108 protein-coding genes (2 of these 108 only partly in view) are annotated in these 115,343 nt (G+C 56.3%); 40 read left to right on the forward strand and 68 right to left on the reverse strand.

Annotation, left to right across the window (positions count from 1 at the left end):
• On the reverse strand, positions 1-765 hold the beginning of the coding sequence (locus M2Q46_RS17540) for an indolepyruvate ferredoxin oxidoreductase subunit alpha (protein ID WP_035269366.1). Its footprint begins 1,446 nt before the window's first position; 765 of the gene's 2,211 nt are visible here — the first part of the coding sequence; its start codon is at positions 763-765; the stop codon falls past the left edge of the window.
• A 200-nt stretch (positions 766-965) separates the two neighbouring features.
• Here M2Q46_RS17540 and M2Q46_RS17545 point away from each other — a divergent pair, with 200 nt between their 5' ends.
• A complete protein-coding gene (locus M2Q46_RS17545; RefSeq protein ID WP_009463827.1) occupies positions 966-1,424 on the forward strand; it encodes a MarR family winged helix-turn-helix transcriptional regulator in 459 nt (152 codons plus the stop codon).
• A gap of 227 nt (positions 1,425-1,651) precedes the next feature.
• On the opposite strand, the gene M2Q46_RS17550 is transcribed toward M2Q46_RS17545, so the two are convergent.
• Together M2Q46_RS17550 and M2Q46_RS17555 are read right to left on the reverse strand one after the other, a co-directional pair.
• Positions 1,652-2,635, reverse strand: coding sequence for a tripartite tricarboxylate transporter substrate binding protein (locus tag M2Q46_RS17550; RefSeq protein ID WP_009463828.1), 984 nt, complete (start codon positions 2,633-2,635; stop codon positions 1,652-1,654).
• A 62-nt stretch (positions 2,636-2,697) separates the two neighbouring features.
• A complete protein-coding gene (locus tag M2Q46_RS17555) occupies positions 2,698-4,293 on the reverse strand; it encodes a sulfatase-like hydrolase/transferase (protein WP_302357848.1) in 1,596 nt (531 codons plus the stop codon).
• 254 nt (positions 4,294-4,547) lie between these two features.
• Between M2Q46_RS17555 and M2Q46_RS17560 the strand changes: the two genes are divergently transcribed.
• Complete coding sequence (locus M2Q46_RS17560) at positions 4,548-5,288, forward strand: IclR family transcriptional regulator (protein ID WP_035269374.1); 741 nt, start codon at positions 4,548-4,550, stop codon at positions 5,286-5,288.
• 35 nt (positions 5,289-5,323) lie between these two features.
• On the opposite strand, the gene M2Q46_RS17565 is transcribed toward M2Q46_RS17560, so the two are convergent.
• Positions 5,324-6,325 carry a 5'-nucleotidase gene (locus M2Q46_RS17565; RefSeq protein ID WP_035269377.1) on the reverse strand — a complete coding sequence of 334 codons (1,002 nt, stop codon included), beginning with the start codon at positions 6,323-6,325 and terminating at the stop codon, positions 5,324-5,326.
• A gap of 127 nt (positions 6,326-6,452) precedes the next feature.
• Here M2Q46_RS17565 and M2Q46_RS17570 point away from each other — a divergent pair, with 127 nt between their 5' ends.
• The 3 genes from M2Q46_RS17570 to M2Q46_RS17580 all read left to right on the forward strand — a co-directional run bounded on the left by M2Q46_RS17570 (position 6,453) and on the right by M2Q46_RS17580 (position 9,959).
• Entirely contained in the window at positions 6,453-7,154 is a 702-nt protein-coding gene (locus M2Q46_RS17570; RefSeq protein ID WP_031232823.1) for a glutathione S-transferase, read from the forward strand.
• A gap of 84 nt (positions 7,155-7,238) precedes the next feature.
• The gene (locus M2Q46_RS17575) at positions 7,239-8,759 is read left to right on the forward strand and encodes an MFS transporter (RefSeq protein ID WP_021447148.1); all 1,521 of its coding nucleotides are present in this window, start codon (positions 7,239-7,241) and stop codon (positions 8,757-8,759) included.
• A gap of 222 nt (positions 8,760-8,981) precedes the next feature.
• Positions 8,982-9,959 (forward strand): tripartite tricarboxylate transporter substrate binding protein BugD, encoded by a 978-nt coding sequence (locus M2Q46_RS17580; protein ID WP_035269381.1) that lies wholly within the window; start codon positions 8,982-8,984, stop codon positions 9,957-9,959.
• Between the two features lie 214 nt (positions 9,960-10,173).
• Here M2Q46_RS17580 and M2Q46_RS17585 read toward each other — a convergent pair whose 3' ends face one another.
• Together M2Q46_RS17585 and M2Q46_RS17590 are read right to left on the reverse strand one after the other, a co-directional pair.
• Positions 10,174-11,439, reverse strand: coding sequence for a GTP-binding protein (locus M2Q46_RS17585; RefSeq protein WP_302357743.1), 1,266 nt, complete (start codon positions 11,437-11,439; stop codon positions 10,174-10,176).
• A 34-nt stretch (positions 11,440-11,473) separates the two neighbouring features.
• Complete coding sequence (locus M2Q46_RS17590) at positions 11,474-12,400, reverse strand: DMT family transporter (RefSeq protein WP_035269388.1); 927 nt, start codon at positions 12,398-12,400, stop codon at positions 11,474-11,476.
• Between the two features lie 206 nt (positions 12,401-12,606).
• Between M2Q46_RS17590 and M2Q46_RS17595 the strand changes: the two genes are divergently transcribed.
• From M2Q46_RS17595 to M2Q46_RS17605, 3 genes are read left to right on the forward strand one after another with little or no spacing between them, the layout of a single operon-like run.
• Positions 12,607-13,335: a GntR family transcriptional regulator gene (locus tag M2Q46_RS17595; RefSeq protein WP_026483950.1), complete on the forward strand. Its 729-nt coding sequence runs from the start codon at positions 12,607-12,609 to the stop codon at positions 13,333-13,335.
• A 49-nt stretch (positions 13,336-13,384) separates the two neighbouring features.
• On the forward strand, positions 13,385-14,353 hold the full coding sequence (locus M2Q46_RS17600; protein WP_302357745.1) for a tripartite tricarboxylate transporter substrate binding protein: 969 nt from the start codon (positions 13,385-13,387) through the stop codon (positions 14,351-14,353).
• A gap of 16 nt (positions 14,354-14,369) precedes the next feature.
• Entirely contained in the window at positions 14,370-15,125 is a 756-nt protein-coding gene (locus M2Q46_RS17605; RefSeq protein WP_115634701.1) for an arylmalonate decarboxylase, read from the forward strand.
• Between the two features lie 388 nt (positions 15,126-15,513).
• Here the strand turns inward: M2Q46_RS17605 and M2Q46_RS17610 are convergent, their stop codons facing one another.
• From M2Q46_RS17610 to argE (M2Q46_RS17660), 11 genes are all read right to left on the reverse strand, one after another.
• Positions 15,514-16,302, reverse strand: a complete 789-nt coding sequence (locus M2Q46_RS17610) for an enoyl-CoA hydratase/isomerase family protein (RefSeq protein ID WP_254002499.1) — start codon at positions 16,300-16,302, stop codon at positions 15,514-15,516.
• Between the two features lie 27 nt (positions 16,303-16,329).
• On the reverse strand, positions 16,330-17,097 hold the full coding sequence (locus M2Q46_RS17615) for a GntR family transcriptional regulator (protein WP_009461466.1): 768 nt from the start codon (positions 17,095-17,097) through the stop codon (positions 16,330-16,332).
• 12 nt (positions 17,098-17,109) lie between these two features.
• Positions 17,110-17,910, reverse strand: coding sequence for an alpha/beta fold hydrolase (locus M2Q46_RS17620; protein WP_115634699.1), 801 nt, complete (start codon positions 17,908-17,910; stop codon positions 17,110-17,112).
• 2 nt (positions 17,911-17,912) lie between these two features.
• The gene (locus M2Q46_RS17625; RefSeq protein ID WP_083055149.1) at positions 17,913-18,284 is read right to left on the reverse strand and encodes a hypothetical protein; all 372 of its coding nucleotides are present in this window, start codon (positions 18,282-18,284) and stop codon (positions 17,913-17,915) included.
• Positions 18,284-19,801, reverse strand: coding sequence for a class I adenylate-forming enzyme family protein (locus tag M2Q46_RS17630; RefSeq protein WP_060186769.1), 1,518 nt, complete (start codon positions 19,799-19,801; stop codon positions 18,284-18,286). The genes M2Q46_RS17625 and M2Q46_RS17630 overlap by 1 nt, the downstream gene beginning before the upstream one ends.
• Positions 19,794-21,401, reverse strand: coding sequence for an ATP-binding cassette domain-containing protein (locus M2Q46_RS17635; protein WP_302357750.1), 1,608 nt, complete (start codon positions 21,399-21,401; stop codon positions 19,794-19,796). The genes M2Q46_RS17630 and M2Q46_RS17635 overlap by 8 nt, the downstream gene beginning before the upstream one ends.
• Positions 21,398-22,378, reverse strand: a complete 981-nt coding sequence (locus M2Q46_RS17640; RefSeq protein ID WP_021447157.1) for a branched-chain amino acid ABC transporter permease — start codon at positions 22,376-22,378, stop codon at positions 21,398-21,400. Before M2Q46_RS17640 ends, M2Q46_RS17635 begins: the two co-directional genes overlap by 4 nt.
• Positions 22,375-23,220 carry a branched-chain amino acid ABC transporter permease gene (locus M2Q46_RS17645; RefSeq protein WP_021447158.1) on the reverse strand — a complete coding sequence of 282 codons (846 nt, stop codon included), beginning with the start codon at positions 23,218-23,220 and terminating at the stop codon, positions 22,375-22,377. Before M2Q46_RS17645 ends, M2Q46_RS17640 begins: the two co-directional genes overlap by 4 nt.
• A gap of 79 nt (positions 23,221-23,299) precedes the next feature.
• Positions 23,300-24,457 carry an ABC transporter substrate-binding protein gene (locus M2Q46_RS17650; RefSeq protein ID WP_009461449.1) on the reverse strand — a complete coding sequence of 386 codons (1,158 nt, stop codon included), beginning with the start codon at positions 24,455-24,457 and terminating at the stop codon, positions 23,300-23,302.
• Positions 24,458-24,780: 323 nt separating this feature from the next.
• Positions 24,781-25,974 (reverse strand): pyridoxal phosphate-dependent aminotransferase, encoded by a 1,194-nt coding sequence (locus M2Q46_RS17655; protein WP_302357752.1) that lies wholly within the window; start codon positions 25,972-25,974, stop codon positions 24,781-24,783.
• 58 nt (positions 25,975-26,032) lie between these two features.
• Complete coding sequence (gene argE / locus M2Q46_RS17660; protein WP_060186772.1) at positions 26,033-27,202, reverse strand: acetylornithine deacetylase; 1,170 nt, start codon at positions 27,200-27,202, stop codon at positions 26,033-26,035.
• A 257-nt stretch (positions 27,203-27,459) separates the two neighbouring features.
• On the opposite strand from argE (M2Q46_RS17660), the gene M2Q46_RS17665 reads away from it, so the two are divergent.
• The 3 genes from M2Q46_RS17665 to M2Q46_RS17675 all read left to right on the forward strand — a co-directional run bounded on the left by M2Q46_RS17665 (position 27,460) and on the right by M2Q46_RS17675 (position 30,682).
• A complete protein-coding gene (locus M2Q46_RS17665; RefSeq protein ID WP_060186773.1) occupies positions 27,460-28,818 on the forward strand; it encodes an MFS transporter in 1,359 nt (452 codons plus the stop codon).
• Positions 28,815-29,912, forward strand: coding sequence for a porin (locus tag M2Q46_RS17670; RefSeq protein ID WP_302357753.1), 1,098 nt, complete (start codon positions 28,815-28,817; stop codon positions 29,910-29,912). Before M2Q46_RS17665 ends, M2Q46_RS17670 begins: the two co-directional genes overlap by 4 nt.
• A gap of 68 nt (positions 29,913-29,980) precedes the next feature.
• Positions 29,981-30,682 carry a GntR family transcriptional regulator gene (locus M2Q46_RS17675; RefSeq protein ID WP_052159255.1) on the forward strand — a complete coding sequence of 234 codons (702 nt, stop codon included), beginning with the start codon at positions 29,981-29,983 and terminating at the stop codon, positions 30,680-30,682.
• Here the strand turns inward: M2Q46_RS17675 and M2Q46_RS17680 are convergent.
• Both M2Q46_RS17680 and M2Q46_RS17685 read right to left on the reverse strand, forming a co-directional pair.
• Complete coding sequence (locus tag M2Q46_RS17680; RefSeq protein WP_035269413.1) at positions 30,677-31,759, reverse strand: TRAP transporter substrate-binding protein; 1,083 nt, start codon at positions 31,757-31,759, stop codon at positions 30,677-30,679. The genes M2Q46_RS17675 and M2Q46_RS17680 overlap by 6 nt on opposite strands.
• A gap of 74 nt (positions 31,760-31,833) precedes the next feature.
• The gene (locus M2Q46_RS17685) at positions 31,834-32,673 is read right to left on the reverse strand and encodes a class II aldolase/adducin family protein (protein ID WP_302357755.1); all 840 of its coding nucleotides are present in this window, start codon (positions 32,671-32,673) and stop codon (positions 31,834-31,836) included.
• Between the two features lie 169 nt (positions 32,674-32,842).
• Between M2Q46_RS17685 and M2Q46_RS17690 the strand changes: the two genes are divergently transcribed.
• From M2Q46_RS17690 to M2Q46_RS17720, 7 genes are all read left to right on the forward strand, one after another.
• A complete protein-coding gene (locus M2Q46_RS17690; protein ID WP_045930481.1) occupies positions 32,843-33,748 on the forward strand; it encodes a LysR substrate-binding domain-containing protein in 906 nt (301 codons plus the stop codon).
• Between the two features lie 74 nt (positions 33,749-33,822).
• Positions 33,823-34,884, forward strand: a complete 1,062-nt coding sequence (gene ilvC, locus M2Q46_RS17695; protein WP_269139297.1) for a ketol-acid reductoisomerase — start codon at positions 33,823-33,825, stop codon at positions 34,882-34,884.
• 34 nt (positions 34,885-34,918) lie between these two features.
• A complete protein-coding gene (locus tag M2Q46_RS17700; RefSeq protein WP_063690038.1) occupies positions 34,919-36,424 on the forward strand; it encodes a Rieske 2Fe-2S domain-containing protein in 1,506 nt (501 codons plus the stop codon).
• 51 nt (positions 36,425-36,475) lie between these two features.
• On the forward strand, positions 36,476-37,486 hold the full coding sequence (locus tag M2Q46_RS17705; RefSeq protein WP_302357760.1) for a PDR/VanB family oxidoreductase: 1,011 nt from the start codon (positions 36,476-36,478) through the stop codon (positions 37,484-37,486).
• A 169-nt stretch (positions 37,487-37,655) separates the two neighbouring features.
• Positions 37,656-38,249 carry a TRAP transporter small permease subunit gene (locus tag M2Q46_RS17710; protein ID WP_268378714.1) on the forward strand — a complete coding sequence of 198 codons (594 nt, stop codon included), beginning with the start codon at positions 37,656-37,658 and terminating at the stop codon, positions 38,247-38,249.
• Entirely contained in the window at positions 38,246-40,015 is a 1,770-nt protein-coding gene (locus tag M2Q46_RS17715) for a TRAP transporter large permease subunit (protein WP_302357762.1), read from the forward strand. Before M2Q46_RS17710 ends, M2Q46_RS17715 begins: the two co-directional genes overlap by 4 nt.
• Positions 40,016-40,085: 70 nt before the next feature.
• On the forward strand, positions 40,086-40,760 hold the full coding sequence (locus M2Q46_RS17720) for a GntR family transcriptional regulator (RefSeq protein ID WP_026483969.1): 675 nt from the start codon (positions 40,086-40,088) through the stop codon (positions 40,758-40,760).
• Positions 40,761-40,845: 85 nt separating this feature from the next.
• Here the strand turns inward: M2Q46_RS17720 and M2Q46_RS17725 are convergent, their stop codons facing one another.
• From M2Q46_RS17725 to M2Q46_RS17740, 4 genes are read right to left on the reverse strand one after another with little or no spacing between them, the layout of a single operon-like run.
• Positions 40,846-42,282: an NAD(P)/FAD-dependent oxidoreductase gene (locus M2Q46_RS17725; RefSeq protein WP_302357763.1), complete on the reverse strand. Its 1,437-nt coding sequence runs from the start codon at positions 42,280-42,282 to the stop codon at positions 40,846-40,848.
• Positions 42,275-42,565: a (2Fe-2S)-binding protein gene (locus tag M2Q46_RS17730; protein WP_080655528.1), complete on the reverse strand. Its 291-nt coding sequence runs from the start codon at positions 42,563-42,565 to the stop codon at positions 42,275-42,277. The genes M2Q46_RS17725 and M2Q46_RS17730 overlap by 8 nt, the downstream gene beginning before the upstream one ends.
• A complete protein-coding gene (locus M2Q46_RS17735; RefSeq protein ID WP_302357765.1) occupies positions 42,558-43,787 on the reverse strand; it encodes an FAD-binding oxidoreductase in 1,230 nt (409 codons plus the stop codon). Before M2Q46_RS17735 ends, M2Q46_RS17730 begins: the two co-directional genes overlap by 8 nt.
• Positions 43,788-43,830: 43 nt before the next feature.
• A complete protein-coding gene (locus M2Q46_RS17740; protein ID WP_026483973.1) occupies positions 43,831-44,367 on the reverse strand; it encodes a helix-turn-helix domain-containing protein in 537 nt (178 codons plus the stop codon).
• 360 nt (positions 44,368-44,727) lie between these two features.
• Between M2Q46_RS17740 and M2Q46_RS17745 the strand changes: the two genes are divergently transcribed.
• The 3 genes from M2Q46_RS17745 (at position 44,728) to M2Q46_RS17755 (ending at position 47,959) form a co-directional block, all read left to right on the forward strand.
• Positions 44,728-45,642, forward strand: a complete 915-nt coding sequence (locus M2Q46_RS17745) for a Rid family hydrolase (RefSeq protein WP_302357767.1) — start codon at positions 44,728-44,730, stop codon at positions 45,640-45,642.
• Between the two features lie 43 nt (positions 45,643-45,685).
• The gene (locus M2Q46_RS17750) at positions 45,686-46,609 is read left to right on the forward strand and encodes a dihydrodipicolinate synthase family protein (RefSeq protein ID WP_035269456.1); all 924 of its coding nucleotides are present in this window, start codon (positions 45,686-45,688) and stop codon (positions 46,607-46,609) included.
• 165 nt (positions 46,610-46,774) lie between these two features.
• Positions 46,775-47,959, forward strand: a complete 1,185-nt coding sequence (locus tag M2Q46_RS17755; RefSeq protein WP_199265218.1) for a porin — start codon at positions 46,775-46,777, stop codon at positions 47,957-47,959.
• Positions 47,960-48,103: 144 nt separating this feature from the next.
• Here the strand turns inward: M2Q46_RS17755 and M2Q46_RS17760 are convergent, their stop codons facing one another.
• From M2Q46_RS17760 to M2Q46_RS17785, 6 genes are all read right to left on the reverse strand, one after another.
• Positions 48,104-48,559, reverse strand: a complete 456-nt coding sequence (locus M2Q46_RS17760) for a GFA family protein (RefSeq protein ID WP_060186784.1) — start codon at positions 48,557-48,559, stop codon at positions 48,104-48,106.
• 67 nt (positions 48,560-48,626) lie between these two features.
• A complete protein-coding gene (locus M2Q46_RS17765; RefSeq protein ID WP_239054931.1) occupies positions 48,627-48,917 on the reverse strand; it encodes a DNA-binding protein in 291 nt (96 codons plus the stop codon).
• Positions 48,918-49,097: 180 nt separating this feature from the next.
• On the reverse strand, positions 49,098-49,928 hold the full coding sequence (locus M2Q46_RS17770; RefSeq protein ID WP_302357773.1) for an alpha/beta hydrolase: 831 nt from the start codon (positions 49,926-49,928) through the stop codon (positions 49,098-49,100).
• A 7-nt stretch (positions 49,929-49,935) separates the two neighbouring features.
• Positions 49,936-50,970 (reverse strand): TRAP transporter substrate-binding protein, encoded by a 1,035-nt coding sequence (locus M2Q46_RS17775; protein WP_051316312.1) that lies wholly within the window; start codon positions 50,968-50,970, stop codon positions 49,936-49,938.
• Between the two features lie 39 nt (positions 50,971-51,009).
• Entirely contained in the window at positions 51,010-52,299 is a 1,290-nt protein-coding gene (locus tag M2Q46_RS17780) for a TRAP transporter large permease (protein ID WP_115634669.1), read from the reverse strand.
• On the reverse strand, positions 52,299-52,781 hold the full coding sequence (locus M2Q46_RS17785; RefSeq protein WP_045930463.1) for a TRAP transporter small permease: 483 nt from the start codon (positions 52,779-52,781) through the stop codon (positions 52,299-52,301). Before M2Q46_RS17785 ends, M2Q46_RS17780 begins: the two co-directional genes overlap by 1 nt.
• Before the next feature lie 478 nt (positions 52,782-53,259).
• On the opposite strand from M2Q46_RS17785, the gene M2Q46_RS17790 reads away from it, so the two are divergent.
• Positions 53,260-53,727, forward strand: a complete 468-nt coding sequence (locus tag M2Q46_RS17790; protein WP_302357777.1) for a GNAT family N-acetyltransferase — start codon at positions 53,260-53,262, stop codon at positions 53,725-53,727.
• A gap of 169 nt (positions 53,728-53,896) precedes the next feature.
• Here the strand turns inward: M2Q46_RS17790 and M2Q46_RS17795 are convergent, their stop codons facing one another.
• From M2Q46_RS17795 to dnaA, 4 genes are all read right to left on the reverse strand, one after another.
• Positions 53,897-54,598 (reverse strand): pseudouridine synthase, encoded by a 702-nt coding sequence (locus tag M2Q46_RS17795; protein WP_060186789.1) that lies wholly within the window; start codon positions 54,596-54,598, stop codon positions 53,897-53,899.
• A 439-nt stretch (positions 54,599-55,037) separates the two neighbouring features.
• Positions 55,038-57,491, reverse strand: a complete 2,454-nt coding sequence (gyrB, locus tag M2Q46_RS17800; protein ID WP_083055118.1) for a DNA topoisomerase (ATP-hydrolyzing) subunit B — start codon at positions 57,489-57,491, stop codon at positions 55,038-55,040.
• Between the two features lie 76 nt (positions 57,492-57,567).
• Positions 57,568-58,677 carry a DNA polymerase III subunit beta gene (gene dnaN / locus M2Q46_RS17805; RefSeq protein ID WP_009461439.1) on the reverse strand — a complete coding sequence of 370 codons (1,110 nt, stop codon included), beginning with the start codon at positions 58,675-58,677 and terminating at the stop codon, positions 57,568-57,570.
• Between the two features lie 2 nt (positions 58,678-58,679).
• Positions 58,680-60,077, reverse strand: a complete 1,398-nt coding sequence (gene dnaA / locus M2Q46_RS17810) for a chromosomal replication initiator protein DnaA (protein ID WP_009461437.1) — start codon at positions 60,075-60,077, stop codon at positions 58,680-58,682.
• A gap of 224 nt (positions 60,078-60,301) precedes the next feature.
• Between dnaA and rpmH the strand changes: the two genes are divergently transcribed.
• From rpmH to M2Q46_RS17845, 7 genes are all read left to right on the forward strand, one after another.
• Positions 60,302-60,436: a 50S ribosomal protein L34 gene (gene rpmH, locus M2Q46_RS17815; protein ID WP_003800771.1), complete on the forward strand. Its 135-nt coding sequence runs from the start codon at positions 60,302-60,304 to the stop codon at positions 60,434-60,436.
• 66 nt (positions 60,437-60,502) lie between these two features.
• The gene (gene rnpA, locus M2Q46_RS17820; protein WP_026483983.1) at positions 60,503-60,871 is read left to right on the forward strand and encodes a ribonuclease P protein component; all 369 of its coding nucleotides are present in this window, start codon (positions 60,503-60,505) and stop codon (positions 60,869-60,871) included.
• On the forward strand, positions 60,868-61,110 hold the full coding sequence (gene yidD, locus M2Q46_RS17825) for a membrane protein insertion efficiency factor YidD (protein ID WP_021447161.1): 243 nt from the start codon (positions 60,868-60,870) through the stop codon (positions 61,108-61,110). Before rnpA ends, yidD begins: the two co-directional genes overlap by 4 nt.
• 107 nt (positions 61,111-61,217) lie before the next feature.
• Complete coding sequence (yidC, locus tag M2Q46_RS17830; protein WP_060186791.1) at positions 61,218-62,885, forward strand: membrane protein insertase YidC; 1,668 nt, start codon at positions 61,218-61,220, stop codon at positions 62,883-62,885.
• Positions 62,886-63,025: 140 nt separating this feature from the next.
• Positions 63,026-64,405: an aspartate aminotransferase family protein gene (locus M2Q46_RS17835; protein WP_302357779.1), complete on the forward strand. Its 1,380-nt coding sequence runs from the start codon at positions 63,026-63,028 to the stop codon at positions 64,403-64,405.
• Entirely contained in the window at positions 64,402-65,463 is a 1,062-nt protein-coding gene (locus M2Q46_RS17840; protein WP_302357780.1) for a peptidogalycan biosysnthesis protein, read from the forward strand. Before M2Q46_RS17835 ends, M2Q46_RS17840 begins: the two co-directional genes overlap by 4 nt.
• Positions 65,445-66,347, forward strand: a complete 903-nt coding sequence (locus M2Q46_RS17845) for a hypothetical protein (protein WP_302357781.1) — start codon at positions 65,445-65,447, stop codon at positions 66,345-66,347. Before M2Q46_RS17840 ends, M2Q46_RS17845 begins: the two co-directional genes overlap by 19 nt.
• Before the next feature lie 202 nt (positions 66,348-66,549).
• On the opposite strand, the gene M2Q46_RS17850 is transcribed toward M2Q46_RS17845, so the two are convergent.
• From M2Q46_RS17850 to M2Q46_RS17895, 10 genes are all read right to left on the reverse strand, one after another.
• Positions 66,550-66,942: a multidrug efflux SMR transporter gene (locus M2Q46_RS17850; RefSeq protein WP_035269494.1), complete on the reverse strand. Its 393-nt coding sequence runs from the start codon at positions 66,940-66,942 to the stop codon at positions 66,550-66,552.
• Positions 66,943-66,951: 9 nt separating this feature from the next.
• The gene (locus M2Q46_RS17855; RefSeq protein ID WP_035269496.1) at positions 66,952-67,311 is read right to left on the reverse strand and encodes an EamA family transporter; all 360 of its coding nucleotides are present in this window, start codon (positions 67,309-67,311) and stop codon (positions 66,952-66,954) included.
• Positions 67,308-68,234: a carboxylesterase gene (locus M2Q46_RS17860; RefSeq protein WP_254002479.1), complete on the reverse strand. Its 927-nt coding sequence runs from the start codon at positions 68,232-68,234 to the stop codon at positions 67,308-67,310. Before M2Q46_RS17860 ends, M2Q46_RS17855 begins: the two co-directional genes overlap by 4 nt.
• Positions 68,231-68,938: an MtnX-like HAD-IB family phosphatase gene (locus M2Q46_RS17865; protein WP_247966219.1), complete on the reverse strand. Its 708-nt coding sequence runs from the start codon at positions 68,936-68,938 to the stop codon at positions 68,231-68,233. Before M2Q46_RS17865 ends, M2Q46_RS17860 begins: the two co-directional genes overlap by 4 nt.
• Positions 68,931-69,845 carry an efflux RND transporter periplasmic adaptor subunit gene (locus M2Q46_RS17870; protein WP_302357787.1) on the reverse strand — a complete coding sequence of 305 codons (915 nt, stop codon included), beginning with the start codon at positions 69,843-69,845 and terminating at the stop codon, positions 68,931-68,933. The genes M2Q46_RS17865 and M2Q46_RS17870 overlap by 8 nt, the downstream gene beginning before the upstream one ends.
• Position 69,846: 1 nt before the next feature.
• Positions 69,847-70,575, reverse strand: a complete 729-nt coding sequence (locus M2Q46_RS17875) for an ABC transporter ATP-binding protein (protein WP_200884461.1) — start codon at positions 70,573-70,575, stop codon at positions 69,847-69,849.
• A gap of 16 nt (positions 70,576-70,591) precedes the next feature.
• On the reverse strand, positions 70,592-71,725 hold the full coding sequence (locus tag M2Q46_RS17880) for an ABC transporter permease (protein ID WP_302357789.1): 1,134 nt from the start codon (positions 71,723-71,725) through the stop codon (positions 70,592-70,594).
• Complete coding sequence (locus tag M2Q46_RS17885) at positions 71,722-73,095, reverse strand: efflux transporter outer membrane subunit (protein WP_302357791.1); 1,374 nt, start codon at positions 73,093-73,095, stop codon at positions 71,722-71,724. The genes M2Q46_RS17880 and M2Q46_RS17885 overlap by 4 nt, the downstream gene beginning before the upstream one ends.
• 108 nt (positions 73,096-73,203) lie before the next feature.
• Positions 73,204-74,364: a cell wall metabolism sensor histidine kinase WalK gene (locus M2Q46_RS17890; protein WP_035269499.1), complete on the reverse strand. Its 1,161-nt coding sequence runs from the start codon at positions 74,362-74,364 to the stop codon at positions 73,204-73,206.
• The gene (locus M2Q46_RS17895) at positions 74,349-75,119 is read right to left on the reverse strand and encodes a response regulator (RefSeq protein ID WP_080747977.1); all 771 of its coding nucleotides are present in this window, start codon (positions 75,117-75,119) and stop codon (positions 74,349-74,351) included. Before M2Q46_RS17895 ends, M2Q46_RS17890 begins: the two co-directional genes overlap by 16 nt.
• A gap of 55 nt (positions 75,120-75,174) precedes the next feature.
• Between M2Q46_RS17895 and M2Q46_RS17900 the strand changes: the two genes are divergently transcribed.
• From M2Q46_RS17900 to M2Q46_RS17910, 3 genes are all read left to right on the forward strand, one after another.
• The gene (locus M2Q46_RS17900; protein ID WP_247966221.1) at positions 75,175-75,411 is read left to right on the forward strand and encodes a hypothetical protein; all 237 of its coding nucleotides are present in this window, start codon (positions 75,175-75,177) and stop codon (positions 75,409-75,411) included.
• 104 nt (positions 75,412-75,515) lie between these two features.
• Entirely contained in the window at positions 75,516-76,958 is a 1,443-nt protein-coding gene (locus tag M2Q46_RS17905; RefSeq protein WP_063690085.1) for a catalase, read from the forward strand.
• A gap of 104 nt (positions 76,959-77,062) precedes the next feature.
• Positions 77,063-77,452: a VOC family protein gene (locus tag M2Q46_RS17910; protein WP_060186797.1), complete on the forward strand. Its 390-nt coding sequence runs from the start codon at positions 77,063-77,065 to the stop codon at positions 77,450-77,452.
• A gap of 112 nt (positions 77,453-77,564) precedes the next feature.
• Here the strand turns inward: M2Q46_RS17910 and M2Q46_RS17915 are convergent, their stop codons facing one another.
• The 15 genes from M2Q46_RS17915 to argE (M2Q46_RS17985) form a co-directional block, all read right to left on the reverse strand.
• Complete coding sequence (locus M2Q46_RS17915) at positions 77,565-78,272, reverse strand: TetR/AcrR family transcriptional regulator (protein WP_035269502.1); 708 nt, start codon at positions 78,270-78,272, stop codon at positions 77,565-77,567.
• A 36-nt stretch (positions 78,273-78,308) separates the two neighbouring features.
• Positions 78,309-79,184, reverse strand: a complete 876-nt coding sequence (locus M2Q46_RS17920; protein ID WP_302357796.1) for an oxygenase MpaB family protein — start codon at positions 79,182-79,184, stop codon at positions 78,309-78,311.
• A gap of 23 nt (positions 79,185-79,207) precedes the next feature.
• Positions 79,208-80,416 carry an FAD-dependent monooxygenase gene (locus M2Q46_RS17925; RefSeq protein ID WP_302357799.1) on the reverse strand — a complete coding sequence of 403 codons (1,209 nt, stop codon included), beginning with the start codon at positions 80,414-80,416 and terminating at the stop codon, positions 79,208-79,210.
• 93 nt (positions 80,417-80,509) lie between these two features.
• The gene (locus tag M2Q46_RS17930; protein ID WP_060186798.1) at positions 80,510-81,127 is read right to left on the reverse strand and encodes an isochorismatase family protein; all 618 of its coding nucleotides are present in this window, start codon (positions 81,125-81,127) and stop codon (positions 80,510-80,512) included.
• Positions 81,124-82,164, reverse strand: a complete 1,041-nt coding sequence (locus M2Q46_RS17935) for a 2,5-dihydroxypyridine 5,6-dioxygenase (RefSeq protein ID WP_042485123.1) — start codon at positions 82,162-82,164, stop codon at positions 81,124-81,126. Before M2Q46_RS17935 ends, M2Q46_RS17930 begins: the two co-directional genes overlap by 4 nt.
• 19 nt (positions 82,165-82,183) lie before the next feature.
• The gene (locus M2Q46_RS17940; protein ID WP_302357804.1) at positions 82,184-83,011 is read right to left on the reverse strand and encodes an alpha/beta fold hydrolase; all 828 of its coding nucleotides are present in this window, start codon (positions 83,009-83,011) and stop codon (positions 82,184-82,186) included.
• 8 nt (positions 83,012-83,019) lie between these two features.
• The gene (locus tag M2Q46_RS17945; RefSeq protein WP_035269507.1) at positions 83,020-83,748 is read right to left on the reverse strand and encodes an ABC transporter ATP-binding protein; all 729 of its coding nucleotides are present in this window, start codon (positions 83,746-83,748) and stop codon (positions 83,020-83,022) included.
• Positions 83,745-84,503: an ABC transporter ATP-binding protein gene (locus tag M2Q46_RS17950; RefSeq protein ID WP_035269509.1), complete on the reverse strand. Its 759-nt coding sequence runs from the start codon at positions 84,501-84,503 to the stop codon at positions 83,745-83,747. The genes M2Q46_RS17945 and M2Q46_RS17950 overlap by 4 nt, the downstream gene beginning before the upstream one ends.
• A complete protein-coding gene (locus M2Q46_RS17955) occupies positions 84,496-85,455 on the reverse strand; it encodes a branched-chain amino acid ABC transporter permease (protein ID WP_083055103.1) in 960 nt (319 codons plus the stop codon). Before M2Q46_RS17955 ends, M2Q46_RS17950 begins: the two co-directional genes overlap by 8 nt.
• Complete coding sequence (locus tag M2Q46_RS17960; protein WP_035269511.1) at positions 85,456-86,331, reverse strand: branched-chain amino acid ABC transporter permease; 876 nt, start codon at positions 86,329-86,331, stop codon at positions 85,456-85,458.
• 44 nt (positions 86,332-86,375) lie between these two features.
• Positions 86,376-87,506 carry an ABC transporter substrate-binding protein gene (locus M2Q46_RS17965; protein ID WP_226349074.1) on the reverse strand — a complete coding sequence of 377 codons (1,131 nt, stop codon included), beginning with the start codon at positions 87,504-87,506 and terminating at the stop codon, positions 86,376-86,378.
• 625 nt (positions 87,507-88,131) lie between these two features.
• On the reverse strand, positions 88,132-89,103 hold the full coding sequence (locus M2Q46_RS17970) for a tripartite tricarboxylate transporter substrate-binding protein (RefSeq protein ID WP_026483987.1): 972 nt from the start codon (positions 89,101-89,103) through the stop codon (positions 88,132-88,134).
• Between the two features lie 30 nt (positions 89,104-89,133).
• Positions 89,134-90,138 carry an ornithine cyclodeaminase family protein gene (locus M2Q46_RS17975; protein WP_226349073.1) on the reverse strand — a complete coding sequence of 335 codons (1,005 nt, stop codon included), beginning with the start codon at positions 90,136-90,138 and terminating at the stop codon, positions 89,134-89,136.
• 2 nt (positions 90,139-90,140) lie between these two features.
• On the reverse strand, positions 90,141-91,115 hold the full coding sequence (locus M2Q46_RS17980) for a threonine/serine dehydratase (protein ID WP_115634661.1): 975 nt from the start codon (positions 91,113-91,115) through the stop codon (positions 90,141-90,143).
• Positions 91,116-91,145: 30 nt separating this feature from the next.
• Positions 91,146-92,342, reverse strand: a complete 1,197-nt coding sequence (gene argE / locus M2Q46_RS17985; protein WP_257112746.1) for an acetylornithine deacetylase — start codon at positions 92,340-92,342, stop codon at positions 91,146-91,148.
• Positions 92,343-92,451: 109 nt separating this feature from the next.
• Between argE (M2Q46_RS17985) and M2Q46_RS17990 the strand changes: the two genes are divergently transcribed.
• The 4 genes from M2Q46_RS17990 to M2Q46_RS18005 all read left to right on the forward strand — a co-directional run bounded on the left by M2Q46_RS17990 (position 92,452) and on the right by M2Q46_RS18005 (position 96,343).
• On the forward strand, positions 92,452-93,054 hold the full coding sequence (locus tag M2Q46_RS17990) for a helix-turn-helix domain-containing protein (RefSeq protein WP_022983402.1): 603 nt from the start codon (positions 92,452-92,454) through the stop codon (positions 93,052-93,054).
• A 308-nt stretch (positions 93,055-93,362) separates the two neighbouring features.
• Positions 93,363-94,736, forward strand: a complete 1,374-nt coding sequence (gene mnmE / locus M2Q46_RS17995; protein ID WP_115634657.1) for a tRNA uridine-5-carboxymethylaminomethyl(34) synthesis GTPase MnmE — start codon at positions 93,363-93,365, stop codon at positions 94,734-94,736.
• 43 nt (positions 94,737-94,779) lie between these two features.
• Positions 94,780-95,817: a virulence RhuM family protein gene (locus M2Q46_RS18000; RefSeq protein WP_302357810.1), complete on the forward strand. Its 1,038-nt coding sequence runs from the start codon at positions 94,780-94,782 to the stop codon at positions 95,815-95,817.
• A 136-nt stretch (positions 95,818-95,953) separates the two neighbouring features.
• A complete protein-coding gene (locus M2Q46_RS18005; RefSeq protein WP_257112745.1) occupies positions 95,954-96,343 on the forward strand; it encodes a DUF6180 family protein in 390 nt (129 codons plus the stop codon).
• Positions 96,344-96,469: 126 nt separating this feature from the next.
• Here M2Q46_RS18005 and M2Q46_RS18010 read toward each other — a convergent pair whose 3' ends face one another.
• Positions 96,470-96,940, reverse strand: a complete 471-nt coding sequence (locus tag M2Q46_RS18010; protein WP_230940663.1) for a hypothetical protein — start codon at positions 96,938-96,940, stop codon at positions 96,470-96,472.
• A 233-nt stretch (positions 96,941-97,173) separates the two neighbouring features.
• On the opposite strand from M2Q46_RS18010, the gene M2Q46_RS18015 reads away from it, so the two are divergent.
• A complete protein-coding gene (locus tag M2Q46_RS18015) occupies positions 97,174-100,476 on the forward strand; it encodes an autotransporter domain-containing protein (protein WP_302357811.1) in 3,303 nt (1,100 codons plus the stop codon).
• A gap of 27 nt (positions 100,477-100,503) precedes the next feature.
• Here M2Q46_RS18015 and M2Q46_RS18020 read toward each other — a convergent pair whose 3' ends face one another.
• The 4 genes from M2Q46_RS18020 to M2Q46_RS18035 all read right to left on the reverse strand — a co-directional run bounded on the left by M2Q46_RS18020 (position 100,504) and on the right by M2Q46_RS18035 (position 104,132).
• Positions 100,504-101,256, reverse strand: coding sequence for a DUF4880 domain-containing protein (locus M2Q46_RS18020; RefSeq protein WP_035269538.1), 753 nt, complete (start codon positions 101,254-101,256; stop codon positions 100,504-100,506).
• Between the two features lie 280 nt (positions 101,257-101,536).
• Positions 101,537-102,562: a hypothetical protein gene (locus M2Q46_RS18025; protein ID WP_115634653.1), complete on the reverse strand. Its 1,026-nt coding sequence runs from the start codon at positions 102,560-102,562 to the stop codon at positions 101,537-101,539.
• A 157-nt stretch (positions 102,563-102,719) separates the two neighbouring features.
• Positions 102,720-103,508 (reverse strand): PhzF family phenazine biosynthesis protein, encoded by a 789-nt coding sequence (locus tag M2Q46_RS18030; protein ID WP_302357813.1) that lies wholly within the window; start codon positions 103,506-103,508, stop codon positions 102,720-102,722.
• Between the two features lie 270 nt (positions 103,509-103,778).
• Positions 103,779-104,132 carry a MarR family transcriptional regulator gene (locus M2Q46_RS18035; RefSeq protein ID WP_021447165.1) on the reverse strand — a complete coding sequence of 118 codons (354 nt, stop codon included), beginning with the start codon at positions 104,130-104,132 and terminating at the stop codon, positions 103,779-103,781.
• A 561-nt stretch (positions 104,133-104,693) separates the two neighbouring features.
• Here M2Q46_RS18035 and M2Q46_RS18040 point away from each other — a divergent pair.
• Entirely contained in the window at positions 104,694-105,611 is a 918-nt protein-coding gene (locus M2Q46_RS18040) for a pyridoxal-phosphate dependent enzyme (RefSeq protein WP_302357814.1), read from the forward strand.
• Positions 105,612-105,828: 217 nt separating this feature from the next.
• Here M2Q46_RS18040 and M2Q46_RS18045 read toward each other — a convergent pair whose 3' ends face one another.
• The 3 genes from M2Q46_RS18045 to M2Q46_RS18055 form a co-directional block, all read right to left on the reverse strand.
• Positions 105,829-106,830 (reverse strand): DUF4105 domain-containing protein, encoded by a 1,002-nt coding sequence (locus M2Q46_RS18045; RefSeq protein WP_203145274.1) that lies wholly within the window; start codon positions 106,828-106,830, stop codon positions 105,829-105,831.
• A gap of 198 nt (positions 106,831-107,028) precedes the next feature.
• A complete protein-coding gene (asd, locus tag M2Q46_RS18050) occupies positions 107,029-107,877 on the reverse strand; it encodes an archaetidylserine decarboxylase (protein ID WP_009458320.1) in 849 nt (282 codons plus the stop codon).
• Between the two features lie 220 nt (positions 107,878-108,097).
• Complete coding sequence (locus M2Q46_RS18055; protein WP_035269543.1) at positions 108,098-109,465, reverse strand: diguanylate cyclase; 1,368 nt, start codon at positions 109,463-109,465, stop codon at positions 108,098-108,100.
• A 1,470-nt stretch (positions 109,466-110,935) separates the two neighbouring features.
• On the opposite strand from M2Q46_RS18055, the gene M2Q46_RS18060 reads away from it, so the two are divergent.
• Positions 110,936-111,994: a metallophosphoesterase gene (locus M2Q46_RS18060; RefSeq protein WP_302357817.1), complete on the forward strand. Its 1,059-nt coding sequence runs from the start codon at positions 110,936-110,938 to the stop codon at positions 111,992-111,994.
• 601 nt (positions 111,995-112,595) lie between these two features.
• On the opposite strand, the gene M2Q46_RS18065 is transcribed toward M2Q46_RS18060, so the two are convergent.
• Both M2Q46_RS18065 and M2Q46_RS18070 read right to left on the reverse strand, forming a co-directional pair.
• On the reverse strand, positions 112,596-113,015 hold the full coding sequence (locus M2Q46_RS18065) for a hypothetical protein (RefSeq protein ID WP_203145276.1): 420 nt from the start codon (positions 113,013-113,015) through the stop codon (positions 112,596-112,598).
• 147 nt (positions 113,016-113,162) lie between these two features.
• Complete coding sequence (locus M2Q46_RS18070; RefSeq protein ID WP_203145277.1) at positions 113,163-114,335, reverse strand: methionine aminotransferase; 1,173 nt, start codon at positions 114,333-114,335, stop codon at positions 113,163-113,165.
• Between the two features lie 888 nt (positions 114,336-115,223).
• Here M2Q46_RS18070 and mnmG point away from each other — a divergent pair.
• Positions 115,224-115,343: the beginning of a tRNA uridine-5-carboxymethylaminomethyl(34) synthesis enzyme MnmG gene (gene mnmG / locus M2Q46_RS18075; RefSeq protein ID WP_302357820.1), read on the forward strand. It continues 1,797 nt past the right edge of the window; only the first 120 of its 1,917 coding nucleotides appear in the window; the start codon lies at positions 115,224-115,226; the stop codon falls past the right edge of the window.

Genomic DNA, 115,343 nt, shown 5'->3' on the forward strand with positions numbered 1-115,343 from the left:
AAAGAATTCATTCAACTGACGCTCTTCGATGAACTTGACGGCATTAGGCCAGCGCTGTTCGATCTTTTCTTTTTCATGCAGGAAGCTGGCAGGCGGCAACACAATGCGATTGATGTCGCGTGTGGGCTGCTCCATCGCTTCTTTGATGGTGAATTTGGCGCGGCGGTTGTCCGAGGCCACAAACTGACCATGCACGTGACAGGCGCGGATACGCAGCTGCAGCATCACAGGGGTGTTGGACGCTTCGGACAGATCAAAGCCGTCTTTAACTGCTTGCACAATACAGGGCAGGTTGGGACGGGGGTCCAGCATCCACATCTGGGATTTCATGGCAAAAGCGTGGCTGCGCTCCTGCATGATGGACGAGCCTTCACCGTAGTCTTCGCCCACAATGATCAACGCACCGCCCTTGACCCCGCCAGAGGCCAGGTTGGCCAGCGCGTCCGAGGCCACGTTGGTACCCACGGTTGCTTTAAAAGTGATGGCGCCACGCAGCGGGTAGTTAACCGACGCAGCCAGCGTTGCCGCCGCCGTTGCCTCGCTGGCACTGTTTTCAAAACGGATTCCGTTCTCTTGCAGGATGTCCTGGGCATCTGCCAGCACGTCCATCAAGTGCGAGATAGGCGCACCCTGGTAACCGGCCACGTAGGACACGCCCGATTCCAGCAGGGCCTTGGTCACCGCCAGGATGCCTTCGCCACTGAATACGTCTCCATCACCCAGGCGCAGCTTTTTGACTTCTTCGACAAACGATCGCTCAGCCATTTTTCTTTCCTTACTTACCGCTCATTGTGAACATGGTATTTATTTTCATCGGAATATGTTTATATCTCAACATATCCATTCTCATGGTTTTCCCTAGTAAAGTAGCTAAATTATTTGCGACACGCGAGCGGACAGCTTGGTTATAGTGAGCCCTGTTGCTGCCTTGCGGCACCCATTAGCCTGTAATGACAATAAGCACCATGAGCCCCACCGAACACGACACCGTCTTTGTCGAAAACTACCTGCCCGCCTTGTTGGCCCAGGCAAGCCAGCTGATCTCTGCCGAATTCCATGAAGTGGTGCTAAGCAACGGTTTGTCCATTTCCGAATGGCGTGTGCTGTCCACCCTGTCCGGCGCGGGCGAAGTGAGCATCGGCCATCTGGCTCGTATTGCCACCACCAAGCAACCCACCGTCACGCGCTTGCTCGATCGCCTGGAAAAGCAAGGTTTGCTGCGCCGCGTGGCCCACGATGTGGACCGTCGCATCACCTTGGTACGCATCACCGAAGAAGGCCAGACGCTGATCTCCGGCCTGATCGCCAAGGCCCGCCTGCACGAACAGGAAGTGGTGCAGCGCCTGCAACCGCTGGATGTCGGCGCCCTCAAAACCACCTTGCGGCGTCTGATCTCCGAGCAGCACGACTACAACGATCAGTAAAACGCAGCCCGCCCGGCCACACTATCGGTTCTAACCCTGCATAGCGCGGGCTTGGCGTTCTGAACCTGGTCTGTAGCGACTTCCAGATTCAAGAGACACCACACACGCCTCACCTGAACGGGGCGTGTGTGGTGTTTTTTTATCCTTTCCAACCTTGAGGCTTCACAGAGCCATAACCGTCAGCAGCCAGGCTACTGATCAGATGTATGGCTCTGCCAGATAGCCCATTACTCAGGCTGAATGCCCAGGGTAGGGATCAGCTCGGAATAGACCTTGGAGTCGTTCTGCACGCGCTCCAGCGTCTGGGCCGGGGTGGTGAAGAACTGGGCCAGACCACGGCTCTTGAAGGCAGCCTGCATTTCGGGGGTCTTCAGGGCAGCATCCACCTTTTCCTGAATTTCTTTCACGGTGTCATCCGGCGTGGTGCCGGGGGCAAACAGCGCAAAAGTCGTCGTCGGAATGCTGTTGGCATGGCCACCTGCTTCCTGCACCGTCGGCACATTTGGCAGCAGTTCAGTACGCTTGTCAGCGCCTACCGCCAAGACTCGCACCTTGCCGCCATCTACGTGCTGGGATGCCAGAATGCCACCGACCAGCATGGCATCTGTCTCACCGCCCAGAATGGCGTTTGTCGCCGGGGCCATGCCCTTGTAAGGGATGTAGGTGAAGTTCACCCCTTCTTCACGGGCCAGCAAGCCCATGCCCAGGTGCGTGACGTGTCCACGGCCACCAGTGCCCACATTGGTATCACCATTGGCTTTCTTGGCCTGGGCGATAAATTCCTTGTAGTCCTTGGCCGGGAAATCATTACGCACCAGCAGATACAGGTTCACGCCAGCGACTGTGGTGACCGGCTTCAGGTCCTTTTCCCATTTGTAGGGCAGGTTGCTGTAAAGCAGCGGGTTGGTCGATACCGCCAGGCTATCGACCATCAGCAGGGCCGAGCCGTCCCCCTTGGCTTTGGCGATATTGTCAGTACCGATAATGGCGTTGGCGCCCGGACGGTTTTCAATCACAAAGACCTTGCCGGTGGCCTTGTTCAGATGCACACCCAGATCGCGGGCCAGAATGTCAGGCTCGGTGCCGGGTGGGTAGGGGACCACGATACGCACCTGGTCCGTAGTCGGCCAGGCGGCTTGAGCCATCATCGGGGCCAAAGCACCCACACCTGCCAACAACAGGGCCAGCGTCGTATTTTTAAGCTGCTTCATTGTCCACTCCTTATCGTTATTGATTGCGGCCCGCCACCGACTGGTAGCCCCCCGCAGCGCATTTACCATCGTCCAATCAAGATATTCATCATGCGCTCATGCGCATTGGTACGATCCTCTACCGCAGCCCAGCTCTCGCTGGCACGCCCTTTCAGGGTGTCATGCCAGTCCAGCAGGCCTTCTTTCATACGCCGACAAACCGCTGCATACGCCGGGTCTGCGCCCAGGTCGTGCAGCTCGTCAGGGTCTTGCTTCAAGTCGAATAATTGTGGCCGATAGCCTTGCCAATGTATGTATTTATAGTCGCTATCGCGCAGCATCAGGCCACGACATTCATCCACGCCACGGCCCAGAATCTGGCGGGCTTCCCGATAGGCGTAATCCAGGCTGGCCACGGTGTACTCACGTGCCCAGTCGGACTGGCCGTGCAACAAGGGAATCAGCGAACGGCCTTCCACCCGGTGCTCCTGGGCGGGCAGGTGCAAGGCATCCAGAATCGTAGGGGTGACATCCACGCACTCGACAAAAGCATCACTGCTTTGACCACGTGTGACATTCGCTGAAGTCCGTGGATCAACCACGATCAGCGGAACGCGTATGGCGTTTTCAAAGAAATACTCTTTCTCGCCCAGCCAGTGGTCGCCCAGCAAATCGCCGTGATCAGAACTGAAAATAATCAGGGTGTCTTTCAGGCGGTCTTGCTGTTCCAGCATGTCCAGCAAACGGCCGACTTCATCATCGATCTGTTGAACCAGGCCCATATAGACAGGCTTGATCGTGCGCCAGACCTCGTCCTGAGCAAAAGACAGGGATTCTTCATGCTGCTGATAGGCCGCATGCACGGGGTGTGCATTCTGGCGCTCGTGCTCTGCACGCAAGGGCGTACAGGCGTCTTCCGCGCCAAAGCGGTCGTGGTAAGGCGCTGGCGCTTTATAAGGCCAGTGCGGTTTGATGAAAGACAGATGCAAGGCCCAGGGCTCTTCGCCTTTGGCCGTGATGAAATCCATGGCCCGCTGGGTGAAGTAGGCGGTTTCAGAGTCCTGCGCCTGTACCCGTGCTGGCAGGCTGGCATTACGCATGTACCAACCGGAGGCAAACTGACCCTGGGCATCCTGGCTGCCAATCACATAGTCTTCCCAGGGACGCTCGCTGTCGTAACCCTGAGCCTGCAAATACTGGCGGTATTCACTATCCGAGCCCATTTCAAAGTGACCGTCATAGCGTTCAATCGCCGTAAAGCCGCCTTGCCAGAAGCGCTCGGCCGCCTCGGGCTGAACCTGGAAGCGTCGGGTATTGGCCCCGGCCGGGTCCGGCACGTGATGGGTCTTGCCCAGCAGATGGCACTCTCGCCCGGACTGGGCCAGATAATCGCCCAGATACAGCTCGTCGATGGGGTGGGGAACGCGATTCCAGGTGACCCGGTGCGACAAGGGATAGCGGCCGGTGTAATACGAGGCCCGTGACGGGCCACAGACGGCAGAGTTCACATAGGCACGATCAAAGCGTACACCCATGGCGGCCAGACGATCCAGATTGGGGGTCTTTAATGCGCCCCCAGGGGCATAACAGGACAGGTGGTCTGCACGTAACTGGTCACACATGATGAACAGCACATTCTTGATCTCTAAAGACACCTGACTGGGCTGAGCCTGATCCATGTCCGCCTCAAAAAAAACCGGGTCCGGGCCCGCGTAGAACCCGACGCCACAAAAGGAGTAGGCCATGTGTAAGCAAATGCATAACAGACCCGCTTATGCCTCAGATTATTACCGCAGTCTGAGAATAATTTTTGAATAATCTGATGGTTTAGGTATAAACCAGTAGACTCGGCCAATGCCCGATGTTGCGCTCCACTGACACGCCGCAGCATGGTTAGAATAAAGAACCAACAACTCCGCTTCTACGAGGGCACATGAATAGTCTAAGACGCATGCTGCAAATTCTGGACTTGTACGGTGCAGACACTCCGGTTCTGGATGTGGAAACCATCTGCGCTCGCTTGAATTACCCTCCCGCGACAACCTATCGCTACCTGAAAGAGTTATGCACTAGCGGCCTGCTGATACGCAGTCCCGAAGGTTACGCGCCGGGGCCCCGGTTTATAGAAATGGATCTGCTGATCCGCGAATTTGATCCGCTGGTCAGCCGTTGCCGCCCCTTGCTGCGTTCGCTGGTCGAGCAGACCGGACTGGACGTCCTGATCGGCCAGCAATATGGCGAACGCATATTGACCACCCATCAGGAAACCGGGCCGGAGCGTTTCGAGCTGCTGTTTGGCCGGGGCCGCACCATGGATATGTTCCGCAGCTCCACAGCCCGTATCGTCACGGCTTATCTGCCCACCCGCCATCTGCGCCGCTTGTACGAGAAAAATCAGGAGATTGATTATGTACAGCGCCTGGGCAAGGAATGGCCGGTGTTTTCCGCCCATATGCAGGAACTGCGCCGTGCGGGCTATTGCATCACCAAAGAGCAGATCAATCCGGGCATAGGCGGTATTTCCGCGCCTATTTTTGATGATGCCAAACGTATCTTCGGCAGCCTGACCTTGTTGGGTACGCTGGAACGCTTTGAGGCGATCAGCCCCGAAGCGCTAGCCAGCCTGATCCAGCCCGCTGCACGCGCCGTTAGCCGCGCCCTGGCCCAAGTCTGAGGGCTGAGTGCCCCCAGGAACCAAGCCGCGCCTGATCAAGCATCAGTTCGCGGCTTTGTCTTGGCCTGTTTCCGCCCTTTCTTTTTCTCCGGCACCACCACTTTCACTGGCGGATGGTTCACCACCCCAAACGGAATATGCACGGACGGCAAGGTCTGCGCGGTGGGAATCAGGTGGGTGGTCTGGTCATCAAAGAAAATATGGGGCTGCAAAACCTCCAGCACCCGACGTTTTTCAATGCCACCCAGAAAGAAGGCCTCGTTCACCTCGATACCCCAACTGCGGATGGTATTGATGACACGCTCGTGAGCCGGCGCATTGCGTGCCGTCACAATCGCAATCCGCAGACGCGGCACATAGCTGGCATCCTGCTCCTGACGCAATTGCTCCACTTCCTGTATATGCGCCAACTTCAGCAAAAACGTCTGTAACAGGCCGGGATTATGCGGTTTTTGCACCAAACGCACTTCATGCTCGAAAAAGGCCGGCAAACCACCTTCCTGCTGATACACGCGCTCGGACTCGTCGTCCGCGATCACCCCGTCAAAGTCGAAAGCCACGCGAATGGGCTGGTCGTCATAAGCATCCTCGTAAGAGGAATTCAGAACCTGACCTGCGGGATAGCCTTGCTGCACCGCCCGATGCACGTCTTCCTGATTGGCCGACAGAAACAGGCTGATGGACAGCGGCTGGATGTAAGGGCTGGGGTCGCCCCCTTGCAGAAACACCGCCCGCGTAATGTCCAGATCATGATGGCGAATGGAATTCATCACCCGCAAGCCTGTATTGGGATCATTACGGGACAGCAGCACGACCTCGACCAAGGGATCGTCGGGCGATAGATCATTCAGGGCCAGCAAGCGCCGAATGAAGGAAAAAGCCACGCCCGGCTTCAGTGGCTCATGCTCGCGCGCCAGCTGGTAATCACGATACGCTGCCTCACCTTGCTCCAGAAAGACCTGATGGGACTGGCTCAGATCAAACAAAGCGCTGGAAGCCAGCCCAATCACCAGCCGTTTCTCCAGGTCATACGCCATGCACACCGCTCCCCAAATCCGCAAAAAAAACCAGCATACCAAAACGCTAAGCCGGCACTGGTACTACCCAAGCAGAACAAAGCCTACTAAAGTGCAAACACCATCACCTTCGTGAAAGCTTGCCGCCATGCAACCCTCAAAAAGCTATACCCTTGTTCTGGGCAATCCCCATTATTCGTCCTGGTCCTTGCGCCCCTGGTTATTAATGAGCCACTTGGGCATAGACTTTGACGCACGCTGGTTCAATTTTGGCCCCTCCTTCAGCACCCTGGCTTTCCATGAAATGGCACCGGCGGGCCAAGTACCTGTGCTACATACCAATGGGCAGATCATTTGGGACAGTCTGGCTATTGCCGAATACCTGGCCGAACAGCATCCCGGCGTCTGGCCCATAGACCCCATTGCCCGCGCCTGGGCGCGCAGCGCCAGTGCAGAAATGCACGCCAACTTTTCTTCCTTGCGAAATCTCTGCCCCTTTGCCGTCGCCCTGCGCGCCCACCACCATCAGCAGGACATGCGTCTGCAAGGCGAGCTGGAACGCCTGCAAACCATCTGGCAAGAAGGCTTGAGCCGTTTTGGCGGCCCTTTCCTGGCCGGAGAGCGCTTTAGCGCCGTCGATGCCTTTTACGCTCCCGTGGTATTTCGCCTGCAAACCTATGGTCTGAAACTGGACGAAACCTGTCAGGACTACATGAATCGCATACTGGAATTGCCTGCCATGCAGCGCTGGCACCAGATGGCCTGTCAGGACACCTGGCGCGACCCGGACCACGAAGCCGAAATTGTGCGTGTAGCTGATATACATCTGGATTTACGCCAGCCAGCCTAGTGTCAGCGAATTGCCATGTCAGTGCAGACACGAAAGAGTATCCTTGATGGTCCCGAATGATTTCGCTGTCAAGGATTGCGCCGTATGGGCGATACGTACTTTCGCACTACAAACTACCATTTCACCGATCTGGACCCTCAGGCACAGGCCGCTTATGTAGACTCGCTGGCTGGACAAGCCCGGGCCAACAGCGCCTGTTTACGCTTCGATGTATTGCGCAAAGACCAGCCCCCAGGACAATGGGTGCTGCATGAAAGCTGGCGAGACTCCCAAAGCTGCAAGGACTTTCACGCCAGCGCCCCCGCTCGGACCCTGCAAAAAGCACGGGTCGAACAGAACCTGAACCATCCAGCCCAGCAAAAGGCTGCTGACAAGCCTGCGGCTGCGCGCCCGGCGTGCAAGAAGAGCAAGTGGGACCCCTACGTGTGGATCAGTATCGCCATGTGTATCGGGGTGATGGGCACAGCCCTGGCCAGCCCGCTATACCCGCTGTATCAGGACCGCTGGGACCTGAACGCCAGTCACATTACCCAACTGTACGTGGCCTATATGGCCGCTGGTTTGACGGGCCTGCTGTTTCTGGGCCGCTTGAGCGACATGAAAGGCTTTATGCCCGTGCTGCGTACCGGCCTGATTCTGGTGACCAGCGGCGTAACCCTGTCCGCCTTTGCCTGGGATGTAGGCAGCTTTGTGTTCAGCCGCATCATGATCGGGATGGCTTCCAGCATGATTGTGACTTCAGCCTCCATCGGCCTGGGGCAATTTAACCGGGGCGGAGACGTGCAACGCGCTGCCGCTACCACCTCACTGATGCTGGCCTTTGGTTTTGGCCTGGGCCCGGTCGTAGGCGGCCTGATTGCACAGTGGGTACCGAACCCGCTGTTCTCCAGCTATATCCCCTCCATGGCCCTGGGTGTGCTGGCCATCTATGCCCTGTTTCAGATCAAGCCCATTGCCAGCAAACAGCCGGTACCGCAAAAGACCAACTGGCGCACCTGGATGCCGCGCCTGACACTGCCCGCCACCCATCTGCGCCGCCCCTATCTGATTGGCTGTTTGTCCGCCTGTTGCGCCTTTGCCATGTTCAGCCTGTTCGCCTCTCTGGCGCCCAGCTTCATGGCGCAAATGGTGCCTTGGCACGGCCCGGCCACCAGCGGCTTTTCCATCGGGATTATTCTGTTCCTGTCCTCGGGCTTCCAGCTGCTGATCCGCCGCTGGCCCGCCAAGCGCAGCGTCATCGTGGGCCTGCTGTCCTTTACCCTGGCCTGTATCGCCTTGCTGATCAATCTGTGGGCCAGTTCCTCGTTGTTATTCATCCTGTGCGTGCTGCTGACCGCCTTTGGCCACGGCCTGTGCATGTACGGCGGCATGTCTATCGTGCAGCGTGTCTCGCCCCCGCATCAGCGTGCCGGTCTGACGTCTACCTACCTGATCACCGGCTATCTGGGTGCCATCCTGCCTATTTTGGGTCTGGGCTGGCTGGCCGACCATTTGGGTCTGGACCAGGGCCTGATGATCTTCTGCAGTCTGATCGCCACCGCCGCACTGACTGTTTCCATCATCGCCTATCTGACGCCGGTACTGCATAAACCGGCCTCTGCCTGAGCAGGCACCTTGGCAAGCCACAAGCTCTGGCTGTGGCTTGCTCGCCATGCGAGCCCCCGTATATTCCCCTAGTCCATTCAGGCCCCTTACTAGGGTTAGACCTGAAAAAGAAACACGTCCACCCTCAGTAGAATAAAGCCACTCCTGCAACGCTTCGCAGCACAGAGCGACCGGACCCAAGTATCTCCCAAAAGAATAAGTAATCCTTATCAAGGAGGCATTATGGCTGTTGCATTAAACAAGCTGTTTGTCAGTCTGGGCGCGGCCTTGGCCTGCTCGGTTACCGCACAGGCAGCCGGTTATCCGGACCACCCCATCAATATGGTGGTGCCTTTTGCGGCGGGCGGTCCCACGGACAACGTGGCACGCGCTCTGGCCGAAGCCATGCGCCCAGTTCTGGGTGAAACCATTGTGGTGGAAAACAAAGGCGGGGCAGGTGGCTCCATTGGCACTTCCCAGGTCGCCCGCGCCAAGCCGGATGGCTACAACATACTGCTGATGCACATCGGCTTTTCCACCGCCCCTTCGCTATACAAAAAGCCCGGCTATGACGCCATCAACGGCATGTCTCCCATCGGCCTGGTCGTTGACGTTCCCATGACCATCATTGCCCGTGAGGACTTCCCACCCAACAACATTCAGGAGCTGGTGCAGTACCTGAAGGACAACCAGGACAAGGTTTCCCTGGCCAACGCCGGGATTGGCGCGGCCAGCCACCTGTGCGGCACCATGTTCACCGAGGCACTGGGTATTGAACTGCTGACCGTGCCCTACAAAGGCACCGCCCCGGCCATCGCGGATTTGATGGGCAAGCAGGTGGACATCATGTGTGACCAAACCACCAACACCACCCAGCAAATCAAATCCGGCAAGGTGAAGGTCTATGCTGTCACCAGCCGCGAGCGCGTCCCGACCTTCCCGGACGTCCCCACCATGGAGGAATCCGGCTTCAAGGACTTTGAAGTAGGCATCTGGCACGGCATGTGGGCACCGAAAGATACACCCCAGCCTGTCGTGGATACCCTGGTAAAAGCGCTTCAAGCCGGTATGGCCGACAAGGACTTCCAAAGCCGCATGGCCACCCTGGGCGCAACGGTCATGGACAAAGAAGCCAACCCGGCTGCCTTGCAAGCCAAGGTGGAGCAACAAGTGCCCCAGTGGGCCGCCCTGTTCAAGAAAGTGGGCGTAGAGCCCCAATAAAACCTGTTAGCCCAAAGGCTTTTGAAAAGGACGCTTAGGCGTCCTTTTTTTCGGCTTTGGGGTGCTGTCTGCCGCAGCGGTGGATAGCCTGTTCGGATGACCAAGAGACAACGCTCCATCAAGCTCCCGGCGACTCAAGAAAATCCGATCAAGAAAGGCTCGAAGTCAACGACTAGAGAAAATCCGGCCAAGAGAGGCTCGGACTCTGCGAGTATCAATCCGTCTTTCGAACCGCCGTATCCAAAGCCTGCAACCGCGCCCAAAGCTCCTGGAAATCCAGATCATGTGTGATCACTACCATGCGCCCTTGTTGATCCGGCCAGGGCCACTGCGGCACGGCCTGCCAAGGATAGGACTGATGCTGCACGGCATGAATCACCTGCGGCTGGTCCATGCCCTGCACGGGCAGAACAGCTTTAAGGCGCAATAGGCGAGGGCCTGCCCACTGGCACAGATCCGACAACCAGGATTGCAGTTTGTCGGCGGGCAGAGCTTGGGGGAACAGGGCGCTTAACGAGTAGATGGAATCTCCATGGCGGGAAACATCAGGCAAGCCGACCGCGGACTCGTTGGAGCTTGCTCCATGCAGGTGAGTAGACTCAAGGCTGCTGGGCTGACTGCTGCTGTTGCTGTTGCTGTTGCTGTTGCTGTTGCTGTTGCTGTTGCTGTTGCCAGCCAGGGTACCCGTGCCGTGGCTATGGCTATGGCTATGGCTATGGCTATGGCTATGGCTATGGCTATGCACATGATCGTGATCGTGATCGTGATCGTGATCGTGATCGTGATCGCCAGTATCTTGCCCCAATGCCTCGAACGCTTCCAAGCTCCAGGCCCGTCCTTGCCCCGCTTGCTCACCCAAGCCCAACAAACTGGGCGCAACAGGCTGCGATACCGCCAGAATCTGCTGCTGCGCCAAAGGATTCAAACCACGCACGTATTCACGCAGTACCGTTTCCGCCACGGCATCCACCCGATCACGCTTGCTGAACAGCAGCAAATCAGCCACAGCCACCTGTCGTTGCGCTTCGGCATGGCGCGCCAGCGTTTCCAGCCCATGTTCCAGATCCACCACCGTCACCACACCCGCCAGGCTGTACTTCCCGGTCAGTTGCGGATCGCTTAACAAGGTATGCAAGATAGGGGCAGGATTGGCCAGCCCGGTCGTTTCAATCAGAACCCGTCGAAACTGTCTCTGGCCTGCCCGCGAAAAACGCCAGGTAATGTCGCGCAAGGTCTGTACCAGATCGCGCCGTATGGTGCAGCACAAGCAACCACTGCCCATAGCCTCGATCACATTTTCCTGGCTATGCGCCACCAGATGATGGTCCAGCGCCGTCTGCCCAAACTCATTGATGATGACCAGCGTGTCGGCCATCTGCGCTTCTTGCAAAGCGCGGTTCAACAAGGTGGTCTTGCCACTGCCTAAGAACCCAGTCAGCAAGGTGACCGAAATAGGCGCAGATTTGGCACCCGTTTTCATATTCCTGCTGCCTGTAAAAAGAGAGCACTCATGCTCAACGGACGCGTTTACGCAATTGATTGAGCCAGCTATAAGCACTGACCAGCGTAATACCCATCAGCACCAGCAAGGCTCCGGTGACAAAGCGCGGCTCGATCGTTTCACCCAGCAAAAACGCCCCGAACAGAACCCCGAACAAGGGAGTGGCAAAGGAGAACACCCCCAGCCGCGACGCCTGATACTGACGCAGCAACCAGAACCACACCAGAAAGCTCAAGAACGCCACCACCACAGACTGGAACACCAGGCTGGCGCCCAACAAGCCTGACCAATGAATATCGGTTTGCCCGGTCACGACAGCGGCCACCATCAAAATCACAAAAGCGCTGAACAGCTGATACAGCAAAGCTTCCGAGGGCGGGACGGCAGACAGGCGCGTGCTACGAATCAGCACGGTGGTAAAGCCCCACAAGGCTCCGGCGGCCAAGGCCATCAAATCCCCGATCAACATGCGACCCAGATTGGCCCCGTCCATACTGGCCGGCCCCAGAAAGGTAATGGCAATGCCCGCCACCGCCAGCCCGATCCCCACCCATTGCAAACGGGCCAAACGCTCGGACGGCAAGAGAATATGCAGGCCCAAAGCCGCAAACACAGGAGCGGTATATAAAAACACCACCACGTGCGCTGCCGAGGTAAAGCGCAGGCTCTCACCCAGCAGCAAATACTCCAGCGCAAACAGCAAGCCGGCCATCAGCCCCGGCTTCCAGGCCCCTTCTGTAAAGGCCAGCTTGTGCGTGCGCACCAGAACCAGCAAAGCCACCAACACACAAGCCACACCCGAGCGCAAACCGATCTGAAAAATAGGCGCCATGTCATTGGCCGTGGCCTTGAGCAAAATCTGCTGAAAGCTCCAGATCAGGCACAGGACCAGCATGGCGCCGCTGGCCAATGCATCCAGCGGTTTACGTTCTTCGCTCATGGTTTTTTTATCCGAAAAATAGCGTGCTTTCCTCTATGACCGAACGGGGCCAGAGGGGGCGCAAAAAATGATTATCCGTGAAATTTCTCCGAATCAAAACGGGGCAAAACTTTCTTTACCCTCGGATAAGCCTTAATTGATATATCAAAAACCCCTCCCTAGAATCATTTAAGCCTAAAAAACAGGAAAAGGCTTGGGAGACAGACATGACGCTTAGTAATACCGACCGGGTACGAATCGAACTGGAGCACCGCATTGCCAGCGGTGATCTGCCGCCGGGCAGCGCCATTGATGAATCCTTGCTGTGCACTTTTTTCCGGGTTTCACGCACCCCGGTACGCGAAGCCTTGTTGCAGTTGGCAGCCACCGGACAAGTGCGCATTGCCCCCCGAGCCGGTATTTTTGTCACCCAGCACACGATTGAAGAGCTGGAAGAAATGCTGGAAACCCTGGCCCTGCTGGAAGGCGCCTGTACCCAGCTGGCGGCCTACCGCATCAGCAATGCCCAGATTCGCGAACTGGAGCGTTTGCAAAAGCGCGGTGCCAAGGCCCTGCAAGAAAAAAGCCTGGCTGATTACGCCACGTACAACGCCGAATTGCACGCCCTGATTCACAGCATTGCCGGAAATACCTTCATGGTGCAGCAAATTGAACACCTGCGCCGTCTGACCAACCCTTACCGCCACCGCCATCTGGATCAGGAAAACCGCATGGAGCAGTCCTGGCATGAACATCAGGCACTGACCCAGGCACTGGCCCAACGCGACGGCCCCAGCGCCATGCAAGCCGCGGCCAGCCATGTGCTGTCCGGAGCCGAATCCCTGCGCCGTGTCGCCCAGGCCCATCCTGAAAAATGGGAGTTCGACAAGCGCGAGCGCTATAGCTGGCTAAACGCCCAGCTCAACCCTTTAGCCGGGTTTTATATGCGGCACTGAATTAATAATTAGCTAAAAAAACTACCACTCATACCGAGGAGACTTTCTCATGTTTGCAAGCCGTTTCACACGGCGTGCGCTGGCTGCGCTCGCCCTGACATTAAGCCCTGTGGCCGCTTTACACGCTGCCGAACCCATTCGCCTTGTCGTGGGTTTTGCCCCCGGCGGCGGGGTCGACACCCTGGCCCGCGTCACCGCTCAGGCGCTAAGCAAGGAGCTGGACCGCACCGTGATTGTGGAAAACAAATCCGGCGCAGGCGGCACCATTTCTGCCGACTACGTATCCAAATCCCAGGCCGATGGCAACACGCTGCTGTTTGCCGATACCTCCTTGCTGGTCGCCCCATATATTTACCCGGCTCTGCGCTACGACTTGCAACGTGACTTCGCCCCTATCGGTATGGTGGGCCAGTCTGATCTGGCGCTGGCCGTTCCGGGCGACAGCCCTGTCAAAACCGTGGCCGAATTGATCGAGGCCATTCGCAAAGCGCCCCCTCAAACAGAAACCTTCGCCTCGGTGGGCGTAGGCTCGGTGCACCATCTGGGCGGTGAACTGTTCGCCTTGCAGACCAAAACCGAACTGGTGCACGTTCCTTACCGCGGTGGCGCTCCCGCCAGTCAGGCTCTGGCCTCCGGTGAAGTGTCCATGTCCTTTGCCAGCCTGGCTTCCTCGATCGGCCTGGCCAACTCCGGCCGCATTCGTCTGCTGGCCACCTTGTCCGAGCGCCGCTTCCCCGGCATGCCCGATCTGCCCAGCGTCTCGGAAACCATTCCTGGCTATAGCGTGACACCGTCACTGTTCATGCTGGCCCCACAAAACGTGGACCCGGCTTTGATCGCCACCGTCAGCAAGGCCTTGGAAAACAGCATGCAGCAAAAGCAAGTACAGGATGCCTTCCTGGCCCAAGGCTCGGTAGCCGGTTATCAAGATGCCCAGGCCACCGAAAAATGGCTGGGTGAAGAAACAGAACGCAGGGCCAATGTCATCAAGACCGCCCAACTCGACTTTAAACAATGAAATAAGCAGCTAAGTTATGACGACTGACAACTCTGGCGCCCAGCGCCCCGTACTTGGCCTGATCGTGCCGCCAGCCGCCGGTCTGGTGCCTCCGGAAGGTCCGGAAATGTACCCGGAAATCGATTTCATCGCCCAAGGTCTGGCGCTCAGTTCGGTGGACAAGGAAGGCTATGACCAGGTTATCGACCAGGTGGTGGAAGCAGCCCAGAAACTGGCTGCCCGTGGCGCCCAGGCCGTGTCCCTGATGGGAACATCGCTGAGCTTTTACCGCGGCTCGGACTTTAACGAAGAGCTGGTGGCACGTCTGCGCGAATCCACCGGCTTGCCATGCTCCACCATGAGCCATGCCATCTTGCGCGGTCTGCGTGTCAGCGGCATCGAACGGGTAGCGGTGGCCTCGTCCTATATTGATGACGTAAACCAGCGCCTGGTCCGATTTCTGGACCAGAACCAGATCCAGGCCGTCTGCGCCTATGGACTGGGCGTTAATGACGTCACGGCCATGTCGAAAATCAGCACGCAGGAGCTGGTAGACCTGTGTCTGAAGACGTGGGACATCGCCCAAGAGCAGGCCCCCGGTCAGGCACAAGGTTTGCTGCTGTCTTGCGGCGGCCTGGTGTCGCTGGAAGCCGTGCGTCAGGTCGAGGACAAGCTGGGCGTCACTGTTGTGTCCAGCTCGCCTGCTGGCTTCTGGGATCTGGTGGCGACGGCTGGGCTGGATTTATTTCCGCAAGGGATGGGACGACTGGCACAAGAGCGTCAAACCGCCTGATCCCTTGATGTAGAAGCCCCTTGTCCGCAAACGCGGATAGGGGCACGTAACACGCTATTTGCGGACACTAACGCCAGGCAGATTGTGCCGCCCCACAGGCCGACGTGACCTGTTTGGCATCAAAACAAGGCAAAGGGCTGTCTCACCAAGGCTCGGGCTGGGCCACGTCCAGCTTATGTTGCTCATCGTACGTAGTCATGCCCCCCCAAAGGTTGGAGCAGTCTCCAACTTCTGGGGGGCAAGCCAAGCTGGGTGTGGGACTTATTGTTCAGACCTCTGCAACATCAAAAGCGATGCGCCCGCAGCGCACTCAAGCGCGGCACGACAAAATACCTTCTCCCGCCCTGGTCGCCGGTCCGCTGACCGCCCCCAAGCAGAGCCGTTTTATCTAGGCTCGACCAGCGGACAAAAACCCCGCACGCGCCTGGGCTCCCTCTACGCTGTCGCGACACACCAGCGCCTGATCAGCATCCATATAAATACCCAATCGGTTCATGGCATTGGCGACCTGATTCACCGACTCCTTGGTCATGCGGATAATCGCCGCAGGCGACTCCGACGCCCGCTTGGCCAAAGACTGCGCGACTGTCACGGCCTGACCGGGTTCGCAGACCTCATCCAGCAGACCCCAGTCCAGCGCCTGTTCAGCACCGAAGCGTTCGGCCAGCAAGATGGCACGTTTGGTGCGAGCGGCACCCAGCATGTTCACCATGCGTGGAATGGCACCCCAGCCCATGTTCAGGCCCACCTTGGCTTCAGGTAGATACAGAAAGGATGACTGCGATGCCACACGCCAATCACACGCCAGCGCCAGAGCAACCGAACCACCCACGGCTGCGCCTTCAATGGCGGCAATGGTCAGCTGTGGCAGTTCTTCCCACAAACGGCACAAACGCGCACCACGCTGGGCCACATCACGGCGCTCCAGCAAGCCAGCCTGTTCATCGTTCCACTTTTGCGGGTCTTTCAGATCAATCCCGGCCGAGAAAATATCCTTGGCCCCGGTCAGCACCACGGTATGAATCTCCAGCGACAAGGCCAGATCCTGCGCCACTTGCGTCAGGGCCAGCAAAGTGTCCTGATCAATAGCATTACGGTTCACGCCGCGATCAAAGCGCACCAGCGCATGGTCGCCCGTCACCTTGACCGTCACACTGCGGCCATATTTGCGTTTCATGAATGTCTCCCCAAAGGTTCGGAAAAATCAGCTCTGCGAGCGATGGCTCCCATCACTGCGCGACAGGCGCGTGACGTAGCGGAATTCATAAGGTGGGTAAAAGCTGACCGCCACTTCCATGACCTTGCCCGCCAGATTGCGGAAGGTACGGATAATCAGCAGCGCCGGGTCGGAGTCCTCGTAGCCCAGAAAGCGGGCAACATGCGGGGGAAAGCGCGAGGCGGAGATTTCCATCTCGATCGTTTCCACCACTTCGCCACAGTGCTCCTCCAGCAGCGGGTACACACCGCCAGGCTGGGTCGAAATCAGGTCAGCCACCGCCTGGTATTCCTTGCGCAGATAAATATCTGTCCAGGAAATGCCGCGCTTGCTGCCCGGCACACTGCGGTAGGTTTCCACCTTCACCCAATCTGCCGGCTCACCGTCCAGCGCGGTTTCAGGTGGCTGCTTATCCACACAGACCGCCTTTTTATGCACGTGCAGATCGGTAAATTCCAGATAGCGCTGCAACTGGTCCGTGGTATCCAGCGCCAGGCCAAATTGCGGCTTGGGATGCTGGCGTATCACGGTGGTACCGGCACGGCGACGCCGCTCGATCAAACCCAGATCAGTCAGCTTGCGTATGGCTTCACGCGCCGTGTGCCGACCGACCCCGTACATCTCGCAAAGCTCCATCTCGGTGGGCAGCTTGGAGCCGACGGGGTAATGGCCCGAACGGATCAGCTCCAACAAGCGATCGCTCATGTTCTGATACAGGGTTGGCTTGGCGCTGGACTGGGATTCGGTGTTTGCCATACGGTTTTCAGCTTAAAGAGACAGGCGGCGCATCGCAGCCAGGGTGTCGCGGGTGAACTGCTCAGGACATTCACTTTGGGGAAAATGCCCGATGCCCGGCCATTCTATATATTCCACCGGAACTTTGCCTTCTCGCAGCAAGCGTTCGACCTCTCTGGCGGACTCTGGCGGCACGGACCAATCCTCGCTGCCTTCCACGATCACCACCGGGCAGCGGATATCGTCCAGAATCTGTTCCATGCGAAAACCACCAAAAGCGCAGATATCCGCAAAGGCCACCGCCGGAATGCAACGACGGGCATCCGTCACCACTTCCAGCGCACGGGCCGGGTCGGACAGGGTGCCCATCAAGGTGCGGAAGGTCACTTCAAACCAGTCTCCCGGATTGATACGCGCCATCTCCAGAATGCGCGGGTTATAGCCGGAAGATTTCACTACGTTCACCGAAGCGCCATCGACCAGCACCAGGCCACGAATACGCTCGGGCGCCATGGCAGCGGCCTGGGCGACAACACCCCCGCCCATGGAGTGTCCCATCAAGACCGGATTCTGGATACCTGCCGCATCCAGAAATTGCAGCAGATACTGAGCGTTTTGCGGGGTGACAGTATGAGGGCCACCCAATGGCATGCCGCTCTTGCCGTGACCGGGTAAATCCAGCGCATACACCGTGTAAAAGGGCGCAAAGTGGTCCAGCACATATTGCCAGGACAGACTGTCCTGACTGGCGCCGTGCACCATCACCAAGGCCGGACCGGAACCAGCCAGATCGTAATAGGCGCGGATACCATCCGCGGTTGTCACATAAGGCATGCTCAGACCTCCAGCTCGCCCGTCAGACGGGTCAGGGCGTACAACAACATCCAGTTCTGCACGCAGGCGCGCAAATCGCCTCCCACAACCAGACGGTGCTGACGCACCAAGCGGTTAAATGGAAAGCCCTGGGCCAGATCCGCAAAAGCAGCACTATCGCCTTCCAGCCAGAACGGCACCTCGCGCGGGCCGGTGCCCGCCCGCACATCCTGTTCTGACACGGCCAGCCAACTATGCTCGCCGGTGTCGGTATTGCGCAGCGCCACGCAAACATCGGCCAGGACACTATGCTGCCGTACAAAATCATCGGCGCGGGCGCGCTTGGCCCAGGCAGCCAGCACGGCAGGGTCAAACAGAGATAAAGACGTCAGCATCAGACATACCTTTGTCGAAGAAGGAACTTCTGCACTTTGCCCGACGAGGACTGGGGCAGGGAATCCACAATAAAGATGCGTTTGGGTACTTTAAAGCCGGACAGTTTTTCCCGGCAAAACTCGCGCAGCACTTCCACATCCGGCTCACGACCATTGGCGGGCACAATCGCAGCAACCAGCTCTTCGCCCCAATACTCGTGGGGCAGGCCAAAGGCGGCGGCCTCGCGCACATCGGTGTGGCTGGCCAGACAGTTTTCCACTTCCAGCGCGGCCACGTTCTCGCCACCTGTCTTGATCATATCTTTGCTGCGGCCCATGAAATAGGCAAAGCCTTCATCGTCCACCCGAATCAAATCGCCCGTGTGCAGCCAGCCATCGGCATCCAGCACCTGGGCGGTCAGCTCGGGCTGCCGCCAATAGCCTTTGAACACAGTCGGGCCACGCACCTGCATTTCACCCGGCCCGCGCTGATCAGGCAGCACCTTGCCATCGGCATCAACCAGCCGATACTGCACATGCCGCCACAGGTAGCCGATGGAACCGGGATGCTCCAGAATCTCCTGCGTGTAGCGATTCTTGATGGTGGTGACACAGCTTTCCGTCATGCCAAAGCCCCAGCTGAATTCAGCATTGGGAAACACGGTTCGGATCAAGTCCTGACGCCACTGGCCCAAAGGCGCAGCCGCAGTTTGCACAAACTGGGCACCGGGCAGGGACAGCTCTTTAAACTCAGGGTGATCGGTCAAGCCTACCCACATAGCCGACAACAGGAACACATGCGTAGGCTGGTACAGACGCAGCGCGTCCATGACGGCATCGGCCTCGAAACGCGGCACCACGTGCAAGCTGCCACCGGCATACAGAATGGGGCCATTCACCACCCCGAAGCCGCCAATGTGAAACAAGGGTGTCGCCAGCAAGGAGCGGCTGTTGGCATCAATGCCTAGCTCCATGATGTAGTTCACCGCATTGGCCGACAAATTGCCGTGTGTCAGCATGGCCCCCTTGGGTGCCGAAGTCGTGCCCGAGGTGTACATGATGATGGCTACATCCTCATCCCCTACACGTCCAAAGCGGTGCTGCACCGGATCATCCGCACGGTGATCGGGCAAGGCCTCAGGCAAATGCTCCAGCCACTGCACGGCACTGTTCAAACCACCTTCGGACTCGATCTGCTCGCGCAAGGGACGGTAGGCCGGGTCCACAATGCACACCGTGGGCTGGGCATCGTCCAGCAAGTAGCGCAATTCAGCAGCACCGTAACGGGTGTTCACTGGCACCAAAGCAAAACCGCCTACGGCTGTGGCATGCAGCAAGGCCAGATAGTCGATGGAATTGGGCGTCATGATGGCCACCCGATCCCCCGGCTGTACGCCCAAACCTTTCAAATAAGCCGACAAGGCGCGCGCACGAGCGCAGAACTGGCCAAAGGACAAGGCCTGGCGCTCGTCCGAGACCGCTACCTTGTCGGGGTAGCGCTCGGCATTGAACATGGCGACCTGGTAAATATTAGGCATGATGCGAAGCCTCTGCGGCGTGGCCCAGATAGGCTGCTGCAATTTGTGGGTTATTCATGATGTCTTTGCTGTCGCCCGCCAGACTCAAGCGCCCGGTTTCCAGCACCACAGCATGGTTCGACAACTTCAGCGCCAGGCGAGCGTTCTGCTCCACCAGCACAATCGTGGTGCCGTCCTGGCTGATCTGACGAATTGCACGGGCCACTTCCAAGGTGACCGCCGGGGCCAGACCCAGGGAGGGTTCATCCAGCAAGAGCAGGCGGGGCCGGGACATCAGGGCACGGCCAATCGCACACATTTGCTGCTCGCCACCCGAGAGGTGGCGACCCTGGCTTTGCTCGCGCTCCAGCAGACGCGGGAAGTAGCCATAAATACGTTCCAGATCCACCGTAATGTCGACCTGATCGCGACGCAGATACGCCCCCATCAAGAGGTTCTCGCGTACCGTCAGTTCCGGGAACAGGCGACGGCCTTCAGGCGACAGCGCGATGCCCAGATTTACACGGCGTTCTGCGCTCAGGTTCTGGATAGGCTGGCCTTCCAACAGGATTTCTCCCCCAGCAACCGGCACCAGACCGCTAATGGCTTTCATCAGGGTCGATTTACCCGCTCCATTGGCTCCGATCACGGCGCACACACTGGCTTCTTCCACCGCAAAACTGACCTTGTCCAAGGCCCGTACTGCGCCATAGGACACGCTCAAGTCCTTGATTTCCAGCATGGGCACAGGCTTGCTGACCTTGGCAGCTCCCTGACCAGCTGTAGAGACCGAAGCCGAATGTCCCGTCCCGTTTTGCGCAGCGCGGACCTCCACGGCTGGTTCCAGACCAGGTTCCTTGTCCAGATCCGCACCCAGATAGGCTTCAATCACCCGCGGGTCCTGCCGCACTTGTGCGGTCGGGCCTTCGGCCAGCAAACGACCGTTAACCAGCACCACCAGCTTTTGGCACAGGCGCATCACCAGGCCCATATCGTGCTCGACCACCACCACATCAATGCCACTGGCGTGGATGCGTTCAATCAGGTCGGCCATAGCCACGGTTTCCACCGGGTTCAGGCCAGCAGCGGGCTCATCCATTAAAAGAAGGCGGGGCATGGCTGTCAGGGCCATACCCACACCCAAAATCTTCTGTAAGCCATAGGCCAGCGAATCGGCCTGCTCATCGGCTACAGACTCCAGGCCAATCAAGGCCAAGGCTTGTTCTGCCTGTCGCGCGGCCTCTTCGCGGCCACGACGCACACCCCAAGGGTTGAACAACGACCAGGGCGAAGGAAACTGACGGAACAGAGCCGCGCGATACAGGTTTTCAAATACCGTGTGGCCTGCAAATACATGCGTCATCTGGAAGGTACGCACCAGGCCCTGGCGCGCCAAGGACGCGGCCGGGCGACCCGTAATCGCGGCACCATCCATGGTGACAGCACCCGCGCTGGGCTTGGTCGTACCGGCAATCAGATTGAACAGCGTGGTTTTACCGGCGCCGTTGGGGCCGATCACGCCGGTAATCTGACCGGGAGCCGTGCTGAAGGACACCTCGTCCACCGCGCGGATCCCACCAAAATGTCGGCTAAGACCCTGAACATTCAATTGCACGCTCATGCTGCCTCCTTGCGCGCGCCGCGCCACTTACGCCACAGACCCGCCAAACCTTGCGGCATGAACAAGAGCAGCAAAATCAAAGTCAGGCCATAGATCAGGCGCTGATACTGCTGCAAGTCGCGCAGCAACTCGGGCAGGGGGATCAGGATTGCGGCCCCCACCACGGCACCAGCCAGGGCACCCACACCGCCCAGCACATTCATGATGACGGCATTCACCGCTGTCCAGAAACCGAAGGAATCAGGCGAGATATAGCCTTGGTAGTGGGCATACAAGCTGCCTGTCCAGCCGGCAATCAGGGCGCTAAGGACAAACACACTGACCCGAAAGCGCAGCACATTCAAACCACCGGAACGCACCAATTGCTCGTTCTGATGCAGGGAGTCCGCCACCATGCCCCATTCGCGGCGGTACAGGGCCCGCAGCACGAAATACACCACCAAGGCAAAGCTGACCGTCACCAGATAAACGCCGTAACGCCCTTCAGGAATCGGCAAGCTGGCTTGCAGGGCCGGAATCTGGCCAAAGCCGTTATTGCCGCCAAACAGTTCGTGGAACTCGATAAAGCACAGCACCACGGCTTCGCCCAGGGCGAAGGTCAAGAGCGCGAAATGCACACCCTTGATACGCATAAAAATGGGACCGGTGATCACAGCTAATGCTGCCGTCAGCACTCCGGCGCCCAAAAACGCGGCTGGAAAGGACCAGCCATAATCTCGACTCAAAATGGCCGAGGCATACGCCCCCAGCCCGAACAAGGCACCATGCGCCAGCGAAAGCTGGCCGATGCGCAAAACCAGATTCATGCTCATGGCCAGGCAGGCGTACAGCGACACCATGATGGCCAGATGCAGGGCAAAGCGAGGCTGTCCGGCCCACACGGGCCAGCCCAGCAGCACCGCGACCACAACGGCATGCCAGACCCATTGCAGGGCGCCATCACGCGGATAGAAAGAAGCAGTTTTGATCGCGCTCATGACGATTTCCCCATCAAACCGCTGGGTTTGACCAGCAACACGGCCATCACGATCAGGAAGGACAACATGGTGGCCACGGTCGCGTTATAGAAGGTGGACGCCACGGCCTCGGTAACACTCAGAATCAGGGCGGCAACCACCGCACCGGGCAAGCTGCCCAGACCACCCAGAACCACAATAATGAAGGCTTTCACCACCACGGCTTCGCCCATATAGGGGTGCACGGTGTAGACCGGCGCCATCAGGGCGCCCGACAAACCGGCCAGGCCGCAGCTCAAGGCAAAGGTGAAGGCCATGATCTTCCAGGAGCTGACGCCTTGCAGACGTGCCACTTCCCGGTCCTGCGCCACCGCACGTATCGTCATGCCGATACGGGTGCGCTCAATCAGAAAATAGAAGGCGGCCAGCGCCAGCACACTCATGCCTACGATCAGCAATTGATCCTTGGCGAAAAAGGCTTGGCCAATTTGCCATGCACCTTCCACCGGACGGCGTACCGATTGCTCGTCCACCGAGAACAGCAGCGAGATCCCCGCCTGCAAGGTAATCGCCAAAGCCAGGGACATGATCATGCCGCCCATCTCGTCGCCCACAAAGCGACGGAACAGGCCGCGTTCAGCCAGTAAGCCCAGAAACCCCACCAGCACGGCAGCGGCCGCGATAGAGGGCAGGTAGGGCCAGCCAAACTGACCATAAAACACATACATGGCGTAAGCGCCCAGCATGTAGAACTCGCCGTGAGCGAAGTTCACCACCCGCAAGATGCCAAACACCAGCGTGAAACCCAGGGCAACCAGGGCGTACACGAACGTGGACATCAGGGCGATGATGGCGATTTGCATTGCGATCTGCATAATTGCTAACCGTATCAAGGTGCACTCCACCGCCGTGGCGGAGTGCGTACTGAAACAAAACCGGTAATTAGCGGGCGTCGAACTTGTTGATGACCTTGGCCTTGCCGCCCTCGATCACACCCAGGTAGGCCGGGGTGGCGATCTGGTGGTTCACGCCATAGACATCCTTTCCGCCCCACACAATCGCGCCTTGAATACCGTCAAAGCTGCTATTGGCTTCAATGCGGGCACGCACGGCATCGGTATCGTCCACGGTGCCAGCTTCGTTAATGGCCTTGAACAGCAGGCGGGTGGCATCGTAGAAGTAGAAAACGAAGTCATCCATGCTGTTGCTGTGGACCTTGGCGTAAGCCTGGCTCAGCTTCTGGTACGGTTCGCTGGACGGATCGGCAGACAAATACACCAAGGTTCCTTCCGCATTGTCCGCACCGGCAGACTTCACGGTTTCAGCCACGTTATTGCCACCAAACTTGGTGAACTGGCCTTTGAAGCCCATTTCACGTGCCTGACGTATCACAATACCGGCCGGGCCAGGCGGCACGGTGTCCAGTTCGATGAAGTCCACGTTCTTGGCCAGAATGCTGGTCAGCAAGGTGCGGAAATCGTTTTGCGAGCGCTCGAAGAACTTGGTTTCAGCCACGTCGTAACCGGCGTCCTTATAGGCAGCGGTCTGGATCTTTTGTGTGCTCCAGCCAGTCGCATCGTTAGGCGACAGGATCGCCAGACGCTTCAGCTCGGGGCGTTCCTGCTTCAACCAGCCGATCAGCTGACGGTTGTATTCGTACTGCGTAGGCAGCACGCGGAACATGTATTGCGTGTTCGCATCCAGCACTTCGGTCGAGTAGCTGTTGGACAGCATGATGACCTTGTTGCGCTCGGTAATCGGCTTCATGGCCATGACCGAGGCCGAGCCAATAGGACCGATAATGTATTTCACTTCATCCTGATCGATCAGACGGTTGGTGGCGGTTACTGCATCCGCTGCCTTGTAGTGGTCGTCGTAGGTCAGCACTTCAACCTTGTACTTCTTGTCGCCCACTTCCAGGCCGCCGGCCTGATTGATTTCATCCACGGCGATTTTCACGCCACCATCAATAGCCAGCCCCCAGGGCGCGCCTGGACCTGTCATGCCTCCTACCACACCCAGCTTGAGCGTTTGAGCCTGCGCGCCCAGCGCGGCCACCATCCCTGCTGCTGCCAGTACACCCCGTATCCCGTTTTTCATGGACCTGCTCCTATTAATTGACCGGACATAATTGTTGTTTGATACGAACAATATAATAAGGAGCCGATACTTGTCTATGGAAATATGGATTGATAATGACCTTATAACCAGCACCAACAGGGGAATACGCCTAAATTTAAGGGAAAACACCGACGCAGTCTGTCGGTTTATTTGTACGGACTTTAATCTATATATTTATATAAAAAAATCATGGCCTGGGCATATATTTCGCTAGGTCGTCAGGGCAAAACACCCGCTGGTAGACACAAAAAGGCCGCTTTCCATGACAGAAAGCGGCCTTGAAATCTTGTCGGCTCACGCTATCAGGCGGCGGTTTGGCTGGTCTGAGCCTCCAATTGAGCAAAGAACAGTTGCAAACGATCCATGGCCTGCTCGATCTGCTCATACGAGGCAGAACCAAAACACAGGCGCAAGAAACCTTCACCTTGCGGACCGTAGAAGCTGCCTGCTTCAACCACCACGCGGGCTTCCTTTAACAAGCGCTCGGCCAGTTCCTGCGAAGGCACTCCCGTGGCGCGCACATCGGCAAAGGCATAAATCGTGCCTTCCACCTGGGCGCAACTGACATTCGCCATGGCATTCAGACGTTGCAGCATCAGGCGGCGCTTGGCGTCGTCGTCCGCAATCATCCCGCGCAAGGCTTCTTGCTGCCCAACCACCGCTTCCAGCGCGCCCGCCTGAATAAAGGTATTCACATGGGTGACATCGTTAGCGGTGATCTTCAACAAGCCGGGCATCAACCAGGCAGGCGCGGCCAGATACCCAATGCGCCAGCCATCCATGGCGTAGGACTTGGTGAAGGCAAACATGGACACGGTGCGCTCCTGCATGCCGGGCAGGGAGGCAATGCTGATGTGCTCGGCATCGTCATAGGTAATGTCTTCGTAGACTTCGTCCGAGACCACGACAAGGTCATGCTTGATGGCCAATTGCGCCAATGCTTCCAGCTCGCTGCGACGGTACACACGGCCCGTAGGATTGGCCGGATTCACCAGCACCACCATGCGGGTACGGGGCGTAATCGCCGCTTCGATAGCCTGTGCATCAATGGCAAAACCCTGTTCCTTGTTCAGCGGCACCAGCACCGGATGCGCCCCGGCCAGCTCGATTTTGCCTATATGTTGCGGGTAGTGCGGCGAGAGCAAAATCACCTCATCACCCTCGTCCAGAATGGCGAAGAAAGCGGCAAAGGAGGCGTGCGTCAGCCCATTGGTGACCAGCACATCATCCGGCCCGACATCCAGCTTGTTTTGCTTACGCAGCTTGGCGGCCAAGGCTTCACGCAAGGCGGGCACCCCACGCAGATCGCTGTAATGCACCTCGCCGCGCATCAAGGCATCGGCTGCCGCCTGCTTGATCGCCATTGGCGTATCCGCGTCCGGGCGGCCAACTTCCAGATGAATCAGGTCCGAGATATCGCCTTGCAGGCGAGCCGCCTGCTCGTACATGCCAAAGGATTTTTGGGAGGTGCCGGTAATGCGTTTTGCTAGCTTCATGAAAAAAAATTCCTTCAAAATAAGACAGGCCCCAAGACCTGCCGGAAACCATCCCGCCCTAAGCAGCCAAGGACTGGATCACCTTGCCCAGAAAGGACTCGCACGCGGCCAACTGCTCCAGGCTGACGTACTCATCGGCCTTGTGTGCCACGGTGATGGAGCCAGGCCCGCAGACAATGCTGGGGACACCGGCTTCCTGGAAAAACGAGGCTTCGGTGCCATAGGCCACACGCTGTGCGGCGGACTCACCCAGCAAAGCCAGCGCCATTTTTTTCAGCTCCTGGCTGTCTTCGTCATCCAGGGCAGGAATACTGCCCAGACACTCGAATTCAATGGCCGCGTCGCCATGACGCGCCTGCATGCGCGGCAAGACCTGCTCATAAGCAAAGCGACGCAAATTGCCGATGAAACCATCCGGGTCCACGCCAGGCAGATAGCGGTATTCAAAGGAGAACTCGCAATGGGCCGGGATAATATTCATGCCATTGCCACCGGAAATCGTGTTGGTGGAAATAGTGGAGAAAGGCACATCAAAGCCTTCAATGCGCTTGCCGACCTGGGCCTCTTCATCCGCCAGATGCTGAATGTGCGAAACCAGATTGGCGGCGTACTCGATTGCGTTCAGACCGTGTGGTGTCAAAGAGGAATGGGCGGCGCAACCTTTGACGCGGCAGCGATAAATGCGGCCGCCTTTATGGGCCGCCACAACGCGCATGCTGGTGGGTTCACCCACAATGCAGCCGCTGGGCTGGATGCCGGCTTTACGCATTTCCTCGATCAGGCCGGGAATGCCCAGACAGCCCACTTCTTCGTCGTAGCTCAAGGCCAGATGCACGGGCTCGCGCAGTGTCATGGAACCCAGGCGTTGCGCCTGCGCCATGGCCACGCCGATAAAGCCTTTCATGTCGCAAGCGCCACGGCCAAACAAGCGGCCATCACGAATCTGGGCTTCAAAAGGATCACTGGACCATACCTGCCCGTCGACCGGCACCACATCGGTGTGGCCAGACAAGACCACGCCCCCCGGCCCCTGACCGAAGGTTGCCAGCAGATTGGCTTTGGAGCGCGATTCGTTGTAATCAAAACGCACTTGTGCGCCCGCCGATTCGAGCCGGTTGGCGGCCCATTCAATCAATGCCAGATTGGAGTTTCTGCTTACCGTATCAAAGCCAATCAGGGACGAAACATGCTCGATCACCTGGGCCGAAGGGGCCTCCTGCCTGCTCATATGCCAGCTCCTTATTGCTATTATTCAAAACTGAATTCAGTTTATAGAGCGGGTATATCGCTGTCAACGAGTCTAGGTGTTTGTACTAGAAATTGGCTTTTTAATTTTTATAAATTCTTTTAATTTCAATATATTAAGTAATTTCTAACTTGTTTTATACCTATAGCACTTATTGACCATCAAGTATGAAAATGAATATATTCACAAAAAATGAGTTCAACTGAATTCACTTACTGCGATTACCAATAAGGACTATCATGAGACAACAATCGCGCCCCGCGGACCCGGCTCCCTCCAAGGCCGAGGATCTGCTTTTCGGCAAAATCCTCTGGCGGCTGATGCCCATCTTGTTCATCAGCTACATCGTTGCCTACATCGACCGCGTCAACGTGGGCTTTGCCAAGCTGCAAATGCTGCAAGACCTGAATTTTTCAGCCGAGGTCTATGGCCTGGGTTCGGGCATCTTCTTTGTGGGTTTTTTGTTGTTCGAGATCCCCAGCAACCTCTTGCTGTACCGCTTTGGTGCCCGCGCCTGGCTGACACGCATCATGGTCACCTGGGGCATCCTGTCCGTGCTGACCATGTTCGTCACCACCCCCACACAGTTCTATATCGTCCGCTTCCTGTTGGGCGTGGCGGAAGCCGGCTTTCTGCCTGGCGTGGTGTATTACCTGGCGCAATGGTTCCCCCCACAACGCCAGGGCCGCGTCATGGCGACCTTGGTTACTGCCGCTGCTGCGGGCGGCATGATCGTAGGCCCGCTCTCGGGCTGGATCATGGATGTGTTTTCAGAATCCCAACACCTGCATAACTGGCAATGGCTATTCCTCTTGCAGGGGCTGCCCGCTGTCTTTGTAGCGGCCTTGCTATGGGCGACCTTGCCCAACCGCCCTGAAGACGCCAAATGGTTGAGCCAGGAAGAAAAAACCTTGCTGCACACCCTGAACCAGGACGCGCAACGCGAGCTGCCACGCAAGGACAAAATTGCTGAAGTGCTGGGCAAACCCAATGTGTGGTGGCTGGCCTGCGTGCTCCTGTCCCTGAACCTGGGCATTTATGCGGTGATCTTCTGGACGCCCACCATCATTCAGGAAGCCGGTATCAAGAACTTGACCCACATTGGCTATATTGCCGCCTTGCCCTATGCCGCATCGGCTCTGGCCATGCTGATTCTGGGCCGCTCTTCCGACTACTTTGGGGAACGTCGCTGGCACTTGGCCATTGCCTGCGCCGGTGGTGCTATCGGCCTGCTGATGACTGCCCTGGCACCGGACCCGACCGTGCGCATTATTGGCGTCATCATCGCCACGGCCATGTTCATTGGCGGCACACCCCTGGTCTGGGCCTTGGGCGGTAATTTCATGAGTGGCCGCGCCGCCGCAACCGGCTATGCCCTGATCAATGCGGTTGCAGCCTTGGGCGGTTTATTTGGCCCCTACGCCATGGGTCTGGCACAAGAAATGAGCGGCAGCACCAGCACCGCTGTATTGACCATTGCCGGTCTGGCCGTGCTGGGTGGCTTGTGCGTCTTTGCCCTGCCATCTGCCCGCCAGCAAAACGCCCTGGATCAGGCCGCTAAATTACACGCTGTCCCCAGCAAAGGCGGTGCCCAATGATGCGCCGTCACGTCAAAACCGCTATGGCTGGCTGTGTCGGACTGGCCACGCTGATCGCCAGCTCCAGCGCCACGGCGCAAACCGGCGACAACGTCACCTTGTACGGCATTCTGGATGCGGGCCTGACCTGGATCAGCAATGCCAACGGCCCCTCCAAAACCACGCTGGATACCGGCGTCATGCAAGGCAACCGATTGGGTCTGCGTGGCTCCGAGTCGATGGGCAATGGTTTGACCGCCATCTTTCAACTGGAAAACGGCTTTTCCGTGGCGACTGGGGAAGCAGGGCAAGGCGGCGCCCTGTGGGGCCGACAAGCCTGGGTGGGCCTGAAATCCGATTATCTGGGCAGCATCAAGCTGGGCAGACAATACGATTTCTTCACCGACACCTTGCAGGCCTTTTACACCCCCACCTGGTCAGCAGGCGGCTATTCCAACAGCCCTTTGGATAACGACCGCATGAGCGGCCAGCGGGTCAATCAGTCGGTGAAATACGTGACGCCATCCTTTGCCGGTGTTGAGCTGGGTGCCATGTACGGCTTCCCGGAACGGCGCGAAGGACAGGCTCAAACCGGGCGCACCATCAGCGTTACGGCCAACTATAAAAACGGCAATTTTGCGACGGGTGCCGCTTATACCGAAGTGCAGGAAGCCAGCCTGGACATCAGCCCGCTGACCGGCGGTGGCGCGCCTCATCGCGTCGGTGGCCGTTACCTGCGCGACTGGGGCATAGGAGCAAACTACGCCTTCGACAAAGTGACCATCTACGGTGTGTTTTCACAAGCCCTGTACGTGGCTCCCGATGGCCAGCAAAAAAACCATACCTTCCGCAACTATCAGCTGGGTTTTGCCTGGCGCGCCGCACCCAATCTGGTACTGGGACCGGGCTATGGGCTGACCACCCTGGGATCGAACAAATACCATCAGCTGAACCTGACGGCCGACTACTTCCTGTCCAAGCGCACGGATATCTATACCCAGGCCATCATCCAGCACGCGCAAGGCGAGGGCGCAACGGCCAACGTGATCAGCATGCCCAGCTCCACGGGGCGTAATCAGACCTTGTTCCGGGTGGGGATACGAACCAAGTTCTAGGCACAAACCCGATCAGCGTAGCAGGGTCTGTACGATACAATCATCCATTCTTTTCTGATCGGTTTCGTATGGCGACTTCGACTGGTAAATCCACACAGGCAAGCAAGGCAGAAACGCTGGTAGACACCATTTACAGGGACACTCGCAAGCGTTTGAACGCGGGCGACTGGCACCCCGGCGACCGCCTGCTGGATTACGAATTGGCCGAGCGCTTTGGTTGCACCCGCATGCCCGTGCGCCAGGCCCTGCTACGACTGGTCAACGAAGGTTTATTGAACAGCACCACACGGGGATTTCAGGTCCCCGTGCTGACCGACGCCATGGTGCGCGACATCTTTGAGTTACGCCGCATTCTGGAGCCGGCTGCTGCCGCGCTGGCCGTCAACATCGCCGACCGCGATCAGCTCCATGCCGGTCTTAGCAAAGCCATTGATCTGGCCAAAGTGGCCATGGTGCACAAAGACGCCGCCCTGATGTTCAGCGCCAACGCCAGCTTTCGCCAAGCCTGGCTGCAATGCGTACACAACGAGCGCCTGCTGGACGCCATCGCCATGTCCGCCGACCACGCCAACCAGGTACGCTTTGCCAATACCAGCGATACCGATAACTATCAGGCCACGGTAGAGGCGCTGGAAAAGCTGGGCAAGGCCCTGACCAGCGGGGATCCGGAGTATGCGCGTACCGAGATGGTGGGATTCTTGAAGCTGGCGGAGGCTTCGTATTTCTTGCGTAGGCAGCAAATCGATTCAGCCCCCGCCTTCGGATCATAAAGACACGGACTGCATGTACTGATCAAAGCGCGCTTCCGCGAAGCGGAACCACAGCAGCTCATCCTTTTGGAACGCACGGTAATCCGCATAAATCGTTCGCCATTGCGGATTGCTTGCATTCAGTTCGGCATACAGTTCCTCGCTCGCCTTGAATGAGGCATCCAACACTTCCTTGGAGAAAGGCAGGACCTTGGCTCCCTGACCGACCAGTTCTTTCAAAGCACCTGGGTTACGGGCATCGTATTTGGCCTGCATATCCAGATGCGCATACGTGCTGGCTGCCGCGACAATATCTTTGTAGTGCTGCGACAAACCGTCATACGCTTTCTTGTTGACCAGCAGATCCAGCCCTACTGAACCTTCCCACCAGCCTGGGTAATAGTAATAGGGCGCGACCTTGTGAAAGCCCAGTCGCAAATCGTCATACGGCCCCACCCACTCGGCGGCATCAATAACGCCTTTTTCCAGTGCCTGGTACACCTCGCCACCGGCGATGTTTTGCGGAATGCCACCCAGCTTCTCGATGACTTTACCGGGCAATCCACCAATCCGAATCTTCAGGCCCCGTATGTCCTCCGGGGTATTGATCTGCTTGCGAAACCAGCCGCCCATCTGCACACCGCTGTTGCCACAGGGGAAGTTGACGATGTTGTAGTTGGCATAAAAATCACGTGTCAGCTTCAAGCCATTGCCGTGATACATCCAGGCCGTCAGCTGGCGAGAGTTCATGCCAAACGGAATGGCACAGCTCAAGGCAAACGCTTCATTCTTGCCAAAGAAATAGTAGGGCGCCGTGTGAGCCGCTTCCACCGAGTTCTGTTCCAGCGCATCGACCACACCCATGGCCGGCATCAGTTCCCCGCCCGCATGAACGGAGATATTGAACTTGCCATCGCTAAGCTCACGCACTTTCTGCGCAAAGACTTCCCCACCGCCATAAATCGTATCCAGGTGCTTGGGGAAGCTGGATGCCAGTCGCCAGCGCAAATTCTCTTGCGCCTTGACGACCGCAGGGGCCATGCCACTGGCCACAATGCCGGCCAGGCCGGTCAGTTTTAGCATTGCTCGTCGTTCCACGCTTGTGTCTCCTCGTTTTATTTATGCAAAGTCAGCAGCTTGCCCCCAACGGATCAAGCTGCTTGCGGGACGGATCAATCAAACATATCGGGCTGGGTGCGCAACAGGTTTTCCCAGATCGGCTGAAAGTGCAGCCAGCCAATGTATTCGCTCCCTACGTGCTCACGGCTGTAACGGGCACGTTCGGGGGTCACCAATGTGGGCGTCATGCCGGTTGCAGCAATCATCAACTGCTGTTGGCAGCAGCGTTCCAGCGCAATGAACCAGAAGGCGGCGGCTTCAATGCTGTGACGGCTGGCCGTCAGCAAGCCATGGTTCTGGTGGATGGCCGCCTTGACGCCAGCAAAGGCATTAGCCACTTTGTGACCAGCCTTGGTTTCCACGGCAACCTGACCCGCTTCTTCGCGAATGACAACATGGTCTTCAAAAAAAGCGGCAGCATCCTGCGTAATGGGCAGTATTTCCTGACCCAGCGAGGCAAAGGCAGTGCCATAGACGGTATGCGCATGACACATCGCCACAATGTCAGGATGAGCCTCGTGCACGGCGGCATGCAGTACGAAACCTGCGCGGTTCAGGGCGTAATCCCCTTCCACCACCTTGCCTTCATGATCAGCCAGGATCAGGTTCGAAACCTTCACGTCAGCAAAGTGCACGGCCATGGGATTGGTCCAGTACAGGCTGGGATGCTCGGGATCGCGAATGGTCAGATGGCCTGCAAAGCCATAGTCCAAACCATGCAGGGCAAAGGCACGGCAGGCGGCCACCAGGCGCTGCTTCAAATGCGTGCGCGCTTCTTCAAAAGACTCAAACTGGGGCTCTTCGGGATAGATCAGGCCCTGCTGCTCGGGCTGGTAAATGGACTTTCGGCCCGTCATGGCCAAAATTTCATTGATATCGGGTTTAGCGTTCATGGGAAGGTCTCCTTCGGGTTCGGCAAGATGTTGCGTTGCCCGCACGCCAGCCCATCCAGCGCAGCGTACGGGTGAAACGTAAAACCATGGTAGAGGTCGAAAACCATGAATGACAAACGAAGCTTTTTCAGCTATTGATTAAAAATATTCACCTGTTTAAGGCACCCTAATGCGAGCCATCCCTAATTTCGCCTGGCTACGAGCCTTTGAATCGGCCGCCCGGCTGGAGAGTTTCAGCCTGGCGGCCGATGAGCTGCACCTGACTCCTTCCGCGATCAGCCATCAGGTCAAAAGCCTGGAGACTCATCTGGGACGCAGCCTGTTCGTCCGTCACAACCGGCGTGTCAGCTTGAACAGCCAAGGCCAGGAGTTCTATCGGGAACTGACTCCCTTGCTGGACAAGCTGGCCCGGCTTTGCGAGGACACACAGGGAGAAAATGCCAGTACGCACGCCTTGACCGTGCATTGTGCACCCAGCCTGGCCGTGAAATGGCTGGGGCCACGTCTGCATGCTTTCATGCGGGAGCATCCCGGCTTGGCCATCCATTTGCGTACGGACGCCACACCGCCCGATCTGCACCAGTCCACCGACATTGACTGCGTGATCAGCTACGGACATGCCCCCAGCCACGACCCCAGACTGGTGGTGGAGTCGCTGCATCCTGAACCCCTGTTGCCTTTATGCTCACCCAAACTCTATGCCAGTCTGGCTCTGCATCAGCCCTGGTACCTGCATTTGCCCTTGATCGATTCCACCATCAGTCCGGTCAGCTGGGCCGACTGGTTTGGCAGCAATGGCATGGCCGCTTCCCCCGGTCCACGTCTGTCCTTTGACCGCGGTGCCATGGCAGTTGCAGCAGCGGTGGACCAGTTGGGTGTCTGCCTGGAAACACAACGCTTTGCCGAACGCGAACTGGACAATCGGGAACTGATCGTCTTGCCCGCCCCCAATGGTCGCAGCCTGCAACGCGAGATGCATTTTCTCTACTACCGCAATCACCGCGACACGCTCAAACGCGTGGAACACCTGCGTGAATGGCTGCTGCGCGAGGCCAGCCTGACCCCGATGCGCTAAGCAAAATTTCCGTCCTAGGGATTTCCCCCGACCTGCCAATTTTTCCTTGACACCTCGAATATCGCCCCACAATACTGAACTCTGTATACAGAACACAGAACTCACAAAAAGGAGGCAGTATGAAGGTGTTTTATGACAAGGACGGCGATCTGGCCCTGGTGCAGCAACGCCGGGTTGCCATCATCGGCTACGGCTCTCAAGGCCATGCTCACGCATTGAATCTGCGTGATTCTGGCGTGGAAGTGGTCGTGGGTTTGCGCCCCAACAGTGCCTCGCGTCAAAAGGCCGCCATTGCCCGTCTGGCTGTGGCAGACATCGCGTCTGCCGTTCAACAAGCCGACATCGTGATGATGCTGCTGCCTGACGAGGACATTGCCCGCGTCTACGAGCAGGAAGTCGCCCCCCATATCCGCCCCGGCGCCACGCTGGGCTTTGCCCACGGTTTCAACATCCATTACGGCCAGATCCAGCCCCGCGACGACCTGGACGTCATCATGGTCGCCCCCAAGGCACCCGGCCACACGGTGCGCTCCACCTACGTGGAAGGCGGCGGTGTCCCCCACCTGATCGCCATTCATACCGACCGCTCCGGTCAGGCTCGTGACTTGGCCTTGTCCTACGCCATCGCCAATGGCGGCGGGCGCTCCGGCGTCATCGAAACCGATTTTCGTGAAGAAACCGAAACGGATTTGTTTGGCGAGCAGGCGGTGCTCTGTGGCGGCATGGTGGATCTGGTCAAGTGTGGATTCGAAACCTTGGTCGAGGCGGGCTATGCCGAAGAAATGGCCTATTTCGAATGCCTGCATGAACTGAAGCTGATTGTGGATCTGCTGTACGAGGGTGGCATCGCCAACCTGAACTACAGCATCTCCAACAATGCCGAGTTTGGCGAATACCAGGCCGGTCCACGCATCGTGACCGAAGACACGCGTCAAGCCATGAAAGCCTTGCTGCGCGACATCCAGGACGGCACCTATGCCAAGAATTTCATCCTGGAAAGCCGTGCCGGCCAACCTTCCTTGAATGCCCATCGACGCCTGAACCAGCGCCACCGCCTTGAAATCGTCGGCGAGCAGCTGCGCGCCATGATGCCCTGGATCAGTGCCCAGGCGCTGGTCGACCGAAAAGTTGCCTGACCCTTTCCACCATTGATCTGTACACGAGGACGACATGACCGAAAAGAAACTGATTCCCTACGGCGGCTATTACACCAACCGCATTCCTGATCACGACCCTGAGTTGACCGAAGTTGGTCCTGGCACGCCCATGGGCGAGTACATGCGCCGCTTCTGGCATCCCGTCTGCATGGCCGCGGAACTGACTGATACCCCGCGTTTTCTGAAAATCATGGGAGAAGAGCTGGTCGCCTTTCGCGACAAAAGCGGCCAGATCGGGCTGCTGCACGCCCATTGCGCCCACCGTGGCGCTTCTCTGGAGTACGGTGCCATCCAGGAAAAGGGCATTATGTGCTGCTACCACGGCATGGTGTTCGACGTAGACGGAACCTGTCTGCATGTCCCTTACCCCAAAGGCGAAGAGGCCGAGGGCGAAAAATACGCCTGCTCCATCCGCCAGGGTGCTTACAAGGCCTTCGAGCGCCATGGCCTGATTTTTGCCTATATGGGCCCACCCGATGCCGAACCTCCTTTCCCAGAATGGGAGGAAAACTTCACCGTCATGCCCGGTGATGAACTAGTGGCTTTCAGCAACTTCCAGCACTGCAACTGGCTGCAAGTACAGGACAACGCCGCTGACAACTTCCACCCCACCGCACTGCACGCTGCCAAGAACGTGGTAGGCGGCAACTACCAGGGCACCACGTTTGATGAGGTGGGCGCGGCCTCCATGGAAGTAGCCCCCGACATGCAGTTCATCCCGGTACACAATGGCCGCAGCCTGGCCTGCGCGGGTGCCCGTCGTGCCAGCAAGGACAATCTATTTATACGTGTTCAGCACCAGGTCCTGCCCAATCTGAGCCTGCATGCCTACACCTCCGAAGACGGTGCCCAGCAAAAGTTTTTCAGCCGCTTTCACATCGTGCGCTGGACCGTTCCCGTGGACGACCAGAACAGCAAGATGATTGGCTGGCGCGTCATGGGCCCTGGTATTGATACACGCGGAGTGGGCAACAAGGATATGGTGGGCTACGAGACCATCGACTTTCTGGAAGGGCAGGTTGCGATGCGCCGTCCCGAGCGCTTTGGACAATACAAGCTGGAAGATCTGCCACCCATCCCGTCCGACCACCGTGCCCGTCACAACTACAAGGAATGCCAGCAGGCACCGGGCGATTACGAGGCCATCATCAGCCAGCGCCCGATTGCGGTCCATGCTCTGGAGAACCCCACCAAGTTCGACGCCGGGCTGTACATGTTCCGCAAGATGTTGCGCGATGCCTTGCGTGGCTCCAACCCTGCCGCGACCCCCGAAGGCTTTGCCCAATGGCTGAAAGACTGTGGGGGTGCCCCCAACAGCTATTGCTCGGGCAATGTCCTGGCGATTCCCGAGTCCGAGGATTTGGCCCAGGAAGTCGCACGCCGCCGACATGCCACGCGCGAAATCGTGCGCATCCTGACCTCGGCCGACAATCTGAAAGGCTCGGAACGCGAGGCTTTCGTCAAACAAAGCATGCAAGAACTTCAACAATCGCTCAGCGCTGTCGCTGCTGAATCCTGATCGCCTGCCGCACCCGCTCCAAAGGGGCGGGTGCCCCATACGGAGAGCGCCATGAACGCCATTGCAGAACCCGCCACTCCCGTCCAGGCGGCTACCAACCCGGACGGGCTGCTGTCGCTGCGGATCCGGCAAATCCGCTACGAAGCGCAAGGCATCAATTCTTATGAACTCAGCTGTCCTCAGGGTGGCGAGTTGCCCGCCTTCGAGGCCGGTGCCCATATAGACGTACATATTCAACCCGGCCTGATCCGCCAATACTCGCTGTGCAACCCTCCTCATGAGCGTCATCGTTACGTCATTGCTGTCCTGCGCGATGCCAATGGACGAGGCGGCTCACGCACCTTGCACGACGTCTTGCAAGTCCAGCAGCAAGTCACTGTCAGCACGCCACGAAATCATTTCCGACTGGACCCGAATGCACGCCGTTCCATTCTGTTAGCCGGGGGTATAGGTATCACGCCCATCAAGGCGATGGCCCACTTTCTGGAGTCTCAGGGTCAGCCCTTTGAATTGCACTACTGCACTCGCAGCCACGACACGGCCGCCTTTGGCTCCGAACTGCTCACATGGCAAGAGCAAGGCCGCCTGCATCTGCATCTGGACAACGGCAACCCCGCACAAGGTCTGAACCTGCAGGACTTGCTTGCCAATGCAACTGAAGGGACCCACGTGTATTACTGCGGCCCAGCCGGCTTCATGCAAGCCTGTGCGCAGGCCAGCTCGCATTGGCCTGCCGGTTCCGTGCATTGCGAACACTTCAAGGCGCCTGAACCTGCCCCTAATGCCAATACCCTGCCTCCTGGTGCCTTCATGGCGCAGATTGCCAGTACCGGCCAGTGCATTGAGGTTGCACCCGATCAATCCCTGAGCGATGCCTTGACGCAAGCCGGTGTGCCTATTGCCACCTCCTGCGTATCGGGCCTGTGTGGCACATGCCGCATCAACTATCTGCAAGGCGATGTGGATCACCAGGACTACATCCTCAGTCCCGACGAGCAAAGCCACTGCCTGACCGCCTGCGTTTCACGCGCACGTTCGGGCGTACTGGTTCTGGACCTGTAAGGCCATCTCCTGGTCCTGGCTCCCGCCAGGGCACACCCCATTTACTTCGGGCACGCTCGTGGCCCAAGGAGTCACCACAGCACTTGCTACAACGCGGCTAGCACACGGCCGCCATCAAACACTCCCCGGCAGCACAACGACGAACACAACAATATTCGCGGAGACAACAATGACTGCATTGAAAACCATGGTGGGGGGAATAGACCACCTGAACCGCTGTATCGGATTCATCATCAAATGGCTATTGCTGGCCACCACCATTCTGAGCGCCAGCAACGCCATCACTCGCAAGGCTTTTGACCTGAGCTCCAACGGCATGCTGGAAGCTCAGTGGTACCTGTATGCGGCTGTCTTTCTCTTGGGAGGAGGCTACGCATTTCTGCATAACAGCCATGTTCGTATCGACTTCGTTTCCACCCGCCTGGGGGCGCGGGGACGCAACCTGGTGGACATCGCCGGGATTGTTGTCGTCCTGATCCCGTTCTGTATTTTTGTCATCAACCTGAGCTGGGGATTTTTCACCGCCGCCTGGCATTCGGGTGAAATGTCCGGCAACGCCGGCGGGCTGGTGCGCTGGCCCGCCTACCTGCTGATTCCTGCCGGCTTTAGCCTGCTGTTGCTTCAGGGCTTGGCCGAGCTGGTCAAACGCATCCTGTTCCTGACAGGGAAAGGGCCGGACTGCATTGCCGAAGAAGGTTCCCAGGACACGCCTATTCATGTGCCTGCCGAAGCGCTATCGGCTGCACGGGAGGGCGCACGATGATTGCCACCTTTATCACGGACTACTTCGTCCCCATCATGTTCCTGAGCCTGATTGTGCTCTTGCTGACCGGCTTTCCTGTGGCCTTCGGACTGGCCGCCACCGGCCTGGTATTTGGCGTACTAGGCATTGCACTGGACCTGTTTCCGACCAATCTGTTCCAGGTTTTGCCGCTACGCATCTTTGGCATCATGCAAAACGAAACCATGCTGGCCATCCCCTTTTTCACCTTGATGGGCATCATTCTGGAACGCTCGGGCATGGCCGAAGACCTGCTTGAAACCATGGGCCAGCTCTTTGGGGCTGTCCGTGGTGGCTTGGCCGTTTCGGTTGTCCTGGTAGGGGCCCTTCTGGCCGCCTCCACTGGCGTCACATCGGCGGTGGTGATCTCCATGGGCCTGATCTCCTTGCCCGTCATGCTGCGCTACGGCTACAAACCGGAAATTGCTACGGGCGTCATCACCGCCTCAGGAGCACTGGTACAGGCATTGCCGCCGTCTCTGGTCCTGATTGTGATGGCCGATCAATTGGGCCGCTCAGTCGGAGACATGTACGCAGCGGCACTGGGCCCTGGTCTCCTGCTGCTGGTGATCTACATTACATTCGTCATTGTTCTGGCCTTGTTCCGTCCCTCCTGGATGCCCGCACTGCCAGAACAGGCCAGAAGTCAGGTGACGGCCACAGGCGCAAGTGGACGACGGTCGCTGGGCATGTTGGTCCTGCTGTGCGCCTTCATCGGATTCACCTGGGCAGGCCTGCACAACGAAGTCATGGCCCAGGTCTTTTCCCAGCCGGCTCAGGCCCCCACGGATCAAGTGGCCATCACCGCCCTGGTTGTCGCCTCCCTGAGTGCGCTGCTGTTTGCGACGGTAAATCGCGTGACAGGATGGGGACTGCTCTCGCAACTGGCCGAACGCTTCGTCTTCGCCCTGATCCCGCCAGTCATCCTGATCTTTCTGGTCCTTGGCACCATATTCCTGGGAATTGCTACACCAACAGAAGGCGGGGCCATGGGTGCGATTGGCGCGCTGATACTGGCCTTGATACGCAAACGCCTGAACTGGTCCTTGCTCAATCAAGCTCTGGAAAATACCGCCAAGCTGGCTATTTTTGTGATGTTCATCCTGATCGGCTCCACCGTCTTCAGCTTCACATTCAGTGCCGCAGACGGCCACTTGTGGGTAGAGCACCTGTTTGATGCCATTCCCGGTGGCGAGCTGGGTTTTGTCATTGCCGTCAGCGCCATCATCTTTGTGCTGGGCATGTTTCTGGACTTTTTTGAAATTGCATTCATTGTGGTGCCCTTACTGGCACCCGTCGCCAACAGTCTGGGCATTGATCTGATCTGGTTCGGGATTGTCATCGCCCTGGTCCTGCAAACCTCCTTTCTGACACCCCCGTTCGGTTTTGCCTTGTTGTATTTGCGCAGCGTGGCACCCCGATCCGACTATGTGGATTCCGTTAGCCAGCAAACTATTCCAAGGGTTCGTACCCAGCAGATCTGGAAGGGCTCAGCCTACTTCGTCGTACTACAATTGCTGGTGGTAGGAATCGTCATCGCCTATCCGCAACTGGTAACGGGAGGCTTGCACAAGACAGTCAGCCTGAGCGAAGAAGAAATCCTGCTCCAGCTGAACCGTCCCGCCCCCATGCTCAGCCCAGGTGCGATACAGGCAGACGATCCGCTAAGCAACCCGTTCGAGGTACAAGCGACGTCAGACCAGGACCCCATGGCTGCGCTCTTGCAATCCATGCGGACCACGCCCTGATGTAAACCCAGGGCCGCAGCCAGGCTGCGGCCTTAACTTGTTTTTTGTTTGTAGCGGAGTTCCAGACCTCATGCATGCCAAGCTTTCCGGTAAGTTGCAGGCCCGTCCACACTATGTTGACGAGGTCTATCGCATCCTGCTCGATGCCATCAGCGACGGCTCTCTGGCCCCCGGCTCGCGCATCACTCAGGAAGACATTGCCGAGCAGCTCAACGTGTCCCGCTCGCCCGTGTTGCAGGCCATCCAGTTGCTGAAAAAAGATGGGCTGCTACAAGATGCCGAAGGGCGGGGCGTCATGGTGGCCCCACTGGATCTGGAACATATCGGGCACCTGTATCAAGTTCGTGGCGCATTGGAAGCATTGGCTACCAAACTGGCGGCCCGTCAAAGCGCCGTACTGGACCCGGACCTGATCCGTCTGGGCCGCAAGGTTGCTCGTGGTCATGACGTACGCGCCATGATCGAAGCCGACGAAGCCTTTCACAAAGCAATTTACGAAGCGTCGGGCAACCCCATGATCGCCGAGAGTGCGCAGGTTCATTGGGTACACCTGCGGCGTGTCATGGGGGCGGTACTGCAATCAGCAGAACAGCGTCTGTCCATCTGGGACGAGCATGAAGAACTGGCTGCGGCCATAGCATCGGGCGACGAAGCAGGCGCCCTTGCCATCTGCGAGCGGCATATGCACAACGCCAGCGACAAGCTGCTGACCCGCCTGCAGGAAATACTGGAACAGCCAGTGTAAGAACAATACAAAACCAAGGACAGAGCGCCCCTGTAAAAAAGGGGCGTTCTTCATTGCACTGTACGTCCTGTGTTAGAAGCCCCTCTTACTCCATATGCGCCAACGCCGCGACCGGCACAGGCTTCACTGGCGCTTGAGCCTTGTAAATTCCCACTTGATCTATGCCCCGGCCCAAACGGCTGGCCAGCATCTGCGCCACGGTGTGTTGGCAGTAGCGCCCCTGGCACATGCCCATTCCGGTACGACAGGCCAATTTGATGCTATTGATGTCCGTCACATAAGGATGGGCGTCCAGAAACTGATTCACCTCCTGTGCCGTGACTTCCTCGCAGCGGCACACCACTGTCTCTGGGGCGATCGCCTGGACCAGTGCCTCCAGCTTGGGGGCAGACAAGGCAATAACGGTGTCGGTAAAACGACGATTACGACCCAGGCGCACTTGCAGGTCAGCAATGGTTTTTGCTATCTCTGTCACGGTAGCTGGCTGCTGCAATTCCAGCACACATTGCCACGCGGCCAGTTCACCTTGCAGATGAGCATTGAATGCCCCTGCAATGCCCGTCTGCTCTCCAGCAACCAGCACGCCTGACTGGGTACTGCGCAGCCTGTCATCATGCTGCACCAGCCAGCCGCCAGCGGCACTGTCCCACCGAACAGCGCAGCCAGCCTGACGCGCCAATTCCGTACTGGCGAGCAGGCCATAACCCACGACCACCGTATCTGCCTCTACACGTCTTTGGGTGCCCGCAATGGCGTGCCAGTTTTGATCCACCTTACATAGTGTGGCAGCCTGAACGGACTCGTCACCATGGACACGTTCTATACCCGTAGCAAAGCGCAAAGGCACACCATGACGACGCAGTTTCAACAAGATCGCCAGCAGTTGTTTGACCAGCCTGGACTGTCCTGGCAGGGCACGCGTAGCGCGCAGCATTTCCTTCATGGACGGCAAGCTGCGGGCGATGGCAACTTCGGCAATCTGTGCTCCGGCATCCAGCAACAACTCAGCAACCAGAAGCAGCAAGGGATGGCCGCCCACCAACAGAAAACGCTGTCCCGGCAGCAGGCTTTGGCTCTTGATCATGGTTTGCACCCCACCGGCGCTCAGCACGCCCGGCAAGGTCCAACCCGGAAAGGCCACGGGCAAGTCATAGGCCCCGGTCGCAATCAACACCCGGCGGGCTTTCAGCACGGAGGCGCCCTGTGGGCCAGCAGTGCCGATCTGACGCATATGCTCATCCTGCGGGTCGTCAAAAATCCCCCACACCAGGGTACTGAAATGCCACTGCACAGCCGTGGTGACCCGCGCCCAGGCAAACAAGCTGTGTGAAAAAGGATAGGTGTGCATGGAGTCCGGGTCCGCTGCCGCAAACTCCTCGGGTGCCTGCCGGAATACCTGTCCGCCAAAGCGCGGCTGCTCGTCCAGCACGGCCACGCTTAAACCCTGCGAGCTAGCCACTCGAGCCGCAGACAGTCCTGCCGGACCTGCCCCCACAATCAATAAATCCAGAATGTCAGACATCGTCGGCCACCTCGATCTGCATACCGCTACGTACCGTAGTCATGCAACTGCGCTGCCCCTGCACCCCGTCAATGGTCACGATGCAGTCAAAGCACACGCCCATATTGCACACCGGACGACGTGGCGCACCACTGGCGGTGCGACGAAAAGCGCCGACTCCGGCCGCCAGCAAAACCGTCGCCACGGTTTCACCGAGATAACAGGCTGTCTCATGACCATTGATTGTCACCACAGCTGGCTCGAAGCGCTGGCGTTTATGCAGCAAGCGTTGTGCGTCAGGCAAAGGTCAAACTCCTAAAACGGTCAGGATCGTAGGCAGAGATATCCAGGCTGGGCGGCTGGCCCAGCATCTGCGCTACCAGCAAATGGGCGTAGGTCAAACCCAGGGTGAAGGCGGCTCCACCAGTGGCAATGAACAAACCGGGGCGGTGCGGCACTTGGCCCAGCAATGGCAGTTGGTCCGACACCAGAGAGGTCACCCCGGTCCAGGAGCGCAAGACAGGCAAGGAGGCCAGTTGGGGGACGACACTGCAGGCGGTCTGTACGCTGCGTTGCAAAGAATCCAGGTTCAGACTGGGCTTGCGTTCCAGATCTGCGATCCCATTACGGTGATGCAGTGTGGAAGGCCAGCCGCCGCCAATCAGCACCGTGCCTTCAGCCGTTTGCTTCAAGGACAGACGTCGTCCCACGTGCTGGAACAGGTAATCCATAAAGGGCGCGGTGCGTGCGGTGGCCGTCATGGTCAGGGCAATCGGGCTGACAGGTAACTGCGAGCCGGTCATTTGCGCAATACGCCCGGACCAGACACCGGCCGCAATCAGAACCTGCTTGCTGCGGCATTGCTCGCCACTGAGCACCTGGGCTTGCCAGTCCGAGCCCACTCGCTTCAAGTCCACCACCTGGCATTGACTGAGGATCTGCGCACCCAAGGCCCGCGCGGCGGCCGCCAGGGCCAGACTGGCGCGGCGAGGGTCGGCTTTGCCTTCATCAGCACAAAAAGCCCCCATCAGCACGGAATCCGACAAATAGGGCGCTTTGGCTTGTAATGCGGCCCGGTCCAGTAGTTCGACCTTCAGGCCAGCCTGGTTTTCCAGTCGGCTTTTTTGTTCCAGAACCTGGGCTTGCTGTGCCGTTTCCGCCAGCATGAAGCCGCCTTTCTGGCGCACGCCCACCGACACACCCAACTGATCTTCCAGGGCCCGCCAGCGGGCGATGGCGTCCACATGCAAGGGCATGGCTTGCAAGGCGCGTTTGCTGGCCTCCAGCCCCGCCTCGATCATGCGGTATTCCATCTGAAAATGCAGGCTACCCGCATTCTGGCTGGATGCCTGCAGGCCCAGCTCACCTTGTTCGATCAAGGTAACAGGCACTCCCGCCAGGCTCAGGTAATAGGCAGCGGCGCAGCCCAGCAGCCCGCCGCCAATGATCAGGACATCCGTCCGGGCGGGCAGGGTGCCAGGGGCACAGACAGGTAGGGGGGAAAGAGAATCAGGCTTGGGGCTCATAGTGTAGTGATGCGGTACACCGTTCGCCCCGTATCAAGACCAATCAGGGGACGGGCGGGGTAATCGACATGATGATTTCCGCTTCCTCCGTTCCCCGGTTCAGGTAACGGTGGCTTTGGCGTGCATCAAAGCTGATGTTCTCGCCAGCTTTGACGTCAAAACTTACCTTATCAATCTCTGCAGTAATGACACCCCGGACCACATACACACTTTCCAGGGACGGGTGCGACATATCGTCCATGGACTGTTGACCGACTTCGTAAACAGCCCGGAACACTTCCATCTCGCCATTGCCACGGGTGAGCCGTTCATAGACGACACCCCCACGCGGGCCACGCAACAACATGCGTTCACCAGGGCGGCTGATCCATACCGACGGCCCCTTGCTGGTATCCATGAACAAGGAAGACATGGATTCCCCAAAGATCCCGCTGAGCTTGCGCAGGGTCGTCAAACTGGGTGTGGTGACACCGCGTTCTACCTGACTGAGCAGCGTGGGCGAGAGCTTGACCATCTGACCCAACTCCCGCAGGGACAGACCCTTGGCCACGCGCAGCTCATGAAGTCGTTTGCCTATCATTCTGAAGTCCTATGTTCGTGTAGTTATGTGTAGCCGAACTTCACGAATTATAGGGTAAGAGAGGCAGCCTAATGGTGTGCAAATGCATGTTCCAAAACTGCACAAACCGTGCAGTTTCAGTGCTGAATTCTTCCAGACTTTACACGTGTGCACAAGCACTTTACACGCAACATCGATATAGGCGCCACAGACACAAATCACAAGCCATTGTTTATAAACAACATTTTACCTAGGGAAAATACGTAGTCTGGTTTTTCAACAAAAAACTACAGGCCTAAAGTATTATTTAACCGTAAATTATGTGCAGTTTTATTGCACAATCTTGTATACAGCCCCCGTACGGGCATAAACGGAGACTTCATGACATCGCCTGTTTTGCCATTGGCTATTGAACAAATTGATCACGCCGCCTGGACCGTACCCGATCTGGATGCGGCCATTGCTTTTTATGAACGCCTGTTTGGTGCCCGCCAGCTCTACCGTCTGGGGCCCATCAACAGTGCCGATCTGCCCCGTTCTGCTCAAGGCAAAGACTGGACCCACGCTCACCTGGACGTCCCCGATGCCAAGCTGGAACTGGCCTTTATGGTCCTGCCCAATGGCTTTCATATCGAGCTGTTTTCCTACGCACAACCTGCCAGCGACACCCAAAAGGCCCTGAAGTCCAATCATGTGGGTGCACATCACCTGGGTTTTCTGGTGGCCGATCTGGATCAGGCAGTTGCACAACTTGAACAGCACGGCTGCACAGTGCTGGATCGAATCGCCTTCGATTCGGGCCCCACTGCGGGAGCCCAGTTTCAATACTTCACCGACCCCTGGGGCAATATTTTTGAGCTGGTACAGCGCAGTGCGCCACTGAACGTCCCCCAGGGCCGTGAATGCGTGAATCCGGCATCGCTCTACAACAGCACCAACTTCGGTTTCTCGCACGCCGTCGTGCAGGACAACAGCCGCACTGTCCATCTGGCCGGTCAAGTGGCCTGGAATGGAGAAGGGCAGTTGGTAGGAGCGGGCGACCGTATCGCCCAAACCCGCCAGGCTCTGCAAAACCTGAAAACCGTGCTGAAAGAAGCCGGTGCCAGCTCGCGCGATGTCGTGCGTTTGCGCACCTACCTGGTCGGCCATACACCTGAAGAGCTGGGCCCGATCTGCGCACTGATCAACGAGTTTTACGAGGGGGCCGAACCGGCTGCCAACACCTTGCTGGGAGTGGCCAATCTGGCGCTGCCAGACATGCTGGTCGAGATCGAAGCCACGGCACGTCTGCCCTGAGCCAGAGGCCTCCTCTTTTCTTCAACCCATACAAGTGACACACATGAGCAAGAAACACCGGGTGAACTGGAAGGGCTATATCCCAACCATCATCACCCCTTTTGATGAAGCACGACAGCTGGATGTACCGGCACTGCACAGCATGCTGGAATGGCTGCATGCCGAGGGCATGCACGGTCTGTTTGTAGGCGGCACCACCAGCGAATGGACCAGCCTGTCCAACCAGGAACGGGTAGAGCTGTTCCGCGCCAGTGCCGACGCCATGCGCGGCAAATTGCCTTTACTGGCAGGCTGTACCGGCTACACACCCGCCGAAGTGGTCGCTCTTGCTCAAGAGGCCCAGGCACTGGGCTATGAAGGGGTCGTGATTGCACCGCCCCCCTATGTACGCCCCAATGACAAGGAAATACTGGCCTTTTACCAGCAGATCGCCAAAGAAATCACCCTGCCTATCGTGATTTACAACTGGCCTGCCGGGACCGGAATCGATTTGTCGGTGGATTTGCTGGAGCAACTGAGCGATATCGATGGTGTCGTCGGCATCAAGCAATCCAGCCCCAGCATTGAGCAGTTCATCAAGACGCTGTTCCGCCTGAAAGACAAGGTCCGTGTGTACGGCTTTCGCATGGATGAGCACGGCCTGTCCCTGCTGCAAAGTGTGGACGGCGACGGCACGATTGGCGCAGGCGGTGTGCTGGGCCGTTATCAGCCCGATTTTTACAACCACATCTGGCGCGGCGATATAGACGCTGCCCGCGCCTGCGGCCAGAAAGACATACAGATTCTGCAACGCTGGTACACCCCTGAGCTGATCGGCCGCTACGGCTCCTCGCCCTCGGTGCTGAAAGTTGCATTCAAGATGCGCGGCGTACCCGTGCAGCCCTATGTACGCCGCCCCATTCTGGAGGTCGAGGACACCGAGATAGACGTCATACGCCAAACTTTGGTCGATCTTGAACTGATCTAAGACCCCTGCCGCGAGTACCGCCGGTACTCGCCCCACACCCCCTTCGCTGGTACACGGCGCAGGCACTTTGCCCTGCCTGCTTTGTTGCGCCTGTTTCTTGCTGCATCACTTGCGGTAGGGGGATTGCTGCACGCTTTTTTTATCTACCACGAAGGAGAAGAAGAATTGAAAACAAGAAATAAAACCGCGGTCAGTACGGCCCTGTTTTTACTGATGGCCAGCTCGGCAGCCCACGCATCCATCACCCTGTACGGGATTCTGGACACGGGTGTTGGTTACGACATGAACAAAGGCAATAGCAGCTACAGCCGGGACCGAACCGATGCTACCGAGTTCAAGACCTCGCGTCTGGGCCCCAACAGCGGGGTGCACTTTGGCAGCCGCTGGGGTATCCGTGGCACGGAAGATCTGGGCAACGGGCTGCAAGCCAAGTTTGTGCTGGAAAGCGGCTTTGATGTGCCTACCGGCCAATCCATTCAGGGTGGCCGCCTGTTCGGCCGTCAGGCCACACTAGGTCTGGCGGGCGAGGACTGGGGCCAGGTGGATTTCGGCCTGAAGAACAATATGCCCACTGAATACTTCAGCATGGCTCACCCCTTGGGGGGCGGCGGCGGGATTGTGGGCTTTGGTTCGACCTTCAGCGTGGCCAACACGGTGCGTTATGACAACCAGATCCAATACCAATCGCCCACGCTGAACGGCTTCCAGTTCGGTATTGGCTATTCCTTCAACATCAACGGCAAACAGCACTGGGATAGCGAGCGCCCGGACGGCACCAACAGCAAGGACAGCAATATCCGTGCAGTGACCACCGGCCTGCGCTACAACAACGGTCCCTTGAGCGCCGCTCTGGTGTACGACCAACTGCACATCAATAAACAGTCTGCCAGCGGCGCACGCCCTGCCGCCGACTCTACCCGTGTCAGCGCCTGGGCGGGGGCGGCCAGCTACGACTTTGATGTGGTCAAAGTGTTTGCCGGCATCGGCCAGACTCGCGACGGCCTGTTCGCCACCCAGGTCTTTGGCCTGAGCAACGTCACCAACCCGCTGCCTTCCTTTGCAGCAGTGCCAGGCCTGCGGATCAACTCCTACTCTTTTGGTGTGACCACACCATTGGCAGGCGGCCGCTTCTCGCTGGGCTGGAACATGGCTGATCCACGCAACTTGCCAGAGAGCATTACCGGCCCCAATGCGCAGACCAAACGTCAGCATGTGTACTCGGTGGGTTATCAGTACGACCTGTCCAAGCGCACCATGGTGTACGTGTACGGCGGCTATGCACAGAACCTGACCTTCCTGCCAGACGCACGCGCCACACAGCTGTACGTAGCCTTTAACCACAAGTTCTAAAGCGGGACGCCCCTTCGGGGGCCACACCCTGACTCGCTGTACTGTTTTTCCGTAGATACGCGATTCTGTTCCGCGCTATCTGTTTTTATACGCCCCTCTACGCTAGCCGTAAGGGGCGTTTTTTTAACCACCGGGCACGCAACGTCAGTCGTCCTGCGCCTGGGGATTTGCCTGATAACGCAACCAGCCAGCAATCACACTGCCACCGCCCGGACGATCCTTGGGATGACTACGGCCTTCATTAACCGGTACTTCTTCAAAGTCGAAGGGGCTCATGCCCTCAATACAGGCTACGTTCACTCCATACTGCTCCGGGTTGGAACGGCGCTGATGGAAGGTATAAATCCCGCAATGCGAACAGAAATAATGCCGGGCCTGCCCGGTGTTGAACTGATAAAGCGTCAGTGCATCCTGCCCTTGCTCCACCTGAATATCGGCCAGGTTAGCCGACACCGCCACCGCGCCACGCATGCGGCAATAGGAGCAATTGCAACGGCGCGCCGAACGCAGACCATCGGTCAGCTTCACATTGAAACGAACGGCTCCGCAATGGCAGGCCGCTTTATGCACAGGGCGAGTATCAGGGGTGTTTTCAGTCATGAATGGCTTTGAATCACAATGAGTCCAGGGCGGGAAATGTCATGCTAAATCATGATCCGCCAGAAGCCTACAAAGGCTGCACCGCAAGACGCAGGCCCATTGCCTTCAAAATGGCCGTCAGGCTGCTCAAGGCCGGATTCCCCTTGGGGGACAAGGTCCTGTAAAGCTGCGTCGGATTTAACTGCGCCTGCTCGGCAACTGCCTGCACACCACCAAAAACCTGTGCCAATTGACGCAACACGATCAGGAGTTCGGCCTGATCCCCGTCCTCCAAAATCTGATTGATAGTCTCTAATGCCAAGGCCGGATCACTGCGATACAGATCGGCCATAGCCTCATCATGTGATCTGCTTCTCATGGTCTTTTCTCTCCTGCCAGTCCTGCCAATAAATAAGCGCCCCATGCGGTCTTTCTACGTTATTTTCGTTTAAAGACGAATTATTAACAATGAACAAAGTTAAAGAGAATCAAGCAGGCACAAAAAAAACGGGCCAAAGGCCCGGTAAAAGTGGTGTGTCTAATGAAAGACAGAGATAACTCAGTTGCTTGCCAGCGCGACCAGGCGCTCTGACAGTACGGACTCTTTAACGGCCAAGGCCGCAATTACGTTGTAGTGATTCGTTCCCGGCAAGCTGCGATACACCGCATCCACTCCTTGCCTGGACCAGGCCTTGGCCAGTTCCTGGCTTTGACGATGAAACTCCGAGGTTTCATCACCGCCTACCCAGGCCTCGAAAGGCTGCCCATTGGCAGGGGCAGGCCAGAACAAGGGACTGGAAGCACGGGCGGTATCGGCATTGAGCTGCAAGGCGTCATTAATGCCGATATGCGTCAGCGGTTCCAGGTCATACAGGCCGGACAAGCCCAGGCCCGCCTGCAACATATCGCCGGGCAGGTCCGGTGCAAAGTCGAGCCAGTTGGTGGCCAGCAGGCAGGCTGCCAAATGCCCTCCTGCCGAGTGTCCTGCCACCACGATCGGACGCTTGAAACGTCGCCAGACCGTCGCGCAAGCCAGGCGCAGCTCATCAATGATCTGCGCCACGCTCGCCTGCGGGCACAAGGTATAGGTAGGCAATACCGTAATCAGGCCGTTATCCACGCTGCCTTGTGCCAGATGGCTGAAACGACGCTGGTCCATGGACTGCCAATAGCCACCATGAATGAACATCAGCACCGCCGCATCCGGGCGCTCCACAGCCGGAAAGTGAATGTCCATGACATTACGCGTTTCCGGGCCGTAAGGCTGATTGGCTTCATGACGCGAACCAGCCCGAAACTGCTCGGCCAACCCCGGCCACGAGGCCACAATCTCCTTGTGATCGGGCACATGCCAACTGGCGTTGTATTCACTTTCCAGATGCTGTGTCATGACGGGTTTAGTCCTTGGGAACGCCCAGTTCGGCAGCTACGCGATCCAGCTCGGCACGGTAGAAGTTCAGCGCTTCCTGAGCCTCCACACCCTTGGCTTCGCTCAACCATTGCTGCTCAATCACCGCCAGCTTGGTCTTCATGGCTTCCAGCTGCTCGCCTTCAATGCGGTGCACCTTGATGCCTTCAGCGCTCAAGCGATCAAAAGCCGCCATATTGTTCTTTTGCCAGATACCCGAGAAACGCTTGACCAGTGCTTCACCTGACAAGGCATCAATCGCGGCACGGTCGGCCTCGCTGATACGCTGCCAGCTGCGCTCGTTAACCACCATGAACTGACTGGAGGCAGAGAAACCACCGGGCAAGACGAACAAGTTCGGCATGAAGCGCGCCAGATTGAAGTCGATCACCGTGGTGTAGTTCTGGAACATGCCATCAATAATGCCGCGCGAAATCTGGTCATAGGCTTCGGTCAGCGTCGAGGAAATCGACACCAGGCCCAGCAGCTTGGCGATACGCTCCACCAGCACACCGGGAATACGGATCTTGGTGCCATCCAGCTTGTCCAGGCTGTCTACCTTGGCGGCTGTCCACAACTGGTACGAGCCAGGAACCCACGCGCCCAGCAATTTGGTGCCGGCGTGCTCGTTCTTGCCCATGAAGTACTTCTGATAAGTACGCCAGTAGGCCAGCGAGTTCACCTGAGCGTTCTCGGCCGTCATGGGCAACTCCACCATTTCCGTCAGCTTGAAACGCTCCGGGGTGTAGGAGTGCACACCAATCGTCATGTCTGCCACGCCATTGCGCACCAGGTCGTAGTGCGAAGCCGGGGTGCCCAAAGGCGGCAAAACCTGAATCTTCACCCGTCCTTCCGTTGCCTGTTCCACATCCTTGGCCCAGGGGTTCAACATCTCGGTCACCATGGGATGGGTGGGTGGCAACCAATTGGAAAAACGCAGCGTGACGTTCTGTGCCTGAACGCTGGTGCTGGCAGCCAGGGCGACTGCCGCTACCCCCACCCATTTGCTAACTTGCTTAATCATGCTTATTCCTTCGAGAAAATCAGATTCAATAAAAATGGCTTACATCAATGAGGGCAGAAACAAAGCAATGCCGGGAATGCCAATCAAGAGCGCCAGGCGCAGCAGATCAGCAAAGACAAAATAGATAACGCCGCGGTAAATAGTGCTGAGCGACATGGACGGCACCACGGAATTGAGCACAAACACGTTCATCCCCAAGGGCGGTGTGATCAGACCCACTTCGATCAAGGTGACCACCAGAATGCCGAACCAGATCGGGTCCAGACCCTGGTTGATGATTAGCGGGTAAACAATGGGCAAGGTCAGCAAGAGCATGGACATACCTTCCAGCATGCAGCCCAGGACCAGGTACAGCACCACAATGCCCAGCAAAATGCCCCAGCCCGGCAAGTCCCATTGCTGGACCGCATCGGACAACAGGGCGGTAAAGCCGGCCACGTTCACAAAGGTGGTGAAGATCTGTGCCCCCACCATAATCACGAAGATGGCGGCACTGGTCATGGCGGTTTCACGCAAGGCACCCATCAAGCTCTGCCAGGAGAACTTGCGACGCCAGATCATGATGAGCAGGGCACCGACCGCACCAATACCGGCCGCTTCAGTCGGCGTGAACAAGTTGCCGTAAATCCCGCCGATGACCAGCAGGAACAACAGTAAAACGGCGCCGACACTTTTCAGGCCGCGAATGCGCTCCAGCCAGGAACTGCGCTCTCCTGCCGTTGCCAGACCGGGAGTCATGCGAGTGGCCACCATCACCGCAACGATATACAACACCATGCCCAAAATACCGGGCAACACGGCTGCAATAAACAGCTTGCCAATATCCGTGCTGGTCAGCACGCCATAGACAATCAGGGGCACGCTGGGCGGGATCATGGCACCCAGAGTACCGGCTGATGCAATAGCGCCACCTGCCAGGGAGTCGGCATAGCCGTAGCGCTTCATGGAGGGGTACGCGACCCGGGCCATGGTGGCCGTCGTCGCAAAGCTGGAACCGCATACGGCCGAGAACATGCCGCCCGACAGCACTGTGGCAATGGCCAGACCGCCACGACGATGACCGACAAAGCGATAGGCCAGATCGAACAGGTCTTTGGAGACATCCGCCCGTGTCACCAGATTGCCCATCAGGATGAACAGCGGGATGACGGACAAGTTGTAGTTATGAACCAGGCGATACGAGGTTTCCGCAGCCATATAGGCGGCCGGGCCCCAATCAACTACGTAAGCAAAGCCACCAATACCAACTAAAGCCATCGCCACCGCGATGGGTACTTCCAGGACCATGAGCACGATCAGGATGATCATGCCAGTGACAACGACAGTCATTATTTTTCCTCAGCGAGCTCATCGCCGTCGGCACTGAACAGTGCGGCCAGCGTGGACAGGGCGCACATCACCGCTGCAAAGTAAGCAAAAGGCGCCAATGGCAGGTCTGCAAATACCGCGCGCGAATTGGTCTGCGCAAACTGTGTACCCAAGGCCCACAGGTGATAAGCCAGAAAGGCCATCAGCACACCTGTCGCCACGCGACTGCACCAACGCAACAGACCTTGCACCAGCACGTTCTTGCCCACCAGAGAGCGCAGCAAGGACACTTTGACGTGCTTGCCACTCAAGGTGACAAAGGGCAGGGCGGCAAACACCATCACCCCGACCAGCACCTCGGTTAATTCAAAAGCGCCAGACAGCGGCCGCACGAAGCTGCGCATCATGACATCGGCAAAGGCCACCGCCATCAAGGCCAGAATGGCCAGTGCGGACAGCCCGAACATCCAACTACAAACATGACGCAAGAAACGGGTCTGCATCAATCTCCTCCCCTCTATAGGCATTGCGTGTAAATTTCAGTGCCTCGTGTAAATTTCGTGCATTAAATGTACACAAAATTTGCCCAAAAACAGTGTGATATTACTTTAAACCTCTAGTTTTTTGAAAAAAATAAGCTTGGGGTTTTCCATTAAATATTTATAAAAAACCTGAATACACAAGGGTTTCAGAGCCTCATTATGAAACCCGGGAAAAGAGCTTGCAGGAAAAAGACGGTCGTAAAGTACGTGCACAAATACTTTACAAAAACAGGGATAAATGTACAGAAGCGGCTCTCAGGGGGAAAAGGTGTACAGGGAACGAAGCCGGACCCAAGCTTCAGGCCTGCATGAAAGCGGATTACCCCTTGTTATTGAAGGGATATTCTGAACAGAAGATTTGCCTCCTCCCCGTGCCCGGCCTACCATCAAGACGCTTCTGTTTTCGCTTCCGCTTTATTACTGACCAAGAGCCCCAACCATGCCCACCCTACGTCCCGCCCAACTTGCTGACATTGGCACGATTGGAGATATGTACGCCGAGCTATTCGCCCACATGCATCATTTGCAACCGCACTACTACCTGCAAGCACGGCAGGACGAGGGCTTTATCCAGTCCATGATCGAGTCGGACCAGGCAGCCTTGTTTGTGGCCGAGAAGGATGATCAGGCGCTGGGTTTTATTATTGTTCAGCAGCAAAAGACCCCGCCGTACAACTGCATCACGCCGCATGACTTTGCCTATGTGATTGATCTTGTCGTGACGGAATCGGCACGAGGCATGGGACTGGGCAAACTGCTGATGCAGACCGCCCAGGAGTGGGCACACGTGCGTGGACTGGACTACATCGAGCTGGGGGTCTTGAGCAATAATCGGGGTGCTATCACTCTGTATGAGCAACTGGGTTATGAACACAACACCAGCATCATGCGCAAGGCGCTTAAATAAGGCAGGACACCGCGCCACCAGACCCTTTGATGATTGAGCAGGTACAAAAAAGCGCTCAAACAGAATGTGTTTGAGCGCTTTTTTTGACTGGTTTCCCAATGTCAGGACATCAAAGCCTTGGCCTTGATACACCTTTGACTTATCAAAACCAGAACCAAGGGCCAGGAGCTTAGCCTTCTTCTACAAACTGCTGCACCTCGGCCGGCGTTAAGTAGCGCGATTCACCCGGCTCCAGACTGTCATCCAGGGAAAGAGAGCCAATGCGCTCGCGATGCAAGGTCTGAACCAGATTCCCCAGGGAAGCAAACATACGCTTCACCTGATGGTATTTCCCTTCCTGGATGGTCAGCCGCGCAGTGCGTTCATCAATGCGTTCCAGCACGGCTGGCAGCGTTGGTTTGTCCTCGCCATTCAACAAGATACCGGCCTTGAACAATTCTTCTGCATTATCAGGCAAAGGCTCTGCCAAGGTCGCCACGTAGACCTTATCGCATTGATGGCGGGGCGAGATAATACGATGCGTCCACTGGCCGTCATCCGTAATCAAAATCAAGCCGGTGGTATCCACATCCAATCGACCAACGGTGTGCAAGCGCTCGCGCTTATCCACATCAATCAGCATCATCACGGACGGGTAGGCGCTATTTTTAAGGCTGCACTCGTAACCAGCGGGCTTATTGAGCATGATGTAACGCAGGCCAATCAGGGCAAGCGGCTCATCATCCCAGCACACTACATCACCCTCTTGTACAACGTGAGTGCCTTTGGTCACTACCTCGCCATTGACGGTGATTTCTCCGCTTTTAAGCACTTTACGCGCGTCTGAGCGACTCAGGTCCGTGCTCTCACCAAGAAACTTGTCCAGTCGCATTCCATTTCCAAACAAAGAATTATTGAATAATTTACAGCGTCTTTACGATCGATCAAGAGGCCTTGCAAGGCCGACGCCAGTTGCCACCATCAGATCCCACGCCCCTTCTTTTAGTTCGTTCTGAAGCAGGGTGTATCACTGCAAGTAGACCACATCAGCTTGATTCCGCACCTTTCCATTCCTGGCGCGTGACGCCATTGCCACCAACCCACCAGGCAATTGATCAGTCCGTGTCTACTGACAAAAATTAATTGAGCCTGCCCAAAGACGCTGAATCTTCAAGACTCAGAGCTCATCAGTCATCACCAAAAAAATGAGCCCCAGCAGGAACGCCGGAGCCCATTTTTCTTATCCGCATCACTGCGAGGTTTTTCACAAATTCCTGAGATCGGTTTTCATCAAACCGAACAGCTTTCAGGAACTGTGAACACCGACAGCCTTAAATATCCAGGTTCCCCGCCTGCAAGGCATGGGATTCGATAAAGGCACGACGTGGCTCAACGTGATCACCCATCAGCGTGGTGAAGATCTGATCCGCATCGATAGCATCAGCGATCTGCACACGCAGCAAACGACGTACAGTGGGGTCCATGGTCGTTTCCCACAGCTGGCTGGGGTTCATCTCACCCAGACCTTTGTAGCGCTGCTTGCTAAGCCCGCGTTCGGCTTCGGTCAACAGCCATTGCATGACTTCACGGAAGTCATCCACGGCGGTTTCACGACGCTTCTCGCCTTCACCACGAGCCACCATGGCGCCATCACCGATCAGACCGGCAAAGGTCTCGCCAGCGCGGGCCAGAGTTTGGTGATCGCCACCACGCACGAAGTTGCGGTCAAACACCGTGACACGGATGTTGCCATGGTGCAGACGCTGCACCACCACACGCCAGGATTCGCTCCCTTCATCAAAGGCGGCAAAGACTTTGACGACGGTGGGGGCAGCTTCGTCGAACAGGGCCTTCTCCAAATCCTTAGCAGTTTGTTCGGCGGCTTCCTGTGTATCCAAGTTCAACTTCACGCCTTCAGCCAATGCTGACAGGGCATCACCGTCCATATGACGCGACAGGCGCTCAATCACGGCCTTGGCCTTCACGTAGCGATGAGCGTAGTCGGACAAGGCTTCGCCTGTGATGGGAGCTGCACCTTCAGCTGGCGTCAGCACTGCATCGCGCAGGGCCAGCTTCAACATGAATTCCGCTTCCTCGGCCTCGTCCTTCAGGTACATCTCTTCACGCCCAACCTTAACCTTGAACAAGGGCGGCTGCGCGATGTACACATAGCCACGCTCGATCAGCTCGGGCATCTGACGATACAGCAGTGTCAGCAGCAGGGTACGAATGTGAGCACCGTCCACGTCCGCGTCAGTCATGATGATGATGCGGTGGTAACGCAGCTTGTCGATATCAAAGTCCGGGCCGATGCTGGTACCCAGGGCGGTGATCAGGGTGGTGATCTGCTCGCTGGAAATCAGACGATCGAAACGGGCTTTTTCTACGTTCAGCACCTTGCCGCGCAACGGCAGAATGGCCTGGAATTTACGGTCCCGGCCTTGCTTGGCCGAGCCGCCTGCGGAGTCACCCTCCACAATGTACAGTTCGCACAGAGCTGGGTCTTTTTCCTGGCAGTCGGCCAGCTTGCCGGGCAGGCCAGCGCCTTCCAGCACGCTCTTGCGACGGGTCATTTCGCGGGCTTTACGGGCCGCTTCACGGGCACGGGCTGCTTCCACGATCTTGCCGCACAAGGCCTTGGCGTCGTTGGGGTTCTCCAGCAGCCAGGTTTCCAGGGTGCGGGCCACGGCTTCTTCCACGGCGGGACGCACTTCGCTGGACACCAGCTTGTCTTTGGTCTGGCTGCTGAACTTGGGCTCGGGCACCTTCACCGACAGCACGCAGACCAGGCCTTCGCGCATGTCGTCACCGGAGGTGTCGACCTTGGCTTTCTTGGCCAGTTCGTTGTCGGCAATGTACTTGTTCAGCACGCGGGTCATGGCCGCACGCAGACCGGTCAGGTGGGAACCACCGTCGCGCTGGGGAATATTGTTGGTGAAACACAGCACGGTTTCGGCGTAGCTGTCGTTCCACTGCATGGCCACTTCAACCGATACGGGCGTACCGCCGGCATTGGACTCGGTTGCCACGCTGAACACGTTAGGGTGCAGCGGGGTCTTGTTGCGGTTGATGAAGTCCACAAAGCCTTTGACGCCGCCCAGGAAGGCAAAGTCTTCTTCCTTGCCCTGAATCTCGTCAACCAGGCGAATCTTCACGCCATTGTTCAGGAAGGACAGCTCGCGCAGGCGCTTGGCCAGGATCTCGTGGTGGTATTCGATATTGCTGAAAATTTCCACGTCGGCCAGGTAACGCACGCAGGTACCCGTGCGGCCTTCTGCAGGACCGGTCACCGCCAGGGGAGCAGTGCGCTCGCCACGGCGGAACTCGACCTGGTGTTCGTTGCCATTGCGCCAGATGGTCAGCAACAGCCATTCGGACAGGGCGTTCACACAAGACACACCCACACCGTGCAAACCGCCAGACACCTTGTAGGAGTTCTGGTCGAATTTACCGCCGGCGTGCAGTTCGGTCATGACGATTTCAGCGGCGCTGCGCTGGTGTTCGTCGTCCTTGTGGATATCGGTTGGAATACCGCGGCCGTTATCGCACACCGAAATGCTGTTGTCGGAGTGGATGGTGACGACGATATCGTCGCAATGACCGGCCAAGGCCTCATCAATCGCGTTATCCACCACCTCGAAAACCATGTGGTGCAGGCCGGTGCCATCGGAGGTGTCCCCGATGTACATGCCTGGACGCTTGCGCACGGCCTCCAGGCCTTTGAGCATTTTGATGGAATCAGCGCCGTAATCGGCTGGCTGGGTGGTCGTGGTTTGATCGGTCATAGCATAAAACCTTGTAATAGCCTGTCTGCTTCAAGCGGGTATGGCCCGGCGGGCCATACCGGTCAAACATGCTGCATTAAATGCGCATCGGCATGACCACGTACTTGAAGTCTTCTTGCTCGGGCAGCGTCATCAACACAGAGGCGTTGGCATCGGGCTGCACAGACCAGCGGACTGTTTCGTCCTTGATGCTGGCCAACACATCGAGCAGGTAGCTGACGTTAAAGCCAACGTCCAGACTTTCGTGTTCATAATCAATATCCAGCTCTTCGACGGCTTCTTCCTGTTCAGCGTTGGAAGCAGAAATCTTCAGCTGGTTTTGCGACAGTTGCAGTCGCACGCCACGCAGTTTGTCGGTGGTCAGAATGGCAGCACGTTGCAAACTGCCTTGCAGCACTTCACGGCTGACATCGAAGTGGCGGGTGTAGTTGGAAGGAATCACACGAGCAAAGTCGGGGAATTTGCCTTCAACCAGTTTGGAGACCAGCTCCACATCGCCAAAGCGGAAACGAATCTGACGGCTGGACACATCAATGTTGACCAGATCGTCGGTATCGCCCAGCAAACGCTGCATTTCCAGCACCGTCTTGCGCGGCACGATGATGTCGTGACGTTCCTGCACGCCGTCAATTGCGGTGGCATTATGAGCCAGACGGTGACCGTCCGTGGTAACCGTACGTACCAGGCCGGGTTCAAACACCAGCAACATACCGTTCAGGTAGTAGCGAATGTCTTGCTGCGCCATGGCAAAGTGCACCGTATTGAACAGGTGCTTCAAAGTGCGCTGGGGCATGCTCAAGGACACGTCCCACTGCTCTGGCAGGTTCAGCACTGGAAAATCAGCGGCTTCCAGAGTCTGCAACTGAAAGCGGCTCTTGCCGGACTGGATGGTCAGCTTGCCGCTGTCCAGGCCCAGGCGCACATCGCCAAAGTCGGGCAGGGCTTTCAGAATGTCCAGCAGCTTGCGGGCCGCCACCGTGGTGGCGGCATTGTCCTCACCCACACCAAAGTCGGCATTGGTGGTGATCTGCACTTCCAGGTCGGTTGCCAGGAAAGAGACATCAGAGCCGTTTTTACGCAGCAGGATGTTGGCCAGAATCGGCAAAGTATGGCGGCGCTCCACAATGCCAACTACTGTGGATAAGGGCTTTAGCAATGCGTCGCGGGTAGCTTGAACGAGTTGCATGGTCATCCTTTGAGAGTTTGTTCCAGTACGTGTAATGCGTGATTCAGTTCGGCTTGCTTGGTGCGTGCATCCGAGATTTTGCGCACCGCGTGCAGCACCGTAGTGTGGTCCCTACCACCGAAAAGATCGCCAATTTCCGGCAAACTCTTTTGGGTCAGTTCCTTGGCCAGATACATGGCCACCTGGCGCGGCATGGCGATATTGGCGGGGCGGCGCTTGGAGTACATATCCGCGACCTTGATTTTATAAAAATCGGCCACGGTTTTCTGAATATTTTCCACTGTGATCTGCCCATTGGAGACCGACAGCAAATCCTTCAGTGCATCCTTGCACACTTCCACCGTCAAGACATCGCGGCCATGGAAACGCGCGTAGGCCGAAACCTTGCGCAGCGCCCCTTCCAGCTCGCGCACGTTGCTGCGCAGATGCTTGGCAATGAAGAAGGCCACTTCTTCAGGCATGGCAATGCCTTCGGCCTGAGCCTTGCGCAACAAGATAGCCACGCGCATTTCGAGCTCGGGCGGCTCGATGGCCACGGTCAGGCCGGAGTCAAAGCGCGAGATCAGGCGGCTATCAATATTGGCCAGCTCTTTGGGATAGGTATCCGAGGTGATGATGATCTGCTTGCGCTGAGCCACCATCGCTTCAAAGGCGTAGAAAAACTCTTCCTGCGTACGGTTCTTGCCGGCGAAAAACTGAATATCGTCAATCAGCAGCAAGTCCAGCGAATGGTAGTAGCGCTTGAACTCGTCAAACGCCTTGCGCTGATACGCCTTGACCACGTCCGACACGTATTGGTCGGCATGGACGTAACGTACCCGCACACCATTGCCATTGGCGACCAGCGCATTGCCGATCGCGTGAATCAGGTGGGTCTTGCCCAAACCCACACCGCCATACAGAAAGAGTGGGTTATAGGAGACACCGGGGTTCTCGGCCACCTGCAAGGCCGCTGCGCGTGCCAGCTGGTTGGCTTTACCCGTCACGAAGTTGTCGAAAGTCAGTTCGGCGTTCAGGCGCGAACGATCCTGTACCGCATCCACCACCGCCGTCATGGCCGGGTTGGCAACAGGAGGGGCCAGGTTTTCACCGGCGGGGCTGCCTGCAGGCGCAGGAGCAGCACGATCGGCCAGGGCGCGACGAGGCGCCGCGCTGGCCGAAGGCAGCTCGAACTGAACCGTTACGGGACATTCGTAGAAATCCGAAGCCAGTTCCTCTATGCGAGTGGCGAAATTCTTGCGGACCCAATCCAGTTTGAAACGATTAGGAGCAGAAACGCGCAACACCCCGGCTTCGCTGTCGAAGTCCAGGGGAACCAGTGGACGTATCCACGCACTTATTTGTTGGGGGGGAAGCTCCTGCTCCAATTTCTGAACGCAGGACTGCCAGAATTCATTCATCGGTCATCACTTCTGTAAACCTCGATTCTACCCTGAGCTGTGCCAAGTTATCCACAGGCTAACAAATTTAGTTGCGTAATATCGGGCTAAATAATTGACACAACAGAAAGAATTTGCTGAAATGACGGGCTTAACACGATTTTCTGTTGCCAGATCCCAAGCGTTTGCGCTGTCGGGGTGGAGATTTTCTGCGATTTCTGGCGGCTCATTTTTTTGGATACACCATGAAACGCACCTACCAACCCTCTGTTACCCGTCGCAAGCGTACCCACGGTTTTCGCGTTCGCATGAAAACTCGCGGTGGCCGCGCTGTTTTGAACGCACGTCGCGCTAAAGGTCGCAAACGTCTGGCTGTATAAGCCATGTCGGGATGCGGGGCCCAGGGTGATGGATCTATTATCTAAAGCCCGACTCCCACGATACGCATCATGCGTGCCTCCTTTCCAGCTACGGCTCGCTTACATAGCCCCACCGAATACGCACAGTCTCTTAAAGGGCAACGCGTAGGTCGCGGGGCTTTGTTCGTGGTCACTCGCTCTCGTGGCGAAGATCCACACCAGACCGAAGGCGCCCGTCTGGGACTGATCGTCCCCAAGCGCTTTGCCAACCGCGCCGTCACCCGCAATACCATCAAGCGTATCTTGCGCGAAACCTTCCGCCACAAACGTGAAGGCTTGCCCAATGCCGCCTATGTCTTTAGGCTGCACAGCAAGGTACCCCAGGTGTCGCTGACTGCCCTGAAGCAACTGGTTCGCACCGAGGCCGACACCTTGTTCTCCAAGGTACGGCCATGATGCGCAAACTGGCTTCGGCACCGATCCGCTTTTACCAGTTTTTTCTGAGTCCCTGGATCGGTAGAAACTGCCGCTTTACTCCCAGCTGCTCCAACTATGCCTTGCAGGCCATTGAAATTCATGGCCCGCTCAAAGGGCTATGGCTTGGTGGTGTACGCATCTGCCGCTGCAATCCCTGGTGCAAGGGAGGGCATGATCCTGTGCCCGCTCGCACGCCCGAAGACCGCAACACTTTCTAAAATCGTCCTGGTCTGCGCCTTGTTTTTCAAGGCAACCCCCTGTTTGCTGACCAGCTACGTTAAACTGCTAAGCTTTTGCTCAGCTTTATAAATGTGATACAGGCGCTATGGATATCCGACGCACCATCCTATGGATGATCTTCTCCTTTGCACTGCTGCTGCTGTGGAACAACTGGCAGGAATATAACGGCAAACCATCGCTGTTCGCTTCCACCCCAGCCACCACACAAGCGCCAGCAGCCTCCGACGAACCTGCCGCAAACGGTGGTGTTCCCGCTGCTCAAGAGCCGACTGCGTCTGCTGCCTTGCCTTCGAGCAACAGCGCGGTGTCTGCCACAGCGCAAACTATCGACATCACCACAGACGTCTACAAGCTGGGCTTTAGCACCGAAGGTGCCCAGCTGATCAAGGCCGAGCTGTTGAAGTACGGTTCGCCCGAGAACCCCGAGCAGCCCATGGTGCTGCTGGATAACTCGCCCGCCTCCACCTACCTGGCCCAGTCCGGTATTGTGGGTGCCTCTGGCCAGAACCTGCCCAACCACCTGACCCCGTTCACCCTGGTCTCCAGCCAGCGCAGCATGACGGGCGATACGCTGGACGTGGTGTTCGAAGCTACTGCGGACGACGTGAAAGTCACCAAGACCTACACGCTGCACAAGGGTCGCTACGACATCCAGGTTCGTCACGACATCCAGAACAATACCGGCGCCGCGATTGACCCACGCCTGTACCTGCAACTGACTCGCGACGGCAACAATCCGCCCGACTCTTCCCGCCTGTACAGCACCTTTACCGGTCCTGTGGTTTACTCCAGCGGCGACAAGTTCCAGAAGATCACCTTCTCGGATATCGACAAGAACAAGGCCACCTACGCGCGCAGCGTGGATAACGGCTGGATCGGCATGGTGCAGCACTACTTTGCAACCGCCTGGGTTCCTGCCCAGGATCTGCAACGCACCAACGAAATCCTGAAGCTGGGCAACAATCTGTACGCCGTGCGCACGCTGGAATCGGTCGGTTCGATCGCCGCTGGCCAAAGCAAGGCTGTGGACGCCTCCCTGTGGGTAGGCCCGCAAGACCAGAAAGCCATGTCGCAACTGGCAACGGGCCTGGACCTGGTGGTGGACTACGGCTGGCTGACCATCATCTCCAAGCCTTTGTTCAAGCTGCTGACCTGGTTGCACTCCCTGCTGGGTAACTGGGGCTGGGCCATTGTGGCGCTGACCGTGCTGATCAAGCTGGTGTTCTTCCCGCTGTCGGCCGCCAGCTACCGCTCCATGGCCAAGATGAAGCAATTTGCGCCACGCATGCAAGCCCTGCGCGAGAAGTTCGGCGACGACAAGGCCAAGCTGAACGCCGCCATGATGGAGATGTACCGCACCGAGAAGATCAACCCGCTGGGTGGCTGTTTGCCCATGCTGGTTCAGATCCCTGTGTTCATTGCGCTGTACTGGGTGCTGCTGGGCAGCGTCGAGATGCGCGGTGCACCCTGGATTCTGTGGATTCACGACTTGGCCGCACGCGACCCATGGATGATTCTGCCCGCCATCATGATGGGTACCATGTTCCTGCAGATCAAGCTGAACCCCACTCCGCCTGATCCAATGCAAGCCAAAGTCATGATGCTGATGCCTCTGGTCTTTGGTGGCATGATGTTCTTCTTCCCCGCCGGTCTGGTTCTGTACTGGTGCGTGAACAACATCCTGTCCATTGCCCAGCAGCGCTACATCATGGTGCAGATCGAAAAGAACAGCGCGAAAGCAGCCAACAGCTAATTCGCTCTGACACAAAAAACCCCGCTACGTTTAGCGGGGTTTTTTTTGCCCATCTCCACACTACGTCCATCATCCATCAACGGTCAGTCCAACTTGCCTTCGTACATTGAGGTGGCACTCTTTTCAGGAGCACTCTCTCAATGTCCCTCGACATCAAAAACCTGCTGGCTGACGAAGCCCGTTACTGCTCATTTGGCGATACCGTTCACTACGTAGACCCGCCTAAAGTCTTTACTGGCTGCAACGGCAGCTACTTGTTTGACGACGACGGCAAATCTTATCTGGACTTGCAGATGTGGTATTCGGCCGTGAACTTTGGCTACCGCAACAAGCGTCTGGACGATGCCCTGCGCAATCAGCTGGACACTTTGCCACAGGTCGCCAGCCAATATCTGCACCCCACCAAGATCGAACTGGCACGCTTTATTGCCCAGGACGCCGAGCAAAAATGGGGCCAGGCTGGCCGCGTGCACTTCAACGTGGGTGGCGCACAGGCGGTGGAAGACTCCCTGAAACTGGTACGCAACGCCTCCCAAGGCAAGAGCCTGATGTTCGCCTTTGAAGGGGGTTACCACGGCCGTACCCTGGGTGCCTCGGGCATTACCTCCAGCTACCGTTACCGCCGCCGCTACGGCCACTTTGGTGACCGCGCCCAGTTCATTCCCTTCCCATACCCTTTCCGTCGCCCCAAAGGTATGACGTCCGAAGAGTACGCGGACTCCATCGTGCGTGATTTTGCCCGCAAGTTCGAGAACGAGTACCACGCCATCTGGGACCCCAAAACCAACCAGTGCGAGTACGCCGCGTTCTATGTGGAGCCCATTCAAGGCACTGGCGGTTATGTAGTGCCACCTGCCAACTTCTTCAAAGGTCTGAAGCAGGTCCTGGACCAGCACGGCATTTTGATGGTGGTCGATGAGATTCAGATGGGCTTCTGGCGTACCGGCACGCTATGGTCAATCGAGAACTTTGGCATCACGCCTGATGTGCTGGTATTTGGTAAGGCCCTGACCAACGGTCTGAACCCACTATCCGGTATCTGGGCTCGTGAAGAACTGATCAACCCCACCGTGTTCCCACCCGGCTCCACCCACTCGACCTTTGCCTCCAACCCACTGGGTACGGCCGTTGGTCTGGAAGTCATGAAGATGACGCACGAAGTTGATTTTGGTCGACAGGTCCGTGAGTCCGGTGCCTACTTCCTGGACGGGCTGCGCGATCTGCAGAAACGTCATCCCGAAATTGGTGATGTGGACGGCCTGGGACTGGCCCTGCGCGCAGAAATCTGCACGACCGATGGCTTCACTCCCAACAAGGCACTGCTCGATCGCATGGTGGATATCGGCCTGGCAGGTGATCTGGATTACCAGGGCGAAAAGCGCGGCCTGGTGCTGGACGTAGGCGGCTATTACAAGAACGTACTCACCTTCGCTCCATCGCTGAACATTACACGCAGCGAGATCGACGAAGCCATGGTTCTGCTCGATCAGCTGATCACCCGCGCCAAGCAGTCTCAATGAAGCCACGCTTGCTGAACGCACTGGAACCAGCAGGGCTGGTGCAGCGCTTCCTGTCCTATCCCCCCGAGGGGTTTACGGCACTGGACGAGCTGCCCATGCCTGCCTTCCAGGCACCGTTTGAGCTGTTGACCACGGCTGATGATGCACTCAAGGAACGGGTGCGTCGTTGGCCTGGTCACTCGTGGTGGCAGCGTTTCCTGACGGTACGTACTGCCTTTGTCGGCACGACCGTCAGCGAATACGCCTGGCTGCCTTCCGAGCCCGATGTGCAAGGGCTTGCCAAGACCGTGCGCGACAAGCTTGGGCGACACTATGCGCTGACTATCATCAAGGACTTGCCGGCAGACTCGCCCTTATTAAGTGCCCACGCCAATGCGCAGACCAATGCCCTGGTCAGCGCTTGCGTGGAACAGGGTTTTATCCCGCTGCAAGGCCAGGCGCTGGCCTATGTACGCATTGATTTCCCCGATACGGATACCTACCTGTCCCGCCTGCCCAAAGATGCGCGTCGCTACCTGACCCGCAAGCTGCGCAAGCGCAATCAGCTTCGTATTGAACAAGTCCAAACCGGCAAAGCTTTTGCCAGCGAGCAACGAGTCGATCAGTACTACACCTTGTACCACAGCGTGTATGCCCAAAGCGAGATTCACTTTGACTTGCTCAGCAAGGAGTTTCTGGCGTCGGTGCTGCGCGATGAGTCATCCAAAGGACTGGTTTTCGAGTACTACCGCGCGGACTCCAATGAGTTGATTGGCTGGAATCTGTGCTTTGAGCATGAGGGCCGATTGGTCGACAAATACATAGGGCTGTCCTATCCCGGCTCGCGGGAGCTCAGTCTGTATTTCGTCAGCTGGATGGTGAACCTGGAATACGCACTGGCGCAGGGCCTTAGCCACTACATTGCGGGCTGGACGGACCCCGGCGTCAAAGCGCTGCTGGGCGCGGACTTTACCCCAACGCGTCATCTGATTTACGTGCGTAACCCGGTCTTGCGCGCCCTTGCTCGGCGCTTGTTGGGACACTTTGAAATGGACAAATCATGGCTGAAAGCGACCTGATCCGCCCGCCTGTCGTACTGGATACGGACAGCTCGGTTGGCCCCTTGCCCGGTGAAATCCGCCTGGCACTAAGCGAGGACTGGCGCGAGGCATTACGCTTTGGATGCAGACGCCACACCCTGTTTGAAGGTATGACACAGCTGACACCCGCCATGCCCGAACCTGGAGCACATGGGCCTGTGTTTCTGGGTAGCGGGGACTTCCATCACTTGAGCTGGCCGCTGATTCTGCGCTGCCTGTCCAAGCAGGAACAGCCAGTGGATGTCGTGGTGCTGGATAACCACCCCGATAATATGCGCTTTCCCTGGGGCATCCATTGCGGCTCCTGGGTGCATGAAGTGGCCAAGCTGACGCAAGTGGCCCAAGTGCATGTGATCGGCATTACCTCCGGAGACATAGGCTTTGGCCATGTTTGGGAACACCATCTGGGTGCGCTCTACGCCCGCAAGGTCACGTACTGGAGTAGCGGGGTAAACGTGAAATGGGCCAGCCGGCTGGGGCTGGCCTCCTGCTTTCGCCGATTCCCGGATCTGGACACGCTGGTACTTGCAGCCAGCGAACATCTGGCCCAGTCCCCCAGACAGGTGTACATCAGCATTGATAAGGACGTCTTCGCCCCCGAGGTTCTGCGCACCAATTGGGATCAAGGGAAAATGCAGGAGCCACATCTGCGCAGTCTGCTCAAAGCCGTGCGCGGACGCATCATAGGCAGCGACGTGACGGGCGATGTCTCTACCTGGCAGTACCGCAGTGCCTGGAAGCGCTGGCTAAGCACAGCAGACGGGCAAAGCACCGAACGCCAGCAAGCTGATCTGCCACGTTGGCAGGCACGCCAGCATGAGTTCAATCTACAGCTGACTCGCTGGCTGCACGAGCTCCGGTAAAAATCCTCCAGATCTCCCTTACGGCCTGCATGCTGCTCGGAATCGACTGGCTCATAGCAGTCCGCAATGGGCACTGTGTGTCCGGGCTCGTGCCTGAGGGGAGCTTTTTTGCCAGGGGCGCCGAGCCTTGGTGCAGCCCGGCGGTCCCCCAAGCTTCACCTTCGGTTTGTGTCCCCAAGGGGGCTTCTTGTACTGCAGGTACTCAAACTGACTTGTGTTGCTGCGCCTGTTTGGACTCGCTAAGTGCCAGACACACAATACCGCCCAAGATAAAGAGGGTTCCCAGAATCTGTGGCCAGGCGATTTGCTCGTTGAACAAATACGCCGATACAGCCAGCACCGCCACAATCTCCAGATGTGACGCGGCAAAAGCCGGGCCTATGGGGGCCTTCTTGAGCAAGGTCAGCCAGCAGAAAAAGGTGCCGATATAGCCGATGAAGGCGCCATAAATCCACGGCTGGCTAAAGACCCGCGCCAGCCATTCCCAGGATGCCTGCAAAGGCAAAGCATGCTCTCCGGCCAGCTTGAAGCTGATCTGCGCCAAAGTGTCGAAAGCCAGCAGAACCAGAAAACCGATGATATAAAAACGCCGCATATCGGCCTCCTAGCCTTTCAAGCCCACAATACCCACACCAATCGACACCAGCAAAATCCCCAGCACCCGTAAAGGCGTCAGGCTTTCCCCAAACAAGATGCGGCCAAACAGCATCACGATCACAATGCTGATCGAGCCCATCAAGACACCATCGGACAAGGGCACCAAAGACAAGAAGGCCAGCCACACAACAAACTCAACGAGGTAGCAGGCTATTCCCACCCAAAGCCAAGGGCGGCTGAACATGCGCTGCCAACGGTCCAGCCCCTGCCTGTCACCTGGATCCGCGGCAGCCGCTTTGAAAGCCAATTGCCCACCGCTATCGACCAGCACATTGCAGATCCACAAAGCAATCACCAAAGGGCTCATGACCGCCGGGTCCCACAGCCAGCAGCATCAATAGCCGTCACAAAATCCACCACGCGCGCAATCACCTGCCTGCGTTCGCGATCAATGGTAATCATGTGATAGCTGTCCTGCAGCAAGCACAATTCCACCGGCGCGTGACGCACGCCATCCACGATCTCGTAGGCATTTCCGACTGCGGCAATATCATCATGTTGAGCATGTATGACCAAGCAGGGTGCACGCACCTTGTCCAGGTTCTTGCGTACCCGCGCCGACAAGGCATGCATCTCGATCACGGCCCACCAAGGGTTCCCGGGTAAACCGGCAGCGGCACTGTCTCCACTATTCATCTGACTGACGATGCGTGCCCGCAAGGCTTCGTCCTTGATGCCATAAGGAGGCTGCTCCATGAACACACTGCGTCGGCCAATACCCAAGGCCCGTAACCAAGGCAGGATGAAAGAGAACTTGGTGTACGTGGGCATGCTCCAGCCGTCATAACGAAAGGTGGGGGACAGGGCCACCACCCCCGATATTTGCTCGGGACGCCGCTGAGCCAGCCCCAGAGCCAGTACCGCCCCCATGGACAGGCCACCGGCCACCACACGATCTACATAACGCGCCAGCAAATCGGCACCACGACAGACGCTGCTCAGCCAGTTTTGCCAGCGTGTCGACACCAGTTGATCCATGGACCCGCAATGTCCTGCCAACTGCACCGCATAGACCGTAAAACCCTGACGATTCAGCCCTCGAGCCAGCACACGCATTTCATTCGGTGTGCCCGTCAAACCATGAATCAGCAGCACGCCAGTGCGCGCATGTGCTCCGTGGCCCCGCAGCAAATACTCATGCGACAACAGTTCGTCCGGTCGAGACGTCAGACCTTGTTCAGCCAATTCAGGCAGGCTGGAGAAAGCCGGGTGCAAAGCCGCGTCACTCATACCACTGACCTTAAATCCGGAGTGTGCAGCAAGGAGGGCAGCAGGGCGATCGCCTGGCTGAAGTCCTCGAAAGGGGCATGCGCAATACCGCGCTCCTGGCAATAGTCCTGCAAACGACCTTTAGCCAGAACAAAATCCGCCTTGGCCGCCACACAAAAATCCGAGCTGCCATCGCCGATGTACAGCACGCGCTGGCTCTGAGCATGTGCCTGGGACAGATGGCCACACTTGCAATTCGCACTGGCGCAATCCAGCCTGTGCCAAGGCGTATCCAGCCGCCAGCGACGTGGCCCCTGCACTTCCAGACAATTAGCCAGCACCGGCAAGCCGCGTAAGCCTTCGCGGCCCAGCAGGTAGTGAATGGCATAGTCCAGACCATCACTGACGATCTGCAAGGGCACACCCAAGCGCTTGGTGACAGCAACAAACTGCGCAAAAAACGGGTCAATTCCGACCTCATCCAGACAGCTGTGCAGCTCAGCCACACTCATGTCCAGCAAGGCAACTTGCCCGCACATGCAATCGTGCGAGCCAATCTCGCCACGCTCCCACGCCTCCTCCAGCTCCTGCCAGCCGGGCATGCCGTGCCGATTCAGCAAGGTGTCGGCCACATCCTGCAGGCTGATCGTGCCGTCAAAGTCGCACTGTATTCGCCACTGCCCTGTTTGCATGGCGGATTTGTAATTAAGGAGCACTTCATTCATGGAAAATCACCCTGACGTTCTGTCCTACCCGAGCCTGAGCCGCTTCATCAAAAGCCAGCACGGCCTCGACCACACGCACCGGGCCGCGTTGGGAGTCGTCCTGCAAACGGCCTTCACCGTAGACCGGGCTGATACGCAGCACATGGGCCGAAGGCAGGGCAGTCGTTTGACCACTGCCTTCGGTATCAAAGACCACACGGGCTTTCATGCCCACCTTGACCTGTTCCACATAGGCCGCATTCAGCTCCACTCGCAATTGCAAAGGACGGGCGGGCAATAGCGTGGCCATCACCTCCCCGGCTTGTACAAAACTGCCCTGACGGACAGCAAGACTGACAATCTCGCCGGCCTCGGGAGCGAGCAATGCAAACTGCGCCAATTGAGCCTTTTGCTGCTTGCCCTGAGCGCGCGCCAGCTCCACATCTGCCTGGGCAATCTCGACTTCGGTACGGGCCTGCCGCAATCGTTGCTGAGCCTGGTCCGCCTGTTGGGGCTGAGCCGCGCCAGCGCGTGCCGCCGTGGCATAACGCTGAGCAGCTTGCTGCACGGCGGGCAGGGCAGCCTGGGCGGCACGCAAACGTGCCTGGGCCAAGGCCAGACGGGCCTGCGCGGTCTCTACTTGCGCCAGCTCTACACCATCACGCAAAGCAAACAAGGATTGGCCCACTTGCACCGTATCGCCTTCACGCACCGCCTGTTCGGACACCACGCCGGATACCGGCATTGCCAGCTTGAGCGGGCCGCCTTCCACCTCTACCTTGCCACGCGCAATGGCAATGTCACGCAATCCACTGGAAGCGGTCTGTACAAGAGGTTCCGGGGGGCGTTTGGAACACGCTGCCAACATCACACATGCCGCCGCAATCAAGGCCCAGCGCCAGCGTCCTGGAGACGCATTCATCATCATTTCACTCCTGTGTATGTTCCGGACTACGCCGATCACTGCGAATAGCCCCGTCTTCCATGCCCACCACCCGATCTGCGTGACGAACCACACGTGGGTCATGACTGACACACAGCACGGTGGCGCGATGCTTGCGGGCGAAGCGGTGCAAGATGTCCACGACACGCTGCCCGTTCTCGGCATCCAGAGCACTGGTAGGTTCATCGGCAAACAGAAGCTGTGGCGTCTTGGCAATCGCCCGGGCAATGGCCACCCGCTGCTTTTCGCCGCCCGATAGCTGCGCCGGACGCATATGCGCGCGATGCAGCAGCCCTACCTCTTCCAAAGCCTGATACGCCAGCTCTGCACTGGTACGGGCGTTCATGCCCAAATAGCCCAAGGGCAATTGCACTTGCTCCTGTGCGGTCAGCGCGGGAAACAAGTTGAAGCCCTGGAACACAAAGCCGGTGTGCTGCAGGCGGAAATCATCCCGTTCACGGCGGCTCATTTCTGCCAGATTCTGGCCCAAGGCAAAGGCCTGCCCCTCATCGGGTTGCTGCAGCCCGGATAGCAAGGCCAGCAAGGTACTTTTGCCGCAACCGGACGGGCCGGACACCAAGGTCAGCTCGCCTGCATGAACCGCCAACGACAGGCGATTGAGCACACGCAGTTGCACTACCCCCGTCAAAAAGGATTTACCCAGGGCAAGGGCATTCAGGCTGGGTTCGCCACTCGGGGGCAAGGACATAGTCATGGTCTGTTTTCCTGAATCAGCGCAAGAGCAGGGACGGATCGGTACGCCACAAGACACGGACTGCCATCACACTGGAGAGCAAGGACATCAGGCCTACCAGCACGGCGCAGGCCAGTGCCACTAAAGGGGTCATCGCGACCGGTACGTGATACAAAGCTGCCAGGGCCAACAGTGCTGAACTGATCACCGCGGCCAGCACCATACCCATTCCACCCACCATGCACGACTGCTCGATCACCACCCTGGCCAACGCCGTACGGCTGGCTCCCAAAGCATTCAAGGTGGCGTATTCGCGGGCAGACCCGGCCACCACCGCGGCAAAGGACTGGTTCGTAATCACGGCCCCAACAAGACACACAATCAAGGCCATGAACAACACCGCCATACCTGCGCCGGTATCCAGCAACCAGTAGCGTTGCGAGCGTGAGGCAAACTGGTCAGCCGTCCAGACTTCATAGGGACCAAAAGCCGTTGTGACATCGTTAAGCCTGGCCTGCACCAGCTCGGGGGCGATGCGAGTGCGAGCCACGTAATACGTACTGCCACGCACATCAGGCTCCCCCTTGACCTCTCGGGCGGTATCGACTGAAGCCAACACATTCACACCACCCAAACCCCGCAAACCGCGCAGCAAGCCCACGACACGAACCGGTTTGCCATTGATCCAGGCGCGGCTGACATCTCGATTCAATCCCAAGGTCTGCAGATCCGCCTCGTCCACAATCACCGCACCGGGTTCCCGTAAACGAGCGCGCATATCGGCACCTAATAGCTGGTCAAACATCATGGCCCCGTCACTGACCGACACGCCCGACAAATAGACCGAAACGCTGCCGCTATCACTGGCTTGGGCCCGCCAATCACCATCCACCCATTCATAGGGTTCGACGTCAAGCACATCGGGGTCCATGCGCAAACGCATGGCCACATCGGGGTCAATGGACTGCCCGAAATTCACGCTTTGTGTACCGGGATAGCCCACCCACAAGTCCGCCGATGAGGCTTTGACGTAAATGGCCGCTGTCCCAAAAATCCCCAGCACCAAGGCCGCTTGCGCCACCAGCATCAAGCCGGAAAAGCCCACAGCCAGCACGACGGGGACAAAGCGCCGCCACTCGTAAACCAGGGTTTTACGTGCCAGTGCGATCATGGCTCTTGCTCTTGCGGCAAAGGCGCACCGCCCAAAGCCTTGTACAAAGCCACAAACGCCAGCACACGGCTATCCTGTGCCAGTTCCAGATCCGCCTGCGCCTTCAAATGGGCACGGCGCGCCTGCAGTAACTCCAGTTCGCTGGACAGGCCCAGGCCTACCAAGGTTTGTTGACGTATTTGCCCCTGTTGCAACACCTGGCTTGCTTGCTGCAAGGTTTGAATACGGCTTTGCTGATTCACCAACGCTGCCAAGGACTGCTCCACTTCAGATACCGCCGTGACCACCGCTTTGCGATAGCCCAGCAAGGCGGCATCCAGCTCCTTTTCGCTGGCCCGCACACGGGCACGACGTGCCCCCCAATCCCACAGAGGAATATCCAGCATGGGACCAATAGACGGCACCGAATCCGTGCTGGTGCGCATATTGCGGGTGATGTTGTAGGAATACAGGATGGAGCCCCCCAAACGCAGTCGAGGGTACAGAGCCGAACGCGCTACTCCGACTTGGGCGGCAGCCTGCAACACTTCGGCCTGGGCCATGCTGATGTCGGGTCGAATACGAACCAGATCCGCCGGTACTTGGCGCAAGGTAAATGTTTGAGGCAAGCGCGCCTGGGCACCCATTGCCCACAGAAAATCGGGTTGATCACGCCCCAACAGCAAAGCCAGGGCACGAGCGGCCCGATCCGCACGCTCTTGCAAGTTCAGGTACTGATCCCTGGTTTGAGTCTGGGTCAGGCGGGCCTGCTCCAGCGCCTCGTATGAACCCAGATGGGTTTGCCAGCGCACTTGAGCCAAGGACAGGGCCTGTTCATCCAGCTTGGCTGTCTCTTCCAGCAGGGCTTGTTGACGACGGGCTTGAGCCAGGTCCATGTAATTGCGTACCACGGAGGCGATGACCGTCACGCGCATGCTTTGCAAGTCAGCCTGTGCATAGCCCAGATCCGCCATCGCTTTCAGCCGGGCATTTTCCATGGCACCAAACAGGCCCAGCTCCCACACCATATCCAGGCTCGCATGGAAATACATATCCTGTGCGGGTACGTCCTGCACCGGATGGGCGTCCGCATTCAAAGCGGGCAGAAATTTGCTGCTCCAGCGCTCGGTGATCTGGCGTTCACCCTGAACACGGCTGAACATTTGCGCCAGATCCAGATTCTGGACCAGGGCCTCTTGTACCAAGGCGTCCAGCTGCGGGTCGCCCAGCACATGCCACCAGGCACGTAGCTCAACCACTGGCCCTTCATTGGCGACCTGGCTATCCCACTCCTGCGCCTGGGGGCGCGACAAATCCGGGACGAGAGGCGCAAAGCAACCCGACAGTAAGGCGGCACACCATAGCGCCGGAAAAAGACGAAGAATGGACAACAGGGCAGCCACTCCCAAGCACGAAATAAGAGATGGCTACAGCATGCACGGGCCACGTTGCGTAGCCGTGCACAAATGATGGAGAAATGATGGAGATAGAAATGCGGCTTAATTCGCCGTGCTGCGATTCACCAGCGGAAAGCGCATTTGTACGCTGGCACCACCCCGTTTGGAGGTTCCAACGATGACAGTGCCGCCTTGCTGTTCAACCAGCGCCTGCACAATCGACAGGCCCAAACCCGAAGCATGGCGTTTGCTGCCCGGTTCTTGAGCAAAGCGTTCGAAAGGGCGGTCACGCATGGATTCAGGCAAGCCGGGGCCCGCATCATTAATCGACAAGGTGGCATGGCCTTCGCTAAGCTCCAGCGAAATCCCCACCCAGCGCCCTTGGGCGGCGTAGCGAAGACAGTTCTCCAGCAAATTGCCAATAATCTGCCGCAAACGGTCCGGGTCCACCAGGACGCAAGCAGGCACTGGCGGCAAGTCAGCCTCCAGCTCAAAACCCTTTTCCTGCAGGCGGGCATCAAAACGATCCAGTTCTTCCGCCACCAGCGGCACCAGATCCAGTTGCTCGCAATACAAGGACAATCGCCCCGCAGAGGCCAGGGAAATCGTATGCAGATCGCTGACCAAACGGCCCAGATGCAAAGATTGCTGTAACAAGCCGTGCATTTCCTGCTCGGTGCCGGGAATGACCCCATCCACAATAGCGTGCAAGCGGGCACTTAACACCGCCAAAGGGGTGCGCAGCTCGTGCGACAAGGAGGCCACCGTCATGCGCCGTTCACGGTCCAACGCTTCCAGCGAATCAATCATGTGATTGAAGTCGCGCACCATCTCGGCCATTTCACCGCGTGCCTGGCCTTCATGCGCACGCACGGTAAAGTCGCCTACCGCCACCCGGTTGGCCGCCTCCGCCATGGATTCCAGAGGCTGCATTACCCGGCGCGATACCCAAAACCCCGACACCAGCCCAAAGGGCAGGCCTATCATCAGAGTAAAAAGCAAGGTCAGGTATTCGCGAGTCCAGGGATCACCCTGCCAGTACTCGCCATAAATCTGCATGGCACGTGGGCCTTCTTCCAGACCCTGCACCACAAGCTGGTCATACTCCAGGCGAATATCGGTGGGAAGAGAGCGGTAAAAGCGATCCTCCTCGTACTTCCAGAACAGCAGCTGGGTGATGGCCAGCACAGACAGGGTGACCACAATCGCGATGGCCACCGCCAAGCCAAAGCGAACCCAGATTCGGTCTAGTATTCGCGCCATAAGCGATAGCCCACTCCACGTACGGCCTCGACCAGCTCGCCCTGGCCTACCACCTGCAGTTTGCGTCTTAACTTGGAGATGTGGGAGTCAATCACCCGCTCCATCGCATTACTTTCAGGCAAACATTGCTCAATCAGATAGTTACGGGAAAAGCAACGACGCGGCTGGGCCGCCAGGCAGGCCAGCAAGCGAAATTCCGTGACGGTCAGCGGCAAGGGCACAACCCGATCCCCCTCCACATGCACCAAGGCCACGTGATCCTGCTCATCAATTTCCAGGCTGCCCACACGGATACGAGTGCTGGGTGCAACAGCGCCGCTGCGTCGCAGCACGGCGCGGACACGGGCCACCACCTCCGCCGGATTAAAAGGCTTGATGACATAGTCATCCGCCCCCAAACGCAGGCCCAGAAGCTTGTCCACATCATCGGCCAATGCCGTGACCAGGATCACCGGGGTTTGACCCGCGTTACGGATGGCACGCAATACATCCAACCCATCCACACCGGGTAGATGAATGTCCAGCAACACCATGTCCGGGCGCAGATCCCGGAACAATTGCAAAGCCTGAAACCCATCGCCCGCTATCGCTGTACGCAAGCCATCGCGGCGCAGATAGGCATCCAGCACACTGGCAATATCGGGTTCGTCTTCCACCACTAGCACCAGTTTTTGCAAGGTGGCATCACGTGTAGATGCGGTGTGAGAGAGGGTGTCGCCAAAGGAATGGCCACCGGTCTTGGGGGGAAAATTCATAAATTATCGTTGTCCTGAGTCCTGCTAGGCGGCACCCCGACCAGGGGCAGAAGGCATGAAAACGGGCTTCTCAAAGCTGGGCCCATTTAGTACACCGCAGTACGCCGCAGGCGGCTGGGTGGATGATACACCTGCCCGAAATACTCTGTCCAACGGCGTAAAAGGCCCGTATTTACAAACATTTATTAACTTTTCAGATTCTGCTCATAGAAATTTCATGCGCAGCGTTTCTACTTACCGCTATGATCGGGATGAAAACCGTCTTGATAGCAAAAAGCTATACGTTCACTAAAATCATTTGATTTAACTATTTCGACCAAGGCAAGTAGACTGATCTCAACTTCTTAAAACGACCCGCCCCCCCTCGGTTCGGGTCAGCTTCAACGGAGAAACACAATGAGCAATAAAACCCTGACGACCGCCGCTGGCCGCCCTGTTGAGGAGAACCAGAACTCCATGACGGCAGGCCCTCGTGGTCCCGTCCTGATGCAGGATTATTGGCTGCTGGAGAAGCTGGCTCACTTTGATCGAGAACGCATCCCGGAGCGTGTCGTACACGCCAAAGGCTCGGGCGCTTTCGGTACCTTTACCGTCACGCACGACATCACGCAGTACAGCATGGCCAAGGTCTTCAAGCCAGGCAGCCAGACCCCCGTTTTCTTACGTTTTTCCACCGTAGCAGGTGAAGCAGGAGCCGCCGATGCAGAACGCGACGTTCGAGGATTTGCCCTCAAATTCTATACAGAAGACGGAAACTGGGACCTCGTGGGCAATAACACTCCTGTCTTCTTTATACGGGATCCACTGAAGTTCCCCGACTTCATCCACACACAGAAACGCGACCCTCGCAGCCACCTGCGCAATATGAGCGCCGCCTGGGATTTCTGGTCCTTGTCGCCCGAATCCTTGCACCAGGTCACCATCTTGATGAGCGACCGCGGTTTGCCCTGTAACCTGCGCCAGCAGCACGGCTTTGGTTCGCACACCTACAGCCTGATCAACGATAAGGGCGAGCGCCACTGGGTGAAGTTCCACTTCAAATCCCAGCAGGGCATTGCCAACTACACCAATGAAGAAGCCGCCAAAGTCGTGGGCCAGGACCGCGAGAGTTCGCAGCGCGATCTGTACGAGAACATTGAAAAGGGCAACTTCCCTCGCTGGGCGCTGCGCATTCAGATCATGACCGAAGAGCAGGCACGCACCTACCACATCAACCCCTTTGACGTGACCAAGGTCTGGCCACATGGCGACTTCCCGCTGATCGATGTGGGCATGCTGGAGTTGAACGAGAACCCCACCAACTACTTTGCCCAAGTGGAGCAAGCCGCCTTTACGCCTGCCAACCTGGTGCCTGGTATTGGCCACTCGCCCGACCGCATGCTGCAAGGTCGTATCTTTTCCTACGGCGACACCCAGCGTTACCGTCTGGGCGTGAACCACGGGCTGCTGCCAGTGAACGCACCGCGTTGCCCGTTCCACAGCTACCACCGCGATGGCGCCATGCGTACTGGCGACAATAACGGCGGCACGATCAACTACGAGCCCAACAGCCAGGGCGAATGGCAACAGGCTCCCCGTAGCGAACCGCCTCTGGCGCTGGACGGCCAGCCGGCAGATCACTGGGATCACCGCGTGGATGAGGATTACTACTCGCAGCCCGGCAATCTGTTCCGCCTGTTCAACGACGAGGAAAAGCAGCGTCTGTTCAGCAATATTGCCGACGCCATGGCGGGAGTTCCCAAGGAAATCATCGAGCGTCAGCTGGGCCACTTCACCAAGGCAGACCCTGCCTACGGTGCCGGTGTAAGGGCAGAACTGACAAAACGCGGTCAGCTTTAAACCCTGATCGGGCTGTTTAAGCCATCAAAGAATCGGCTCCCCATCTACAATCGGGGAGCCGATTTTTTTTGCACTGGCCCTGCGTTTTCCTATCGAGCCCCACCATGAAATTTGGCTACACCATCATCTACGTACCCGACGTCGGCCAGGCACTGGATTACTTTAACCGCGCGTTTGGTTTGTCCACCAAAATGCTGCATGAAACCGGCTTGTACGGTGAGCTGGAAACTGGCCAAACCACCTTGGCCTTTGCGGGGGAAATGCTGGCCTACATGAACTACCCCAAAGGGCATTTGTCGACTCACGCATCCGACGTGCCACTAGCCATTGAAATCGCCCTGGTCTGCGACGACGTGCCTGCAGCTCATGCCAAGGCACTGGCGGAAGGGGGCACGGAACTGGCGCCACCACAGAACAAGCCATGGGGGCAGATGGTGTCTTATGTGCAGACGCCAGAGCGTGTTGTGGTGGAGTTGTGTACGCCGGTTAAATAAACGAAAACGCCAGCAAAATTTGCTGGCGTCGGCCCTGATGGCGAGAAAGGACAAGTGTCATTTCAAAGTAGAGAGTTCAACAGGGTCCCTGGTCGGCATGCAGGCGCCCGGTTCAAGCCTTGCCAGGCAAGACAACCGGCGCAGCCAGCAAACCGGCAGAGACAAAGGCAATGATCTGCTCAAGAATCTCGTCGGTATTGTTGGGGTCACAGATACCTGGCGCCAGCTCTTCCAGCCGGTGGGTATCGGAGAAGGCATACATATAGGCCCCAATCATCAGGACCACACGCCAGTACACGTCCTTGGCCTGCAGCTCGGGCAGTATTTCTTCCAGAATCTGCACATACGCACGGGTTGAGCCGTCGTAGGCTTCATTACGCAGTTTGTAGGAAATCTCGGCCGGCTCGGTGTGCAAACGGGCTTGCAGTCGCAAGAAGCGTCGACCTCCGGGCGTCTCGCGCAAGGCGATCGTGGGTGCCAGAAAAGCGCGCACCACATCATCGACCAGGACCTTGCCCTCTTGATCGCGCAAGGCATGCAAGCGCCGTAGACGCTCATCGGAAATGGTTTTGCCTCGGCGGATGAACACGGCCTCAAACAGGCCGTACTTGGAACCAAAGTAGTAGTTGATCAAGGCTTGGGTCACAGCCGCCTTTTGAGCGATGACGCGCAATGTGGTCCCGGCATAGCCAGTCTCGGAAAACTCTTCCTCGGCGGCGTCCAGAATTCGCTCTGACGTGTTGTCACCTACCCCTTCCGGGCGTCCAGGCTTATCCCGCTTGACCCAAGAGCTATCCGACGACAAAGTTACACGGCCCATATTTGCCTCAAAATTTGATTCATTCTTATCTACCAGCTAAGCCTGATTGGCGACGCGACGCCGCGCCCGATGCACGGAACCGTTACGTGTGGCCCAACGCAAGACGCCAGCAACGCTGTTCACCACCTTGCGACGCCACCACATGGATGCCGTGCTGGGGCGATGCTCAAAACAGCGTTGAGCCCACTCTGGCAACATATCCAATGCCGCTAACAGAAACACCCTGGCAACCCAAGCCTTGGGCCCCTTAAACAGGGTATGTGAAGACATTAAAATTGTAGCCACTTCCCGGGTTCGCGCATCAACCCGTAATTGCGGACCGGCCTGGGCAAACAGCTCCCTCAAGCTTGCCGCATCCATGACCAGGCCATCCGCCCCCAGCAACACGGCAACTTTCGAGTATTGTGCAACATAGCGATCCTGCTGCTCTGGTGCCAGTCTGGCATTACGCCAGCGCATATGGGATTGCAGAAAACAGTAGGCCTGCGTGTGATGCACCCAACGCAGCAACTCCGGGTCATTGGCATCGTAAGGCGTGCCATCCGGCAAATACCCGTGTACGTGCTCGTGCACCCGCCGTACCTGATCAATGCAACGCTCAGCCTGCTCCGTACCCGCATAACTGACTGCCGAGATGAACTGCGCCGTTCGACTCAAGCGCCCCTGCATATCCTGACGAAAGCGGGAATGATCCCAGACCCCGGCCAAAACCTTCGGGTCCAGCATCTGCAAACACAATGCAGAAATCCCCCCGAGCATCATGGAGGTGAAATCTGCATGCACTTGCCACACAGCCGACTGTGGGCCAAACAAGCCGGGGTCGCCCGCAGGCGTCGTAAAGTCTACCGGGCTGCCTTGCAGACCGGTAATGATGTGAATCTGGTTCTCAACATACTGACGTATCGACAACAAGACGCTCCCTCCGGCCCTACCTGTTAAACCTGTAATGCTTTCGGCTGAAAGTCAGTAGCATTATATGAATAAACCCAGTCCGTCTTGATGCCGCCCGCGTGCGGGTTTTTCTTCTGCTGCTCACGGTATTCGGCATCACGCTTGGCCTTGGCTTCGCTATCGGACAGGTGATAGGTGCGGCCGCGCTCACGTGCTTCCAGTTGCACCCGGCTGGTACGTGGCAAGCGTTCTGCTTCATAAAGCGACAAGGCGGTGTCCAGATCATCTGGCAAAGCGGCTAGCGCAACCGCCAACACGTAGGCGTCCTCGATAGCCATTGCCGCACCTTGAGACAGGAAGGGCAGCATGGGATGCGCCGCATCGCCCAGCAAAGTCACACGGCCCGACGACCATTTAGTCATAGGGTCACGATCGAACAGCCCCCAGCGATAGACATCCGTCACACGCTCGAACAGCTTGACGATATTGGGGTGCCAGTCCTTGAAATCCTGCAGCATTTCCTGCTGGGTACTGCGCGCATTCCAGGACTCCTCCACCCAGCTGGCCGTTTCATTCACCGCCACAATATTGACGGCCTTGCCGCCGTTTACGTAATAGGTCACCACATGGCTTTTAGGCCCCAGCCAGAATGAAGACTCGGGTGCGACGAAGTCAGGCATCTGGTCAAATGGTACGACTGCCCGATAGCACATATTGCCGGTGAACTTGGGTTCTTCCTCCCCGAAGATGGAGCGACGTACTTCCGAACGTACACCATCAGCACCCACAATCAGATCGGCCTCAAAACTAGAGCCGTCAGCAAAATGCGCCACCGCCTTGCCGTCTTGCTGCGACACCTTGGTGCACTGCGTGTTGAAGGTGACCTTCGTTGTCCCCAGAAGCTCGGTCAGCAAATGATGCAGGTCCGCACGATGCACGTGAAAGAACTCTGCGCCATACAGCTGCGGGCAATCGCTCTTTAAAGGGATACGGAAACTTTCCTCTCCAGTGGACCAATCACGCCCCACCAAAGCCTCGGGCAAGAAACCCACCTTGGCCAGCGCATCGTGGGCGCCCAAAGCGTTGAGCACCTTGACCGCATTCGGAGTCATTTGAATCCCGGCACCGACCTCTCCAAAGGCGGCGGCACGCTCAAACAAATGTACTTCGATGCCGCGTTGCTCCAGGGCTGCTGCCAAAGTCACGCCGCCAATACCACCGCCTATCACACCTACTTTCAACGTTTTTTTCATGCTGTACATCCTCGGTGTTTGGGCCTTGGGCAGCCCAAACCTCCTCAATTAATTAAACAAATAAATAATAAATAAGCAAAAAAACAGATAAGCCTAGATCACCAGCAAGGGGCGCAAGTCTGCATACGGACGAACCTCGCCGTACTTCTGTTGAATATCAAACAGGCTCGCATCATGAGGCTCCTTGGCTCGGTCACCCACGCAATCTGCCAGGACAAAAGGGCGCAAGCCGCAGGACATGGCATCTACGACAGAGGCACGTACGCACCCGCTTGTGGTTGCGCCAGCAATCAGCAAGGTTTGCACCGCCCGTTCCGCAAACCAGGCAGCCAGAGCCGTTCCAAAGAAGGCCGATGGAACCGTTTTACGCACGACCAGCTCACCCGGTGCTGGCTTCAAGGCATCGACAATGGCACTAGCTGGATTGTGCTCTCGCAGCTGCACCAAACCGGGGACTTTCAGGCCGAATACATTACGGTCGGCACTGTCATCGGCAAAGACGATGCGGCTGTGCGCCACCGGCCAGTTCTGTGCCCGCGCATCCGCCAGAACCGTGCGCGTTTGCTCAATGGCTTCCAGAATATTTCCACCACCAAATGCTTGAGGGTCCGCAAAACCGTTAACGAAATCCACAATTAACAGCCCGACATTGCCTTCAAGCTCCAGCCCTTGCCCAAATCCCTGTCGCTCGTAAACACTCTGGCTGCTCATGCCAACTCCTCCACAAGCTTGCCCTCCCGAACGGTCTCGCGACCATCTACGGTCACGGTGCAAGCACGCAGCGGAATATCGATGTGGCAAGCCGTCGTGCGGTCGCCCCCGACCTCATTATTGGGGCCAAAAGAGAACAAGAAATTGCCCGCATAGGCACGGGCATCCATGCCCAAGGTTTGCTCTTTGTCGTAAAGGCCAAGCGTGGACCAGTGAGCACGGGGCTGCAAACCCCAGCCTATGTGGGACATGGCGTAAGCCTCAGGATCATTGAATGAGGCCATGTATTCACGCAGCAGCTCGGCATCCAACCCACCTTCAATCGAGGTCACCACACCGTTCTCGACTGTCATGGTGATCGGGTCAGCCGCATAGGACTTCATGGGCAACAAGATGTCGCCACGATCAATCACGATGCGGCCATGAGCCTGACCTTCGTTTGGCCAAGTCAGGATAAAACCGCTGGGCCAGTGATCCCAGCGCCCCGGCTCATCCACAAAGCCGTATTCCTTTACTACCGGGTACTGCCCCAAAGGCATGACCAGATCCGTACCTGCCCTGGAGGTGGCCCGCATTTCACGAGCGCCCTGTAGCACCTGTGCCGAACGCTCCACACGTTCCTTATCCTGCAAGGATGGCACCATACGCACCAGCACCTCGGGCGGTTCGGCTGCCAGGAGAATTTTGGTGCCCGACTTCAAAATCTCATGCTGTTCGGGAGAGAACAGCAAGGTCATCAGATCCAGCACCAAATCACTGGCCTTGAGGGCGGCAATCGCTGCTGGATTACCCGTCAGCGGAGTCGTGCCCAAGTAAGCCAGAAGGTCGCGGCTCAATGCTTTTTCTGCGTTTACAGGCAGCAAGTCCACCTGCATCTGGGTTGCCCCCAAAGATGCCACGGCCAGTTTGGCGGTAGCCAAGGTTTGAGGATGAGTATGCAAACTGGTCAGAATGGTGACCATCTGCCCCGGCTTCACTCCAGAAAGACTCAGCACCTCATTCCAGGCCTGAACCATTTGATGATCAGATACAGCCATCTTCCACTCCTGTTTCTTGTTAAAAGGTAAGGCCCAGAAAGGTGCCCAATGCGCGATAAAAGCCTTCCTCGTCGTCCCAGGGGATCATGTGCCCAGCGTCTGGTACACGTAAGATCTGCAAGTCAGGCTTCAAGGACTGCGCCTCTTTACTATCCTCATCGCGAATGACATCTCCCTTGCCCGCCACCATCAGGGCCACCTTCCAGTCATTGAGCTGGCTAAAGTCCGGGAACGCATCGTCGGTGTGGAACCACTCATAGCTGTCCGTCACCGCGCGCACATCGCAGGTGTGCAGCCACTGGGCGCGCAGCGCCAGTTGCTCGGGAGTCCAGGTCGGGCAAAACTGCCGCATCTGCTCGGCGCTCATACCTTGTTGAGCCTGTGCAATCGAATCGGTGTACCAGGCGATATTCGCCGGATAGGGGCGTCGCCCTGGGCCGGACACTGGCGGATCCACCAGCACCATGGCGGCCCCCTTGGCCAAGCCTCGGCTGGCCGCACGCAACAGAATGCGCGCCCCCATGGAGTGCCCCACATAAATGGGCGACTCCAGTGCCAGCTCCCGAACGAACTGGCACAAGTCATCCGCGCAAGCATTCACGCCGTAGTCCAGCTCTGCGCCTGCTTGAGAAAGACCACGACCACGTACATCAAGCACATACACATCAAAATGCCGGGCCAGACGCTCTGCCACAAAGCCCCAGGTGGGGGCAGGGCTGGTGATTCCGGGCACCAGCACCAAGGCTGGTCCGGGACCGGCATAACGCAAGTAATGCTGCCGTATGCCATTGGCATGGACATGGGCGCCGTAGCTGAGGCGCGATGGGAGCTCTACTGTCTTGTTCATGCTCATCATCAGCCTCCCAGGTAAGCGCTCAAGAGTTCAGGGTCTTTCAACATGCTGGCGCTGTCTTTCTCTGCAATAACGCGCCCTGTCTCCAGCACATAGGCTCGACTGGCTACGTTCAGCGCGTTATGCACGTTCTGTTCCACCACCAGAATGGACACGCCATGCTCACTGATGTCCCGCACCACCTGAAAAACCTCCAGAGCCATCTTGGGACTGAGCCCCAAGGAGGGCTCGTCCAGAATCAACAGCTCCGGTTCTGACATCAATGCCCGAGCAATCGCCAGCATTTGCTGCTCCCCGCCGCTAAGCGTGCCTGCCAGTTGCCTGTATCGCTCTTTCAGGCGCGGGAAGCGATGAAAGGCAATGCCTTTACGCCGCTCCACTTCAGTCTTGGACTTGATCAGGTAAGCGCCCAGATCCAAGTTGTCTTCAACGGTCATTTCAGGCCACACATGCCTTTCTTCAGGGCAGTGAGCCAAACCCAGCTTCAGAATATGTTCAGGGCTACGACCACTGATCACCTGTCCCTTCCAGGTGATCTGGCCAGAAGTAGGGCGGATCAGACCGGAGATTGCCCGGAGCGTGGTGGATTTCCCGGCCCCATTGGCCCCCAGAATGGCCACGACTTCACCTGGCTGTACATGCAAACTGACGCCATGCAAGGCCGTCAAATTGCCATATCCCGCCACCACATCCTGCAACGCCAATAGAGGTTCAATGTCCTGTTTACTCATGCCGCTTTCCCCATATAGGCTTCCAACACTTGCTCATTGGCCTGGATCTCTGCCGGTGTTCCCGTTGCCAGTTTTTTGCCAAAGTTCATGACCACGATCTGGTCAGACACACGCATGATCAAACCCATGTTGTGCTCTACCAGCAAAATGGACTCCACCCACTGCCCAGGCAGCTGTTTGAGCAAGTCGGCCAAGCCTTCTGCTTCATGTGTATTAAGTCCTGCCGCTGGTTCATCCAGCATCAGCAGCCTGGGTTTGGCGCCCAGAGCAACGCCCACCTCCAGCAGTCGCAACTCGCCACAAGACAAGGAGCTGGCCAGGACATCAGCACGCTTGGCCAAGCCAATCTGATCGAGAATACGGCGGGCCGAGACGATGATTTCCTGTTCGTTTTTTGCCTGCTCCTTGCTGGGCCAGAAAGTGCGCCACAAGGGTGCCCGATCAGCCAAATAATGGGCATGGACCAGATTGTCGAAAACACTCAGAGCCCGCAGCACATTAGTCTTTTGAAAAGTGCGAATGACGCCCTGCTGTGCCATGCGATACGGCTTGCTGGCCGTGACCTCTTTGCCATCCCATAACACCCGCCCACGAGTAGGCTGATAAAAGCCGGTGATAAGGTTGAAGCACGTTGTTTTGCCAGCCCCATTGGGCCCGATCAAGCTGACGATTTGCCCGGCAGGAACGGTGAAATCAATATCCTGAACCGCATGAATACCGCCAAAGGATTTGCTGAGACCGCACACTTCAAGCATGACGCGTCCTCCCAAATAAATGATGAAAACGCTGCTGCACAAATCCCATGATTCCATCTGGCGCAAACAGCACCGAAGCCATGACGATCAGTCCAAATAAGGACAGACGCAACTCCTTGAATTCGCGCAAATACTCTTCCAGCAAGGCCACCACAATGGCCCCTGCAATAGGCCCCAGCAAGGTGCCTTTACCGCCCAGCAAAACGATAATGATCATGGTCGCAGTAAACGGAAAACCGAAAACTTCCGGCCCTACAAAACTGATGTAGCTGGCGTAGTAAGCCCCGGCAATCCCGGCCAGAAAGGCCGCCACCACAAAGACAAACTGCGAGTAGCGAAAAGGATCAATACCGACCGATTGCGCCACGTAGTTGTTCTCTCGCAGAGTGACGGCAGCACGGCCCGCACTGGAATGCACCAGGCGGTAGCAGATGTAGAAAGTGATGGCGGCCAGCACAATGCCCATCACCACAAAACCCCGCTTGCCGGCCAGCCAAGGTGACATATCCAGCAGGGCGGGATGAGCCACACCCGAGATACCCATCGGACCATTGGTCAGCTCCACCCAGTTATTGGCCAGCAGACGCAAGACCTCGGCAAAGGCCAGCGTCACGATGACAAAGAAGGGCCCATTCAGACGCAAAGTCACACGCCCAATCACGTAACCCGCTGCCGCAGCAATCAAGGCCGCCGCGGCAATGGTGACCGTGACAGGCCAGCCCACCGCGGGCGAGCTCAAAATGGCGACCGAATACGCCCCCAGGCCAAAAAATGCCACATGACCCAGCGGGAACTCTCCCACATAACCAATGATCAAGTTCAGGCTGCTGGCCAGCACGCTATACATCAGCACCAGCACCAGGATGTGCAGCAAATAATCGTTCTGCACAAAACAAGCGAGCAACGCCGACAAGGCCAGGAAGCCCACCATAAAGTGACGTTCTATTTTCATTTACGCGCGCTCCGCTCGAACCGAAAATAAGCCATAGGGGCGGAAGAACAGAATCAAGATAACCAGGGCAAAGCCCACCATGTCCGCTGTCCCCGTTTGCACATAACCTCCCCACAGCGCTTCTGCCACGCCCAGGATCAAGCCACCCAGAATGGCACCACCGAAATTGCCCATCCCGCCCAGAATGACCACCACAAAGGCCTTCAAACTGATCAGGCCACCGATCGAAGCCTGCGCGACATAAATGGAGCTGAGCAACATGCCCGAGGTTGCCGCCAGGACTACACCCAAGGCGAAGGTGGAGGCGTAAATCGTGGCGGTATTGATACCGACCAGACTGGCCGCCGTCGAGTCCTGGAAGGTGGCCCGCATGGCTTTGCCCAAACGGGTTTTCTGGATCAGAAGGCGTGCGCCGACGATGGCGGCAATAGACATCCCGATCGCGAAAACTCGCACCTCAGTGATGAATATCGGTCCCAAAAACAGGGGAGTATTAGGCACCGGCGCCACCACTTTCAAAGGTGCCGTACCCACGATCATCAGGGCGGTATTCGTCAGGAAAATCGACAAACCGATAGTCAGCAAAATGCCAGGCTCCGGGCCCTTGTCCCGGATACGGGCAATCAGGAAGCGATCCAGCAGCCAACCAAACACCGCGACGATCACCATGACCAGCGCCAGGCCTACAAAGAAGTTCAGCTCCAGTTGCTGGGTCACCAACCATCCCAGCAGGCCACCGATCATGTAGAACTCGCCATGGGCAAAGTTCACCAATCGCATCAAGCCAAAAATCAGGGTCAGACCCAGAGCCGACAAAGCGTAGAACGTCCCGTTCACCAGTCCATTGGCAATGAACTGCAGCAATAAATCAAACACAATGCCCCCTCATCAAACGATAGAATCCGCAGCTCATCGTGCTCTTAGTCCGCCGTTACCTTGGCCTGAGCAACTATTTCCGGCTGCCCGCCTTGAAGCTTCACCAACACGGCATCAAAGCCGTAGCCCTGGCGTTTTTCGTTGAATTTGAAGTTGCCATTGGGGCCGTTGTAATCCGTGGCCGGCAGTGCCAGACGAATCTTGTCCGGATCGGCTTCCCCTGCTCGTTCGATCGCGTCCATGATGATGTTCATCGCGTTATAGCCAGCCACCGAATACTTGCCGGGCAGCTCGCCATACTCTTTCTGATAGGACTGCACGAACTCCAGATTTTCGGGACGCTGCAAGGTGTGGGCATAAGGAACGGCAGCATGAATGCCTTCTGATGCAGAGCCCGCCAAATTCACAAAGTCCGCCGTCGCCCAACTACCCACGCCAAAAATCAGACTCTCCAGACCCACTTCCTTCATCTGTTTGACCAGAATCGAGCCGTCCTGAGTTTCGGCTGCCACAAAGACACCATCTGGTTTGGCGGCTCGTACCCGCGTCAACAGCGTGTAGAAGTCCGTGGTGCCATGGTCGAAATACAGCTTTTGCACGGTTTCACCGCCCAAGGCTTCGATCTGGCTGGAGAACTCTTCCATGCCGCCCCGGCCCCAATCATCATTCACACCGATGTAGGCGATTTTTTTCAGCTTGAGCTGCTCGACCAGAATCGTGGCAAAGGCATGAGCCAGCAAACCATCGGTTTCTGCGGTGCGGAAGAACCACTCATTGCCACGCTCGGTTAAATCACTTTTTGACGACACGCCCGAGAGCAGGGGCACTTTGTACTTTTGCGCCACGCTCATGGCTGCGATGGTGGCGGAGCTGCAAAAGGCGCCGGAGATAATCGGCACCTTGTCTTTCTGAATCAGTTTTTCAGCCGCGTTCACGGTTTTGGAGGGCTGACACTCTCCATCCTCAATAGCCAGTTCAACCTGTTTCCCCAACACCCCGCCACGAGCATTACGCTCTTTGACAGCCAACTTGGAACCGTTCACATCGGCCTCCCCGTTGTAGGCCACCGACCCGGTCAAAGGCTGAATCACACCAATCTTGATGGTTTGCGCTTGCACGGCCCCCACAGCACCCAGCGTCATGAGCAACCCCATCGTCAATATCGTCTTGCGCACCTTGTATCTCCTTCCTTGGTTTTTAATTAACTGATTGATTATTTCTAGTTTGAAATATTATTAACTGACTAGCCAATAAATAAAATATAGGGAATTCCCTACAGACTTAAAATAATTTTTTATTGTTATCTATCAGTCACTTAATGGAATTAACGCAACTTGATCGAATGTTCGTGGCCGGGAGAAACACGTTTGGCAGCCCCATCTTAGGAACAACTTCCAAGTGCTATTTGAAGGGGTGAACCAGAGGTACTTCGGCTGCTCCGAGGCTGGCTACGAAACAAGAATTCGATAGCCCGGCACAGAGATGATCAGCTCCCTTTCGGCGTGCAAAGCCTCTTTCCAATGGTGATGTTCTGTCCATGAGCTGAGTTCCCGCGACGCACAGGCAACATGCTCTGTCAGTGCCCATTACCTTCTTGAAATCGCCATAAAAAAAACGGACCTGATTCCAAATCAGGTCCGCGTCCAGCTTTTCTGCGCTCACAAATTTTGCGCTGTTCGCTACTACTAGCCGTTTCTCTACATACCCCATCAGAACTGGGTTGAAACGCCAGTCTGTACTCATTCAAGTTTGAAAAGCACGACACAGCACAACAAAGCGCCTGCACCAACGCCCTGGGTTTTACTGCTGCAAATACCCCGACTCCTTGATGATGGGTCCCCAAGTATCCAGATCATCCTGAACAATGCGCGATAGCTCCTGCGCATCGCCCGACTCGGGTCGGAAGCCGATCGGCACAATCGCGCTTTCAATGCGTGGCAGCTTGGCCACTTCATTGAAGGCATCCTGGAACTGTTTGACCATCTCCGGCTCCATGCCCAGCGGGGCAAAAATCCCCATCCAGCCCGACGCTTTCAGGTCGCCATAGCCCATTTCTGCAAAGGTGGGCACGTCTTTCAAGATAGGCAGGCGTTCCGCACCGGTAATCCCCAGCACCCGCACCGAACCGGCGGCAACGTGTTCGGTAATCATGCCCACCGCGTCCACGCCAGCAGGAATATGGTCACCCAGCAGGTCGTTGATCAAAGGGGCACCCCCTTTATAAGGCACGGGGGACATCTGGATATCGTTCTTCTTGGCGATGCTGTAGCCAATGAACTGAGGGGCGCTGCCGGGGGCGGGAATACCATAGTGGCCGTACTTTTCCGGTTCTTTGCGCACCAGCTCCACGTACTCCTGCAAGGTATTGGCAGGCGTGGTTTTACCCACCACAAAGATATGTTCGAACTTGGCGATCACGGCTACCGGCGCAAAATCCTTTATTGGATCGTAGCTGACCGTTTTTACGGTCAGGGGCAGGGTGGTCATCATGTGATTATTAGCGACCAACAGCACCGAGCCATCGGTAGGCGAGCGCAAAAAGCCTTGAGCAGCAACCTGCCCGCCCGCGCCTGCGCGGTTATCCACCACCACATTCACACCCAGCTTTTCACGCAATTGCTCGGCATACACCCGCGCGACGGCATCCGCTGTTCCTCCGGCCGGATAACCTACGACCAAACGTATGGTGTCCGGCAATTTGCTGGCAACAGACATGCCTGTTGCCAAGGCCAACGCCGTTCCCAGCAAAACCTGCGCCCATTTCTTTTTCATTACTTGTCTCCCTACCTCTTGATGACGCTATTAAAGTTCTACTACTCGTCCATTTCCTTGTGCGGCATGACGGCTTAACAAGGCGGCCGCCGTCAATACGTCCTCGAATGCCAAGCCCAAGGATTTAAAAATCGTGATTTCTTCATTGTTGATGCGGCCTGCGGCTTGCCCCTCCAGAACGGCACCCAGCTCGTTCAGCTCGGTATCCGCCGACAAGTAGCCCTGCTTGCACGCATTCAAGAACTCGCCCGACTCGTTACGAGTGGATTGCGCACGGTCCACAAACAAACGGCCTGCCGTCATGGTGGGGCCATCCAGTTCACTGCTGGCGGGTGTGCTGGAACCCATGGCGGTGATGTGCGTGCCAGGGCGCAGCCATTCGCGCTGCAAGACAGGCGTGGCAGAGCTGGTGGCCGTCAGTACCATATCCGACTGGGACACGGCTTCCTGGGCCGAGACTCCGGCTATCAAGGGGCAATCCAGATACGCCTGGGCTTCTTCAATGAAATGCTGAGCCGACTGTGCGGAGCGGGTAATCACAAATACGTTGCTCAAGCGACGCACTTGCGCCACGGCACGCAACTGCCACAAGGCCTGATGCCCGCCACCAAACAAGGTCAGCACGCTGGCATCCGGGCGCGCCAGCATGTCGGTGGCCAGGCCACTGACCGCTGCGGTACGTAAGGCCGTCACGCTGCTGGCATCCAGAATGGCACGTGTTTCGCCGGTCAAGCCGCTCATCAAGAGCACGCAGCCTTGATGGGGGTCCTTACCCAGGCGCACATTGTCTGGAAACAGGGTGCCCATCTTGGCACCGTACAAAGGCTCGGGATAAATCTCCGGCATGTCGATGCAGGCAGGCATCATGCCCAGAAAGCCGCTGGACAAATGGCTGCGCACAATCGTACGCAAGGGCTGGTCAATACGCCCTTGCTGCATGGCGATAAAACCCTGGCGCATCAGATCAATCGCCGCACCCATATCCAGCCCTTCATACACTTCCTGGGCTTTTGCTACATAAACGCTTAGCTGCATGATTAGCCTTGCGCCAGTGGCGTGGTGATATGGCGGATAAAGGTGTCGGTATCCGTATTGGAGCCGCAAAACAACACGCCCACTCGTTGCCCGGCCAGATGTTTGCGCAAGGGGAACATCAAGGCAGCCGTTGCCACAGCGCAAGCCGGTTCAGTGGCCATCTTGAATTCGTTGAACAGGAAGTGCATCCCTGCACGGATCTGGTCGTCGTTGACGGTCACCAGCGTATCGATATTGTCCTGACACACACGGAAGCTGAACTCGTCAGTATGCGGAGCCATCAGACTGTCTGCGATGGACTGCATGGCGCCGATTTTTTGCGGCTCGCCAGCCTGGCGGCTAAGCGCCATGACGTTTGCTCCCACAGGCTCGATGCCATAAACCACGCAATCAGGCTGCCACAGCTTGACGGCAGCCGACACACCGGCGGCCAAGCCACCGCCCCCAATGGGCACCAGCACCGCGTCCAGCTTGCCCGCTTGCTGCAACCATTCGTAGCCCAGCGTGGCGGTTCCCAGCACGGTGGGGTAGGTGCTGAACGGATGAATGAAGGTCTTCTGTTCGTCCTTCTCTATCTGACGCACCAGTTCAAACGCCTGCTCGCCATTGTCAGCAAAGATGATCTCGGCCCCATATTCACGGCACAGGGCTACGCGCGCCGGGCTGGCCGTCTTGATCATCACGGTCTTGGCTTTCACCCCCATTTGATGGGCGGCATAGGCCACGGCCACGGCGTGGTTACCTGCAGAAACGCAAGTCACCCCTTGCTGGCGTGCTTCTTCGGACAAGCTCAGCAAGTTGTTGAAAGCACCGCGTGCCTTGAACGTGCCCGAGGCCTGCAAATGCTCAAACTTGAAATTGACGGCGCTATCCAGACGCCCGGTCTGGTAATCGAACACGGGCGTCTGGCGCACATAGGGACGCAGACGCTCATGCGCCTGCACCACATTTTCCTTGGTAACTTTTTCTGTTGTCATGGGTTTGCCTTGAAACCTGATTGTCTATTTTTAAGAGGCTACGGCCTGGCTGCGAATCAGAGCGCGCAAGAAGTGCTCGCACTGCTCCACTTGCGCCAGTTCTACGTACTCGTCGGGACGATGGGCCTGCTCGATATTGCCGGGACCACAAATAATCGAAGGGATACCGGCTTGCTGGAACAGACCTGCCTCTGTGCCATAGGCCACTTTGCGCACCGTGTCGTCCCGCGTCAGTTCACGCACCAGCTTGGTAATGGCTGCTTGTTCTTCAGGATTCAGGCCGGGGGCGCTGGCCAGCTTCTCCAGCTCCACCAAAGCGTCCGGATGCTCGCGGCGCATGGCAGGCAGGACTTTCAGGTCGATGAACTCACGGATTTCCTGCAAGATCGGCTCGGGGTCCACGCCGGGCAGATTGCGATATTCAAATTCAAACTCGCAAAGGTCAGGTACGGTATTCAAGGCGATACCGCCACGAATCATGCTGGTCTGCAAAGTGGTGAAGGGCACGTCAAAATCATGGTCATAAGGGCCCATGCTCTTGTAGTCGTCGGCCAGATCACGAATAGCCGTGATGATGCGTGCCGCATGCTCAATCGCGTTCACACCCTTGGGGGTCAGCGAGGAGTGCGCGGCATGACCGTGCACCCGGCAGCGATAGGCGTTAATGCCTTTATGCGCCACGATGGTGCGCATGCTGGTGGGTTCACCCACCACGCAGCCTTCCGGTTTCACGCCACGGCGGACCAAGTCATCAATCATGACTGGCGCGCCGACACAACCGACTTCTTCGTCGTAGGAGTAAGCCAGGTGGATGGGTTTGGCCAGCTTGGTCGCCAGCATTTCAGGAACCAATTGCAAGGTCACACCGACAAAGCCTTTCATGTCGCAAGTACCGCGGCCATACAGGCGGTCGTCGCGAATCTCGGCTTTGAAAGGGTCACTACTCCAGTTCTGGCCATCGACAGGCACCACATCAGTATGGCCCGACAAAACAATGCCACCCGTACGCGTGCCATCGGCAGCCGGAATCGTAGCGAACAGATTGGCCTTGCGGCCGCTGGCGTCATGCGTCAGCACAGTTTCCAGCCCTTGCTGCTGCAAATAGGCCTGCACGTCATGAATCAGTTCCAGGTTGGATTCCCGGCTTGTCGTATCATAAGCAATCAGTTTTTGTATCCATTCCACCGAGGTAGAGGGATAAGCAGTAGGATCAAACAACGCAGTCATGCCTTCTTTCTCCCAGCGTAAAGCGTGTAGTTCTATACAATAGGACAGAGTTTTCTTATAAGAAAATTAATATTATTTATAAGAAGATGGTTTTTTACTTCTTTAGGTTATGACAAAAGACTTAGCCAACACCGCCCCCAACTTATTGAGCAAAACAGCCATGGGGGCGCGCATACGTGATGAACGCAAACGACAGGGCTTGACCCTGCTCATGTTGGCACGCTTATCCAATGTGTCTTTGTCCACCCTGTCCAAGGCAGAGCGCGGTCTGATTGGCCTGAGCTACGAAAAATTTCTGGCCGTCAGCCGGGCCTTGAAGATGGATTTGTCCGACCTGTTCAAGACGCCTCGCGATCAGAATGAATCCGGCATGGATATTCTGGTAGGACGGGCTTCACGTACCGTGACCTACCATGCGCATCGTTATGAATATGGCATGCTGGCATCGGAATGGATCAACAAGAAAATGACGCCCATGCACGGGCGTGTCCTGGCCGGTAAACCACGCGATGCCAGCGACTTCAGCCAGCACGAAGGCGAAGAATTTATTTTTGTGATCGAAGGGCAGTTGACCATGCAGTTTCAGGACGGGCGCCGCCACGTGCTGCAGGCGCGCGACAGCATCTACTTCAAAAGCAATCTGGGCCACTTGTACCTGTGCGAACACGGGGAAAGCGTGGAGATCTTGGTGGTTTGTGTGAACAATCACTAGGCCCAAGAGGCGTAGACAGCTAGCTTTTGACGCTTTGGTGACATACCAAAGAGCGTGTTTATTTGCTTTGGCCCCGATTAGATAGCCCAGATGTCTGCTGGATTGCCTGATTGCCTGATTGCCTGATTGCCTGATTGCCTGATTGCCTGATTGCCTGATTGCCTGATTGCCTGATTCTCAAGAGCCTGGGCCACAAGTACATAAAAGCAAGCATTTCAGATACCAACAAGGGCTAACGCTCCAAGCCCGAACCATCCACCTGCTCCATTACAATACGGCTCTGTTCTGCCTCTTTGATCGATCTGCCCATGTCCAGTTCTTCCCCTATTGTGGCTATTGCCACCGCCCCCGGCCGGGGTGGTATTGGTGTCATCCGTGTGTCCGGCAAGGAGCTTGATGCTCTGATCCAGACCCTGTTTGGCCGTACGCTGCAAGCGCGTCATGCGCACTTTTTGCCCTTCAAGGACGCACAAGGCGAGGCAATCGACGAGGGCATCGCGCTGTTCTTTAAAGGCCCGCATTCTTATACCGGCGAAGATGTGCTGGAGCTGCAGGGTCACGGCGGCCCGGCTGTTCTGCGCCGCCTACTGGATCGCTGCCTGGAAGCGGGTAAAGATCAGGGCCTGCGCCTGGCCGAGCCTGGCGAGTTCACCCAGCGCGCCTTCCTGAACGACAGACTGGACCTGGCCCAGGCCGAGGCCGTGGCCGACTTGATTGACGCTTCCTCGGAAGCCGCGGCCCGCAGTGCCGTCGCGTCCCTGTCCGGCGTGTTTTCCAACAACGTCAACGCCCTGGCCGACCGTATCATTCACCTGCGCATGCTGGTAGAAGCTACGCTGGATTTCCCCGAAGAAGAAATCGACTTCCTGGAAAAGTATCAGGCGGCGGCCACCCTGCAAGGCATACAGGACGAGCTGGAACGCATCCTGCAGCATTCGCGTCAGGGAGCGATCCTGCGCGAGGGCCTGCACGTTGTACTGGCAGGCCAGCCCAATGTGGGCAAATCCAGCCTGCTCAACGCCCTGGCCGGTGAAGATGTGGCCATCGTGACCGACATCGCCGGCACTACCCGCGACCGCGTCATGCAGTTGATCCACATCGATGGCATCCCGCTGCATATCGTGGATACCGCTGGTCTGCGTGAAACCGAGGACACCGTAGAGCGCATCGGTATCGCCCGTACTTGGGACGAAATCGCCAAAGCCAACGTGATCGTGCACCTGCTCGATGCTCGCAACCCGCAAGACGAGCTCGATAGTGCCATTACCACTCGCCTGCCATCACACGTACCCGTGCTGCGCGTCTATAACAAGATAGACTTGCTGACAGCTGAGCAGCAGGCAGCCTTGCCCGCACAAGAAAGCGGCGCCACCGTGCTGCCAATTTCTGCCCGTAAGGATATCGGTCTGGACACGCTGCGCCGCACCTTGCTGGATATCGCAGGCTGGAACCCCGGCAGTGAGTCCCCCTGGCTGGCGCGAGAACGGCACCTGCGGGCCCTGGAGCGCGCGGAGTACCACCTGAGCCTGGCTGCGGAACACGCCACACACAGCGATCAGGTGCTGGATCTGTTTGCCGAAGAACTGCGCCTGGCGCATCTGGATCTGTGCTCGATTACCGGCGAGTTCAGCAGCGATGATTTGCTGGGGGAGATTTTCTCCAGTTTTTGTATTGGGAAGTGACCTCGTCGAAAGACTGAGCCATCGATGTGCAGAGGGGTCAAGCATGAGCGGCAAGAAGCTGATTCGAAATAGCACCACTGAATTTCTGATCTTTACCGGCCAGGCTGGTGAGCAAAGCATCGAGGCTCGCTACGAAGACGAGACCGTCTGGTTGTCCCAGAAGCTGATGGCGGAGCTTTTTGGCGTTGATGTGCGTACGGTCAGTGAGCACCTGAAAAACATCTTTGCCAGCAATGAGCTGGCTTCGGAGGCAACTATCCGGAAATTCCGGATAGTTCAGCAGGAAGGTAATCGGGAAGTCACGCGTCTAGTCGACTTCTACAATCTGGACGCCATCATCTCTGTCGGTTATCGGGTCAACTCCATCCGTGCCACCCAATTCCGTCAATGGGCCACCCAAATCCTGCGCAAATTTGCGATCAAGGGATACCTGATTGATCGTCAGCGCATGGAGAACGGCAGTTTTCTAAACGAAGACTACTTTGAGCAGTTGCTGGCAGAAATCCGAGAGATTCGCTTAAGCGAACGGCGCTTCTACCAGAAAATCACCGATATCTACGCAACCAGCGTGGACTACAACAAGAACGCCCCGATCAGTAAAACCTTCTTTGCCAAGGTGCAGAACAAGCTGCATTACGCCATCCACGGTCAAACTGCAGCGGAGCTTGTTCATCAGCGTGCCGACAGCCGGCAAGCCCATATGGGACTTACTTCCTGGGCCAATGCTCCCGACGGCAAAATATTGAAAACAGACATCAGTATTGCCAAGAACTATCTGAAACAAGACGAGCTGGATGCCTTGGGGCGCATCGTCAATGCCTATCTGGAGCTGGCTGAAAACCGTGCCCGCAGAAAAATCCCCATGACAATGGAAGACTGGGCCAAACGCCTGGATATGTTTCTGGAGTTCGACGATCGGGAAATTCTGCAAGACAGCGGCAAAATTTCTGCCAAGCTGGCCCAAACCCATGCTGAAAGCGAGTTCGAGAAATACCGCGTCATACAAGATCGCTTGTTTGAGAGCGACTTTGATAGAGCCATAAAAGAACTAGGCTCTTCAAGTCCGGAATCAGATCAATAGCCTGATCGCTCCAAACGGCTTGCTCCCCCACCTCAGTAAAAACCCGAAATTCATCCCTGAATTAAGCCCTATCAAAGCTCGTCCTCATCGATCAGGACTATGCTGAGCATTCCATCGTCTCCTGCGGGAGGACATCATGCACACACTCAACAAGTGGGTTTTGATGGCAGCTTTGCTTCATGGCGCTTGGGCAGCACAAGCTCAAGAATGGATGCCTCTGGAATTGGAGGCGGAACAGCGCTCCATCTCCCGTCTCAGCGTGGCCCAGTGCCTGGATACCGTTCAGCAAACCGCCGCGGGCGAAGGCTACCAGCAGCGCAATGACCCGGCAGCCAGCGAACAGTTAGGGGTTTATATTGGTGCGGCTCCCCTAGGGGGCGGATCGCTGGTGGTGTATTGCATTGATTTGAATCCTTCGACTGCCTACATCATTCGTACCAAAGCACAGGTCACGGCGGATTTGATGTCTCCACATCAGCTCAACCACAAAATTACGCAGGCCTTGACGGTGGCAAACCAACCCTGAGCATCAGTGACGGCAGCCCCTGGCTGTCCAGAGTCAAAAAAGGGCGCAGTCAATGGTTCATACAGGCTTGCGCCCGAACAAACCACCCGCGCCCCCAAGGACTCCCGAAGCCAGTCGAACGGCTTCTTACTTCATCAACAAATCTGCCACTTCCATACGGCTATCTCCATCCAGCTCAACGTCGTCCATAACCTTGTTCAACATGGCGTGGGCACTGGACAGAGCACCGTTCAAGCTGGTTAGCTCGCCTTGCACGCGCTCCAGCTCCTGTTTCTTTTCGGCTTCACTACCTTTGTCGCTGGCCTGGATACGTTGCAACTCCATCAGTTTTTGCTGAATTTGCTCTTTCAGGTCGCGGATACGTTTAAGTATGTCCTTGACTCCGTCAGGCAAAGAGCTGTCGTCAATGTCCTTGTCGCGGCCTTTTTTCTGAGCTTGCTGACTGGTCAACGACAGATCTTTGCCCATGGGAGACAGGTGCACCTTGATACGTCCCGATGAGTCTATGGAACCAGACTCTTCCTGCTCGGGCACCACAGGGGGCGTCATGGCCGACGCGTTTAATGGTTCGGCCACAGGCATAGTTTGTCTATGCATTAAACCCTGTCCACTGATCTCTATGGTCATACTTTCCTCTCTTGTACACATCATCCCCTAGAGGGTTACGGCTGAAACCCGGTAGTTCTTTACCGTGATGTGTGCACCAAGTGTTGCGCCTTTTACTCAGCTGTTCGGCACAGCTCAGAAATAAGTAGCAAGAAAAGACACTTTTATTTACTTTTATACGAAAAGTGCCCCCCTAATCATTGTCTTCTCTTTATCTGAACCCCATGGACTTCAAAATCAAAGCACTACTAGGCCACACCCTGTTGGCCTTGAGCTGGGCCGGCAGCGCTTATGCCTACGAGACAGAATTCATTCTGAACAAACAAGGTCAACAAGCCTTTGAGCTGCGGATCTATGGGCCGGATGATGGCGGTTACGATACGTCGGATCAATCCAATCCACGCGTTTCCCCCTGGAATATTGACGAGAATGGTCGGCTGAAAATTCGTGCCGCACTGGAGCGCTGGGCCGAAATCCTGAATCTGCCGGCGGGCTACACACCGGCTGTGATCAACCTGGGCACCATGAATGACAAGAACGCCAATGCCTATGGTGCCCAACTAAGTAACCCTGATCATCCCAACTTCGTCCTGTCGGCCTTGCAAGCACGCTTGCACGGAATCTTCCAGGGTGACCCAAACAACCCCGATGCGGTTATCAGCGTCGGAAAGCTGGATCTGGATGCCGCCCCCGTCAATCCAAGCCAACTGCCCTTAACTGGCAAGGCGGACTACAACGCCGTCATTTTCCACGAGTTGGCGCATGCTTTGGGCATCAGCAATACAGTCACCGACAACCTGCCTGAAAACAGCTTTGATCCACCCGATCCCTTTTTCCTGAATGACCTTAGCCCCTGGGCCTTGGGCTTGCGCGATGACCAGGGTCGAGCCCCCAGCCCCGGACAGAAAATCCTGTGCTCGGTCTGCACCAACCCATATGATCCTGCCGCTTTTGACCTGCGCGAAGACAAGGGCTACTTCACTGGAGATCATGTACAGGAAGTCCTGAATGGCGCCATGCCGGGCATCCCCGTCAGCATCCTGAACGTTCATGACCAACCGCGATACGGAGTGGATCGCAACTACATGAGCCACACCGAGCTGCGCAACAGCTTGATGAGCCATCAGACCTATCGCAATTATGTGAATCTGATGGAAGCCGAGCTTGCCGCCCTGCAGGATATTGGGCTGAGCATTGATCGCCGCAACTTCTTTGGCTATTCGGTCTATGGGGACGGTGTCACCCTGAACAATACCAATGGCTACTTTGCCCGCAATGCAAACGGCACGGCCTACCTGCCCGGTCAATACAATATGGCCACGCAAGGCTTGGGGCTGCACATTTATGGCGAACGCAACACCATTACCCAGGCGGCGGATTTACTGACAGCCGGGCCAGGAGGCGTAGGCGTACGTGTGGATGGTAGCGAAAACACTCTCCTTATCCCCGAAGCCACGCGTATTCATGCCCAGGGCTGGTATGGCCGCGGCCTGCAATTCAGCTATGGTCGTCATCACAATATTGTTCAGCAAGGTGAGGTCCGGGCAGATGGCCAGGATGGCATCGGAGCCCTGTTTGACTTTGGCCAGAACGCCATGGGTAGCGACGATGAGTATCACGGCTCCTGGCTAGTCGTAGTGGATGGCCGGCTACAAGCTGTACCGACCATTTTGCAAGGTGCCTTGATCAGCAATTACGATCTGTCCGGCACCTTGTCGGGCCAGAAAGCAGCCATCCATATCGCAGACAATGCCTGGGTGCAAAACATCAATATCTTGCAGGGCGCACAAATTACTGGTGACATCACCTCGAACTACAACCGTCGCGGTTCTGACCAGCAACTGCTCCTGACCCGCATCAGCTTCGGTCAAAAGGCCGATGAAAACGGTCGTGCCACCAAGGCGGCTGATCCTAACTTCCAGATGCGTTATGACGGCAATATCAAAGGTCAAAACAATCTGGCTGTTGTCATTGCCGGGGGCTCAACTTCCTTGAATGGGCAACACGAGCTGTATGGCTTGCGAGTAGATCAGGGCGCCACCCTGTACGGCAATAGCGAATTCACGATCAACCCTGAATACAACTTCACCAATAACGGCACACTCAGCCCTGGGAATTCCTACGGGAACATGACGATCAAGGGCAACTTTGTCCAAGGTGCCGATGGCCGGATTCTGGTGGAGGCCTCGACCACGCAGAACGATCATATTGATGTGCAAGGCTTGGCTCAGCTGGATGGTGAACTGCACGTGGACTTGCAGCCAGACTGGTATCAGAACGGATGGACACTGAATCAGGACAAGGTGTTCACTGCCAGCCAGACACAAGGGCAGTTTGCTGCGCTCAATGCCACGCTGGCATCTCCCACTCTGAATGTAAAAAGTACCGGCAATGGCTGGTCCGTCAGCCGTAATCAGGACGCTTATGCGCAATATGCTGCTTCGCCCAATGCAGCCTCGGTAGGTACCAGTCTGGCACAAGCCTCCTCGGGCAATCAGTCCCTGGCAGCGGTGTATCAGGCCATGGACTTCTCTCGAACTGATGGCAGCGATATTGGCCTGGCTTTGGACCAATTAAGTGCAGGATCTTACGCCGCCCAAACCGCCGCCGCCTTGCGTCGCGAACAACTGGTATCCGAGCAATTGCGCCAAACCGACGGTATCAACAAGAGCGGCTGGCAAAGCTTCATCCAGACCTATGGGGGCCGCTACCACTGGCAACTGGGTAACAACGATGTTGACCACCGCAGCGAGACCTATGGGGTAATGCTGGGGGCGGAACACCGGGCTGAAGGCAGTGACTGGAGCCTGGGGGTGCATGGTAATGCCAACGAGCAGCGCGTCAACGTAGACGCCCCCTTCCAGGCCAAGAGCAAGCTGACCGGTCTGGGCCTGGGGGTGCATGCCCGCTACCGTGGCTACAGCCAGGAAGGCTGGAATGGCTTGGCCCAACTACGTGTGGGTATCGAACAGGGCAAGATGAACCGCAACATCAGCTTTGCGGGCTATCAAGCACGTCCCTCCTCGGATTGGACAGGGCATACCTTCTCGCTCGGTGTACAGACTGGCTACAACTGGGCGCTGGGCGAGAACGGCAGCATCGGGCCAGTTCTGGCTCTGGATTACCTCCATTACCGGCGCCCTGGACTGGAAGAGAGCGGCGATGCCGCCAGCCGTCTGCGCCTGGACGCCAGCCGCCAAAATGCCTTGCAGGCTTCCATTGGCCTGGCCCTGCGTCAAAACTGGAATTTAAGCCAGGATCGCCAACTGCACACGTCCTTATCGATTGCTTGGGAGCAGGCTTTGCTAAGCCGTAACCAGAACCAAGAGGCGGCCTTCGCCAGTGCCCAATCCGTGAGTTTTGATGGTCGTTACGCGCGGGTAGATAGCCATGCTTTGGCGCTGGGCACCAGCATCAGCTTGCAGCAATCCGAACGTCTGCGTTTAGGTCTGTCGGCCAGCACCCGTTTATTAGGGGATAGCCGTGCCGATATAAACGGTAAATTGTTCCTGAACTGGATGTTCTGAACGTTCCGAAACGTAAGAGGCCGACTGTTAGTCGGCCTCATTCGGAGATACAGGAGCGGGTTGAACCCGTTTCATTCCAGACCATCGATCCACATCAATATGTTGACCGGGAATCAAGACCCGAGTCTGTCGACGCCACCATGTCCCGCTAGATACTTCGACCGATCCAGTATCCACAGCAAATTTCATTTGATCGCTGTCCAGAAAAGCCGAGAACTGCCCCTTGTTACTGCGGGCCTGCGCAAAGCTGGAAAAGACCGTCACACTCTTTGGTGTGGGATCAGCCAGCAACAGCGTGACCTGTCCACGTAAAAGCTGCAGATTCAATCTGTCCTCATATTCACGGATTTCAAGGGCTGAATCCGGGCCCAAGCGCAGCACGGCCCCATCGACAAACCGTTGCTCCAGCATTTGAGCCCCCGATACCAAGTGCTCTTCTCGCAATACCGGCTCGGGCCAGGAGAAAAACACGGTCAGCGCCAAGGCCAACACCAGAAAACCCGCCAGCAAACCACGGTGATAGGGCTTGAGCAACACTGGCTTTTCCCCCGAGCCAGCCAATAAACGGCGTATCTCATGCTCGGGCGCATCCAGGCTGGCGTCACAAAAATAGCAAATATATCGATATGAACGTTCATTTTCAGGATTGTCACGGCGCCAATCCTCAAATTCCCGTAATTCAGCTGCGGTAGCCTCGCCCGAGTTCAGGCGAGTAAACCAGTAAGCAGCCTGTGCGTGGGCCTGCGTATGCTCCAGCAGTTCCCCTTGATATGTCGTCATAGCGGCATCTAACCTTGTTCAGTTAAGCCAGCAATAGGGCGGTTTCAGTCCGACGGATTGTCTCTTCCGCTCAAGGCCAAAACCTTAAAAAACGAAACCAGCAGCCACCAACCCTCTACATTCCACCTTTGAAAACGATACGTTTTTATTTTATACATTCGCTTCAAATGCTTACATTAACTCAAATTGACCCATTCCAAACAAATTCGCCTTATTTAATTACACTCACCACAAAAAAACTGCAGATTACAGGTAAAAAAAGCCGGAATCAGGTCGTTAACTAGTGAAATCCGTCCAAAATTTGGCCACTAAGCAGGTCATGAACCTGTTCTTTTCTTTGATCCGATTCGCCATCCGCAGGCAATACCATTCTCAATAAAAGTGGCCACTGCGGGTAAAAGCGATAGTTGGGCGTCGACACACGCGTACCGGCTGGATAACTAAATCCGCCGAATTGAAATTCTCGAGCCAATTGAGCATGCGAGAGATAAAGCAGATTTTTATTTTTATCGACTGAGAAATAAGCACGTTCCAAAGGCAGATTCCATGCCTGAACCTGTAAACCCTCTTCCTCTACACGTACCATCCAACGGTCCTGATCCCGCTCACCGTTGACATACAAAGTCCCATCCGGCCTGGCCTGAACCAAAGTGCCGGCAGGTAGATCCAGAACAAAATCCGGGGCTGTATTCATATTGGAAGCCGCCGCATAGGGACTCCAGCCCCTGATCTGATTCCCTTTAGCCAAAAAGCAGCTGACAAAACGAAAACCGTGCTCTGCCATGGAATCTTGTTCCATTTCAAGCACTTGGCTGCCATCACATTGCCAGCCCTCCAATTCCGTATCGCCTGCCAGATGCAGCTTCCAGCTGGAGTTCTGCATATCGGGCCGGGGGCGCTTGAAAGACAGCACTGGAGCATTGCCTACCATGACCGCCCCCGGGAAACGAGCCCAGGACACGCTGTCCGGGTCGCCCCACACACTCAACTCCAGCTCTGTTCCGGCTGGCATATCAATTCCGGCAAAACGGCCAGGCTCTTTTAAAACATGCTGCCGACTAGCCAGCTCCTGTGCCTGACGTTTATCGAACTGATAGACCTCCCACTGGAAATAACTGTAGTAGAGCGCCAATACAAGCAAAGGAAGCAAAACCAGTAGGCGTGGCCAGGGTTTTTTCTTGAAGTTTTCCCGGCGATGTGGCTGTACTAAAAGCAAAACCACCCAGACCAGCACAATAATTAAGGCAAGCGGCCCGAGCGTAATAATCAGCAGAAACAGCAAAGAAAATGGAGCGACAGGAATCATAAGAGATCAAAAAACCATAAATAGTCGCAATAAAGAAGGCCGAAAAAATGTATAGCCTGTCTTGCTGACTACTGTGCTGATCGGGCAAAAACAAGGGAAGGGCGTTACCAATACAGGCACGGCACCGCCAGGCCCGTTTAAACCGCTTGGCATCGTCTCAGGCGATCTGGATGTGTCCTTCCATATACAGGACGGCCTGGCCTTTCAAGAACACGCGGTCACCCGTTAAGGTGCAGTCCAATACACCACCACGGGCAGAAGCCTGATATGCCAGCAAATGAGTTTTGCCCAGGATAGGAGCCCAGTACGGCAGCAAAGCACAATGGGCCGAGCCCGTCACCGGATCTTCCTCAATACCGTGACCAGGAGCAAAAAAGCGGCTGACAATATCAAACTGGCCCGAGCCCGGCGCTGTCACAATGCATCCGTCACAGCCACTGGCCAGCATGGCTGCCGCATCCACCTGCAGCTGTCGCACTTGTTCTTCCGTTTCCAATACAGCCAGATGGGTGAAGTCATTACGCCACAGTTGCGTAATCTTGGTGCCCAAGGCTTGCTCCAGCAAAGGATTGTCATCCACACGGTGAACCGGGCGCACAGGCAAATCCATGACATAGCTGTCTTGGTCACGACGTACCGTCAAAGCACCACTTAGCGTATGGAACACCACCTGGCTGTCCTGGGGACGCACATGCTGCAGCACAACGGCGGCGCTGGCCAATGTTGCGTGTCCACACAAGGGCACTTCTACCGTAGGGGTGAACCAGCGCAGGCGAAAGTCCTGGCCTTGTGGCACCAGAAAGGCGGTTTCGGCAAGATTGTTCTCCTGCGCAATCGACTGCATCAAGGCATCGTCAGGGAACTCGGGCAACAACACCACGGCGGCAGGATTGCCTGCAAACAAGGTGTCAGTAAAGGCATCAAGCTGATAGATGGGTAAGTGCATTCTGCCTCCAGGCATGGTATTCAAGGTGAGTCCCCAGTATAGAAAAATAGACTCTTTGAAGGCAGGTAAATCCGCGGAACAGGGGCATTGTTTTAATGCCGCCTATCTTTTCCGTTTTTTAAGCACCAGACACGCGAGCGCTTTTTGCAAACGCCTGTTTGCATTCCATTAGTTGGACCCGAGCGCTTCCCGCTTATTTACCTGATGCCAAACGCTTCTTTTTGCGGGTTCAGCAATTACAACGGGTGCCAGGCCGCTCCATTTGATCAATCAAACATTTGCCGCCTCTAAAAGACAGGCGGAAAGACGATCAAAATGCAGCAGGGCAGCCTGGCTCAAGTCCACTTGTTTGCGGCGAGTGTCCTCCGTATCACTAAGGACGATCCAGCCTTTCTCGCGCATGGATTTGAGACGGGTATGAATAGTCGCGGGCGATCCCAGCCGTTCTACGGCCATGACATCGCGCACCGACAAACGCAAACAGTCTTTCGATGCCTTGGCAACCAGCACCAGGATCCGCTCTTCAAGAGGGTCCAGGCAAGGCAAGCAAGGCAGGGTATGCAGCGAATCGGCGAGCTGCAAAAAACGCATATAAATATCAGCAGGTCTGGTGGCAGTTTTCATAACAAAATCTTTATTCCTTTAAGAACCGCTACCACAGCGTCCTTTCTAGAAATAAGTTCTGGTTATTATTGTTTTTATTCCGCCCAGGCAAAGCAAAAAACAACACTGCTTTATGGCCCGAGTGATTGGAATGAGTTTCGGTGCTTATCATGCACTTAAAATTAAACGCTTAAGACCGGGCCTGAATTCCGTACGGAAAGGGGTCTTGAGTCGGGCGATTTATCTGGAATTTTATCAGATAAGCCCTTGATTTAGCTTGAACACTACAGTCCAGACGAAGCAAAATTGTAAGTAGGTGCAGACACGTAGTTAGTTAGTAAGCTGCCTCACATTAAACGCTAATAAAGGGACTTAGGCAGAGAACAAGAACAGTTACAAAATCCAGGCCCGATGATATAAGCATCCTTTCCAAACAATTTTCCGCCCGCTTGTCCTGGTCGTCACAAAACCATGCCCAGGATCTTTAGCCACACGTGTTTCAGACCGATAAAATGTGGTGAACAGCGCTCGGAGCGCCCAACGCGCCCCCTCAGATCACTATAAAATCTGGAACGATAAGAAATGATTCTTCACCTTGAGACACCGCTCATTTTTTCACACGCCTTGAGCGAACAGCTTGGCAAACAAATCTGGTTAAAAATGGATGCGCTGCAACCTAGCGGATCATTCAAAATTCGCGGTATTGGCCACTTGTGTCAGCACCATGCCCAGCAAGGAAAGAAGCGCTTTATCATTTCTTCGGGAGGCAATGCCGGAATTGCCGTTGCCTATGCCGGACGCCGCCTGACCATGCCCACCCTTGTTGCCGTCCCCGAAACCACTAGCGAACACGCCAGACGCTTGATTCAACGGGAAAAAGCCGAGCTGCACGTAATCGGCAAGAACTGGCAGGAAGCTCATGAGTATGCGCTGACCCTGGTGCAAGAAGACGACGCCCTGATTCACCCATTTGATGATCCTTTGCTTTGGGAAGGCCATGCCAGCCTGATCGCAGAAGTGGCCCAAATGGGCGTACAGCCAGATGCCGTCTTGCTGGCTGTAGGCGGGGGTGGCTTGCTATGCGGTGTGGCTCAAGGCCTGCGGGAGCAGGGTTGGGACAAAACCCCGATTATTGCGGTAGAAACCCAGGGCACCGCCAGCCTGGGCGAGTCGGTAAGGCAGCGCCAGCACATCACACTTAGTGAAGTCAGTGGGGTTGCCACCTCCTTGGCTGCACCACGCGTCTGCGACCAGGCTTACGCCATCAGCCAATCTCATCCCACCACCTGCGTTCAGGTCAGCGATGCTCAGGCCGTCAGCGCATGCCTGCGCTTTCTGACCGATCATCGCGTTCTGGTGGAACCCGCATGTGGCGCGGCTTTGTCGACTCTCTACCTGGATCATGAGGCCCTGGCTCCCTACAACAACATTCTGGTCGTTGTGTGTGGTGGCAACACCACGACGCTGGAGCAGTTGGTGCAGTGGCGGGCCACTCCTTAAACTGTCCGTGATCAGCCCTGACGCATTTGGAAAAAATAATTATTTTCTATCGCATCTGCAATCTGGAAAACAGGGTACAGGGATTAAAAAACCCCATCACATGATTTTCATATGATGGGGTTTTTATTTATTCTTTTTATTCCTGATACGCTCTAATTTTCAGAGCGTATAAAGTAAAACATATGTTTCACGTGGAACAAAAGCGCCTAAAACAGCCTTAAAAAGGCTTTACGAGAGGCAAATCCTGTCGAATCAAAGCAGAAAAATCCTGCCCCTCCTGCTGCGACAAGGCTCTCGGGTTGATGTAGCCCAGTTGCTTCAGTTCCTGAAAACTATGGCCTGGCGCCAAAGCATTCAGACCATACACATACTCGGCCAAATAGCCCGAAGCCAGCACACGCCAGTCCCACGGTATCCCGTCCACAATCCTGGAGACCATGTCGTAAACAATGGTGGTGCAATTAGCCGTCAAGGTGTTGTAGAAACGAGGAGTAGTCTGCAGTTGCTGGCCCTGCTCCACATAAGACAAGAACAAGGCCTGCATAGCAGGTTTTGCCAACTCCACGCTGTACATATACACGTCTTCGCCGCGCGCATTGCTACGGGTACGCACAATGTCCTGCTCTGTTGCCGCAATCAAGCTCAACTCAAACTCTTTGAAAAAACCGCCTATCGCAGAAAATGCCTCGTGCTTTTCCTTGCGTATTTCTACCGAAAACACCACATGGCGGCCATCCTCAAACCCGAAAGACACCAGGGTATGAGCGATCACCGGGCCCATCCAGTACGAAAGGAACATATCTACCGATTTGAGCGTCTGCAGATCGTAGTCCTGGCTAATCCAATGCTCATCAAAATCGGTCTCGCTGCGCCAGTTAAAGTCACGCACATTGTGCAGAGTCACCACTGAACCATTTACCTCGCCGTAACTCATTCTGGCCACATCAGGCGCCCATTCCCGGTCGTTGCTGGGCGCAATACTGCTCCACCAGACCACCAGCACCAGAAAGCCCAACGCCTGGGGTGCAAAGAGCCAGTTCTTGCCCTTGCTCAAGGCATACAGGCTCAATCCAGCCACCGCTACCCAGCCAGCCAATGCCAGCCAGCGCCCCAGACCTGCTGACAGCTGAAACTGTAGTGCCAGCGCGCCCCAGGCCGCTACCGCCAAGACCAATAACAGGACCAAAATCTTGATCACCATCGCCCCCCACCTTTTCATACTCACTCCACAGACCTCTTGAATACAGATTACTTTTAAGCGCTGAACCGTCAAAAAAGGCTCCACGCAACGCCTTCGGCTTGCTGCCTCCCCAAAGGGGGAGTTTTTGCCGGAGGCGCCGAGCCTTTAGACGACCCGACGACAAAAAAAAAACCTGTGTCCACTTGAACACAGGTTTTATTAATTAGAAAACAGGGTTTAGCCCTGATAGCCCATCGCTTGACCTTGGCGGATTACGCCTTGCGGCTGCCAGCTCGGATCAAAACGATAGGCGCTTTCTTTGGGGAACAACATCACCACCGTGGAACCCAGCAGAAATCGGCCCATTTCCTGCCCCTTTTGCAAGGCGATATTCTGACCTTCGTAGTTCCACTCGTGGATCTTGCCGTCACGCGAGGCATTTACCACACCATGCCAAACCGTGACCATACTGCCCACCACCGTCGCCCCCACCAGCACCAATACGAACGGGCCTTGCTCGGAGTCAAAAAAGCAAACCACACGTTCATTACGGGCAAACAGGCCGGGAACACCGCGCGCCGTCGTCGGATTGACCGAGAATAAATCGCCCGGTACATGAATCATGCGCTTGAGCACACCCGCACAAGGCATATGTACCCGGTGATAGTCGCTAGGACTCAAGTACAGGGTCGCAAACAGCCCATCCTGATAGCGGGCAGCCTCCTGAGCGTCTCCGCCTACCAAAGCCGTCGTCGAGTAACTATGCCCCTTCGCCTGGAACACCTCGGCACCCTGGATAGGCCCCAACTGGCTGATGGCACCATCAACCGGGCTGACCAAGGCCGTCTCCGCGATAGGGCGGGCCCCCGGACGCAAAGCTCGACCAAAAAACTCGTTAAAGGTGGCGTAGCTGGCTGGGTCGGAGTTTTCTGCCTCGCTCATGTCGACCTGATAACGGTCGATAAAACGCTTGATAGCCCAGGTCGTGCGCCCGCCCATGGGCTTGGAGGCCAAACCGCCTAGAAACTGGGTCAGAGCCTGTTTAGGGAGCAGGTACTGGGGAAGAACAGCCAAACGGGGATGCATAAAATCAGCTCGCAAACAAATCCTGCTTCAGCCTGGGGCCAAAGCGTTTATGCCATTCAATGTAATTGTGTTTCACGCGCCACATCCGGCCGGAGCCACCACTTCAAAGGCCGCGCAACCGTCAGGAATCAGGCACCAAACACTGGCAGGAACAAAACAATACGCACTTGTAGCACAGGTTGCCGCCATACGACATAAAAGGGCGGGCAAGCCCGTCCCATCAGACGTAGACAACCCGGTCGCGGCCTTCTTCTTTGGCCTGATACAAGGCGCGGTCAACCCGGCGCAGCGTGCGCTCGTAATCCGGGTGACCGTCGTACAAGGCCACGCCAATACTGGCGGTGATATTCATGCTTTCGCCATCCACAACCCGGAAGGTCTCCGCATGAATACGAAGACGCAAATTACGGGCGGCACGCATCGCACCATCCGCATCCACGTCGACCAAGACCAGAAGGAACTCTTCGCCCCCAAGGCGGAACACGTAATCACCGGCACGCGCGCTATTGCTGAGCAGCTCAGCAAACTGACGCAAGATACGATCACCGGCATCATGGCCATGAGTATCATTAACCCGCTTGAAGAAGTCTATATCCACAGCCAGCAGCGCAAAACGCGATCCCCGCTGCTGGGCATAGCCCACTTCACGGCTAAGCACGACAGGCAGGTATTTGCGGCTTAACAGGCGGGTCAGCACGTCCCGGCCCGACTCCAGCTCGTTTTGCTGCTCGAACAAGCGATCCAGGTGTAAACCAATGGCTCGGGTTCGATCACGCAGCTCATGCAAGCGTAGAACCTGTCCTTTCGCGTCCCCTTGCTCGAAAGCCGGCATCAGCTCGGTATCAATCAGATTCATCAAGTCCAGGATCTCACGACTCTCTACCGTGCCCTGGAAGGCATGCGCACCCTTATGCTTGAACCAGATACCAAAGTCCGAATCTCCAATCCGCGGGGCAGGCGTCACACCATTGTTGACCGCCATCGCAAACATGAAAAGATTTTCCCAATCCAGCAGCGCGGCTCGCTGTCGGCCACGCTCGGCCGCCACGTTCTGCACAATGGCAAACAGGCGATAGGACTCTTCGGCACGGGATTTACGCTCACGCGAATTGGCATAAGCATGGCTCATCAGTTCCATCGCCAGATCAATGAAGTTCTGGATGTAGCGATAGCACTCCCAGGCCTGCTCGGAACTAATAGTCGAAGATTCAAACAGGAAGCGGGCGTAACGTCCCTTGAGCAAGCGTGCACCACGCAGCACCAGGTGAACCGGCACCCCAACCCGAGCATGAACCTCGCCAACCTGATTTTGCAGCTTGACCTGATCTTGCATATCACTGTGTTCATCCACCGAAAACAGCTGTACCAACCAACTGCGCAAGGAGCGATGCAAGCGCTTATGTACCTGATCATGCGAGAGATACACCTGTGCGGCAGGGTGCTTGAGCATATGCGTATAAAAGTGGGTCGCAAGCTCGTCCTGGTTATCTTGAGTGATAGTCAGCACATGAGCACGGACCGCCAGGGGCACTTTCTGGAGCAAGCCGTGCCAGTCCTGAGCGGCTTCTTCGATATTCGGTTGAGACATGAAGTACAGGGAGAGTAGCGAGACGATACTTAAGGATTAAACAGCCTTGGCGGCAATTGTTACATGAGGGGAGATTTCGCGCTATTTCTTATAGCGATACAGGCCACGGGCTAGCAGGAGAATACCCTTGCTGCCCACAAGGAAAAAACATACCCCTTAAAGATAAGTGGGTGATTCCACGGGCCAAGGCAGAAATACGTTGTCCATGTACTGGAGCAAGTGCCGGTTTCGCCTCACTTTGACAGCAATTTGCGATTCAAACCCATGGCTTTGTCGACCCAAACGCACCGAAAGTTCCACGGTGAGCAGATTGTCCTATCAAAGTAGATAGCTGACAAAACGAATTGCCCACTATCGCCAAAAAGCCACGTTTGGCATCCAAGCACAGAACGAACAATGAAGCATGCTGGTGCTCAAGCAGGTGGGGCTACCAAGAAACAGGAACTGGGTTTATATCCAATACTGAGCAAATACCCAAATTCCTATGAGACAAGCCGGGCCGAAACGATTGGGTCGGGTCGGGTCGGGTCGGGTCGGGTCGGGTCGGCATAGGTTTCAGCATCAACCCTGATCTTTCAATGTTTTTTTACTCTGCTCCAAGCTATTTTTTTAATAACCACAAGCAAGCTTTATCCAATAAATACAGAAAGGAATTAAGAAATCTCTAAATAAAAATTCTGAATCATGAATAAAAACAAACCCAGAGCATTGATTAATTTCTATTTTTCTTAAAAAAACATAAAAATCAGGAAATACTCTTATTTACAAAAAACAAACAAGAAAAATAATTCAGAAAAAAATAAAAATAATAATTTTATTATTAGAAATTTATAAATTGAATAAAAATAAAGATTGGGAGCAAAGACAAACCCCGCTCAGTGAATCACAAAAACAAGGGTTTGTTAGATAAAGAAAACAAATTACGGTCGTGATAAGTCGACTTATCCACAGGTCTGGATAAAAAAGAAATCCACAATCTTATTAACAAAACGAATTAAACCAAGAATGGAAATATAGAATTGATTGAAATAGGCGCTTAATAAGAAAGTGAATAATTTGTGGATATTATAAAGGCTTAATCCGTATCCCAAAACCGGGTTCATGAGAACACCTGCATCCGCCCGCCCTGGTCTCCCAAACAGGCGAAGTTCGGCCAGAAAATCGGTCAAGAACGGGGCAAAAAAGCTATATTTAAGGCAGCTACTGGCTCTGGCCCCCTGTGGATAAGCTCCAAGAAGGCCTGCTGTGGACCTGCTGTGGATGAAAGGGGGATAAGTTGCCTGTCTGGCCAGGCCTCAAATTTTGTCCAGTTTCGGTCCACCGACTCCATCGGGGTGGTGCACAGGCGAAAGTGGTCAATAAAGTACTGAAATTAAAGGTTAATTTCTATCTATGCCACTTATCCACAGACACCCATTATCCATTACCAGTTATATATATAGTTATTATTAAATAAAGATCTCTTCACCCATGCCCAACTTTCTTGTACAGCCTTTACCTGCTGGTTCTTTAGACATCATCGGTGATGTACACGGAGAGCTTCAGGCCTTGCAACAACTGATCCAAAATTTGGGTTACCAGGAAGATGGCTCTCATCCAGAGCAACGTAGCCTGATATTCGTGGGAGATTATTGTGACCGAGGTCCAAATAGCCCTGCTGTAATTGAATACCTTAAGTCCTTGATAAATAATAATAAAGCAAAAGGGATATTAGGTAATCATGAAATCAATCTACTGATAGATGATGCGAAAGATGGATCAGGTTGGTATTTTGATCAGCGATATCAATCAGATTTAAAGAATTACTCGCCATTTATACGTGCAAAACCTCAAAATAGAGACAAAATCCGAGAGTTTTTAAGCTCACTACCTATTGCATTGGAAAGAAATGACCTGAGAATTGTGCATGCAGCCTGGAATAATCCTGCTATTGATGCAATTAGATCGGTTAAAAACGAAGATTTTCTTGATTTTTTCTTTGAATGTGAGCGTAAAGCTGATACTTATGCAGAAAAAAAAGGAATTCTGAATAAATATCTAGCTGCAAAACAAGAATGGAAAGAAAAAATTGAAGACCCAAAGGCCCTGATACCTTTGTTGCAGGCCTACATTGACTACGATTTGGTCAAAAATGACTTCAACCCCATCCGTTTGCTGACTTCCGGCACTGAAGGACCCGCAGATCGTCCGTTTTTTGCTGGCAACCGTTGGCGTTTTTCCGACCGAACTCCTTGGTGGAACAGCTACCAGGACGATATTCCTGTCGTTTTTGGTCATTATTGGCGTCAGCTTTTTCCTCAACCAGCAACGAAAATGTCTAAATATTCCTTATTATTCAAGGATATAGATCCATTTTCCTGGCATGGAGCAAAGAAAAACACATTTTGCGTGGATTTTTCCGTAGGAGCTCGTTGGCGCGATCGCCGCAAAGACCAGGCACCTGAAGGCTCCGCTTTTCACCTGGCCGCTTTGCGTTGGCCAGAGAAAATCATCATGACAGACACCGGATTTATCCAAGCAACCCGGTAAATTCACTTTATATTCCGCTGTTACAATTTTCTTTGCTGTGGATAAGCTCTAGGAAGGGCATTGTGAACAGGGTGTGGATACATAAGGCATAAGTAGGTACTTCTTTGTGAAGTCTAAAAGTTGTACCTAAACCATCCACCGGTAAGCGTTAGATCTATCCCCGGAAAAAAAAGCGCTAAGCTCTTGTTTTAACGCTGCTAAAGACACTTGTTCGACTTATCAACAGGGCTCCATCCAATAATTCCAATAAAAGATTTAAGTGCTTGTTATATAAGATAAGTTCAACTCTCTGCAGGCCAGCTCCATGCCCTTTGCAAGCTAAAAGTTCTCGACTAAGATGCAGTCCATGAACAAAAATCACGATCTCGCTCAAAGCTGGCTTATGCGGCTTTTGCATACAGAAATCTGAGCGTCAAAGGCTGAAAATTTATTTTCAGAACCGTACAAGATCGACTTTGTCGTCTGTTCCCGGAGTTTTCTTTCGACATGAGAAAAACTCAAACAAAGGAATCGGTTGGCAAAAGAGGGGTGTTCTACCTGGACGACATGTTTGGCCGAGACTTTGCTATGGCTGCAGGGATTGCTGCGCCTGGAGCTTGTACTAGGTCAATCCTGTTTGAATTTTTGACTTATCCACATTTTGTGGGTAAAGCGTTAGTTTGTGCTTGCTCGTATCTTGAGGTGCTCGAAGGGGCTTGGTGACCTGTGTATTTTCACAGTTGCAAAGTCTGTTCAAAGCTTGTGATATTGAAATAAGTCCTTGTTTTATATCTATATTTTTTGTGGTTTTAACTTTGAGGCCTGTTTTTTGGCAAGCCACATGAACTGAAACAGGAAGGCCTGCGAGCTGGCTGATTTTTACTTTTCTCAAAGGAAAAGAAGCGATAACTGGGCAAAAAATCAGGTTTACCCCCAAAGTTATCAACAGGACAGCGCTGGAAGGCTGAATTGCCTGTTTCACGTTTGGTGTTCTATGGGGCACAAGATGCGGGTTTTGTGGTTTGCGGTAGATGGTTTGCACTTCGGACAATGCTTGCTGTTTTACGTCGCCGTTGCAGGGCTTGTGTGACAGATTTAGGCAAGATTACGACGACTGCACTTGTCCACAAAAATCAGGACACAAAAAAACCGCCTGACGGCGGTTTGATGAAGGTAGGGAAAAAAGCCTTTAGACCTTTTTCAGGCGTTCAATAGCCTGGTCCAGGGTGTTGAGCTGCTTGGCAAAGCAAAAACGCAGCAAACGATGGTTAGCCTGCTCAGAATTGGGATTCAGGTAGAAGGCAGACACGGGGATCGCGCCTACGCCATAGTTCTGGTTCAGATGCTTGGCAAAATCCAGCTCGGACAGCTCCGAAATGTGTTCGTAGCTGGCTAGCAAGAAGAAAGTCCCTTCACTGGGCATAGGAGTGAAACGGGTGTTCTGCAGACCTTGATGCAAATGATCACGTTTTTCCTGGTAGAACGCGGGCAGACTCTCCCAGGTGGCTGGATCCTGCATATAGGTGGCTAAACCAGCCTGTAAGGGGCTAGGAACGGTAAAGACGGTGTATTGGTGGACCTTGCGAATTTCCGTGCTGAGACTGGCAGGAGCACAGCAGTAGCCTACTTTCCAACCTGTGGCGTGGAAGGTTTTGCCAAAGGAAGAAACGATTACTGCTCGTTCTGCCAGGAGAGGGCGGGTAGCAAGACTTAGATGCTCTTTCTGATCGAAGGTCAGGTGTTCATAGACCTCATCGGACAAGATGATCAAGGAAGGATGCTTTTCTACAATCTGCTCCAACGCGTCCAGATCCTGGGGCTGCAAGATGGTGCAGGTTGGGTTGTGTGGGAAATTGATCACCAGCATACGGGTCTTGCTGGTGATGGCTTGTTCCACACGGTCCCAGTCGACGCGGTAGTAGGGTACAGCCTCGCCAGGCGCTGTCATGGGGACAGCAACAGGGGTACCTCCGGCCAGCTCGATGGCGGGGATATACAGGTCATAGAAGGGCTCGATTACGACGACCTCATCGCCTGTGTGCACAAAAGCCTGGAAACTGGCCATTAAGGCCTCAGTAGCGCCACTGGTGACGGTGATTTCCGTATCCACGTTGTAAAGGCGGCCATACCGAGCCTGCGTCTTGCTGGCAATGGCGGCTCGCAGGGCAGGGTAACCAGCCATGGCAGGGTATTGGTTGATGCCATCCAGCATGGCCTGGTGCACAGCCTCAATCAGGGCTGGATCCGGATTGAAGTCTGGAAAGCCCTGGCCCAGGTTAATGGCCTTATGCTCCAGAGCCAGTTGGCTCATGGTGGTAAAGATGGTGGTGCCCACAGAAGGGAGCTTGGATGTGATCTGCATGGGTCTACTGATATGAATAATAAAAATGCACCCGCGCTTCAGATTTGAGTAAAAAGTTGGGTGGCGAAGTATCAGACAAATTCTTGTCGAAAATACCATAGATTCTGCGCGTATCTGTTGATCGTGGAACTGAGCACTCAGGATCGGTTTCTTACATTGATATAGCTATTGCCTATATAGGTTCCGAGCCTGGCTTCTCCTGCTGTTTTCCTTCCTCAGCTCTCGCGCTGCAGGTTCGTGTTGTAGCCGCGGGAATTTTCTGGCTAGACCTGTGTCTTAACTTCGGCCTCTCGATTAAGTCCCAGGTTTTAAGCTAGGCGTTAAAGGTGCTGCTGTTGTTTCTTCAAAGTATCTGTCGTCTCAAGTAAATCCTGTTCTATCTGGGTAGCTGTCTTTTTGCGCATAGGACACTTTTTTCTTGTAGCCAAGGTAGTCGGATTACATAATCGACGCCTTATATTTTCCGCAGGCCAGCCGAAATATCCTTATCGCCACACTGTAGAACGGTGGATGTGGTCCTCAGGCAGTATTTCTTTTTATTGCTCTGTTATCCACAATTTTGCTGCCTGCTTGGGCTGCTTTTATCCACCTGTTGTGAGGTACTGGCTTAGATAGCCCCTTTTAGGGGATTTAAGAGTGATAAGCGCGCCTTTTATGGCTTCGCTCCGTGGGGAGTTCTGGCTGAAGAAAATCTTTGCAAGTGCTGCCTGTGCTTCCCAAGGTGGGCTGGGGATAAAAAAGCGTCCCTTTCTCCACAAAGTTATCCACAGTGGTATTTACGCAAAAAACTGTGTTCCACGTGGAACAGATATTGGTTCCATGTGTTTCACGTGGAACATACTCCGCTGGTAATCGTATAATTGATTTTTATTTTTTAGCTGTTCTGACATGATTTATCCCGAAGAGTTTGACGTTATTGTCATAGGCGGCGGACATGCTGGTACCGAAGCGGCTTTAGCGGCAGCTCGAACCGGCGTGTCTACCTTATTGTTAACCCATAATATGGAT

The organism is Alcaligenes sp. YSL9, from assembly GCF_030515105.1.
Classification (GTDB): Bacteria; Pseudomonadota; Gammaproteobacteria; order Burkholderiales; family Burkholderiaceae_B; genus Alcaligenes; species Alcaligenes phenolicus.

Bases quoted from the DNA above. Each gene is read 5' to 3' on its own strand.
- M2Q46_RS17545 (WP_009463827.1), top strand. From the start codon at position 966: ATGAGCCCCACCGAACACGACACCGTCTTTGTCGAAAACTACCTGCCC.
- M2Q46_RS17550 (WP_009463828.1), bottom strand. From the start codon at position 2,635: ATGAAGCAGCTTAAAAATACGACGCTGGCCCTGTTGTTGGCAGGTGTG.
- M2Q46_RS17555 (WP_302357848.1), bottom strand. From the start codon at position 4,293: ATGGATCAGGCTCAGCCCAGTCAGGTGTCTTTAGAGATCAAGAATGTG.
- M2Q46_RS17560 (WP_035269374.1), top strand. From the start codon at position 4,548: ATGAATAGTCTAAGACGCATGCTGCAAATTCTGGACTTGTACGGTGCA.
- M2Q46_RS17565 (WP_035269377.1), bottom strand. From the start codon at position 6,325: ATGGCGTATGACCTGGAGAAACGGCTGGTGATTGGGCTGGCTTCCAGC.
- M2Q46_RS17570 (WP_031232823.1), top strand. From the start codon at position 6,453: ATGCAACCCTCAAAAAGCTATACCCTTGTTCTGGGCAATCCCCATTAT.
- M2Q46_RS17575 (WP_021447148.1), top strand. From the start codon at position 7,239: ATGGGCGATACGTACTTTCGCACTACAAACTACCATTTCACCGATCTG.
- M2Q46_RS17580 (WP_035269381.1), top strand. From the start codon at position 8,982: ATGGCTGTTGCATTAAACAAGCTGTTTGTCAGTCTGGGCGCGGCCTTG.
- M2Q46_RS17585 (WP_302357743.1), bottom strand. From the start codon at position 11,439: ATGAAAACGGGTGCCAAATCTGCGCCTATTTCGGTCACCTTGCTGACT.
- M2Q46_RS17590 (WP_035269388.1), bottom strand. From the start codon at position 12,400: ATGAGCGAAGAACGTAAACCGCTGGATGCATTGGCCAGCGGCGCCATG.
- M2Q46_RS17595 (WP_026483950.1), top strand. From the start codon at position 12,607: ATGACGCTTAGTAATACCGACCGGGTACGAATCGAACTGGAGCACCGC.
- M2Q46_RS17600 (WP_302357745.1), top strand. From the start codon at position 13,385: ATGTTTGCAAGCCGTTTCACACGGCGTGCGCTGGCTGCGCTCGCCCTG.
- M2Q46_RS17605 (WP_115634701.1), top strand. From the start codon at position 14,370: ATGACGACTGACAACTCTGGCGCCCAGCGCCCCGTACTTGGCCTGATC.
- M2Q46_RS17610 (WP_254002499.1), bottom strand. From the start codon at position 16,302: ATGAAACGCAAATATGGCCGCAGTGTGACGGTCAAGGTGACGGGCGAC.
- M2Q46_RS17615 (WP_009461466.1), bottom strand. From the start codon at position 17,097: ATGGCAAACACCGAATCCCAGTCCAGCGCCAAGCCAACCCTGTATCAG.
- M2Q46_RS17620 (WP_115634699.1), bottom strand. From the start codon at position 17,910: ATGCCTTATGTGACAACCGCGGATGGTATCCGCGCCTATTACGATCTG.
- M2Q46_RS17625 (WP_083055149.1), bottom strand. From the start codon at position 18,284: ATGCTGACGTCTTTATCTCTGTTTGACCCTGCCGTGCTGGCTGCCTGG.
- M2Q46_RS17630 (WP_060186769.1), bottom strand. From the start codon at position 19,801: ATGCCTAATATTTACCAGGTCGCCATGTTCAATGCCGAGCGCTACCCC.
- M2Q46_RS17635 (WP_302357750.1), bottom strand. From the start codon at position 21,401: ATGAGCGTGCAATTGAATGTTCAGGGTCTTAGCCGACATTTTGGTGGG.
- M2Q46_RS17640 (WP_021447157.1), bottom strand. From the start codon at position 22,378: ATGAGCGCGATCAAAACTGCTTCTTTCTATCCGCGTGATGGCGCCCTG.
- M2Q46_RS17645 (WP_021447158.1), bottom strand. From the start codon at position 23,220: ATGCAAATCGCCATCATCGCCCTGATGTCCACGTTCGTGTACGCCCTG.
- M2Q46_RS17650 (WP_009461449.1), bottom strand. From the start codon at position 24,457: ATGAAAAACGGGATACGGGGTGTACTGGCAGCAGCAGGGATGGTGGCC.
- M2Q46_RS17655 (WP_302357752.1), bottom strand. From the start codon at position 25,974: ATGAAGCTAGCAAAACGCATTACCGGCACCTCCCAAAAATCCTTTGGC.
- argE (WP_060186772.1), bottom strand. From the start codon at position 27,202: ATGAGCAGGCAGGAGGCCCCTTCGGCCCAGGTGATCGAGCATGTTTCG.
- M2Q46_RS17665 (WP_060186773.1), top strand. From the start codon at position 27,460: ATGAGACAACAATCGCGCCCCGCGGACCCGGCTCCCTCCAAGGCCGAG.
- M2Q46_RS17670 (WP_302357753.1), top strand. From the start codon at position 28,815: ATGATGCGCCGTCACGTCAAAACCGCTATGGCTGGCTGTGTCGGACTG.
- M2Q46_RS17675 (WP_052159255.1), top strand. From the start codon at position 29,981: ATGGCGACTTCGACTGGTAAATCCACACAGGCAAGCAAGGCAGAAACG.
- M2Q46_RS17685 (WP_302357755.1), bottom strand. From the start codon at position 32,673: ATGAACGCTAAACCCGATATCAATGAAATTTTGGCCATGACGGGCCGA.
- M2Q46_RS17690 (WP_045930481.1), top strand. From the start codon at position 32,843: ATGCGAGCCATCCCTAATTTCGCCTGGCTACGAGCCTTTGAATCGGCC.
- M2Q46_RS17700 (WP_063690038.1), top strand. From the start codon at position 34,919: ATGACCGAAAAGAAACTGATTCCCTACGGCGGCTATTACACCAACCGC.
- M2Q46_RS17705 (WP_302357760.1), top strand. From the start codon at position 36,476: ATGAACGCCATTGCAGAACCCGCCACTCCCGTCCAGGCGGCTACCAAC.
- M2Q46_RS17710 (WP_268378714.1), top strand. From the start codon at position 37,656: ATGACTGCATTGAAAACCATGGTGGGGGGAATAGACCACCTGAACCGC.
- M2Q46_RS17715 (WP_302357762.1), top strand. From the start codon at position 38,246: ATGATTGCCACCTTTATCACGGACTACTTCGTCCCCATCATGTTCCTG.
- M2Q46_RS17720 (WP_026483969.1), top strand. From the start codon at position 40,086: ATGCATGCCAAGCTTTCCGGTAAGTTGCAGGCCCGTCCACACTATGTT.
- M2Q46_RS17725 (WP_302357763.1), bottom strand. From the start codon at position 42,282: ATGTCTGACATTCTGGATTTATTGATTGTGGGGGCAGGTCCGGCAGGA.
- M2Q46_RS17735 (WP_302357765.1), bottom strand. From the start codon at position 43,787: ATGAGCCCCAAGCCTGATTCTCTTTCCCCCCTACCTGTCTGTGCCCCT.
- M2Q46_RS17740 (WP_026483973.1), bottom strand. From the start codon at position 44,367: ATGATAGGCAAACGACTTCATGAGCTGCGCGTGGCCAAGGGTCTGTCC.
- M2Q46_RS17745 (WP_302357767.1), top strand. From the start codon at position 44,728: ATGACATCGCCTGTTTTGCCATTGGCTATTGAACAAATTGATCACGCC.
- M2Q46_RS17750 (WP_035269456.1), top strand. From the start codon at position 45,686: ATGAGCAAGAAACACCGGGTGAACTGGAAGGGCTATATCCCAACCATC.
- M2Q46_RS17760 (WP_060186784.1), bottom strand. From the start codon at position 48,559: ATGACTGAAAACACCCCTGATACTCGCCCTGTGCATAAAGCGGCCTGC.
- M2Q46_RS17765 (WP_239054931.1), bottom strand. From the start codon at position 48,917: ATGAGAAGCAGATCACATGATGAGGCTATGGCCGATCTGTATCGCAGT.
- M2Q46_RS17770 (WP_302357773.1), bottom strand. From the start codon at position 49,928: ATGACACAGCATCTGGAAAGTGAATACAACGCCAGTTGGCATGTGCCC.
- M2Q46_RS17775 (WP_051316312.1), bottom strand. From the start codon at position 50,970: ATGATTAAGCAAGTTAGCAAATGGGTGGGGGTAGCGGCAGTCGCCCTG.
- M2Q46_RS17780 (WP_115634669.1), bottom strand. From the start codon at position 52,299: ATGACTGTCGTTGTCACTGGCATGATCATCCTGATCGTGCTCATGGTC.
- M2Q46_RS17785 (WP_045930463.1), bottom strand. From the start codon at position 52,781: ATGCAGACCCGTTTCTTGCGTCATGTTTGTAGTTGGATGTTCGGGCTG.
- M2Q46_RS17790 (WP_302357777.1), top strand. From the start codon at position 53,260: ATGCCCACCCTACGTCCCGCCCAACTTGCTGACATTGGCACGATTGGA.
- M2Q46_RS17795 (WP_060186789.1), bottom strand. From the start codon at position 54,598: ATGCGACTGGACAAGTTTCTTGGTGAGAGCACGGACCTGAGTCGCTCA.
- gyrB (WP_083055118.1), bottom strand. From the start codon at position 57,491: ATGACCGATCAAACCACGACCACCCAGCCAGCCGATTACGGCGCTGAT.
- dnaN (WP_009461439.1), bottom strand. From the start codon at position 58,677: ATGCAACTCGTTCAAGCTACCCGCGACGCATTGCTAAAGCCCTTATCC.
- dnaA (WP_009461437.1), bottom strand. From the start codon at position 60,077: ATGAATGAATTCTGGCAGTCCTGCGTTCAGAAATTGGAGCAGGAGCTT.
- rpmH (WP_003800771.1), top strand. From the start codon at position 60,302: ATGAAACGCACCTACCAACCCTCTGTTACCCGTCGCAAGCGTACCCAC.
- yidD (WP_021447161.1), top strand. From the start codon at position 60,868: ATGATGCGCAAACTGGCTTCGGCACCGATCCGCTTTTACCAGTTTTTT.
- yidC (WP_060186791.1), top strand. From the start codon at position 61,218: ATGGATATCCGACGCACCATCCTATGGATGATCTTCTCCTTTGCACTG.
- M2Q46_RS17835 (WP_302357779.1), top strand. From the start codon at position 63,026: ATGTCCCTCGACATCAAAAACCTGCTGGCTGACGAAGCCCGTTACTGC.
- M2Q46_RS17840 (WP_302357780.1), top strand. From the start codon at position 64,402: ATGAAGCCACGCTTGCTGAACGCACTGGAACCAGCAGGGCTGGTGCAG.
- M2Q46_RS17845 (WP_302357781.1), top strand. From the start codon at position 65,445: ATGGCTGAAAGCGACCTGATCCGCCCGCCTGTCGTACTGGATACGGAC.
- M2Q46_RS17850 (WP_035269494.1), bottom strand. From the start codon at position 66,942: ATGCGGCGTTTTTATATCATCGGTTTTCTGGTTCTGCTGGCTTTCGAC.
- M2Q46_RS17855 (WP_035269496.1), bottom strand. From the start codon at position 67,311: ATGAGCCCTTTGGTGATTGCTTTGTGGATCTGCAATGTGCTGGTCGAT.
- M2Q46_RS17860 (WP_254002479.1), bottom strand. From the start codon at position 68,234: ATGAGTGACGCGGCTTTGCACCCGGCTTTCTCCAGCCTGCCTGAATTG.
- M2Q46_RS17865 (WP_247966219.1), bottom strand. From the start codon at position 68,938: ATGAATGAAGTGCTCCTTAATTACAAATCCGCCATGCAAACAGGGCAG.
- M2Q46_RS17870 (WP_302357787.1), bottom strand. From the start codon at position 69,845: ATGATGATGAATGCGTCTCCAGGACGCTGGCGCTGGGCCTTGATTGCG.
- M2Q46_RS17875 (WP_200884461.1), bottom strand. From the start codon at position 70,575: ATGACTATGTCCTTGCCCCCGAGTGGCGAACCCAGCCTGAATGCCCTT.
- M2Q46_RS17880 (WP_302357789.1), bottom strand. From the start codon at position 71,725: ATGATCGCACTGGCACGTAAAACCCTGGTTTACGAGTGGCGGCGCTTT.
- M2Q46_RS17890 (WP_035269499.1), bottom strand. From the start codon at position 74,364: ATGGCGCGAATACTAGACCGAATCTGGGTTCGCTTTGGCTTGGCGGTG.
- M2Q46_RS17895 (WP_080747977.1), bottom strand. From the start codon at position 75,119: ATGAATTTTCCCCCCAAGACCGGTGGCCATTCCTTTGGCGACACCCTC.
- M2Q46_RS17900 (WP_247966221.1), top strand. From the start codon at position 75,175: ATGAAAACGGGCTTCTCAAAGCTGGGCCCATTTAGTACACCGCAGTAC.
- M2Q46_RS17905 (WP_063690085.1), top strand. From the start codon at position 75,516: ATGAGCAATAAAACCCTGACGACCGCCGCTGGCCGCCCTGTTGAGGAG.
- M2Q46_RS17910 (WP_060186797.1), top strand. From the start codon at position 77,063: ATGAAATTTGGCTACACCATCATCTACGTACCCGACGTCGGCCAGGCA.
- M2Q46_RS17915 (WP_035269502.1), bottom strand. From the start codon at position 78,272: ATGGGCCGTGTAACTTTGTCGTCGGATAGCTCTTGGGTCAAGCGGGAT.
- M2Q46_RS17925 (WP_302357799.1), bottom strand. From the start codon at position 80,416: ATGAAAAAAACGTTGAAAGTAGGTGTGATAGGCGGTGGTATTGGCGGC.
- M2Q46_RS17930 (WP_060186798.1), bottom strand. From the start codon at position 81,127: ATGAGCAGCCAGAGTGTTTACGAGCGACAGGGATTTGGGCAAGGGCTG.
- M2Q46_RS17935 (WP_042485123.1), bottom strand. From the start codon at position 82,164: ATGGCTGTATCTGATCATCAAATGGTTCAGGCCTGGAATGAGGTGCTG.
- M2Q46_RS17940 (WP_302357804.1), bottom strand. From the start codon at position 83,011: ATGAACAAGACAGTAGAGCTCCCATCGCGCCTCAGCTACGGCGCCCAT.
- M2Q46_RS17945 (WP_035269507.1), bottom strand. From the start codon at position 83,748: ATGAGTAAACAGGACATTGAACCTCTATTGGCGTTGCAGGATGTGGTG.
- M2Q46_RS17950 (WP_035269509.1), bottom strand. From the start codon at position 84,503: ATGCTTGAAGTGTGCGGTCTCAGCAAATCCTTTGGCGGTATTCATGCG.
- M2Q46_RS17955 (WP_083055103.1), bottom strand. From the start codon at position 85,455: ATGAAAATAGAACGTCACTTTATGGTGGGCTTCCTGGCCTTGTCGGCG.
- M2Q46_RS17970 (WP_026483987.1), bottom strand. From the start codon at position 89,103: ATGAAAAAGAAATGGGCGCAGGTTTTGCTGGGAACGGCGTTGGCCTTG.
- M2Q46_RS17975 (WP_226349073.1), bottom strand. From the start codon at position 90,138: ATGCAGCTAAGCGTTTATGTAGCAAAAGCCCAGGAAGTGTATGAAGGG.
- M2Q46_RS17980 (WP_115634661.1), bottom strand. From the start codon at position 91,115: ATGACAACAGAAAAAGTTACCAAGGAAAATGTGGTGCAGGCGCATGAG.
- argE (WP_257112746.1), bottom strand. From the start codon at position 92,342: ATGACTGCGTTGTTTGATCCTACTGCTTATCCCTCTACCTCGGTGGAA.
- M2Q46_RS17990 (WP_022983402.1), top strand. From the start codon at position 92,452: ATGACAAAAGACTTAGCCAACACCGCCCCCAACTTATTGAGCAAAACA.
- mnmE (WP_115634657.1), top strand. From the start codon at position 93,363: ATGTCCAGTTCTTCCCCTATTGTGGCTATTGCCACCGCCCCCGGCCGG.
- M2Q46_RS18000 (WP_302357810.1), top strand. From the start codon at position 94,780: ATGAGCGGCAAGAAGCTGATTCGAAATAGCACCACTGAATTTCTGATC.
- M2Q46_RS18005 (WP_257112745.1), top strand. From the start codon at position 95,954: ATGCACACACTCAACAAGTGGGTTTTGATGGCAGCTTTGCTTCATGGC.
- M2Q46_RS18010 (WP_230940663.1), bottom strand. From the start codon at position 96,940: ATGCATAGACAAACTATGCCTGTGGCCGAACCATTAAACGCGTCGGCC.
- M2Q46_RS18015 (WP_302357811.1), top strand. From the start codon at position 97,174: ATGGACTTCAAAATCAAAGCACTACTAGGCCACACCCTGTTGGCCTTG.
- M2Q46_RS18020 (WP_035269538.1), bottom strand. From the start codon at position 101,256: ATGACGACATATCAAGGGGAACTGCTGGAGCATACGCAGGCCCACGCA.
- M2Q46_RS18025 (WP_115634653.1), bottom strand. From the start codon at position 102,562: ATGATTCCTGTCGCTCCATTTTCTTTGCTGTTTCTGCTGATTATTACG.
- M2Q46_RS18030 (WP_302357813.1), bottom strand. From the start codon at position 103,508: ATGCACTTACCCATCTATCAGCTTGATGCCTTTACTGACACCTTGTTT.
- M2Q46_RS18035 (WP_021447165.1), bottom strand. From the start codon at position 104,132: ATGAAAACTGCCACCAGACCTGCTGATATTTATATGCGTTTTTTGCAG.
- M2Q46_RS18040 (WP_302357814.1), top strand. From the start codon at position 104,694: ATGATTCTTCACCTTGAGACACCGCTCATTTTTTCACACGCCTTGAGC.
- M2Q46_RS18045 (WP_203145274.1), bottom strand. From the start codon at position 106,830: ATGAAAAGGTGGGGGGCGATGGTGATCAAGATTTTGGTCCTGTTATTG.
- asd (WP_009458320.1), bottom strand. From the start codon at position 107,877: ATGCATCCCCGTTTGGCTGTTCTTCCCCAGTACCTGCTCCCTAAACAG.
- M2Q46_RS18055 (WP_035269543.1), bottom strand. From the start codon at position 109,465: ATGTCTCAACCGAATATCGAAGAAGCCGCTCAGGACTGGCACGGCTTG.
- M2Q46_RS18060 (WP_302357817.1), top strand. From the start codon at position 110,936: ATGCCCAACTTTCTTGTACAGCCTTTACCTGCTGGTTCTTTAGACATC.
- M2Q46_RS18070 (WP_203145277.1), bottom strand. From the start codon at position 114,335: ATGCAGATCACATCCAAGCTCCCTTCTGTGGGCACCACCATCTTTACC.